This window comes from Thauera humireducens, assembly GCF_001051995.2.
Lineage (GTDB): Bacteria > Pseudomonadota > Gammaproteobacteria > Burkholderiales > Rhodocyclaceae > Thauera > Thauera humireducens.
On record NZ_CP014646.1, the window covers coordinates 1916177 to 2028692 of the forward strand.

Consider the following 112516-nt stretch of genomic DNA (forward strand, 5'->3'; position numbering starts at 1 on the left):
TCAAACAGTATTCACTGGCTTTATCAGACTCCGGTGATCGAGCCCAGAGCGACCGTTTCCACCTATTCGTCGAAGGCGTGGCCGCCGCGCTCAGGCAAGCCTGGGGCGCCACCGGCAACCACGACTTCGCAGTCGCGGCCCCTCCTGCACAGTGCAGCTCGACAGCCTTGCGGGACGCACTTGGCCTTGCGATCGCCCCCCCTTCCGCCCCGCCGCCACGGTACTGAACTATCAGTGCCATTGTCGTATCCAACGCCGTGTGGATAAGGCTCGAGATTCTGATGAAGGCGGAGTGTTAGCCCCGCCTTTCACGCCGAACCCAACAAATGCGTCTCATACAACTTCTAACGCAAAAATGCGAAATTTGCCATTGTATGTGGAGCGAATAGTGATTTATACTTTTCGTAGGCTATAACTTTAGTCGTAGAAGCCCGCATATAAAATCGATTCGGAGTCATGCAAAATTCATGCGCTCCACACTCAACCGAGGAACAACAGATGAAAGCCACTGACAGCTTTGACGTTCGCGAAATCCGCCGCAAGCTTGGCCTGAACCAGTCCCAGTTCTGGTCGAAGATCGGCGTCACCCAGAGCGGCGGCTCCCGCTACGAGAGCGGTCGCAACATCCCCCGCCCGGTCCAGGCCCTGCTGCGTCTGGTACACATCGAGCAGATCGACATCAACAAGGTCAAGCGTGATGACGTCGACGTCGCCGAGTACCTGAAGACGACCAACCCCGAGCTCTACAAGACCCTCAAGAAGGAAGCGCGCGCAAAGAAAAAGGACCGCTGAGCGCGATGCCGTCCGGCAATCAGGGGCTGACGCGAACCGTCAGCCCTTTTTTTTCGATCCGGCTGGCAATGGCCTGCAGCTCGTCCGTTGTCAGTGGCGACAGATGCGCGGCCTCGGGCTGCATCGACTGCCGCGCGATGCCGTAGAGCAGCACCCCCTGCAGCTTCGACACGCCGGCCTGCTCCAGCAGCCCCAAGTAGGCGTCGATCTCTGCCTCCGACGGCACGGCCCCGTCCCAGCGGAACATGCAGGTCTGCACCCAGGTGGCACAGAGCGCCGCACAGCGCGCCAGGTTGCGCGCTACCGAATCGGGCTCGAGTTGCACGCCGTTGATGCGCGCCATCGCCTCCGGCGTTCCCGCGTCCACCTTGAACCACACTTCCCCGCCCGCCTCGCCGAGCCGCCTTATGCCCGCCTGCACCCGCGCCTGTGCCAACAGGCTGCCGTTGGTGATCAAGCGCACGGGAACGGTCTCGGCCAGCCCGAACTCGGCGCACAGGCGCACCACCAACCCGACCGCCTCCGGGAAGACCGCGGCGCTGGTCGGTTCGCCGTTGCCGGAGAACGCGACGTCCCTGATCACGCGCGCTTCTTCCGGCACGAAACGCTGCATCCAGTCTCCATGGACCAGATCCGCCAGGAAGCCGCGCAACTCGTCCTCCAGACGAACGAGGTCGATTTCGGGCGCCTTGCCCCGAACGAGCCCGGGCACCTGGCAGTAGGCGCAATGCCAGTTGCAGGCATTGTTCGGATTGAGGTTGATGCCGACCGACACGCCGCCTGCACGCCGCGACAGCACCGGATAGACATAGGTCAGCCCGGCAAGGTCGCGATCGTGGTTGCGGACGCTCAGGCTGCGCGGAGGGGTCTTGGAGGAAGAAGGGGAAATCATCGTCTGCTCAATCACTTGCGGAATATACGGAAAGGCCGGAGCACACGTGCGATGCTATAATCCGCGCCCTTTTCCAGAGGTCAGCCATGCGCATCACCCGCCGTCTCGAATTCGATGCCGGACACCGGATCCCCGATCACGCCAGCCAGTGCCGCCACCTGCACGGGCACCGCTACGCCATCGAGGTGACGCTGTCGGGCGAGATCATCAAGGCCGACGGCCTGCCGGTCAATGGCATGGTGATGGACTTTGCCGACGTCAAGCGCATCGCCAACGAATGCGTGGTCGAGCGCTGGGATCATGCCTTTCTCGTGTATCGCGGCGACACCCAGATCATGAGCCTGCTGTCGGCGATCCCCGATCACAAGACGGTGGTCCTCGACGTCGTGCCCACCGCCGAGAACCTCGCCGCCGAGGCCTTCCGCATCCTTGACCCGGCCTATCGCGACACCTACGGCAATCATCTGCGCCTGGAGCGCGTGCGTCTGTACGAGACGCCGAACTGCTGGGCCGACGCCGTTCGGGCCTGAACACCGCCGCGGGGCGCGATCAGGCGCCCGTATCGCGGCTTCAATCCCGCAGCGAAGGCCATGCCGGCAGCTTCCAGCCGAACACGACCGCCAGCAGGCGCGAACCCGTGGCAGTGCAGATGCCGGCGATCATCGACACATGCGGCGCCGCACCCAGTGCGTGCAGCCCGAGCAGCACGACGCAGCCGACGACGGCGCACAGTGTGTAGGGCCGGTGGTCCTGATAGACCTTGGGAATCTCATTGCACAGCACGTCGCGCGAGACCCCACCAAACACCGCGGTGATCGCGCCCATGAGTACGGACACGAGTGGGGGCGTCCCCGCCGCCGATGCAATCGTGGCGCCCGAAATGGCGAACAGACCGAGACCGCAGGCGTCAGCGAACTCCATCGCATTCTCGGTGATGCGATGGCGAACGGTCCTCAGCCACAGGGGTGCGGTCAGCGCCAGCGCCAGCACGATCCACACATACTCCTGATTCTGGATCCAGAACAAGGGCCGGCGATCGAGCAGGACGTCCCGCACCGTACCGCCGCCGAACGCGCTGACAAAGGCGACCGAAAACACGCCGACGATGTCCATCCGCTTCCTGATCGCCTCGAGGAGCCCGGACATGGCGAACGCGATCGTGCCGCCGACTTCGATCACCAACAGAATCGTTTCGAACTTCATCTATTCAGAACCGGAAAACCGAGTATGCCGCCGCACCTGAGGGCCGCGCGGCAACCGAAAAGCAAATGGCAGCCCCCAAGGCCGCCGCCAGAAAAAACAAAAAACACGCTCCGCACCGCGAAGCGTGCCAATCCTGTCCCCGCCGAGCTTACTTAAGGTAGTGCTGCACCAGCGCCACCCAGTATGCCGCCCCGACAGGCAGGTTGCGATCATCGAAATCGTACATCGGGTGATGCACCATCGGCGTGTCGCCGTTGCCGATGAAGCAGTAGCTACCCGGCTTGTGCTGCGCATAGTACGCGAAGTCCTCGCTGCCCATGAACGTGGGGCCGGGCATCACCACCTGGTCGTCGCCCAGCAGGGCGCGCGCGACATCGGCACATTCGGCGGTCTGCACGGGATCATTGACAAGCACCGCGCCCGGAGGGCCTTCGACGATTTCGTGACCGACGCCGAACGATGCGGCCTGCGCAGCGGTAATCGCCCGCACCTTGTCGAGCACCAGCTTTCGCGTTTCCGGCGCGCTGCTGCGGATGCTCAGACGCAAGGTGGCGGTCTGGGGAATCACGTTGCCCGCGTCGCCCGCCAGGAAGGCGCCGACCGTCACCACCGCGGAGTCCTTGGCGCCAACGTTGCGCGACACGATCGTCTGCAGCGCCATGACCAGGGAAGCCCCCGCCACCACCGGGTCGATGCTCTTCTCCGGCATCGAGCCGTGACTCCCCTTGCCGGTGAGGACGATCTCCCAGTTGTCCACCGCGGCCATCACCTGCCCGGCGGTGAAATAGAGCTTGCCGCGCTCCAGCGTCGGCATGTTGTGCATGCCGAACACCGCATCCATCGGGAAACGCTCGAACAGACCGTCCTTGATCATGGCCACGGCGCCGCCCATGATCTCCTCGGCCGGCTGGAAGATCAGATTGACCGTGCCATTGAAAGCGCGCGTGTGCGCGAGGTAATGCGCCGCGCCGAGCAGCATCGCGCTGTGGCCGTCGTGACCGCAGGTGTGGGACTTGCCCGGGATGGTGCTCTTGTGGCCGCCTTCGATCATTTCCTGCACGGCCAGCGCGTCGGTGTCGGCCCGCAGACCGATGGACTTCTTGCCGTCGCCGCAGCTCATCCGCGCAACCAGCCCGGTCTTGCCGATGTTCTCGGTCACTTCATAGCCCCAGCCGCGCAGCAGGTCGGCAATGTAGCGGGCGGTGTTGTGTTCCTCGAACGCCACTTCGGGGTGTTGGTGCATGTGGTGCCGCCAGGCCTTCATCTGTTCCTGGTCGGCGGTCAGTGCATTCAAAAGCATGCTCATGATGACTCCTGATCGAGATCTGAAATCCTGCAAGGTGATACCCGGGCGTCACGGGCTTGGGCGATCGGCCCGGGTTGGCTCTGCGCGCGGCACCGTCGCGAACACGGGGCGCACAGAGCGGTGTGTGGTGTGCTGCGGTTGCCGCGTCAGGCTTTCTTGGCGCGGGCCTTCGGAACGGTGAGCATGATCGACAGGATCGCCACCACCACCATGAAGACGTTGAACATCAGGGCGATGATTGCGGCCTCGCGCACCGCCAGGTTGTCCTGACGGCCCTGGAAGGTGGTCACGCCTTCGAGCCAGGCAACGCTCTCGGGATTGGCGCTGAGCGCGGTGAAGATCGCGGCAGAGATCGCCACGCCGAAGGCCGCACCGAGCGACGAGGCCATCTTGTAGATCCCGGAACCCGAGCCCGACTGATCGGCCGGAAGGCTCGACAGGGCGGCGTCGGTGGAAGGGGTGGCGTAAAAGGCCAGGCCCACACCGAACAGGGCGTAGCCGATCATGGCCATGATCTTGTAGTCGCCGACCAGCAGATTGGCCGGGGACAGCAGCACGATCGCGAGACCGGTGATGAGGCAGCCCCAGATCATCGGCCGGCGGACACCGAAACGCTGCAGCAGCTTCTCGCCGACGCGGATGAAGGCGATGATCGCAATCGCATAGCCGAGCGTGAGCGTGCCGGCTTGCTGGGCGCTCATGTCGCCGCCGAGCTGTACCAGTTGCAGCGAAACCAGCAGGGTGCCGGCGACGCCGTTGAGCAGGAAGTTGGAAATGGTGGCGCCGGTGTAGGTCGGGTTGCGGAACAGCTTGAAATCGACGAAGGGCTGGCCGATCGAGCTCTCGATGCGGAAGAACATCGCACCAAAGACGATCACGGCGGCGATCAGGCCCAGGCTCATCGGGCTGGTCCAGCCCATCTTGTTACCCTGGGTGACGAGGATCTGCAGGGCCACCATGGCGATCATGAAGGTCAGCACGCCCGCCAGGTCGAACTTGTAGCTGCCCCGGGTTTCGGCCTTGCTCTCCGGCGTACCCTTGAGCATCAGCAGACCGATCACGGACACGACGATCGAGGCGAAGAAGATGTAGCGCCAGCCGAAATTCTGCGTGACCAGGCCGCCGAACAGCGAACAGACGCCCGAACCACCCCACGAGCCGATCGACCAGAGGCTCACTGCGCGCTGGCGTGCGGGGCCATCCCAGTACGCCTTCACCAGGGCGAGACTGGCCGGCATGATGCATGCGGCGGAGACGCCCTGCAGCGCACGCCCGACCAGCAGGAAGGCGGTCGCCAGACTGCCCTCGGGCGCAATGGCGATCAGCAGCGAGCCGACGATATTGAGGTAGAAGCCGATGCGGACGATCTTCAGCCGGCCGACGCGGTCGGCCAGGCCGCCCATGACCACGATGAAGATGCCGGAGAACAGGGCGGTGATGGCGACCGCGATGTTCATCATGCTGGCATCCAGACCCAGGTCGCGCTACATGTCCGGCGCAATGTTGAGGGTGGTCTGGGCAAAGAGCCAGAAGGCGATGACGCCCAGAATGATGCCGTAAAGTAATTTGTCAGTACCCTGGTAGGTGGTACTGGAGGCCGTACCCGCAATAGCTGTCATGGCAATCTCCTGAAGGAAGCGGGTTGAACAATGTCTACGCCCTCATCCTAGAGATTCCCCTACAGAAAATAAGGCATTGCGTTTTCCGTGGTGACGACCATCCGGAATCACCCCAGACGGACGTGCGAATCAGTTGAAACCGCGCCCGGAAGGCGATACGTTGCGCCAGCAAGATGCCAACACGGACACGGGGCGGCCCCATGAAAGACCATCAACTTCGAGCACTGGTACATGTGGCGGAATCCAGCTCGATCCGTGCTGCCGCGCGGGAGATGAACCTGAGCCAGAGCGCCCTCACCAAGGCCTTGCGCGAGCTTGAGGAAGATGTCGGCGCACCGCTCCTGACCCGCAGCTACAAGGGCATCGAATTCACCGCCGCCGGTTCGGTGCTGCTCAGCCGCGCCCGGCTGGCCCTGTCGATCCTGGACAAGGCGGTGGAGGAAGTGCGCCAGCTGCATGGCGGCCCCGGGTCACGGGTGGTCATTGCCGTCACGCCCATGGTCGGGGCGCTGGTGCTGCCCCGGGTACTGCGCGAATACGAGCGCTTGCGGCCCGACACCGAGGTGCATCTCACCGAAGGGCTGCTGACCCAGGTGTTGCCCGATCTGATCGAGGGCAGGCTCGATTTTGCGATTGCCGTCGCCGACCCTGCGGACCTGCCCTACGAGATCGCCTTTGAACCGCTGGGCCCCGCCGAAGCCGTACTCGCCGGGCGCGTCGGCCACCCGCTGGCCGCTGCAAGGACCTGGGCCGAGCTGAGCGACGCGAAATGGGTGATCAACCTGAGTCCGGGCAGCCTCGGGCATGCCCTGCTCGCCTGGGTGAAGCTGCAGGGACTCGCCCCACCCCGGAACATGATCCGCTGCGCCTCGACAATGCTGATGCTCGAACTGATGCAGCGCACCGACTGCATCGGGATCGGTCCAGCCAAGCTGTTCGAGGACCGCCTCGTCGGTCACGGCATCGAGCGCATCAACGTCACCCCCCCTGCCGCCGCCGATGAGCTTCGGCCTGCTGCGGCTGCGTGGCGTGCCGCTGTCGAGTGCAGCGAAGCCCATGGCGACACTGTTCTCGCGCTACCTCGCGCCGTGACCCGGAACAGGCCCCGACGCCTGCGACGGCCGCGTCAGACGGCGTAGCGGCGCAGGCGCTGAGAGAACTCCTGCAACTGCTGGATGCCGCTCTGCTCTGCACGTGCGATCCAGTCGTGCAACTGGGCCAGCAATTGCTCGCGCGTCGCGTTCGAACGCGCCCAGATCGCCGCCAGCTCCTCGCGCATGGTCATCACGGTGCTCAGCGCTGCGCTCTCCTTGAGCACCACCTGCAACTGCTGCCGCTGCTCCTCGGCCAGACCACGGTCCTCGCCAGAGAGCACCCAGCGCTTCAGCGCACGGGCATCGAAGCGCACGCCGTGTGTGGACTTCAGGCGCTCGATCTCGTCGGCGCAGACGCGCTTCAGCGAGCGCATGTAGCGCGTCATCACGTCGTAGCGGTGGGTGACGATCGCCTGCAGGGTGTCGAAGTCGGGCACGTGCTTGGCCTCGCCGAAGCGCGGCGTCGGAATCACCTTCTTCGCCTTCGCCAGCCCCAGCAGCTCGAGGATGCGGATGTACATCCAGCCGATATCGAACTCGTACCACTTGGACGACAGCTTGGCCGAGGTGGCGAAGCTGTGATGATTGTTGTGCAGTTCCTCGCCGCCGATGAGGATGCCCCACGGCGAGACGTTGCGCGACGCGTCCACGCAGTCGTAGTTGCGATAACCCCAGTAGTGCCCGATGCCATTGATGACGCCGGCCGCCCAGAACGGGATCCACACCATCTGCACCGCCCAGATCGTCAGGCCCACCGCACCGAAGGCGATCAGGTCGATGATGAGCATGATCGACACACCCAGCACCGAGCGTCGATAGACATTGCGCTCAAGCCAGTCGTCCGGCGTGCCATGGCCGTAGCGCTGCAGCGTCTCCTGGTTCTTCGCCTCGGCGCGGTAGAGCTCGGCGCCTTCCCACAGCACCTTGCGGATGCCGCGCGTCTGCGGGCTGTGCGGATCCTCGGGCGTTTCGCACTTGGCGTGGTGCTTGCGGTGGATGGCCGCCCACTCCTTGGTGACCATGCCGGTGGTCAGCCACAGCCAGAAGCGGAAGAAGTGACTCGGGATGGGATGCAGTTCCAGTGCCCGATGTGCCTGATGCCGATGCAGGAAGATCGTCACCGAGGCGATGGTGATGTGGGTCAGGACCAGGGCCACGACGACGTAGCCCCACCAGGGAAGATCGAACAACCCGGTATACATGCGGATGAATATCCTTGAAAAACAGTGAGCTCAGCGATTCTACGTGAAGCGCGGAACGCCAGGCCGAGGGATTTCCCTTGTGCCGGCTGGCGATGCCGCAAGGTCCAGTCGTCGCCTGGCGAGACGGTTTGCGGCAGTCGAACTCAGACCTGCCCGGGCGCCGCGCGTTCCGCAGCGGCCAACTCACCGCCTGAGCGGCAATGCGCTCACCGCGACTGCATCGCGACGGTGCTGCAGCCAGTTCTCGCGATACGCGCGTGCAACCTCGCAATGGTCGCGCAGGATCAGCACGTTCTCCGAGTTCCGGTTCTGTGCCGACCAGGTGAAGTTGAACGAACCCGTGACCACGGCGCAGCCCGGTCCGTCCGCATCGACGATCAGCACCTTGTTGTGGGCCGCGTTGTACTTGGTCTCCAGCGCCACCGGCACGCCCGCCGCCAGCAGGCGCGGCAAGGCATTGCCCTTCTCGCGCCGGTTCATGCGCTCGTCCGCCAGCACCTGCACGTCGACGCCGCGCCGATGCGCCTTGACCATCGCATCGGCGATGCGGCGGTTGGTGAAGGCATAGGCCTGCACGTGCAGGCTGCGCCGTGCCTGGCCGATCACGCCGACGAGCAGCGACTCGACATCGTCGCGCGGCGTGAAGGCGACCTCGACCTGCCCCCGGCCGGCGAAGCGTTGCGAGGCCTCGAGGGGCCAGGCCGCCGGCAGCGACGCGCACAGCGCGGCCATCAACGCAATCCGCCGCAGCCTGCCCCGGCTGCAGCGATCAGGCACCGGCAACCCGCTCCATCACCGCCGCGAAGAAACCGTCCGTATCATGGACATGGGGCAGCAGGCGCAGGCGCTCGCCGGTCGCGAGCGTCACACCCTGCTTGTCCAGCACCTCCTGCGCCGACACCGGGCGGAACGCCGGATGGGCGGCGAGGAAGGCATCGACCACCGCATCGTTCTCCTCCGCGAGCAGACTGCAGGTCGCATACACGAGGCGACCGCCGGGACGCACGAGGCGCGCCGCGGCAGCGAGGATCGCGCCCTGCTTGGCGACCATTTCATCGACCGCTGCGGGCGACTGGCGCCACTTCAGGTCCGGGTTGCGGCGCAGTGTGCCCAGGCCGGTGCACGGCGCATCGACCAACACGCGGTCAGCCTTGCCGGCGAGGCGCTTCACCTTCGCGTCGTTCTCGTGCGCGATCAGCACCGGATGCACGTTCGACAGGCCGGCGCGTGCCATGCGCGGCTTGAGCTTGGCCAGGCGCTTCTCCGACACGTCGAAGGCGTACAGGCGGCCCGTCGAGCGCATCATCGCGCCCAGCTGCAGCGTCTTGCCGCCAGCGCCGGCGCAGAAATCCACCACCAGTTCGCCGCGCTTGGGCTGGACCAGCAGGCCGAGCAGCTGGCTGCCTTCGTCCTGCACTTCGAAACTGCCGTCGAGGAAGAGCGGATGCTTCTGCAGCGCCGGCTTGCCCGCCAGGCGCACCGCCTGCGGTGACAGCGCGCCCGGCTCGGCCCCGATGCGATCCTCGCGCAGGCGCGCAAGCAGCGTGTCGCGGTCGATCTTGAGCACGTTGGCGCGCAGGTCGAGCGGCGCAGGCCGGTTGAGCCCCTGCGCCAGCGCCAGCACGCCTTCCTCGTCGAAGCTGCGCAGCAGGCGCTCGGCCAGCCAGTCGGGCAGGTCGGCGCGCTCGGCCAGCGTCGCCTCGCCCAGGCTCACGGCCTTGAGTTTCTCGATCCACTCGCGCTCGGTCGCCGAGGCCAGCCCCTCGAAGTTGCGCATCGGCCAGCCTTCGCCGCGGGCGAACCAGGCCAGCAGCAGCTCGCGCGGCGTCGCCTTGTCGCCCGCGAGACGGCGCAGCCAGCGCAGCCGGCGCAGCACCGCGTAGACCGTTTCGGCGATGAAGCCGCGGTCACGATGGCCCAGTTCGCGGTTGTCGCGGAAATGCCGCGACAGCACTGCATCGGCTGGAAACTCGAAGGCGAGCACGGTGCCGAGCGCCTGGGTGGCCTGGATGAACAGGGCGCGCGAGACAGCGCCTTCGGGGGTCTTTTCGGTCTTCTCGGTCTTTTTCATATCGGTGTCAATTCCTGTAGAGATCGGCCATCGGCTCGACCTCTTCCTTCAATTCGATCTGTTCGGTGAGCGCAACGCCGCCCACCTCGTCGCCTTCGGCGTTCTTCGTCGGCTCGCCCGCTGGCGTCAGACGCAACTGGATGGCCTGCTGGTCGAGCACCTCGCCCTCATCATCCGCGATGCGGATGCGCACCGGCAGCATGCCGTAGCGGCTGGCCAGCCAGATGTCGATGGTCAGGCTGCCATCCTCGGCCTGTGCGCGCAGCCGCAGCGTATCGAGCCGGCCGATGGGCAGGCGCAGCCCTTCCGGCCCCACCACCTCGAGCAAGGCCGGCTTGGCGCTCTTGTTGGTCAGCACCGTCAGCGTCGCCGGCAGGCCGCCGGCGCCGACGATGCCGACCTGATGCCACAGGCTCAGCACATCCTGGTCGCCCGGCAGGATGCGCGCCGTGCGCGGCTCCCGGTTGCCTCGGCGGATGGTCGCCTGGCCGACGGCCCAGTCGAAATCCACCACCTCCGATGCACGGCCGCGTTGTTCCACGGTGAAGCGCAGGGGGCGCAGGCCGCGGTCGCCCACCTCGCCTTCGCTGCGCTGCGTGTAATGGAAGCTGCGCATCAGCGCCGCCACGCCGGTGGTCTTCAGCTCGACACGCATGTCGTAGCGCCGGGTATCGTGCGACCACTGATGGGTCGCCTGCCCGACCTCGAAGCCCTTGTCGCCCATCATCACCCGATAGACGATGCGCCCCTCGCGCGGCCAGCCGTCCGCATCCGCCACGTCGAAGGCCGCACCGGCCAAGGGATCGAGTTGCGGCACGGGCGGCACCAGCTCGGCCGGCGTGGGCAGATCGGCCCTCGTGGGCGCTGCCTCGACCGCGGGCGCGGCCAGCGCCACCTGCACGGATTCGGACTGCACCCTGGTCGCAGGCGCCGGACGGCTCGCCGGCTTGGGCGCGGGCCTGGGTTCGGGCTTCGGCGCCACGGGCGGCGGCACGCTGGGCGCGGGCGCCTCGGCAAGCGCCACCGGCGGCACAACCGGAGGTGGAGGGGGCACGATCAGGCGCGCCTGCATGAATGGCTCGGGCAACTCGGGCTCGACCGTCGGCGACACGCTCAGCTCGGCCCCGCCCAGCAGCGCGACATGCGCCACCAGCGAAATGCCAAGCGCGGCCAGGCCGTAACGGTCGATCACCGCGCCCGCTCCTCAATCCAGCGCAGGCACGGTAAAGCCCACGGCGTGGTCGCCTTCGCCCGCAAGGTGAACACGCCCCTGCCCGTCCACACTCAAGCGACCATCGACGAACCAGCGCACGGCCTGCGGATAGATGCGGTGTTCCTGCGCCAGCACGCGCGCCGCCAGGCGCGCCTCATCGTCGCCGGGCAACACCGGCACCACCGCCTGGACGATGATCGGGCCGCAGTCGAGCGTCGCCGTCACGAAATGCACGGTCGCGCCATGCACGCGCACGCCAGCCTCCAGCGCGCGGCGGTGGGTGTGCAGGCCGGGAAAGGACGGCAGCAGCGAGGGGTGGATGTTGATCAGGCGGCCTTCGTAGCGCCGCACGAAATCGTCGGTCAGCACACGCATGAAGCCGGCGAGCACGACCAGGTCGGGCCGGTAGCCGTCGATGCATCCGGCCAGCGCCTGGTCGAAGGTGGCACGATCGGCATAGGCCTTGTGATCGACCACGGCGGTCTCGATGCCGCGCTCGGCGGCAAACGCCAGCCCGCTGGCGTCGGGACGGTTGCTGATCACCGCGGCGATGCGCGCACCGGGAATGGCGGCGTCGACAATGGCCTGCATGTTGCTGCCGCGGCCGGAAACGAGAATGACGATGGACTTCATCTGGAAAATTCGACTGAAACGCCCGGGCACATTCAGTACACGGGCAGAAAAACCGCGGTGGTCAGGTTCTGGACAACGCGCGTCACCGTGCGTTCGGTCTCGTCCTCGACCACGTCGGACAGCGCATCGAGCAGGCCGACGATGCGGCCGAACTCCCGCTCGAAGCTGAGGTTGGACGATTCGCCGAGTTCGTTCGACAGCAACAGCGGCTGTCCCTGCCCATCACGGGCCGACGCCAGCTTCCAGGCTGCGATCTCGACGTTGCGGGCCGCATTGTAGAGGTGCTGAGGCTCGAGATCATCCAGAAGGTAAAAAACTTCGCGATCGCCGAAGGCCGACTGGACCATGCTCCCCAGCCCGACGATCAGGGCCTGGACACGGTCGCCGCGGAATTCGGGGTGCAGGGCGACGTGCAGCGCGTCGAGATCGCGCCGGTTGCCGAGCGATTCGAAACGCCAGCGGTGCTGCTCGTCGAAGATGCGCGAGATCGCCGCTTCGGCACTCGGCGCGCCGGCCTTGCGCCATTCACGCGGATTGCGCTTGTAGAGCTTGTCGGCCAGGCGGCGCAGGCTGGCGAAGATGTGCTGCTGGTGCGTCTCGGCCACACGGTTGATGTCCGTCTTGATCAGCTGCCGCGGATCGAAACCCCGCTCGCGCGTCGCATTCGGCGCCGTGCCGGGGGCGGAGCAGCCGGTCAGCGCCACGCTGGTTGCCACGACCAGCCCTGCGCACCGCCACGCCAGGGCGTGGCGATCGACCTTCGACGCGAGTGAAGTCTTACCCATGCGCATCATCCCGGCGGGTGCTGTGCCCGCATCATACCGGAAGGCCCCCGCCGCAAACGCAGCAGGCCCGCAACGTATAATCGCGCCCTTCCCGACCGCTGCCTGCCGCCCATGTCCGTCATTCATCGCCTGTCCGACCTGCTGGTCAACCAGATCGCCGCCGGCGAGGTCGTCGAGCGTCCGGCCTCGGTACTCAAGGAAGTGCTGGAGAACGCGGTTGACGCCGGTTCGCGCGCCATCGAGGTGCAACTGGAGCAAGGCGGCGTGCGCCGCATCCGCGTCGCGGACGACGGCTGCGGCATCGAGCGCGACGACCTCGCGCTGGCGCTCGAACGCCACGCGACGAGCAAGATCGCCACGCTCGACGACCTCGAGCACGTCGGCACGATGGGTTTCCGCGGCGAGGCGCTGGCCGCCATCGCGGCGGTCGCGCGCACCTCGATCACCAGCCGCGCCGCCGGCGCCAGCCACGCCTGGCGCATCGACGGCAGCGACCGCAGCCTGGCACCGGCGGCACTGGACCAGGGCACGGTGGTCGACGTCGCCGACCTGTACTACAACACCCCGGCGCGGCGCAAGTTCCTCAAGACCGAAGGCACGGAGTACGCCCACTGCGACGACATGTTCCGCCGCGTGGCGCTGGCCCGCCCCGACATCGGCCTGCAGCTCTCGCACAACGGCCGCGTCATCCACCGCCTGCCGCCAGGCAGCCCGGCGGCGCGGGTCGCGGCCCTGATGGGCGACGACTTCCTGCAGCATGCGCGCGAGGTCTCGGCCGAGGGCGGCGTGCTGCGCCTGACCGGCTTCGCCTCGCTGCCGGCCTACTCGCGCGCCAGCCGGGATGCGCAGTTCTTCTTCGTCAATGGCCGCTTCGTGCGCGACAAGCTGCTGACCCATGCGGTGCGCGAGGCCTACGCCGACATCCTGCATGGCAGCCGCCATCCGGCCTACGTGCTGTTCCTCGAGCTCGATCCGGCCGGCGTGGATGTGAACGTGCATCCGGCCAAGATCGAGGTGCGCTTCCGCGAGTCGCGCGCCGTGCACCAGTTCGTCTATCACGCCCTCAAGCGCGTGCTGGCCGAATCGGGCGCCGGGCGCATCGAGGCCGAACCCGCCGCCGCCCAACCCGCGGCAGGCGCGGGCTTCGGCATCGCCGCCAACACCGCCCGCTACCCCCTTGCCGGCGGGCACCCGAACGCGATGTCGCCCACCCCTCCCGGCACGCGCACCTGGGCTGGCATGCCCCCGCAGCAGGGCCAGCTCGCCATGGACTCGGCCAGCCGCGCCTACCTGGACTTTGCCGCCGGCGCGCAGGCTCCGCTCACCGGCGCCGCCCCCCCGATGGCCGCTGCCCGGCCGCTACCCGATGGCGACGGGGCACCGCCGCTCGGCTTCGCCCTTGCGCAACTGCACGGCGTCTACATCCTGGCGCAGAACCGTGCGGGTCTCGTGCTGGTGGACATGCACGCCGCGCACGAGCGCATCCTGTACGAGAAGCTCAAGACCGTGCTCGACGGCCGGCCTGCGGTGCAGCGCCTGCTGATCCCCGCGGTGTTTTCCGTCGGCCCCAAGGACATGGCGGCCGCAGAAGAATGTGCCGACGTGCTCGCCGGCATGGGCTTCGACGTGAGCGCGGCGGGGCCGGAGGAACTGGCGGTGCGCAGCGTGCCGGCCCTGCTTGCCAGCGCGCCGGTGGCCGAGCTGATGCGCAAGCTGCTCGAGGAACTGCGCGAATTCCCGGCGTCCGACGTGGTCACCGCGCGCCGCAACGAACTGCTCGCCACCATGGCCTGCCATGGCGCCGTGCGCGCCAACCGTCAGCTGACCCTTCCCGAAATGAACGCGCTGCTGCGCGACATGGAAGCCACCGAGCGCGCCGACCAGTGCAACCACGGCCGCCCGACCTGGACGCAGCTCACGATGGCCGACCTCGACCGCTTCTTCATGCGCGGCCAGTGATCTCGCCGCGCAGCCCGGGTCAGAGCTTGTAGATCAAGGCCCCGAGCACAACCAGCCCCACCGTTGCCCAGCCGAGGCGGTCCACGTAGATGCGCAGCATGCCCTCCATGCGCGCGCCGCCCCAGGCCATCAGGCCGGCGACGAGAAAGAAGCGCGCGCCGCGCCCGACGAAGGACGCGAGGGTGAACGGCAGCAGCGCCATCGACGCCACACCGGCCGCAATCGTGAACACCTTGTAGGGGATCGGCGAGAAGCCGGCGATGAAGATCGCCCAGAAGCCCCAGGCGTCGAACCACGCCACCGCCTGTTCGTAGGCGCCCCAGTAGTTCGAGCCACGCAGCCAGGGCTCGATCGCGTCGAAGGCGAAATAGCCGATCAGGTAGCCGAACAGGCCGCCCGCCACCGAGGTCAGCGTCGTCAACAGCGCGAACCACCACGCCCGTCGCGGATTCGCCAGGCTCATCGGCGCCAGCATCACATCGGGTGGAATCGGAAAGAACGAGGACTCGGCGAAACTCATCCCGCCCAGAAACCAGGGCGCGCGCGGATGGCGCGACCAGCGCATTGCGCGCTCGTACAGCGGAGAAAAGATCTTCACGTCAGGGGTTTCCTGCAACATTCGAAATCGCGCCCCATCGGCGCGAGGGCGCAATGATACCCGTGCAGCCCGGCCTGCGATGCATTCCCTGCCTACATGCGAAACGGGTTGCGCAATGCCTGCGTAGTGCCCAGAATCGAGCGTTCGAGCCAATCGCCCGCTTTTTCGGGGCACTGCCGCGCCAGCCGCCATGCCGATCCGCCTCTTCAAGCCCTTTTCCCTACGACTTGTCCTGATCGTTCCCTACGTGGTGCTCGTCATCGGCCTGGCGATCGCCATCGGCATGCTGTCCTACTCGGCGGGCAGCCAGGCCGTCGCGACGGTATCCTCACACCTGCTGCTGGAGACCGTCGGGCGCATCGCGCAGGCGGTCGACCGCCACATCGTCGGCTCGAGCGCCGTCCTCGAAACGGCCTTCCCGACCGGCGTGCCGGCCCCCCCGTCCCTCGAATCCGACTTCCATGAGATCCGCAGCCGGTTCTGGGTCGCCACCACGCTGCACACCGACCCGAACAACTACGTCTATTTCGGCAACGAGGCCGGCCAGGGTCTCGGACTGTTCAGGCACACCGCCGACGAGGTCGAGTTGCGCATGAAGCTGCGACCGGACGAGCACCGGGCGATCTACACCTTCACCGGCATCGACGGCCCGCTGCAGTTCCAGCGTCGCGAGGCCAATCTGTTCGACCCGCGCACGCGCCCCTGGTACGCCGACGGCAAGCGCAACAACGGCCACACCTGGACCTCGGTCTACATCGACTTCGGCACCCGCCAGCTCGTGGCCACGCGCGCGCGCCAGGTCCACACGGCCGCAGGCACCTTCGATGGCGTCGTCGCCACCGACGTCTCGCTGAAGGCCCTCAACGACTTCGTCGGACGCCTGAAGGTGTCCCCGAATGGCGTCGCCTTCATCATCGAACCGGACGGCAACCTCATCGCCTCGTCGGCCAGCCGCAACGTCGTCACCCTGCCCGACGGCAGCAGCGGTCGCCTCAACGCCGGCCGCAGCGACCATGCCCTGCTAAAGGCCGCCTACGACACCGTGCAGGGGCGCATCGCCGCCCGCGACGACAAGGATCTGCCGCGGGTCTTCGACTTCCATGCGGCCGACGGCAGCCTCGTGCACGCGGCGTTCGACCGCATCCGCGACGAGGCCGGGCTCGACTGGGTCATGGTGGTCGCGATGCCCGCCAGCGACTTCCTCGGCGGCGTGCGCGAGAACGTCAGCCGCACCATCGTCCTTGCGACGCTGGCCGTGCTGTTCGCGATCTTCATCGGGCTCAGCATCCTGAGCTGGGTGTCGGACGACCTGCGCCGCCTGTCCGAGGCCGCCCGGCGCGTGGGCGACGGCGAACTCGACGCACCGGTCGGCATCGAGCGTCGCGACGAGATCGGCGCACTGGCCCGCAGCTTCGAGACCATGCAGAACCGGCTGCGCACCGACCGCCTGACCGGACTTGCCAACCGCGAGGCATTCATGGACCAGTTGCGCCGCCGCCTCGAGGCCGCACGCACGGATCGCCGCAAACACGGCCTGGGCGTGCTGTTTATCGACCTCAACGGCTTCAAGGCAATCAACGACACCTACGGCCACGACGCGGGCGACCGCGCCTTGCAGGAGATCGGCCGGCGCCTATCGGGCCAGGTGCGTGAAAACGATCTCGTCGCCCGCTACGCCGGGGACGAGTTCGTCATCCTCCTCGACCCGGTGGACGATCGCAGCGACCTGATGACCGTACGCGGCCATATCGAGCAAAGCCTGCGCGCGCCCCTGGAATCGATCGGCAGTCCCCAAAGTCCGGTGACGAGCGGCGGCGCGGTAGGCGCAGCCCTGTTCCCCGAGGACGGCGACGACGCCGAGGGCCTGCTGAAGAACGCCGACCGCGCCATGTATGCGGACAAACATCATGGCAGCGGACAAGCTTGACGACCATACGCACCCTGGTTTGCTGCACGCCCGACAGTGCTCATGCGTCGGATGGACGGCTCACGGCACCTTGCGGATTCGCACGAACACCGGAAAGCGTGGCAATCCGCCGCCGGTGAGTTCGCGGTAGCGATAGGTCACCTCACTGCCGAACGGGGGCGGAGCACGCCGGTCCGCATCGCTCAGGCCGGAGCCGATACGAAAGCGCCGGCCGTCCGGCGTCTCCACCTCGAGCGCGCCCACCATGCCTGCGTACTTGCCGCGCCCGGGCAGATGCCCGACGACGCGGGCTTCTGCATCGAGGAAGGGTGTCAGCTTGAGCAAGGCCTCGCTGCGACCGTTCTCCCAGGGCGCATCGGCACGGTGCAGCATCAGCCCTTCGCCACCTGCCGCAAGGACCGCGTCGAGCGTTGCCGCGAGCGCGGCGGCATCGACCACGCGGAACTGCGGCACGACCTGCAGCCACGGCAGCCCGGCGCGCTCGACGATGCCGCGCAGGCGTGTCAGGCGTTCGTCGAAGCTCCCCGCGGCGCCCGGGGTATCGAACACCATGTAGCGCACCGAACGCCAGCCCGTCTCGTCCACCGCCTCGCGCCGCACGAGCCCCGACACGGCCTCGAAGCGTCCGCGCCCCAGCCACAGCTCGCCATCGAGCGGTACGTCAGGCAGGGCCGCGATGAACCAGCCCGGCGCCGGAATCGGCCGACCGCTGCGAAAACGCAGGCGCTGCCCGTCCCAGCAGGCGCGCACGCCGTCGAGCTTCTCACTGACCCAGTAAGCGGCCGGATCGAGCCCTTCGCGCCAGCGACCGGCGAGCATCGCAGCGGGCGGAACATCCTCGCTGGCGATGCCGCGACGCAGGGACAGGAGCCCTGCGCACAGGATGGCGCGCAACATGCGGCGACGCGCGGGAAAGCGTTGAAGGCGCTTCATTCAGGGCGTGTGCGGTGGCAACAGAGCGCGCATGGTAATCCATTTTGCATATCCGCATAGACTTCTGTGGCAGATCCGCCTGCCCGCCCCCGCCCCTTTCTGCACTGGAAAGCGGATAATCCGCGGCGCCTGCAATGAACACCCGAGCCGTGACCGACACCCTGCCCTCCCTGCCTCCCGCCCTGCTGCTGATGGGCCCCACCGCCAGCGGCAAGACCGCGTGCGCGCTGGCACTTGCCCGGGCGCTGCCGATCGAGATCATCAGCGTCGACTCCGCGCTCGTGTATCGCGACATGGACATCGGCACGGCCAAACCGAGCGCCGAGGAACGGGCGAGCTGCCCGCACCACCTGATCGACATCGTGTCGCCGGAAGAGGCCTACTCGGCGGCACGCTTTCGTGCCGATGCATCACGCCTGATGGCCGAGATCACCGCCCGCGGCCACATTCCGCTGCTGGCCGGCGGCACCATGCTGTACTTCAAGGCGCTGCGCGACGGGTTGTCGGACCTGCCGCCCGCCGACGCCGAGTTGCGTCGCGCCATCGACGAGGACGCCGCCGCGCGCGGCTGGCCGGCGCTGCACGCCGAACTCGCCCGGCTCGACCCCGACGCCGCCGCACGGCTCGAGCCCGCCGACGCCCAGCGCATCCAGCGCGCGCTCGAAATCGTGCGCCTCACCGGCCGGCCCCTGGCCGAGAGCTACGCCCGCAAGGAAGACGACGCACTGCCCTGCCGCCTGCTGCCGATCGCGATTGCGCCCGCCGATCGCGGCGTACTGCATGCGCGTATCGCCGAACGCTTCGACGCCATGCTGCACGCCGGCTTCATCGACGAAGTCCGCCAGTTGCGCCGCAACTACCACCTGACACCGGACATGCCCCCAATGCGCTGTGTCGGCTACCGTCAGGCCTGGGAATACCTCGACGGCGACATCGGCTACGACGAACTGCGCTTCAAGGGCATTGCCGCCACGCGCCAGCTCGCCAAGCGCCAGCTCACCTGGCAACGGCAGTTCCGCGAGACCTGGCCGGGCTTCGTCGAACTCGACTGCCTGCGCCCCGATCTCGCCGACGCGGTCGGTCGCGCAGCGCTCAGCGTGCTGGGCCGATAGGCGCCCGCCCCTCTACACATCACCGCAAGGAATCACGCACATGGACCAGCAGATCATCGACGACATCAACCAGTGGCTGGACGAAGTCGTCATCGGCCTCAACCTCTGTCCCTTCGCCGCCAAGCCGCGGCGCGAGAAGCGGGTGCGCATCGCCATCAGCCATGCGACCGACGAGGAAACGCTGCTCAACGACCTGCAGGCCGAACTCGAGCGGCTGTCCGACACGCCGGTCGATGAGCTGGAAACGACCCTGCTGGCGATCCCCGACATGCTCGAGAACTTCGAGGACTACAACGACTTCCTCGACGCGGTCGACCTGTGGGTGGAGCAGTTCGGCTGGGAAGGCGAGCTGCAGGTCGCCAGCTTCCATCCGCAGTACCAGTTCGCCGACACCGAGGCCGACGAGCCGGGCAACCTGACCAACCGCTCACCGTGGCCGCTGCTGCACATCATCCGCGAGGAGAGCCTCGAACAGGCGATCGAACACTACCCGGACGTCGAGGGCATCCCCGAGCGCAACATCAAGCGCATGGAGGCGCTGACCGGGGATGAGAAGCGCAAGCTCTTCCCCTACCTGTTCGGCTGAATCGGGGGCCGGCGCGTTCAGGCGCTCGCGCCCTCCGCCTTCACCGCCGGCTCGACCGCCTCGCGCTCCCGGCGGGCCAGCAACGAATACACCGTCGGCACCACGAACAGCGTGAAGAAGGTCCCGAGCAGCAGGCCGCCCACGATCACCCAGCCGATCTGCTGCCGGCTCTCGGCGCCCGCGCCGGTGGCCAGCGCCAGCGGCACCGAGCCCAGCACCATGGCGCCGGTCGTCATCAGGATCGGCCGCAGGCGCAGCACCGAAGCCTCGATCACCGCCTCCAGCAGCTCGCGCCCCTGCTCGCGCAGCTGGTTGGCGAACTCCACGATCAGGATGCCGTGCTTGGTGATCAGGCCGACCAGCGTCACCAGGCCGATCTGGCTGTAGACGTTGAGGGTGCCACCGGTCAGCCACAGGGCACCGAGCGCGCCGGTCATCGACAGCGGCACCGTCAGCATGATGATGAAGGGGTCGCGGAAGCTCTCGAACTGCGCTGCCAGCACCAGGTAGATGAAGGCCAGCGCCAGCACGAACACCAGCACCAGGCTTGCCGAGCTGGTACGGAACTCGCGCGACTGGCCGTCGTAGTCGGTCGCGTAGCCTGGGGGCAGGATGCGCGCCGCGGTCTGGTCCATCCACTGCAGGGCTTCGCCCAGCGCGAAGTTGGGCGCGAGGTTGGCCGAGATGGTCACGGAGCGGCGCTGGCCGAAGTGGTTCAGCTCGCGCGGCGCCACCGCCTCGCTCACCTTCACCACGTTGGCCAGCGGCACCATCTCGCCGTTGCGGGCGCGCACGAAAATGTCGCGGATGTCGCGCGGATCGGCCCGGCTGGCGGCGGCGACCTGCACGATCACGTCGTACTGCTCGGCGTCCTGCTTGTAGCGCGTGACCTGGCGGCCGCCGAGCATGGTCTCGAGCGTGCGGCCGATGACATCGACCGGCACGCCGAGGTCGGCCGCGCGGTCGCGATCGACCTCGACGGAGAGTTCCGGCAGGGTCAGCTTGAGGTCGGTGTCGGGCGAGATGAAGCCCGGGTTGTTGCGCATTTCCTCGAGGATCATCTCGGTGTAGCGCGCCAGTTCGTCGTAGGACTCCGAGGTCGACACCACGAAGCTCAATGGCCGCGAGCGCGGACTCTGACCGAAGGCGGCCGGCATCACCGGGAAGGCGTTGACGCCCGGAATCGCCCTCAGCTTCGGCCCGAGCTCGCCCGCGATCTGCGCCGCGCCGCGCTCGCGCTCTGCCCAATCGGTGAAGCCGACGAAGGAGATCCCCTGCGACACCGTCGGGTTGCCGGCGATGACCAGATACCGGTCCACCTCGGGCAGGCTGGCATAGACTTCCTCGATCTCGCGCGCATAGCGCCCCATGTAGTCGATGGTTGCCCCTTCCGGGCCGCTGAAGATGCCGATCACGCGGCCGCGGTCCTCCTGCGGCGCAAGTTCGGTCTTCAACTGCCCCATCAGCAGCACCGACGACCCGGCTACGAGCGCGAACACCAGCATCACCAGCCAGCGTGCCTTGAGCGATGCGGCCAGCACGCCGCGGTAGCCCTCGGTCATCCAGTCCAGGAAGCGCTCGATGCCGTTGTAGATCGGGCCGTGCCTGGGCTCGTGGCGCAGCAGCTTCGAGCACATCATCGGCGACAGCGTCAGCGCCACGAAGCCGGACACGATCACCGCGCCGGCCAGCGTCAGCGCGAACTCGGTAAACAGCTTGCCGGTGCGTCCGGTCATGAAGGCCACCGGCGCATACACCGCAGCCAGCGTGATCGTCATCGCCACCACCGCAAAGCCGATCTCCTTCGCCCCCTTGAAGGCCGCGGCCACCGGCTCCATGCCCTCCTCGATGTGGCGGTAGATGTTCTCCAGCACCACGATCGCGTCATCCACCACCAGGCCGATCGCCAGCACCAGCGCCAGCAGCGTCAGCGTGTTGATCGAGAAGCCGAACGCGAACATCAGCGTGAACGCGCCCACCAGCGACACCGGGATCGTCACCAGCGGCACCAGCATCGCCCGCCAGTTGCGCAGGAAGAACAGGCACACGCCCGCCACCAGCAGCACCGCCTCCCAGATCGTGGCGAACACCGCGTCGATGGAGCGCTCGATGAACACCGTGGAGTCGTTGGCGATGGTCATCGACATGCCCTCGGGCAACTCGCTCTCGAGCCGCGGCAACATCTCGTCGAGCCCGCGCTTGAGGTCCAGCGGGTTCGCGGTTGCCTGCTTGATGAGACCGATCGAGATGGAGGGCCTGCCCATGAAGCGCACCGACGTGCGCTCGTTCTCGGGCGCCACCTCGACGCGGCCGATGTCGCGGATGCGCACCGGATAGTCGGCGGCGTTGGCCGGCTGGCGCACCACCACGGCCTCGAATTCGTCCACCTGGGCCAGATCGGTGCGTGCCACCACCGCGAATTCGCGCTGACTGCTTTCGATGCGGCCAGCGGGCAGCTCGACGTTCTGTCCGCGGATCGCGTTCTCGATCTCCTGCACGGTAAGGCCGAAAGCCGCCAAGCGGTCGCGGTCGAGCCAGATCCGCATCGAATAGCGACGCTCGCCGAACACCCGCGCATCGGCCGCGCCTGGCAGGGTCTGCAGCCTGGGCTTGATGATGCGGCTGGCGAAATCGCTCATCTCCAGTGGCGAATGGCGGTCGGACGAGAAGGCGACCCAGATGATCGGGTTGGCGTCGGCCTCGACCTTGGCGATCACCGGTTCGTCCACGTCATCCGGCAGCCGGCGCCGCACGCGCGACACCCGATCGCGCACGTCGGCCGCGGCACTGTCGGCGTCGCGCTCGACCCGGAAGCGGATGGTGATCTGGCTGCGCTCGGAGCGGCTGATCGAGGACAGCACGTCCACGCCCTCGATGCCAGCCAGCGAATCCTCCAGCGGCTTCGTCACCTGCGACTCGATGATCTCGGCGCTGGCGCCGGTGTAGGTGGTATCGACGGTCACCACCGGCTCGTCGATGTTGGGATACTCGCGCACCGTCAGCCGCGAGTAGGACATCAGCCCCACCAGCAGCACGAGCAGTGACAGCACGGTGGCGAACACCGGGCGCTTGATGCAGATTTCGGAGATGACCATCTTCGCGGCTTCCTGTGACCCGTGACCCGGCGCTCAGCGCGCCGCCGCGGTGTTCTGCAGTGCCTGCAGCACCTTCACCGGCGCCCCGTCGCGCAGCTTGAGCTGGCCGGCCGTCACCACCTGTTCGCCCGCGGCAAGCCCGCTGGCGATCTCGACCACCGCCTCGCGCCGCACGCCGGTCGTCACATTCACCCGCTCCGCCTTGCCGTCCGCCACGCGGTAAACAAACTGCACGTTGCCCGGCGCGGGCACCAGCGCCGCCTCGGGCACCACCAGCACCTCGGGCCGCTCGGCTAGGATCAGGCGCACGCGGGCGAACACACCCGGCCGCAAGCGGCCGTCGGGATTGGGCAGGCTGGCGCGCAGGCGCACCGCGCGGCCCTGTGCATCCACCAGCGGGTCGATCGCATCGACACGCGCGGCGAAGGTCTCCCCCGGCAGCACGTCGCTGGCCAGTTCGAGCGACTGCCCCGGCTTCACACGGTCGAGGTACAGCTCGGGCAGGCGGAAATCGACCTTCAGCGTGGCGATGTCCTCCAGGTTGATCAGCGCATCGCCGTCCTTGACGTAGTCGCCCGGACTCACGCTGCGGATGCCGACCACACCGGCAAAGGGCGCGCGGATCTGCGTGCGCTCCAGCCGCGCCTGCGCCAGCGCCACGCCGGCCCGCGCCAGCTCCAGTTCGGCGCGGGCGTTGTCGCGACTGCTCTGGCTGACGAACTTGCGCGCGAACAGGTCCTCCGTGCGGCGGAAATTGGCTTCGGCCAGCGTCAGGTTGGCGCGCGCCTGCTGCAGCTCGGCGCGCTGTACGGCGGCATCCAGCTCCACCAGGACTTCGCCGCGCTTCACCGCATCGCCGTCGCGGAATGCGATACGCGAGATTCGCCCCGCCACCTCGGGTCGCAGCACCACCGACTCGTTGGACACCAAGGAGCCCACCGCCGTCACATCGTCCGCCATCGCGCGCGCGGCCACGAGCGCCACCTCCACCGGAACCGGGGCATTCTGGCCACCGCCCGCGCCCGCCTGCTGCGGCGCACCTGCCGACTGGGACACCCCATTGCGGCTACCAGGCTGGTTGGCATACCAGGCAAACGCCGCCAGACCGGCAAGGCCAACGACACACAGGGCGACAACAAGGGGACGACGAGAGGACATGGCGATCCGTTTGGGCTACGAAAGGGAAACCCCGCGATTGTCACACAGGGTGGCGGGACGGCGCTGAGGGCTGACAGCGCATGCGGGCCGCGAGTTCATCAAGCGGCGATAATCGGATTCGGTGCGAGGGATTTCAGCGCCCTTCCTCTCAGAACGTGTGAATCAATCTCGGCTGAGATCGGATATCGTTCAGGCCATGAAGCCCGAGCCGAATTCGCCGACCGAGGGGCAGCGTAGCGCTGCGTTGTTTGACGACTTGCCGGTCCCGGCTGAAGGCGCGGCGGCACCTGCCGATGCGCCCCAGGGACGCCCGCGCGTGCAGACGGCGCAGCGCAACCAGATCGAGTTGCGCGCCTGCGACCTGGATGCATTGCTTGCCCCCGGGCATGCCGCGCGCACCGTGTGGGCCTTCGTGCAATCGCTCGACCTGGCGCCGCTGTATGCGCGCATCAAGGCCGTGGAAGGCCGCGCGGGCCGGGCGGCGATCGATCCGGCAATCCTGGTGGGGCTGTGGCTGTACGCGACGATCGATGGTGTGGGTTCGGCGCGCGAACTGAACCGGCTGTGCGAGCGCGACGATGCCTACCGCTGGCTGTGCGGGGGCGTCGGGGTCAATTATCACAGTCTGGCCGACTTTCGCACCGAGCACGCCGCCTGGCTCGACGCACAGCTCACGCGCAGCGTAGCGGCCTTACTCGATCGGGGGTTGGTTCAGCTCAACCGCGTCGCCCAGGACGGCATGCGGGTGCGCGCCCATGCCAAAGCGGCCAGCTTCCGCCGCCGCGACCGGCTCGCCCGCCTGCTGGCAGAGGCGCGTGCGCAGGTCGAGCGGCTCAAGCAGGAACTGCATGACGATCCGGCGGCGAGCAGCCGCCGCCAGCAGGCCGCCCGGGAACGGGCCGCGCGCGAGCGCGAGCAGCGCCTGGCCCGGGCATTGGCGACCCTGGACGAGCTCGACAAGGTCCAGACGAAGAAGGGACGGACTGACAAACGCAAGGCCGCACCGCCGCCCGACGACGAGCCGCCGGGCAGCGCGCCGCGCGTGAGCACCACCGACAGCCAGGCGCGGGTGATGAAGATGGCCGACGGCGGCTTTCGCCCCGCCTTCAATGCGCAACTCGCCGTCGATGCCGATACCCAGATCATCGCCGCGCTCGAGCTGACCAATGCCGGTACCGACATGCAGCAGATGGCGCCGATGCACACCCAACTGCGCAACCGCTATGGCCGCACGCCCGCCCAGTGGCTGGCCGACGGCGGCTTCGCCAAGCTCGAGCACATCACGGCGCTCAGCGCCGCGGGCACCGAGCCCTACGTGCCGGTGCCCGCCAGCCGCAACCCAACCATCGACCCGCACCTGCCCAAGGACGGTGACAGCGCGGCCGTCGCCCGGTGGCGGGCCCGCATGGGCACCGCGGACGCTGCCGAAATCTACAAGGCGCGCGCGGCCAGCGTCGAATGTGCCAATGCCCAGTTGCGCCGTCGCGGGCTGCACCGGTTCAATGTCTGCGGCACCGTCAAGGCACGCGCCATCCTGCTCTGGCATGCGCTTGCCCATAACCTGATGCGGGTGGCGGCCCTGGAGGCCGCAGCAGCCCACTAAACAACGCCGACGGCGCCGCCCAAAAAGGCTCTGCGCCACGCAGCACCGCCGGCTCCCATCTGATCAAACGGCCGCACCGCCGGTAGCTTCGGCCCGTCGGCGGCTTACGCCGACAAAGCGGTCCTCGGCCTACGCGCTCTTCGCATTGCGCTCGCCGCGAGCGTCGGCAATTTATTCACGCCTTCTCAGCGCAGCTGCTCGCCCAGCCGGTTCAATTCGGCGTCGCGCAGATGCGTCAGCAGCGCACTGCCATCGGGCGCGACACGGAACTCGCCCCAGCGCGCCGCCTCGTAGCGGTCTGCCGTGCCCTCCTGGAAGAAGAAGGCATTCGGTCCGATCGTCGGGCGCCCGTCCCGCTGCCGGATGCGCATCGCCACGGCCTCTCCGGCGGGCGGCGTGTCGGACACGCCCGTCAGTCGGGCGCGATCCTGCGCGTCGAGCGCCAGCACCGCATAGCGCGCCGGCGGCGACGGTCGTGTCCCGTCCCGCGCAGGCAACTCATTGTCGATCGCAAAGCGCAGCGCCATGTAGTCGCCCTGCATCAGCGAGCGCGGATCGACCGGCGCGAGCTGCAGCAGCACGACCTGCCCGTGCGTCAGCGTCTGTTCCCTGTCGTGGATTGCCTTCAACGCCACCCCCAGCACCAGCGCGAGCGCCGCGAGGATGGCCGCACGAACGTAGCTCGCCGACTTCATGACTCGTCTCCTGGATTCAAGCGACGCAATCCGCCGCGCACGGCCAGCAGGACCGCACCGCCCAGCGCCAGCAGGCCCGACTTGTGCAGCAGGCTGACATCCAGCAGGTAGTAGAACTCGCCCACGTACAGCACCGCCGCCAGCAGCGCGAACGCGGCAAGCGTGCGCTGGCTGGCCTGGAATGCGGCAAGGAAGACGGTCGCGGCCACGATCAGCCCCGGCACGGCATGGAACACCAGCCCCCACAACAGCGCCACCACCACGCCCGTCACGCGCCCGCGCTGTGACGCGCCCCGCAACAGATACGCGCCCAGGGCGACCAGCACCAGCCCGGCACCCGGCGCCAGCCAGGCCATGCCGCCGGCAAAGCCCGCATGGCCGACGACGGCCGCCGCCCAGGCATCGCCCCGCGCCAGCCTCAGGATGGCCGGCAGGGCCAGCGCCGCCACGCCGGCCGCCAGCGTCAGCGCACCCAGCAGCCCGCCGCGCGGATGCGTCGCCCAACGCGACCGCGTCACGCACGACCACGCCACGCCCGCCGCCAGCACCACGCCCAGGACCTCCGCGCCCGGGCCGGAGCCGATCAGCACGCCGGCATCGAAGATCAGGATCAGACCGCAGACCACCCGGTGCAGGCGGCTCGCGCGCGGCAACAGCATCGCCCCCGTCACCAGCAGCCCGACGCCCGCCAGCTGCCGATCGTGGTCGAGCACCAGGTCCCAGCGATCCCCCAGGGCCCACACCAGCAGCCCCTGCCCTGCAAGCGAGAACGCCAGCGCCATCTGGTTGGTGAACAGGCGGTCGAACCGGAACAGCCAGATCGCCGTCGCGCACAGCACGACGCCGGCCACGCCGCGCACCAGCGCCGTGGTGCCGAATCCGGCCAGCGGCAGCGAGACGGCCGACATGATGAGCAGCGACGCGAACCACGCCGCCACCCCCTGCAGCAGCATCAGCCACCACGGCCCGGGCCGTGTGGCCAGCAGTGCTGCGTGGCCCGCCGCGTCAACGATGCCGCGGTCGCGCAGCAGCTCCCCGAGTTCCGCTTCGGCCGCCCTCATGCCACGCCCTCCTCGCCCCGGCCCGCGCGATGAAGGCGCATCAGCCACCATCCTGCCGCCCCCGACGTGAAGATGACGAAGAGTCCCAGTCCGTTCAGCGCCAAGAAGCTGCGGCCATCGAGCAGTTCGGCCAGCCCGGCCGTCAGCACCGCAATCGTGGCGTAGCTCAGCAGCGCGAGGATCGCGATGTCCTGCCGCAACGCCCGATACACGATCGCCCCGGCGATCGCCGCCACCGCGAACACGGCCAGGCCCGGACGGAAGCCCGCCTCGAACCAGCCGGCGACCGCCGCCACGCACAGCGGCGCGACGATCCCGACCGCGGCCAGTCGCGGCATCCAGCGCCGCGACTCGCCCAGCAGCACGCGGCCGAAGCCCTCGAACAGCAGCAGCACGAGCAGGTTGAGCCCCGCCAGCGCCAGCAGCGAACGCAGATGGAACAGGCTGTCGATGTAGCCCCAGACGGCCGACTGCGGCAGCGCACGCAGCATGGCCGCGTTGACGACGACCAGCCACAGCGCCCAGCAGGCCGACGAGCGCGACAGGAGCGCGAAGGGCAGCATCAGCGCCGCCCACGCCGCGAACAGCTCCCACACGTCCGCGCCGGTCTGGTAGGCCTGACCGATGAGGGCCAGCAGTGCCCCGGTCGCGATGCAGGCACCGAACAGCGCGGCGCGGAATGTGACCTCGCGCGGCCTCGCCCACAGGGCGACCAGCGCGCACGCCAGCAGCGCGGTCGCCGCCAGACCGAACTTGGCGAAGCGGTGCAGCACATCCCAGTTGTAGGCGAAGAAGAAGACCAGCGCGGCACCCAGCAGCAGCGCCCCGCCGAAGGCGAGCAGGCGGTCGAAGGTCTGTTGCCACTCCCGCGCCTCGGGGTGAATCCGCGCCTGCGCCGCTGCCTGTCCGAACTGTTCGGGTGTCAGCGCCCCGCCCTCGGCGAGGCCGAAAAGCTGCGCACGCTGTGCGAGTGTCCAGCGCATGAATGCACCCCTGAAAATGAAGACTGCGTAGCGTAGCAGCAAGGCGGCCGCCCCGCGCCCCACCGCCCTCGGGAAGCGCTATGCTTTCTCCGTTGCCATCCACCAAGCCGATCAGGTCGATGCCGAACACGCCGCCCGCGGCCGCCACGCCTCCGGTCACCGCCGCATTCCGCTTCTACGAGGAGCTCAACGACTTCCTCGCGCCCGAGCATCGCCGTTGCGAGTTCGAGACCCGCTGCGCACGGGCCGCCACCGTCAAGCACATGATCGAGGCGCTCGGGGTTCCGCACACCGAAGTCGAACTGGTCCTGGTCAACGGCGAATCCGTCGGCTTCGATCGCCTGTTGCGCGACGGCGACCGCGTCTCGGTCTATCCGCGCTTCGAGACCTTCGACATCACGCCACTGCTCCGCGTACGACCGCAGCCGCTGCGCCAGACGCGCTTCATCGCCGACGCCCACCTCGGCGGCCTCGCCCACCTGCTGCGGCTCACCGGTTTCGACACCCTGTACGACAACGGCTACGACGACCCCGAAATCGTCGCCATCGCGGAACGCGAGGGCCGCATCGCACTCACCCGTGACCGCGAGTTGCTCAAGCGGCGCACCCTCACGCACGGCTGTTTCGTCCACGCCCTGAAGCCGGAGCAGCAGGCTGCGGAGATCTTCAGCCGACTGGACCTCGCCCGCAGCGCACGACCCTTCTCGCTGTGCCTGGAATGCAATGCCCCGCTGCGTCCGGTCGACCGCGACGCCGTCGCACACCGCCTGCCGCCTGGCGTGCGCGAGCGGCACACGCGTTTCTCCACCTGCGATCGCTGTCAACGCGTGTTCTGGGAAGGCTCCCACTGGCAGCGCATGCGCCAGATCGTCGAGCGGCTGCTCAAGCTGGGCGCCTGAAGCGGCTCAACCGCAGTCCGGCGCATCCTCTTCGTCGCCCCGCGCGAGCGCCCACAGGAGCAGCGCGCCGAACACGAACAGCAGCCCCCATTTCAGGGCCGAGCACGCGGCGCTGGCGAGATACACCGGCGCCACGTCGAAGCGCGGCATCGCGGTGAGCCACGCCTGCAGCACGTTCTCCACCGCATCGAAGGCAGCGGCCAGCGGTAGCACGAACGGCGCGAGACGACGCAATCGAAGCGACAAAGGCGCAAACAGGCGGGTTTGCGTTCCAAGCAGGTAGCCTAAGACGCCATAGGCAAGCAGCAAGGCCCCATCGACCCACAGATGCGCGCGATAACGGGCCAGATCCTCCGGCGGCCACAGGTGCACGATCTCGCCGAACGTGCGGGGCGTCCACGCGAACTGCAGCACCAACACGCCAGGAGACAGCGGCGCAACGATCCAGGCCACGATGGCGGCCAGAATCACGACGAGCGCCCCGCTCAGCCACAGCGCATGGCGTCTCCGGGACGGATGGCTGCCCGACACTCAGCCCCCCATGAACGACAGGTGAATGTCGCTGCCGTAACGCCGGATGATCTCGCGCTTGGCGGCGTGGAAGGCTTCGACGTCGGTCGCCTGCCCCGCCTTCGCGAGCCTGCGCCGCGCCAGCTCATCCGAGATGACATCCATGAACAGCTCGGCCAGCAGCAGCCGGGCCGAATCGCGGAAGCTGCCGCGCCCGTCGACATAAAGCTGCACGGTGGGCGCGGCGGTATTGATCAGGATGATGCGCTCCTCGGGGCTGTACACCGCGCGATCGGCGTCCTTCCCGAGGTAGCGGAAGGCGTAGCCGGCGAACAGGGCTTCGCCGTGATCGCGCGGCGGGCGGGCGTGACCGACATGCGGCCGTGGATGATGGCTGTGGGTGGAGGCATGCTCGGCGATGACGATCTCGCACCACGCCAGGTAGCTGCCGACCCGGGCGAGGATCTCGCCGCGGTCGCCGGGCGCGGCACCGGTCGCAGTCCATTCGACGACGGGCGCCCCGCACAGATCGGCGAGCGGAATGTCGCTTCGCACCGGGTCGAGCTTCAAGCCCGCGCTGTGGGTCAGTTCCAGCTCGAGCCGGGCGTCGGCATCGAACTGCGCCGCGTCGACCAGCAGGCGGACATGGAAGAGGTGCTCGGGCCGCCGATAGTAGAACGGGGTGCTGAAGCGCAGCGGCGCGTGCTCGTCCTCCGGCACCGGCGCGTGCGCGCCGCCTTCAAGCGGCGGAGACGGCACGATGCCGAAATCGTGGATCGCGGCGCGGTTCATGCGCTGCAACAGGTGATCGATCATGTGGGCGGTGCGCCCGGAGGTCGTCGCCCGCTCGATGTGGTTTAGCTTTTCCTGCTCGGCCAGCACGCAGGGCGCGATCATCCGGCTGACCGCCCGGGCGAAGGCTGCCACGAAGGGCGCCTTGAGGTTCAGGCCTGCGCGCTCATCGCTGATGACGGCGACGCCCTGCCCGAGCATGTCCGCCAGCGCGGGACAGCGGACGGTGCCGAACAGGTACTCCGTACCCACCTGGTTCTCGTAGTCGAACAACTGGCAGTCCAGCACCGCGGTGCCGGCCAGTACCAGCAGGCCGTTGGTGCGCTCGTCACCGCGCGGGGTCAGATCCGCATCCAGCGCACGCTTGAGGGTCAGCGCGAAAGTATACGTCCGCCGCTCGTGCTGGAACTGCCCTTGCAGCTCCGGCCCGAGCAGCACGATCGCCGGCGGCTCCCCGAAGCACAGCGGGCCGCTGCGCTCGATCTCCACCCCGTCCTGCAGGTGCACCAGCTCGACCTGCCGCCGCCGCAGGATGTCGCGCAGGTAGATGTTGTCGGCCAGCGCCTGCACCAGCGCGGCGAACTGCGCGATGCTGACCTGGGTGCCGTCGATGACGATCGCGACACGCGTGCCATGGTCGGCGATGGCCAGCCGCGCACGGTCGCGCTCGGTCGCGATCCGGTCCTGTCCGCCGTCGTCGTACAGGTACTCGCCCTGCTCGCCGCGGAAGAGCTCGATGCGCGACAGGCGTCCGTCGCGGATCGTCTCGATCCAGCCCGAGCCCAGCCCGAAGACGGCCTGCTTGAGACCACGGCCGAAGAAGCCGCGCCCGCCACCCAGCCCCCGCGCCAGCGGACTGTGTGCGCCACCGTAGCTGAGGATGGCGCAGGCCAGGGCGAAACGCATGCCTTCAGCCTCGTCGCCCACCATGACCAGTGCGCCGCGCCGGTGGCGCTCGTAATGGATCTGGATCTTGCCCGACACCGGCACGCCGGCGCCTTCGAGCCGGGCGTAGCTGTCGTCGCTGTTGGTGATCAGTTCGACCAGCGCCTTCTCGATGGAAGCAAAGCGCCGGGAATCGATGTCGATGACCCGCTGATCGACGGGAATTGCATTGACGGCCATCCTAGCCCCCCTGCAGCAGTCGGGCGCGGCGTGCGAACGGCAGAGCCTCGTCATTCGCTCTGCGCCTCGGAGCCAGTTTATCCCTCCTCGTGCGCGGCGGGGGCTGCGTACGGCCGTCCCCTCAGCGCCGCATGCATCTGCGCCGGAGCACGAAACCGTAGGCCAGCAGATTCACGATCACCACCACGCCGGCCAGCACGAACTGCGTGTCACGCGTGAGACCGGCCGGATAGATCAGGGGCAGCAGGTAGTGCTCGATGAACCCGCCTTCGAAGCCCGCCTGCCCGGCCAGCGCCCGCAGGCGGTTCTCCAGCGGGGTGAGGGGGCAGAGGCCGCCGCTGAGCTCGATATACACGCCCCACGCCGCCGCAGGCAGATGCAGCAGCGGCGCCCGACGCCAGCGCAGCGCGAGCAGGCCGCCGAGCAACACGAAGACGATGAAGCCCAGGTGCAGCAGCAGGACGGCGTCGGCAGCAAGGCGGAAGAGCATGATGCGGGCTCCGTTAACGCAAAACCCGGCGCGCGGCCGGGTTTCGGGACAAGGTCGGCTGCGCGCAGCCCCGGCGAACCGGCGACCTCAGCCGACGATGGTCTGCGCCTCGCCGTCCTTGCGCGCATCGATGCGACCGATGCGATGGACAGTCTCGCCCGCCGCCTTCAGCGCTGCCTCGGCCGCATCGGCGTCGGCCGCAGCCACCACCACCGCCATGCCGATGCCGCAGTTGAACACGCGGTACATCTCCTGCATGTCGACGTTGCCTTCCTTCTGCAGCCACTGGAACAGCGGCGGCAGCGTCCAGCTCGCGGCGTCGATGCGGGCGGTCAGTTCGTCGCGCAGGATGCGCGGCACGTTCTCGGTGATGCCGCCGCCGGTGATGTGGGCCATGCCTTTCACCACGCCCGGCTTCGCCTGCATCAGCGCCAGCAGCGGCTTGACGTAGATGCGGGTCGGCTCCATCACCACATCGCGCATCTTGCGACCATGGAAATCGGCGTCGAGATCGGGCTTGGCGACCTCGATGATCTTGCGGATCAGCGAGTAGCCGTTGGAGTGCGCGCCGCTCGAGGCCAGGCCAAGCACCACGTCGCCCGGCACGATCTTGCTGCCGTCGATGATGTCGGCCTTTTCCACCGCACCGACAGCGAAGCCGGCAAGGTCGTATTCGCCCGCCGGGTACATGCCCGGCATCTCGGCGGTCTCGCCGCCGATCAGCGCGCAGCCGGCCAGCTCGCAGCCCTGAGCGATGCCCTTGACCACGTCGGCGGCCGTGTCGACCTCGAGCTTGCCGCAGGCGAAGTAGTCGAGGAAGAACAGCGGTTCGGCGCCCTGCACCAGGATGTCGTTGACGCTCATCGCCACCAGGTCCTGGCCGACGGTGTCGTGCTTGTTGAGCTGGAAGGCGAGCTTGAGCTTGGTGCCGACGCCGTCGGTACCCGACACCAGCACCGGCTCCTTGTACTTCTTCGACAGTTCGAACAGCGCGCCGAAACCACCGATGCCGCCCAGCACCTCGGGACGCATGGTGCGCTTGGCGAAGGGCTTGATGCGGTCGACCAGCGCGTCGCCGGCTTCGATGTCCACACCGGCGTCGCGGTAGGAAAGGGAGGCTTGGTTGGAGGAGGTGGGTGCGCTCAAGATCGTTCCTCTGGACTCGGAGTAAGACAGGAAGAAGGCTGGAAGAAAGCAGGCCTGCAAGCTGGCCGGATGCCGCGTGGCGGCAGACTCGGCTTGAGGCCGCAACGCCAAGTGGCTACATTTACGGGTTTCGCGGGTGGCATGCTCCCGCGCCAAGTCCGCGATTTTACTTGAAATGAACCCTCCCCGCGCCCATCGTCTGCAAACCTTTGCCTGGACCGCGGCAGGCATCGCGCTGATCGGGCTGTTCTGGCTGCTGGGCCCCATCCTGGCGCCCTTCGTCATCGGCGCGGTGTTCGCCTACATCTGCGACCCCGCGGTCAACTGGATGGTGGCGCGCCGTGTACCGCGCGCCCTGGCGGTGCTGGTGGTGATCTTCTGCCTCGGCCTGCTGCTGGTGGCACTGGCCCTGATCCTCGTCCCGATGGTGTATCGCGAGGGCGTGCTGCTGGTGCGCCGCCTGCCCGACCTGGTCGAGATGTTCAACGCCCAGGTCGCCCCGCTGCTGCAGACGCGACTGGGCATCGAGCTGCAGCTGGACGCCGCGCAGTTCCGCCAGCTGATCGCCGATAACTGGAGCAATGCGCAGGACCTGGTGCCGATCGTGCTCGGCCACCTCAAGACCGGCGGCATGGCCTTGCTGGCCTTCGTCGCCAACGTGTTCCTGATTCCGCTGGTGATGTTCTACCTGCTGCAGGAGTGGCCGCGCCTCCTCGCCGAGCTGCAGCGCATCGTGCCGCGCCCCTGGCTCGAACGCACGATGCGCATCATCAACGACATCGATTCGGTGATGTCCGAGTTCCTGCGCGGACAACTGTCGGTGATGCTGCTGCTCGCGGTGTTCTACAGCGTGGGGCTGTGGCTCGCAGGGCTCAATTTCTGGCTGCCGGTGGGCGTGCTGACCGGCCTGCTCGTGTTCATCCCCTACGTCGGCTTCGGCGGCGGGATGATCCTGGCCATCCTGGCCGCACTGCTGCAGGCCGAAGGGTGGCCGCTGCTGATCGGCGTGGCGGCGGTGTATGGCCTGGGCCAGCTGGTCGAGAGCTTCGCGCTGACCCCCTACCTAGTGGGCGAGCGCATCGGCCTGCATCCGCTGGCCGTGATCTTCGCGCTGATGGCCTTCGGCCAGCTGTTCGGCTTCGTCGGCGTGCTGGTGGCGCTACCGGTCAGCGCGGCGCTGCTGGTGGGCCTGCGCGAGGTGCGCGACGCCTGGTTCGCGAGCCCGGTCTATCTGGGCACGCAAGCACCAGAGGCCGTTGCGCAGGATCAGGAAGAACGATGAAGCAGCTCGTCCTCGACATCCGCCCCGACGCCCCGCCCACGCTCGAGAACTTCGTCGCCGGCGCCAACGCCGAACTGGTGGCGATGCTGTCGCTGCAGGCCTCGCTGGCCACCGCGGGCCAGCTGCCGGCCCGCCATCTCTACGTCTGGGGCGCCCCGGGCAGCGGTCGCAGCCACCTGCTGCGCGCCACGGTGGCGATGGCGCGCGAGCACGGCCGTCCCACGCACCTGCTTGCGGCCGAGGACGTCGAGGACGGTCTGCCCGAGACGGCCGACGCGCTGGTCGCGGTCGACGACATCGACCAGCTCTCGCCCGACGCCCAGATCGGCCTGTTCAACGCCTTCAACCGCAGCCGCGGCAACGGGCAGTCGCTGCTGCTGACCGGCCCCGTCGCCCCGCTGGGCCTGCGGCTGCGCGAGGACCTGCGTACCCGCATCGGCCAGTGCCTGATCTACGAAGTGCAGCCGCTCGACGACGACTCGCGCGCCACCATTCTCGCCACGCTGGCCGAGCGCCGCGGCCTGCGCCTCGCCGACGAGGTGGTCGATTTCCTGTTGCGCCACGGCCGGCGTGAGCTGTCCAGCCTGCTGGCGGTGCTGGATGCGCTCGACGCCGCCTCGCTCGAACGCAAACGTCCCATCACCCTCCCCCTGCTGCGCGAGATGATGCAGCAGGGCCTCGAAATCTGAATCCTGGAGTTCTGCCTTGAATCTCGTTCTGTTCGACCTCGACAACACCCTTCTCGCCGGCGATTCGGACTTCGCCTGGGCGCAGTTCCTGATCGGCAAGGGCGTGCTCGACCGCGAGGTGCAGGAAGCGAAGAACATCGAGTTCTACGAGCACTACAAGGCCGGCACGCTCGACATCTTCGCCTTCCTCGACTTCCAGCTCGCGCCGCTGGCACGCCACCCGCGTGCTCAGCTCGACGCCTGGCACCGCGAGTTCATGGACCTGTCGGTACGCCCGATGATCACCGACAAGGCCCGCGCCCTGGTCCGCCAGCACCTCGAAGACGACGCGCTGGTGGCCGTCGTGACCGCGACCAACGCCTTCGTCACCGGCCCCATCGTGCGCGAACTCGGCATCCCGCACCTGGTCGCCACCATTCCGGCGCAGGAAGGCGGCGCCTTCACCGGCAAGCCGCGCGGCATGCCTGCCTTCAAGGCCGGCAAGATCGAACGCGTCGAGACCTGGCTGGAGTCGCTCGGCCTGCACATGGGCAGCTTCGAGCGCAGCTGGTTCTACAGCGACTCCCACAACGACCTGCCGCTGATGGGCCGCGTCTCCGACCCGGTCGCGGTCGACCCCGATGACACGCTGCGCGAACACGCCCGCCAGCATGCGTGGCCGGTGATCTCGCTGCGCTGAATCCCGGGCGGCGTCCGTCATGGCCGATCGGTTATCATTGCCCGCTTATGCAAGAACGACACCTTTTCCGATGATCCGCAAGCTGCTGCGCAAGGTTTTCAAGCGCCCGCAAAACGAACGCCACGAACCTGCCCTGATCCCCGTCGCCCGCCACGGCATCCGGCGCGAACAACTCTCTCCTGCAGCGCGCAAGGTCTGCTCGGTACTGCAGGAGAAGGGCTACAAGGCCTTCGTGGTCGGGGGTGCGGTACGCGACCTGCTGATCGGCCATCCGCCCAAGGACTACGACGTCGCCACCAGCGCCACGCCCGAAGAGGTTCGCGCCGCCTTCCGCCGCTCGCGCATCATCGGCCGCCGCTTCAAGATCGTGCATGTGATGAGCGGCCCCGAGACGATCGAGGTGTCCACCTTCCGCGCCGGCCAGGATGCCGAGTCGGCCGACACCGACGAGCATGGCCGCGTGCTGCGCGACAACGTTTACGGCAACCAGGAAGAGGATGCCACCCGGCGCGATTTCACGGTCAATGCGCTGTATTACGACCCCTCGACCGAAACCATCGTCGATTACCACCACGGCGTGGCCGACATCCAGCACAAGACGCTGCGCATGATCGGCGATCCGCGCACCCGCTATCGCGAGGATCCGGTGCGCATGCTGCGCGCGGTACGCCTCGGAGCCAAGCTCGGACTGACGATCGACCCCGCGGCGCGCAACCCGATTCGCGAGATGGGCGTGCTGCTGGAGAACGTGCCCGCGGCGCGGCTGTTCGACGAGATGCTCAAGCTGCTGTTCTCGGGCTATGCGGTGAAGTGCCTGAAGCAGTTGCGCGAAGAGGGCCTGCACCACGGCCTGCTGCCCCTGCTCGATGTGATTCTCGAGCAACCGATGGGCGAACGCTTCGTCTGGTTGTCGCTCGAGAACACCGACGAGCGGGTCCGCCAGGACAAATCGGTGTCGCCCGGCTTTCTCTTCGCCACCCTGCTGTGGCACGAGGTGCTGACCGCCTGGGAACGCCGCAAGGCGGCCGGCGAGCATGCCCAGCCGGCGCTGTTCGAGGCCATGGACGAGGTGCTGGACGCCCAGGCCGGCAAGCTCGCCATCACCCGCCGCATCGTCGGCGACATCAAGGACATCTGGGCGCTGCAGCCGCGCTTCGACAAGCGCGCAGGCAAGACGCCCTATCGCCTCATCGAGCAGCCGCGCTACCGCGCAGGCTGGGACTTCCTGCGCCTGCGCGCACAAGCGGGCGAAATCCCGATGGAGATCGTCGACTGGTGGGACCGCTTCGCCCACGCCGGCCACGACGAGCGCGAGGCACTGATCCGCCATGCGCCCGCCGAGAGCGCCCCCGCCGCCGCCAAGAAGCGCCGTCGCAAGCGCCGCAAGCCCGCGGGCGCCGCAAATGCCGCGCCGGCTGGCGAGACCATGCCGGGCAGCGAAAGCGCCTGACCAGGCCGCGACGCATGAGTGTCCGCACACGCGCCTTCGTCGCCTTCGGCGCCAACCTCGGCGATCCGGCCGCGGCCTTCGCCCTCGCACTGCGGCGCCTCGGCGAACTGCCCGACTCCGATGTCGTCGCCCAGTCTTCGCTGTACCGTACGGCCCCCGTGGGGGTCGAAGGCCAGCCCGACTACATCAACGCCGTGATCGAGCTCTCCACCGCCCTGCCCGCCCGCCCGCTGCTCGAGGCGCTGCTGGCGATCGAGCATGAGGGCGGACGAACGCGCGACTTCCACATGGCACCGCGCACGATGGACCTCGACCTGCTGCTGTATGGCGATGCCGTCCTCGACGAGGAGGGCCTGCAGGTCCCGCATCCGCGCATGCACCTGCGCGCCTTCACGCTCGTGCCGCTGGCGGAGATCGCGCCCGACGTGATCATTCCCGGACGCGGCCGGGCCGCGGACCTGCTGCCCGGCGTCGCCGCGCAGCAGATCGCACGCAGCTAGCGCCATCGCCCACCTCTTCCATTCCTGCGTTAACCGATCATGCCCGCCTGGCTCCAGTCCGCCACCACGGCCGTCAGCGCCAGCCCCGTCTGGCTGCAGACGGCGCTGCTGCTGACCGCTTCCAACGTGTTCATGACCTTCGCGTGGTATGGCCACCTGAAGAACATGCAGGGCAAGGCCTGGTACGTGGCCGCGCTGGTGAGCTGGGGCATCGCGCTGTTCGAATACCTGCTGCAGGTCCCGGCCAACCGCATCGGCGCCACGGCGCTGAGCCTCGCGCAGCTCAAGATCATGCAGGAAGTGATCACCTTGCTGGTGTTCATCCCCTTCGTCGTGCTGTACATGAAGCAGCCGATCAAGCTTGACTATCTCTGGGCCGCCTTGTGTATGCTTGGCGCGGTCTACTTCATCTTCCGCAGCTAGGGCGGATCGAGGACCGGTCACGCACATGCTCGAAAAAGCACACTACATCGTCGTCGAAGGTCCGATCGGCGCCGGCAAGACATCACTGGCCAGGCGTCTGGCAGCGCACCTGCAGTCCGAAACCCTGTTCGAGCAAGGCGAGTTCAATCCCTTCCTGTCGCGCTTCTACCAGCATCCCGAACGCTGGGCGATGGCAACGCAGCTGTCCTTCCTGTTCCAGCGCATCGATCAGCTCGCCGCCCTGGGCCCGATATCCGACGAGCGCCGGGTCGTGTCGGACTTCATTCTCGACAAGGACCGCCTGTTCGCGGAGCAGAACCTCAGCGAGGACGAACTGGCGCTGTACCAGCGGATCTCCGACAGCGTGCGCCCGCCCGATGCACTCAAGCCCGACCTCGTCATCTACCTGCAGGCGCGCCCCGACACCTTGATGGAGCGCATCCGCAAGCGCGGCCTCGATGCCGAACGGCGCATCACCGAGGCCTATCTGCAGCAGGTCGCCGACCGCTACACGCGTTATTTCTACCAGTACGACGCGGCGCCGCTGTTCATCGTCGATGCCGGCCAACTCAATCCGGTCGACAGCGACGAGGACTTCGAGATGCTGCTCACCCGCCTGCGCGACATGCGCGGCTACCGCGAATTCTTCGGTTACGCCGGGTAAACCCTTTCCCACATTCGGTCGCAATCGACTTGTGCGTTGCACCAAATTGGTGAAAACTCCGGCCTCCCATCAGGAGCGATCTATGAGTTACCTCCAGGATCAGAAGCCCGTTACCCTGTTCGAGTTGGGCAAGATGCGCGCCGAAGGCCGCAAGATCGTCATGCTCACTGGCTACGATGCCAGCTTCGCCGCACTGCTCGGCCGCGCCGGCGTCGACGTCGTGCTGATCGGCGACTCGCTCGGCAACGTGCTGCAGGGGCAGAAATCCACGCTGCCCGTCACGCTCGAGCACATGGCCTACCACACCGAATGCGTGGCGCGCGCCGGTGCGCGTCCGCTGGTGCTCACCGACATGCCCTTCGGCACCTACCACGAGAGCCGGGAGCAGGCCATGCGCAACGCCGCGCGCCTGATGGCCGCCGGTGCCCAGATGGTCAAGATCGAGGGCGGCGAGTTCATGGCCGAGACCGTGCGCTTCCTGGTCGAGCGCGGCGTACCCGTCTGCGCCCACATCGGCCTGACGCCGCAGTCGGTGCATCAGCTCGGCGGCTATCGCGTGCAGGGCCGCAGCGACGAAGGCGCAGCGCGCCTGAAGGCCGACGCCCTGGCGCTGGAACAGGCCGGCGCCGCACTCATGGTCATGGAGATGGTGCCCGCCGCCCTCGCCGGCGAGATCACCGCCAGCCTCACGACGATGGCCACCATCGGCATCGGCGCAGGCGCCGGCTGTGACGGCCAGGTGCTGGTGCTCCACGACATGCTCGGCATCTTTCCCGGGAAGACGGCGCGCTTCGTGCGCAACTTCATGGATGGCGCCAGCAGCATCGAGGACGCCGTGGCGCGCTACGCAGCCGCGGTGCGCGACGGCAGCTTCCCCGCCCCCGAACACTGTTACTGAGCGTCGCGCGCGACGTCCACGACCCGAACAACGGTTTCCGCATGCAGATCCATCACACCATCGAAAGCCTGCGCGCCGCCCGCGCCACTGCCGGCAAGGTCGCCCTCGTCCCCACCATGGGCAACCTGCACGAAGGCCACATCACGCTGATGCGCCAGGCCGGCGAGAAGGCCGACTGCGTGATGGCCAGCATCTTCGTCAATCGCCTGCAGTTCGGCGTCGGCGAGGACTTCGAGCGCTACCCGCGCACGCTCGCAGCCGACTGCGAGAAACTCGAGGCCGCGGGCGTGACCCACGTGTTCGCGCCCGACGAGGCGGAGATGTATCCGCAGCCGCAGCGCTACCACATCGATCCGGCGCCGGCCCAGGTCTCCATCCTCGAGGGCGAGTTCCGGCCCGGCCATTTCCGCGGCGTCGCCACCGTCGTGCTGAAGCTGCTCAACATCGTGCAGCCGGACATCGCACTGTTCGGCAAGAAGGACTACCAGCAGCTGATGGTGCTGTCGAACATGGTGCGCGAGATGGCGCTGCCGGTCGAAGTGCTGCCGGGAGAGACCGTACGCGCCGACGACGGCCTGGCGCTGTCTTCGCGCAATGGTTACCTGAGCGCCGACGAGCGCGCCCGTGCGCCGCTGCTCTACCGCCTGCTGTGCCGCATTTGCGACGCGGTGCGGTCCGGCGACCACGACCTGCTCAAGCTCGAGACCGACGCCATGGACGAACTTGCCGCGGCCGGCTGGGCGCCCGACTACGTCGCGGTGCGGCGTCGTGCCGACCTGCAGCCGCCGGTGCACATGGACGACCCGCTGGTCGTGCTCGCCGCCGCACGTCTTGGCCGCACCCGGCTGATCGACAACATCGAAATCTGAGCCCTCGCAGCCATCAGGGTTCGTCCCTGCTTGCACTCGACCGCGCTTCGTACCACTCTATGCAAACCGGGCTGCTTGCCGCATGTCGGCAGACAGCTCTGTCGCGCACAAACCAAGGAGGGAGAAGAACGATGACGACGAGCGTCAAGCAGGTTCTTGAGCAGAAAGGCAGCGCATTCCACGCCGTGCGTCCTACCGATTCGGTGTTCGATGCGCTGTCGCTGATGGCGCAGTTCGATATTGGCTCGGTGATCGTCACCGATGGTGACCGACTGCTGGGTATCTTCACCGAACGCGACTACGCGCGCAAAGTGGTCCTGAAGGGCCTGCTGTCGCGCGATGTGCGCGTGGGCGACCTGATGACCCCCAATCCCTGCACCGTCACGCCGGCGCACACCGTGGACGAAGTCATGCACATCATGACCGACAACCGCTTCCGGCACGTGCCGGTCGTCGAGCACGGCAGGATCGTGGGCATCGTGACGATCGGCGACATGGTGAAGTCCATCGTCAGCCAGCAGCAGGCCACCATCAAGCAGCTCGAAAGCTATATTGCCGGCGACCTGGCGGCCGAGTGAGGCGCCCCCTTCGCGCAATGCAGAACGCCGGGTCGAAAGCCCGGCGTTCTGCATTGCAGTGCCCCGTTTTGCGACAGGCGCTCAGTCCAGCGCCTTGCCGACGACCTCTGCAACGTCGGGCGACAGGTCCGGACTGGCCAGCACGCGCTCGAGTTGCGAGCGGATGCTCGCCTGCAACGCCGGCACGAAATGGCGCCAGTTTTCCAGCGCGCGCGCCATGCGCGCTGCGACCTGCGGGTTCTTCGCGTTGAGCGCGATCACCTGATCGGCCCAGAAGACGTGCCCGCTGCCGTCGGCGGCATGGAATTCGCCGGGGTTGGCACGGAAATAGGTGCCCAGCAGCGCATAGACCTTGTTGGGGTTCGACAGGCTGAAGGCCGCATCCGCCATCAGCGCCTTCACCCGCGCCAGCGTGGGCGCGGCGGCGGCGTCCCAGCGCCAGGCGCCGGCCTGCAGCGCGAACCACTTGTCGAGCACCAGCGCATCGTCGCGGTAGCGCGCGTGGAAGGCGGCCAGCACCGCCTCGCGCGCAGGGTGCGTGCTCTGCACCAGCGCCGCGAGCGCACCGAAACGCTCGGTCATGTTGGTCGCCCCCTCGAAGCGACGCTGGGCGAGCGCCAGCCCTTCGGCATTGCCCGCCGCCGCCAGATAGCGCAGCGCCAGGTTGGCGAGCGCGCGGCGACCGGCATCGCCCGGGTGGTAGCGGTACGGGCCGGGCACCTGCATCGCCTCGCAGGTCGAGAGCCATTCGGCCGCGAGCGACGTCCCCAGCGTGCGCATCAGCCGCACGAGCGCCGCCCGCAGCGCCAGCGGATCGGCCGGCTTCATGCGCTCGAGCAGATAGGCCTCGCCGGGCAGCGCCAGCGCCTGCGCGCGGAAGGCCGGGTCCAGCGCGGCGTTGCCGAGCAGCGCGCGGAAGGCGTCGAGGAAGGCGGCCGGCACGCCAGCCGACGGGTCGGCGGCCATCGCCAGCGCCACGCGCTCGGCGTAGCGCTGCGCGGCGTCCCAGCGATTGCAGGGATCGGCATCGTGCGCCATGCGGAAGGCGAGGCGCGCATCGTCCTCGTCGAGTTCGAGGATCACCGGCGCCGAGAAGCCGCGCAGCAATGAGGGCACGGGCTCGGCGGTCAGGCCGACGAAGCGGAAGCTCTGCGACGCCTCGGTGAGCTTGAGCACGCGCGTCGTGGGGCCCGGCTGGGATTCGCCCTCGAGCTGCAGCGGGCAGTCGCGCCCGTCCGGTCCGATGAGGCCGGCCGCCACCGGGATCACCAGCGGCAGCTTGGCGTGCTCGCCGGGTGTCGCCGGCGTGCTCTGGGCCAGCGTCAGCGTGTAGCTGCCATCGGCGGCATTCCACTGCCCGCTGGCCTTCACCCGTGGCGTACCGGCCTGGCTGTACCAGTGCATGAACTGGTCGAGGTCGAAGCCGTTGTTGGCCTCGGACATCACCTCGACGAAATCGTCGCAGGTCACAGCCTGGCCGTCGAAGTAGCTGAAGTAGAGATCCATGCCGTTGCGGAACCCCTCGGGCCCCAGCAGGGTGTGCAGCATGCGGATGACTTCCGCGCCCTTCTCATACACCGTGGCGGTGTAGAAGTTGTTGATCTCCTGGTAGCTGTCCGGGCGGATCGGGTGCGCCATCGGCCCTGCATCCTCGGGGAACTGTGCAGCGCGCAGCACACGCACATCGTCGATGCGCTTGACCGCGCACGCGGAAGCCGCGCCCTCGGCACCCGCCGCACGCGCCAGCATGTCCGCCGAGAACTGCTGGTCACGGAAGACCGTGAGTCCTTCCTTCAGCGTGAGCTGGAACCAGTCGCGGCAGGTGACGCGGTTGCCGGTCCAGTTGTGGAAATACTCGTGCGCCACCACGCTCTCGACGTTCTCGTAATCGACGTCGGTAGCGGTGTCGGGCTTGGCGAGGATGAACTTGGTGTTGAAGATGTTCAGCCCCTTGTTCTCCATCGCCCCCATGTTGAAGTCGGCCACGGCGACGATCATGAAGCGGTCGAGGTCGAGCTCGAGGCCGAAGGTCTCCTCGTCCCAGCGCATCGAATGGACGAGCGAGTCCATCGCGTGCTCGACGCGGTCGAGATTGCCTGCTTCCACCCACACCTGCAGCAGCACCTCGCGACCTGACATCGTCTCCACCGTGCGCTCGTACGCGACGAGGTCTGCAGCGACCAGCGCGAACAGGTAGGACGGCTTCGGGAACGGGTCTTCCCACTTCGCGTAATGGCGGCCACCCGGTAGTTCGCCCTGCTCGACCAGGTTGCCGTTGGACAGCAGCACCGGGCAGGTCTTGCGGTCCGCCTCGAGCGTGACGGTGAAGCGTGCCATCACGTCCGGACGGTCGGGAAAGCAGGTGATGCGGCGGAAGCCCTCGGCCTCGCACTGGGTGAAGAAGCCGCCGTTCGACAGGTAGAGGCCCGACAGCGTGGTGTTGGCCTTCGGGTTGATGCGGGTCTGAACCTCGACGACGACGCGCTCGCCGTCGGCCTCGATCTCGAGCAGCGCACCCTGCTCGCGCACGGCCTGCGGCGCCTGCCCGTCGACGGTCAGCGACAGCCGTTCGAGATCCTCGCCCCACAGCCGGATCGGGCCGGCCTCGGCTTCACGGTTGCGCACGCACAGCATGCGGTTGGTCACGACGGTGGACTCGGGCTCGAGACGGAAATGCAGATCGACGGTCTCGACCTTCCAGGCCAGCGGCTGGTAGTCGGCGCGCTGGATGCTTGGGGCGTGTTCTGTTTTCATTGTTTCTCCGGCTCCGCGCACGGGCGCGGAAAGGCATGAGTGTACGCTGCACGCCCGATGACGCACAGCGTGAAAGCCGCAGGGGATCGAGCGTGACGCTCAGCCCGCGCTGCCGTCGATGACCAGCACGTCGGCCGTGGACTGGGCGAGGACATGTTGGGTGACACTGCCGAGCAGGAGTTCCTCGAGCAGCCCGACCCCGCGCTTGCCGATCACGATCAGGTCGCAGTCCTGCTCCTGTTCCTGGTTCAGGATCTGCGAGGTCGCCTCGCCGTGGAGCACGAGGCGCCGCACGCGATGCGCGTCCACGCCCGTCAGCGCGACAAGATCGTTCATCTTTGCGGTTGCATCGCGCCTTGCATGGACGCGCAGGTTGGCGAGTTCGCTTTCCTCGACCCCGGCGTAGCGCAGCTTGCCCTCGAACGGCACCTCGAAGGCGTGCAGCAGCACGTACTCGGCCTGTGGCGCAACGGCATGTGCAAGCGCCAGGGCCTCGACCGAGCGGGGCGAGAAATCGACCGGCAGCAGCACGCGGCGGTAGGTCTCGTGCGGCACCTGCTTGACCACCAGCAGCGGGCGACTGCTGGTACGCAGCACCCGCTCGGTGGTCGATCCGACCAGCAGTTCGCGCACGAAACCGGCGCCGCGCGCGCCCATCACGACCAGATCGGCGTCAATGGCGTCGGCGTGACTGCCGATCTCGCCGCGCACCGACCCGACGCCGAGCTGCACGTCGGGCTTGGCGCCATAGCGCTGGCCGATCTCGCCTGCCAGGGTCTCGACCTCATCCCGCACTTCCGCCAGCAGCCTTTGCTCCAGGCTCGCAGACTGCGCATCGAGCAGATGACGAAATGCATCGAAAGCACTCACCGACACGACGTGCTGCAGGCACAGTCGGGCGCCCGACTCGGCCGCCATCAGCGCGGCGCGTGCGACCGCGTGGCGGGCCAGGGCGGACAGGTCGGTGGTGGCAAGGATGGTGCGCAGTTCACGCATGGCACGGGCTCCTAGGATTGCGGGGGTTGGGTGTCTTGCGGCACGGCGGACGACGCCGCACGGTGCGCATCCTCGAAGGCGATCTCGGCAGCAAAGCTGCGCGCGGCGTAGTCCGCAGCGTCGTTGAACGGGTTCAGCACGCGGTTGACGCCCGCTGCATCGAGTGCGCGACCATGGACCTCGTCACGCACCACCCCCGCGACGCGTCCGCGGAAGCCGGCCTCCTTCAGCGCGTTGAGAAAGGCGCGATTCGACTCCCACTGGGGGAAGGTCGTGATCACCCAGCGCACCTGCTGCAACGGGAGCGACTCGAGGAAACCGGGATCTTCGCCATCGCCATAGCGCACGGGCTGTCGCAGCTTGCGCAGCTCGCGCACGGTCTCCGGGTCGAAATCGACACCGAGCACCTCGATACCGGCCTGGCGCAGCTGCCGCATCAGGCGGGAGCCGTAACGCCCCATGCCGAACACGATGATGTCGGGATCGCCCGCGGGCCGCCCCAGGCGCTCCACCGCCAGTTCGCGAAACGGGCGCTTGCGCTCGAAGACGCCGAGCCAGGGTGCAAGCTTGCCGTAGAGCACGTGCGAGAACAGGATCATGTAGGTCGACATCATGATCGTCACCAGGCCAACCAGGGTGGTAAGACCCAGCGCCTCGATTCCGACATGGCCCAGGGTGATGCCCATGGCGACGAACACGATGGAGAACTCGCTGATCTGCGCCACCGTCAGACCAGCGAGGAAGCCCGTGCGCTTGCGATACCCCATGTAGCCCATGATCGCCATCACGATCAGCGGATTGCCGATCAGCACGAACAGGGACAGCACGACCGCAGGCCAGAGCTCGCCCCCCAAGGTGGAAAAGTCGAGTTCGGCGCCAAGGTCGACGAAGAAGAACAGCAGCATGAAGTCGCGAATGCCGGTGAGGCGCGCATTCATCGCCTCGCGGTAGGCAGTCGAGGCCAGCGAGAAACCGGCCATGAAGGCGCCCGCCTCCTTGCTGAAGCCGGCCCACTCGCCCACGGCCGCCAGCCCGGTCCCCCAGGCGATGGCGAAGATCAGCAGCGACTCCTGGGAACGCGCCATCGCCTCGACCAGGCGCGGCAGGACGAAACGCATCAGCACGAACATCAGCGCGGCGGCCCCCGCAAGCCGCAGCAGCAGCGAGCCCGCCACCTCGACCACCGCGGCCTCGCCTGCCCCGCGCAGCGCGCTCATGGCCATCATCGCCAGCACCACGGCCACGTCCTGCACGATGAGGAAGCCGACCGCGATGCGGCCGTGCAGCGAATCGAGCTCGTGCTTGTCCGACAGCAGCTTGACGACGATGATGGTGCTGGAAAAGGTCAGCGCCACCGCGACGTAGATCGCCTCCATCACGTCCTTGCCCATCAGCAGGATGAGAACGAAGCCGAAGACGATGGTGAACGCCAGCTGCCCGAGCCCGGTCGCAAGCGCAACCGGGCCGATGTGGCGGATGTGGTGCAGGTCGAGCTTCAGCCCGACGACGAACAGCAGCACCGTGACGCCGATCTCGGCCAGCAGCGCGATCTGGTCGTGCGCCTTGACGATCCCGAACACCGCGGGCCCGACCAGGATGCCGACCACGATGTAGGCGATCAGCACCGGCTGGCGCAGCCGAACCGCAATGGCACCGGCCACCGCCGAAATCAGCAACAGCAACGCGAACTCGGCATAAGGCCCATGGGCCATCAGTTCCTGCATCAGGCGCCCCCGTTCGTTCTCCTCCCCATCTTACGACGAACGATGGCCTTCTCGGCCTCGACCAGCAGCAGCAGCGCCACGCCGAAGCCGAGGATGCGCAACCAGGCTGCCAGCGGCAGGCCCGCGGTGCCGAACAGGGCCTGCATCGCCGGCAGGTAGGTGAACAGCGCCTGGCACGCGAGCAGCAGACCGATGGCCCACAGCACGTAGCGATTGCCGAGGAAACCGTCCAGATTCAGCACCGGACCGGTGAGACTGCGCATGTTGAAGAGATAGAACACCTCGCCGATCAGCACCGCATTGACCGCTGCGGTGCGCGCCACCTCGATGCTGGCGCCCTGTTCCAGCTCCCACAGGAACATGCCCATGCCCCCGGCCACCAGCAGCAGGCCGACGAAGACGATGCGCCAGATCAGGAAGCCCGTGAGCAGCGGCTCGCGCGGATCGCGCGGCCGCCGCCGCATGATGTCGGGCTCGGCGTCCTCGAACGCCAGCGCCAGCGCCAGCGTGACCGCGGTGATCATGTTGACCCACAGGATCTGCGCCGGCGTGATCGGCATCGTCAGTCCCAGCAGCACAGCGAAGAACACGATGCCGGCCTGGCCGACGTTGGTCGGCAGGATGTAGGCCACCGCCTTCTTGAGGTTGTCGTAGACCGTGCGCCCCTCCTCGACCGCTGCGGCGACGGAGGCGAAGTTGTCGTCCGCGAGCACCATCTCGGCGGCTTCCTTGGCGGCCTCCGTCCCCTTGTGGCCCATCGCCACGCCGACGTCGGCACGCTTGAGCGCCGGCGCATCGTTGACACCGTCGCCCGTCATCGCCACCACCTCCCCACGCGCCTGCAGGGCCTGCACCAGGCGCAGCTTGTGCTCGGGGCTGGCGCGGGCAAAGATCTCGGTGTCCATGACGATCTGCGCGAGCGCCTCATCGTCGAGCGCCTCGATCTCGGCGCCGGAGAGGGCGCGCACTTCGCGCGCCAGGCCAAGCTGCTGGCCGATCGCCTTTGCGGTTGCGGCGTGGTCGCCGGTGATCATCTTGACGTGGATGCCGGCGGCAAGGCAGCTGGCAACCGCCTTGACGGCCTCGTCGCGCGGCGGATCCGTGATGCCGAGCACCGCCAGCATCACGAAATTGCCGCACTCGACGTCGTCGAAACCCAGGCTCGCGTTGCGACCGGATTCGCGCCGCTCGGCCACCGCCAGCAGCCGCATGCCTTCGCCCGCGGCTTCGTCCATCGCCTGCTGCCAGGCCTCGGCATCGAAGGGCTGTGGCACGCCGTCCAGGCCAAGACAGGTCGAGCACAACTCCAGCACGCGCTCCGGCGCGCCCTTGAGCAGGATGTGCGCGTCGCCCGCATGGTCGTGGTGCAGCGTGGCCATGAAGCGGTGCTCGGACTCGAACGGAATCACGTCGTCGCGCGGCAGCTCATCCCGCTGCAGGCGCGGATCGATGCCGGCCTTGAGGGCAAGCGTCACCAACGCGCCCTCGGTCGGATCGCCTACCACGCGCCAGTCCTGGTGCTCCAGCGTCAGCTCCGCGTCGTTGCACAGCAGGGCCACACGCCCGATCTCGGTCAGCAGCGGCGCCCGGTCGGGCGACAGCTCGTGCCCCTCGCGCTCGAAGCCGCCCCGCGGAGCGTAGCCGGCGCCGCTGACATCCAGCCGGCCATCGGCGGTGATCACGCGCTGCACCGTCATCTCGTTGCGGGTGAGCGTGCCGGTCTTGTCCGAACAGATCACGGTGACCGAGCCGAGCGCCTCCACCGCGGGCAGCCGGCGGATGATGGCGCGTCGCCGCGCCATGCGCTGCACGCCAATGGCGAGCGTGATGGTCATGATCGCCGGCAAGCCTTCGGGAATCGCTGCCACGGCCAAGCCGACCGCAGCAAGGAACATGTCGCCCGGCGCATACCCGCGCACCAGCGTGCCGAAGGCGAAGGCCGCGACCGCCACGGCAAGGATGACCCAGGTCAGCAGCGCACTGAAGCCGGCCATCTGGCGCAGCAGCGGCGTGGTCATCGATTCGACGGCCGTCAGCATTGCGCTGATGCGACCGATCTCGGTCTCGGCCCCGGTCGCCACCACCACTCCGCTGCCCTGGCCATACGTGACGAGCGTCCCGGAATAAGCCATCGAGCGCCGGTCGCCGAGGCTCGCGTCGTCGGCCACGGCGTCCGCCGACTTTTCCACCGCCAGCGACTCGCCGGTCAGCACCGCCTCCTCGATGCGCAGGCTGCGCACGTCGAGCAGGCGCAGGTCGGCGGGCACCTTGTCGCCGGAAGCGAGAAAGACGATGTCGCCCGGCACCAGTCCGACCGCCTCGATCTCCTGCCGGCGGCCGTCGCGCAGCACCTGCGCCCGCGGCGACAGCATGTCGCGGATGGCGTCCAGCGCGCGCTCGGCCTTGCCCTCCTGCAGGAAGCCGATGACGGCGTTGATCACCACCACGCCGAAGATCACGCCCGAATCGACATGATGGCCGAGCAGCAAGGTGATCACGCCGGCTGCCAGCAGCACGTAGATCAGGACGTTATGAAACTGCAGCAGGAAGCGCTTGAGCGGCCCGGTGCGTGGTGGCGTCGGGAGGGCGTTGGGGCCGTGGCGGACGAGACGCGAGGCGACCTCGTCGGCGGCCAGGCCTTCATGGCGGCGGACATCGAGGTCCGCCAGGCAGTCCTGCGCACTGAGGGCGTGATGGCGGCAACGACCATCGGCGGGGGGGCGGGAAGACGCATTCGTCATGGTATGGAGGACGCGCACGACGGTCGCGGCGACCGCCCCACCACGCCGCTTCAGTGGTTGTACTCCCTGATGCTACCGCCCCGCCATGACAAAAGTTCCCCTGCACGGCCGCTTTCGCGTCTCCGCCGAAGCGGCTGCGCTGCTCAGGCCTTGGTGGCAGGCGGCAGCAGCACGATGCAGGTGCCGCTCAGGCGGTCGTGCAGGAACTGTCGGTCGCGATCGACCAGGGCCCACAGCAGACCGATGCCGAACAGCAGCACGGAGGGCCAGCACAGTGCGTAGCGCAGCCAGCAGCGTGCCGCTGTGGGATGGCACCCCTCCTGCGCATCGACCAGCTTGAGCCACCAGGTCTGCATGGCAAGCGTCTGGCCATGGCGGCGCCAGTACCAGACGAAATAGGCGCCGAGTACGGCGAAGATGTGGAGCCAGGCGAACCAGCCCGGCGGTGCGATCTCGAAGCCGACGCCCAGCATCAGGTAGGGGACGAGGAAGGTCAGCGCCAGCACGCCCAGCAGCAGCATCGATTCGTACAACATGCTCGCCAGGCGCCGCCTGAGCCCGGCAAGCTCGACGGGCGTACGTTCGCCGCGCGGCGCCACAGGGTCGGCCGGGGCGGCGACCGCCGCTGCTTTCGGGGAGTTGCGCTTCATGAAGGGATCCGAACGTGTTGCACCTGCAAAGCCCTCCCCCGCAAATGGCGGACCGACTTCGAGGCAGGAGAAATGGAAAAGGAAGGACGACCGGGCGATCGACGCAACCCCCGATCGAGGCCACCGGGCCCGACACGCTGCGCCTCACCGGCCGGAACTCGTTCAAACCACGTGGCTGCACGATCCGGCAGATGCAAAAAGGATGCCGACCGCGACGTAAGCTGCCATTCTCAAGGCGGCACCGAATTCGCCACAAGCCGCATCAGCCTTGACCAAACCCGATGTGGCCGGTAACGTTTCGCGTTTCTTCAAACGACTTGTCGAGCGAGCTTGCGATGGTGCTTACCGGAGCCGAAATTGTAATCAGGTGCCTGCAGGAAGAAAAGGTCGAGTATGTCTTCGGCTATCCAGGCGGCGCCGTGCTGTACATCTATGACGCTCTGTTCCAGCAGGAGGCCGTTCGTCATGTCCTGGTGCGCCACGAACAGGCGGCCGTGCATGCTGCCGACGGTTACGCGCGCAGCACCGAGAAGGTCGGCGTCGCACTGGTGACGTCCGGCCCCGGCGCCACCAATGCCGTCACCGGCATCGCCACCGCATTCTGCGACTCGATCCCGATGGTGATCATTTCCGGTCAGGTGCCCACCGCCGCCATCGGCCAGGACGCCTTCCAGGAAGTCGACACCGTCGGCATCACCCGCCCCTGTGTGAAGCACAACTTCCTGGTCAAGGACGTGCGCGACATCGCCACGACGATCAAGAAGGCCTTCTACCTGGCGAAGACGGGCCGCCCGGGCCCGGTGCTGGTCGACATTCCCAAGGACGTGTCGATGCACAAGTGCGAGTTCGAGTATCCGAAGGAGATCTCGATGCGCTCGTACAACCCGGTGGTCAAGGGTCACTCGGGCCAGATCAAGAAGGCCGTCCAGCTGCTGCTCGAAGCCAAGCGCCCGATGATCTACACCGGCGGCGGCGTCGTGCTGGCCAATGCGGCCGAACAGCTCACCAAGCTCACCCGCCTGCTCGGCTTCCCGATCACCAACACGCTGATGGGCCTGGGCGGCTACCCGGCCAGCGACCGCCAGTTCCTCGGCATGCCCGGCATGCACGGCACCTACGAAGCCAACATGTCGATGCACTACTCCGACGTGCTGCTGGCCGTCGGCGCCCGTTTCGACGACCGCGTCATCGGCCTGCCCTCGCATTTCGCCGAAGAGCCGCGCAAGATCATCCACATCGACATCGACCCGTCGTCGATCTCGAAGCGCGTCAAGGTCGACGTCCCCATCGTCGGCGACGTGAAGGAAGTGCTGGAAGAGATGATCCGCCAGCTCGAGTCCGGCGAAGCCCGCCCCAACCCCGAGGCCGTGGCCGCGTGGTGGAAGCAGGTCGAAGAGTGGCGCGGCCGCAACTGCATGGCGTACAAGAATTCGGACGAGATCATCAAGCCGCAGTTCGTGGTGCAGAAGCTGTGGGAAGTGACCGGTGGCGAGGCCATCGTCACCTCCGACGTCGGCCAGCACCAGATGTGGGCCGCGCAGTACTACCGCTTCGACAAGCCGCGCCGCTGGCTCAACTCCGGCGGTCTGGGCACGATGGGCGTGGGCATGCCCTACGCCATGGGCGCCAAGCTCGCCAACCCGGACATGCAGGTCGCCTGCATCACCGGCGAAGCCTCGATCCAGATGAACATCCAGGAACTGTCGACGTGCAAGCAGTTCCGCCTGCCGATCAAGATCTGCAACCTGAACAACCGCTACCTGGGCATGGTGCGCCAGTGGCAGCAGCTGTTCCACGGCCAGCGCTACTCCGAGTCCTACATGGATTCGCTGCCCGACTTCGCCAAGCTGGCCGAATCCTATGGCCATGTCGGCATCCGGGTGGACAGGCCGGGCGATGTCGAGGGCGCGCTCCGCGAGGCCTTCACCACGCACAAGAACGATCTCGTGTTCCTGGACTTCCAGATCGACCAGACGGAGAACGTCTATCCGATGGTGCAGGGCGGCAAGGGTCTCACCGAGATGATCCTGTCTGCCGAAGACCTGTAATCGCCCTCCTCCCGAACTCCGGACCGAATCCATCATGCGTCACGTCATTTCCCTCCTGATCGAAAACGAATCCGGCGCCCTGTCGCGCGTCTCGGGACTGTTCTCGGCGCGCGGCTACAACATCGAGTCGCTCACCGTGGCCCCGACCGAAGACGCCTCGATGTCGCGGATGACCATCGTCACCACCGGCTCGGACGACATCATCGAGCAGATCACCAAGCAGCTAAACAAGCTGATTGAGGTGGTCAAGGTCGTCGACATTTCCGAGGCGGCACACATCGAGCGCGAGCTGATGCTGGTGAAGATCCGCGCCACCGGCAAGGACCGCGAGGAGATCAAGCGCACCGCCGACATCTTCCGCGCCCGCATCATCGACGTCACCGACGCGTCCTACGTCGTCGAGCTGACGGGCAACCAGAGCAAGCTCGATGCCTTCATCGGCGCCATCGACCCTGCGCTGATCCTCGAGACCGTGCGTTCGGGCGTGTGCGGCATCGGCCGCGGCGACCGCGTACTGAAGCTGTAAGCGCGTTTTCCGTCCGGCGGGCGGGGCATCCGCGCGCGCGCCGGCAGCAACACCCGTTCCACATCCCGACCCAGAAAGCGAAAAGGAAAGACATGAAGGTTTATTACGACAAGGACGCCGACCTCTCCCTCATCAAGGGCAAGAAGGTCACCATCGTCGGCTACGGCTCGCAGGGCCATGCCCACGCCCAGAACCTGTCCGACTCCGGCGTCAAGGTCACCGTCGGCCTGCGCAAGGACGGCTCGTCCTGGGACAAGGCGAAGGCTGCCGGCCTCAAGGTCGAAGAGATCGCCAAGGCCGTCAAGGGCGCCGACGTCGTCATGATCCTGCTGCCGGACGAGAACATCCCGCAGGTCTACAAGGAAGAAGTCGAGCCGAACATCAAGAAGGGCGGCGTGCTGGCCTTCGCGCACGGCTTCAACGTGCATTACAACCAGGTCGTGCCGCGCGAAGACCTGGACGTGATCATGGTCGCCCCGAAGGGCCCCGGCCACACCGTGCGTTCCGAGTACCTGCGCGGGGGCGGCGTGCCGTCGCTGATCGCGGTGTACCAGGACAAGTCCGGCAAGGCGCGTGACATCGCCCTGTCCTACGCTGCTGCCAACGGCGGCACCAAGGGCGGCGTGATCGAGACCAACTTCCGCGAAGAGACCGAGACCGACCTGTTCGGCGAACAGGCCGTGCTGTGCGGCGGCGCCGTGGAGCTGGTGAAGATGGGCTTCGAGACCCTGACCGAAGCCGGCTACGCGCCGGAAATGGCCTACTTCGAGTGCCTGCACGAGCTCAAGCTGATCGTCGACCTGATGTACGAAGGCGGCATCGCGACGATGAACTACTCGATCTCGAACAACGCCGAATACGGCGAGTACGTGACCGGCCCGGAAGTCATCAACGAGGAATCCCGCAAGGCCATGCGCAACGCCCTCAAGCGCATCCAGACCGGTGAGTACGCCAAGATGTTCATCCAGGAAGGCAAGACCAACTACCCGAGCATGACCGCCCGCCGCCGTCTGAACGCCGCCCACCCGATCGAACAGGTCGGCGCCCAGCTGCGCGAGATGATGCCGTGGATCAAGGCCAAGGCCCTGGTCGACAAGTCGAAGAACTGATCTTCGCTGCGTCCCCGTGACGCACAGGGGCCGGTGCCGCGCAACGCGGCCCCGGCCCTTTTCCATTGTGGCAGGCAACATCCGGAAATCCGGATAGCACGCCGCATGCGCTAGAATCGAAGCTCCTGAGTAGAAGAACGAGACACAGTGGCCCACCCCGACCGTACGCCCCTGCTGCCGCTGGAAAAGCGACGCCGCGGCATCTACATCCTGCCGAACCTGTTCACCACGGCGGCGCTGTTCGCCGGCTTCTACGCCATCGTGCAGGCCATGAACCAGCGCTTCGAGGTCGCCGCGGTCGCGATCTTCGTCGCCATGGTGCTCGACGGACTCGATGGACGGATCGCCCGTCTCACCCACACCCAGAGCGAATTCGGCGCCGAGTACGACTCGCTGTCCGACATGGTTTCCTTCGGCGCCGCCCCTGCGCTGGTCATGTACGAATGGGCGCTGCAGGATCTCGGCAAGCTCGGCTGGATCGCGGCCTTCATCTACTGCGCCGGCGCGGCTTTGCGGCTGGCGCGCTTCAACACCAACATCGACGTGGTCGACAAGCGCTATTTCCAGGGCCTCCCCAGCCCCGCTGCCGCCGCGCTGATCGCGGGCATGGTGTGGGTCGGCATCGACAACGGCTTCAGCGGTAACGAGCTGCGCGGCTACGCCTGCGCGCTGACGATCTTCGCCGGCGTATCCATGGTCAGCAACGTGTTGTTCTGGAGCGGCAAGAGCATCAACCTGCGCAAGAGCGTGCCCTTCATCGTCGTCATCGCGCTGGTGCTGGTCTTCGCGCTGGTCTCCAGCTATCCGCCGGGCATCCTGTTCGGCCTGTTCCTGATTTACGCCGCCTCCGGCTACGTGATGTGGCTGCTGCGCTGGAAACGCAAGCACGACCGGAACGAGACGGGCACCGCCCCGCAACCCGACAACACGGCACCGCCCGCAGCCGGCGACGATGCCGAGCCCCCGCCGAGGAGCTGACCATGAAAGACGCCCTGATCATCTTCGATACCACCCTGCGCGACGGCGAACAGAGCCCCGGCGCCTCGATGACGCGCGAGGAGAAGCTGCGCATCGCCCGCCAGCTCGAGCGCATGCGGGTCGACGTCATCGAAGCGGGTTTCCCCGCAGCCTCACCCGGCGACTTCGACGCGGTCCGCTCGATCGCCGAGGCGATCAAGGAATCCGCCGTCTGTGGCCTCGCCCGCGCCAACGAAAACGACATCCGGCGCGCGGGCGAAGCCATCCGCCCCGCCGCGCGCGGCCGTATCCACACCTTCATCGCCACCAGCCCGATCCACATGGAGAAGAAGCTGCGCATGACGCCCGACCAGGTCGTCGAGCAGGCGGTCAAGGCGATCGGCTGGGCGCGCGAGTACACCGACGACGTCGAGTTCTCGGCCGAGGACGCAGGGCGCTCGGAGATCGACTTCCTGGTGCGCATCTTCGACGCGGTGATCCAGGCCGGCGCGAAGACCATCAACGTGCCCGACACCGTCGGCTACAACGTGCCGGAGCAGTACGCCGCGACGCTGCGCACGCTGATCGAGCGCGTACCGAATTCGGACAAGGTGGTCTGGTCCGTGCATTGCCACAACGACCTCGGCCTCGCCGTCGCGAACTCGCTCGCCGCGGTGCGCGCCGGCGCCCGCCAGGTCGAATGCACCATCAACGGCCTGGGCGAACGGGCGGGCAACGCCTCGCTCGAGGAGATCGTGATGGCCGTGCGCACCCGCGCCGACGTCTTCCCGGTCGAGACGCGGATCGACACCACCCAGATCGTCCCGGCGTCCAAGCTGGTGTCGCAGGTCACCGGCTACCCGGTGCAGCCGAACAAGGCCATCGTCGGCGCCAACGCCTTCGCCCACGAGTCAGGCATCCACCAGGACGGCGTGCTCAAGCACCGCGAAACCTACGAGATCATGCGTGCCGAGGACGTGGGCTGGGGCGCCAACAAGCTGGTGCTCGGCAAGCATTCGGGCCGCAACGCCTTCCGTGCCCGCCTGCAGGACCTGGGCATCGAGATCGAGGGAGAGGAGCACCTGAACCACGCCTTCTCGCGCTTCAAGGAACTCGCCGACAAGAAGCACGAGATTTTCGACGAGGATCTGCACGCGCTGATGCGCGACGAAACGGTCACGCCGGAAACCGAGCACTTCCGCCTGGTCTCCAGCCGCTTCCATTCCGAAACCGGGGAAACGCCGCGTGCCGAGCTGACGCTGGTCATCGGCGGCGCCGAGCATCGCGCCCAGGCCGAAGGCTCGGGTCCGGTCGACGCCGCCTTCAAGGCGATCGAGACCGTCGCGAGCAGCGGCAGCGAATTGCTGCTGTATTCGGTCAACGCGATCACCACCGGCACCGACGCCCAGGGCGAGGTCACCGTGCGCCTGTCCAAGAACGGGCGCGTGATGGATGGCCAGGGCGCCGACACCGACATCATCGTCGCCTCGGCCAAGGCCTACCTCAACGCCCTGAACAAGCTGCAGAGCAGCGCCCAGCGCCTGAATCCGCAAGTCTGAACGGGCGCCCCACACAACAACGCCCCGCGTGCCAGACCGGCCGCGGGGCGTTGTTCATGGGCGTTCGCCAGCGCCGGGCGACAACCACCGGGCTGTCGTACTCCGCAGCCCCCTAGTCCACGACCTTTTGCTGGCGCGACGGCGCCGTGTTGCGCGCATAAAGCATGGTGCTGAAGAAAAGCAGCACCGACAGCAGGATCTCGATGCCGGCCAGAGTGGCCGTCAGGCCGGGGTCGCTGACGCGCAGCACGCCTTCAGTCAGGTACAGCAGGGACAGCATCGAGAGCCACTGATAGGTGTAGCGCCTGCCGCGCAGCACGCCGAACACCGCGGGCAGCAGCGGCACCGCCTTCAGCATCATCCACGAGCCGCCGGGCCGCAACGGCGCCAGCCAGGCCTCCCACAGCACGCACAGGCCGATCAGTGCCAGCAAGCTGGCGCAGGCGACGAAATACAGCAGGCGCGGGCTCATCAGCGCGCTCCCGCGAGGCGCAAGGCCGTTTCAGCCAGGCGACGCCCCTGGGCGCGCGCCAGCTCGACTTCCTCTGCGGTCAGCGCGGGCGCCCCATCCGCCCCGGCGACATGGGTCGCACCATAGGGCGTGCCGCCACTGCGCGTAGCGTTGAGCGCCGGCTCCGAATAGGGAATGCCGAGCAGCAGCATGCCGTGGTGCAGCAGCGGCACCATCATCGTCAGCAGAGTGCTTTCCTGGCCGCCGTGCAGACTGGCGGAAGACGAGAACACGCTCGCCGGCTTGCCCGCCAGCGTGCCATTGACCCAGGCACCGGCCAGGCCATCGAGGAAATACTTCATTGGCGCCGCCATGTTGCCGAAGCGGGTCGGACTCCCCAGCGCCAGCCCGGCGCACTCCTCGAGATCGCGCACCTCGACGTAGGGCGGGCCGTCGGCCGGAATCTCGTCCTCCACCGCCTCGCACACCGTCGATACCCGCGGCACGGTCCGTACCCGCGCCGCCGCACCGGGCACCTGATGTATACCGACGGCAATCTGTTCGGCCAGTGCGCGAACCGAACCGCGATGGCTGTAGTAAAGGACGAGGATTTCCTGCATGACGGACCGTAATCGCTAGAATGCGGGAATTATACCGTCCGCACCGCCCCTGCCCGGCGTCGCCTCATGAACCTGCACGCCCTGCGCGATTTCTTCCTGCTGCTGGCCGAACGCTTCGCTTCCACCCGCGGCCCCCAGGTCGCAGGCAGCCTGGCATTCACCACCCTGCTCGCGCTGGTGCCGCTGATCACAGTCACCCTCACCGTTTTCGGCAACCTGCCCGGCATGGACCAGATCGGCGACTCGGTCCGCAGCTTCCTGCTGCAGAACCTGCTGCCTGAGCGCGCAGGCCACATCATCGCCACCTATGCCCTGCAGTTTTCAGAGCAGGCCGGACGCCTGACCCTGATCGGCATCGGCCTGCTGGTGCTGACCTCGCTGATGCTGCTCGGCACCATCGAGCAGGCCTTCAACCACATCTGGGGCGTCCGCCGTCCGCGGCGCATGCTGACGCGCATCACGGTCGGCTGGTTCGTGCTGACGCTCGGCCCGATCCTCTTCGGCGCCTCGGTCATCGGCACCGGCTACGTCATCAGCACCTCGATGACCTGGTCGAACCACCTGCCCTGGATCGGCGAATTCACCGCACGCCTGCTGCCGCCCTTGCTGCTGTGCGCACTGTTCGGCTTCCTGTACTACGCGGTGCCCAACCATCCGGTGCGAATCCCGCATGCCATCGTCGGCGCCCTGGTCGCAGCACTGGTGTTTTTCCTGATGCAGCGCGCCTTCGGCCTGTTCATCGCGCGCTTCCCCTCCTACACGCTGATCTTCGGCACCTTCGCCGCGCTGCCGATCTTCCTCGTGTGGCTCTACCTGTCGTGGTCCGTGATCCTGCTCGGCGCACTGATCACCGCCACCTTGCCCGCCTACCTCGAGCGTCGCCGGCTCGCCGCCCCCTTTGCCGGCGACGAAGCCTGGGCCGCAACCGAGATCCTGTGCCGGCTTGCACGCGCGCAGCGGCACGGACGGTGCGTGGATGCGCAAGCGCTTGTGGAGTGCAGCGCACTGCCACCCCATCGTACCGACGGCATCCTCGAGCGCCTGCAGGAGGCCGGCTGGGTCGCGCGTACCGAAGAGGAAGGCTGGGTGCTGCGTAAGGCGCCGGACTCGATCAGGATGCGGGACGTCGTGACCCGCTTCGCGCTCGACCTGGATGGCTGGCGCCAGGCTGCGCCGACGGCGCACGCCCATGCGTTCGCGCGCCGCCTCGACCGCTCGCTCGACGCGGGCGACCTGAGCCTCGCAGAACTGCTGCAGCTGGCCGATCGCCCGGCCGACGCTCAGATCGGATAGGGGTCGATCTCGTACTGGAACAGCTCGACGCTGGCGGTCTGCATGTCCAGACCCAACGCACGCCCCTGGGCAACGTACAGCGGCGGCCCATCGCGCACGAACACGAAGCGCCGCGACACATAGGTGCCCGCGGGCGCGACGAACGCCGGATGGCGGCGCTCAGGTTCCATCGGCGGCAAGGCCAGCGCGGGCGCCACGCCATTGACCGACCCGCTGCGAAACCCCAACTGCACCGAGTAGTATGAGTGCGCGATGGTCTGCAACCCGATCTCGACCTGCTCAGGCGACTCGCTCCTGACCCAGCGCACGATGCAGACCGTCCATGGCTCCGTAGCACTCTTGCGCAGCCCCAGGACGATGCCCGGCGCGACCTCGCCCTGCACACCGGACACGTTCATGATTGCGTAACCGCCCGGGCTCTCGTTGCGCACCTGCCAGCCAACCACCCGGCCCGACTCACGTCGCCCGCGTCCCAGCTCCCACATGGCACGCAAGCCCGCACACACCTGCACCTCGTAGTGCTGCTCGCGCCTCACCCCGAGACGAAGCTGGGGTGCGACCCAGTGTTCGCGCATCCCCCGCAACAAGGCGAGAATCTCCGATGGCGTCAGCCCCGGCGGCAAGGTCTCGCCGCCGGCTTCGAGCGTATCGACCTCCGCCAGATGTCCTTCGGCCTCGGCCGCTGACATCCACGCTTCCAGACGTTCAATACGCTCATCCACCGCGCGCGCGAGCGGCCGCGGGTTCAGGAACCTCAATCCGGCCCGATCCAGCGGCGGAGGCTTGCGCGCCGACGGCAGCGGCCCTCCGTCCGCATCCGGATCGATCCACCAGGTCGAACTGCCTTGGGGCGGTGCATCGGGCGACATCTCGACGCCCGCAAGCTCCCCTTCGAGGTAGTCCGCCGTCCAGACGAGCTCCCGCGCGGTCAGTCGTTCGGGCTGCGCCGCCGCAATTGCGAGCATGCTGCGATACGCCCCATGCGCGGGCCTGAGTGCCGACAGGCGATGCGCAAGCTTCCACAGCCCTGCGGGCGGCTCGGCTGCGGACATCGCTGAGACCAGATACGCCTCGCGCAGTGCGGTCAAGGCAAGCGCTGCCGGCGCGCTTCCCTCGCCAGCGCCCTCAATACCTGCGGCCGCCCGCTCGCCGAGCCGATCCGCCAGCTGCAGCAGCGCACCGCAGAACTGCGTCGAAGCCACATGCAGGATCCGCGGCAACGGCAGCCCTGCAGCGAGCAAGCGCGCCCGGATCCGGCCACTGATGTCGAGCGCTCGCTCGACGAAGGCCAGGACCATGTCCCCATCCCGGGCCTCCGCGCGCGCAACGGGCAACCAGGCAACGAGCGCCGCCAGCACGCCAAGATCCGCAAGGGGATCGTCGGCGGGTTCACAGGCGAGCCACTCCAGAATCCGGTCGGCTCCCTCGGCAGTATCGGCAGGTGCAGACTCGATCATGGACAGGCACATCAGTTTGGGGAGGTCGTATTCTAGTCAATCTCGGGCGCCCCGACATGCGCCCCGCCGATTCTCAGCGACTCAAGAACCGATGAAGAGGCGCCGTGCGTCAGCCTGCCTTGCCATCGACAATAAATCTTGCCCTGCCGGAAGACTTCCCTTAAAATCCACGGCTTTTCGCATCTACCGATCAGGAACATTACAGATGGTCGTCATTCGCCTTGCCCGTGGTGGCGCCAAAAAGCGCCCGTTCTTCAACATCGTTGCCGCCGACTCGCGTAATCGTCGCGACGGCCGCTTCATCGAGCGCGTTGGCTACTACAACCCGGTCGCTTCCGGCGCCGAGAAGGGTCTGGTCGTGAACGCCGAGCGTCTGGCCTACTGGCAGCAGAACGGCGCCCAGCTGTCGCCGACCGTTGCCCGTCTGGCCAAGCAGGCCGCCAAGGCGGCTGCCTGATCAGCGTCGGTCTGCTGCGGCGGATCTGCGAATGATCGTACTGGGGCGCATTGTCGCCCCTTTTGGCGTTCAGGGCTGGCTCAAGATCCACCCCTTCGGCGATGACCCGACGTCGTGGCGCAAGATGCCCCAATGGTGGCTGTGCGCCGACGACAACGCCCCTGCCGAGCAGTGGAAACCCTACACGCTCAAGACGTGCAGGGCGCACGGCAAGGGACTGGTCGCCGCCCTTGGCGAGGTGGAGGACCGCAACGCGGCCGAGGCCGTCGACGGCTGGTACATCGGCGCACCGCGCGAAGCCTTGCCGACGACCGCCGAGGATGAGTTCTACTGGGGCGACCTCGTCGGTCTCGACGTTGTCAACGAGGCCGGAGAGCCCCTGGGATCAGTCAAGGGGCTGCTCTCGACCGGCGCGCACGATGTGCTGCAGGTCAGCGAGGGCGAAACCGAGCGCCTGATCCCTTTCGTCGCGGCCTACGTGCTCGACGTCGATCTTGCCGCACGACGCATCCGCGTCGCCTGGGGCAAGGACTGGTAAGGGCGACGGTGAAGGCCCAGGCTGAAACCGGCGCCGAACGGAAAGACACGACGATCGCAGTACCCGGCGGCCTCCGCCGCTACGACGTGATCACGCTCTTTCCGGAGATGTTCGCAGCCCTGACGGGTAGCGGCATCACGCGCAGGGCGATGGATCGCGGGCTGTATGCACTGGGTTTCCACAACCCGCGCGACTTTACCCACGATCCGCACCGCACGGTGGACGACCGCCCCTATGGCGGCGGCCCTGGCATGGTGATGCTGGCGGAGCCGCTGATGCAGTCGATAGCCGCGGCACGTGCCGCGCAGCAGGCTGCGACGGGATCGACAGGCAGGGTGATCTACCTGTCGCCGCAGGGTCGCAGGCTTGACCAGGCGGCAGTGCTCGAACTGGCCGCACAGCCGGGCCTGGTCCTGTTGTGTGGACGCTACGAAGGTATCGACCAGCGCGTCATCGACCGCGCGGTCGATGAAGAAGTGTCGCTCGGCGACTTCGTGTTGTCCGGCGGCGAGCTGCCGGCCATGGTGCTGCTCGATGCGATCGTGCGGCAACTGCCCGGCGCATTGAACACGGCGGATTCGGCGCTGGAAGACTCCTTCGCCGACGGTCTGCTGGACTGTCCGCATTACACGCGGCCAGAGGTGTATGAAGACGAACGGGTGCCCGACGTGCTGTTATCGGGCAACCACGCGGCGATCCGCCGCTGGCGGCTGAAGCAGTCCCTCGGCCGCACCTGGTTGCGCCGGCCCGACCTGCTGGCCGCGCGGCAACTGAGCAAGACCGAATTGAAACTGCTTGAGGAATTCAGGCAGGAGCAAGCCGGGGCCGAAGGCGGCAGCATCGCCTGACAGCCCTTTCATAAACGGCGCGCATCAGGTGGCGACCTGCTCTGCGGCCAGGCCGATGCAATGACAGAGGCCGACAACATTGATGGAGTGTCCGCAATGAACCTGATTCAGCAACTCGAACAGGAAGAAATCGCCCGCCTGACCCAGGGCAAGACCATCCCGGAATTCGCCCCCGGCGACACCGTGATCGTCCAGGTCAAGGTCAAGGAAGGCAACCGCGAGCGTCTGCAGGCGTACGAAGGCGTGGTGATCGCGAAGCGCAACCGCGGTCTGAACTCGGCCTTCATCGTCCGCAAGATTTCGTCGGGCGAAGGCGTGGAGCGTACGTTCCAGACCTACTCGCCGCTGGTGGCCGGCATCGAAGTGAAGCGCCGCGGTGACGTCCGTCGCGCCAAGCTGTACTACCTGCGCCAGCGTTCGGGCAAGTCCGCACGTATCAAGGAAAAGCTGGACTACAAGGCTGCCGCCGCCAAGAAGGCTGCCCAGCAGCAGGCTTGATCGCCGCCGCGGTGACGCAAATGAAGAACGGGCCCTCGGGCCCGTTTTTCTTTGGCCCCGGCATCCGTCTCGCAGCGCCACGAAACGCAGCGGATCGGCCGGGACTGGAGAGCGCGCTACTCAGCGCCGTTCGACGTAGTGCAGCATGCCCGCCGCTGCCGCAAGGAAGATCAGGCTCGGCGTCAGCGCGGCGAGGATGGGCGGCCAGGCGTTGATCATGCCGAGGTTGGAGAACAACCCGTTGAGCAAGTGGAAGCCCACACCCAGCATCACGCCGAGGAAGATCCGCGCGCTCGCGCCGCCCATGCGGTCATGGATGAAGCCGAACGGCAAGGCCAGCGCCATCATCACCAGCACCGCGAAGGGGTAGATGAGCTTCTTCCACAACGCGATCTCGAAGCGGTCTGCACTCTGCTGGTTGTCGCGCAAGTGCTGGATGTAGGTCCACAGCTTCGCCAGCGGCATGTGCTCCGGCCCGACCATCAGCACACTGAGCACCTCGGGCGAGAGTTCGGAGCGCCAGCCGATCTCGGGCAGGCGTTCGACCTCGGTCCGCCCGTCGAGAAAGCGGGTGCGCGAAACCTCCAGCAGACGCCAATTACCGTCACCGTCATGTACGCCGCGCTTCGCGTCGCTGATCGACACCAGCGCGTAATCGGCATCGAACTCGTACACCCGCGCGTCACGCATCGTGCGGTCCGGAAGCATCGTGCGCACATTGATCACCAGCGCCCCATCCTTGACCCACAGCCCCGAGCGCAACTGCTGCGACACCGTGGCCTGGGTCGCGGTCAGCTTCCACTGCTGGGCGGCATTCTCGGCCGGCGGCGCGACGTACTCGCCAATCAGGAAAGTGAGCACGACCAGCACGCTGCCGATCAGCCCGAGCATGCGCATCAGCATCGCATTCGACATGCCCGATGCGCGCATGACCGTAATCTCGGAGTGTCGTGCAAGTGTCGCGAGCGCATAGAGCGTACCGATCAGCACGGCGACCGGGAACAACTCGTAGATACGACCCGGCAAGGTCAGCGCGACGTACACCGCGGCATCGAACAGCCGATAGCCGCTCTTGCCCACGTCCTCGAGCTCGTTGATGAAATCGAAGAAGGCAAACAGCCCCAGGAAGGCGACCAGCACCAGCGCCGAGGCCGCATAGATCTCACGGGCAAGATAGCGGAACAGGATGCGCATCATGCCCTCGTCCGCCAGAACGGCGACACCGCCAGGCGCTTGTAGAACAGCACGGCCAGCAAGCACAGCACGATCACATGAGGCAGCAACAGCCCCACCGCGAACCCGAACTTACCCTGCGCAACCCAGCTCTGGAACACCGACACCGCGTTGCTGTACAGCAGGTAGGTCAGCAGGGCGATCAGCAGGTTGTTCCCGCGCCCCGCGCGCGGATTGACGAAGGAGAGCGGAATCGCAAGCAGGGCCAGCAGGAGGGCCGAGAGCGGCACGCCAATACGTCCGAGCAGCTCACCCATGCTGCGCGCGTCGCCCTGGGCGAGCAGGACCGCCGTCGGCAGCGCCCGCACGCGCGAGGGCTGGGTCACTGCCGGCTTCTGTTCCACCTGCACCTCGTAACGCTCGAATTCCATGACGCGATACTCGGGCGTTCCCGGCTGTCCGTCGTAGCGGCGCCCCTTCTCGAGCACGACGAAGCGACGCCCCTCCTCGTCCGTGCGCATGAAGCCTTCTGCCGAAGCGATCACGACGAGCTTGCCCGCCTCGGTTTCCTCACTGACGAAGACGTTGCGTACGCGCCCATCCTCACCGGCGCCCACTTCGACGAAGAACACCCGGCGCGCGCCGGAGGATTCGCGAAACACGCCCGGCGCCACACGATGGGTATCATCGCGGCTGTCGAGGCGCCCGCGGTATTCGGCACTCTTGGCCTGCGACCAGGGCGTGAGGTAAAGGGCCCCGGCGCCGACCACCACCACGAGTGGCACGGCGAACATCAGCACCGGCCGGATCCACGCCGTCAGCGGCACGCCCGCCGCAAACCACACCACCATCTCGGAATCCCGATAGCTGCGCGACAGCGACACCAGCACGGCGATGAAGAGCGTCAGCGTCAGGACGGTCGGAAGCTGGGCCAGCGCACCGAAGCCGATCAACGCCAGCACGGCCTCGGGCGGCACACGACCGCCGGCTGCCTGGCCGAGCAGACGGATCAGCACGGTCGAGATCAGGATCGCGAACAGTGCAACGAAGACCGCTGCGGCGGTTTGGGTAAATTCCCGCTGAAGGGCGCGGCGGAAGATCATCGCGCGATAGAAGTGAGCCTGATGGCGTTGGGAAGGGTTTTTGACGGGCTCGTCACGAAGGCGCCATAATCGGCGGCAGTCCGCAAGACGCGTCATTCCAAGGAAAAAGCTGATGGAATTTACCATAAAGACCGGTTCGCCGGCGAAGTCGAAGGCCGGCATCCTCGTGCTTGGGGCCTTTGCCGACGGCGTTCTCCCCGCCGCCACGGCCGCCGTCGATGCAGCCGCCCAGGGCCGCATCGCCCATCTGCTCAAGCGCGGCGACCTGGAGGACAAGGCCGGCGCCACGCTGTTGCTGCCCGAGCTGGCCGGCACCGCCGCAGACCGCGTGCTGCTGGTCAGCCTCGGCAAGCAGGACGAGTTCGGTGACAAGGCCTACCGCGATGCGCTCGGCGCCGCGGCCAAGGCGCTCGCCACCACGCCGGCGAAGGATGCGGTGGTCGCCCTCGCCGATGTGGAGCTGGACAAGCGCCCGCTCGCGTGGCGCCTGCAGCAGGCCGCCCGCATCCTCGCCGATGGCGCCTACCGCTTCGACGCCCTCAAGTCGGGCAAGGACAAGAAAGAGAAGAAGGAGCGCGGCGTCAGGAAGCTGGCCCTGCAGGTCGAGGCCGAGCTGACTGCCGAGCTCGACACCGCCGTGCGCCAGGGCCAGGCCATCGCGACCGGCATGGCACTGGCAAAGGACCTCGGCAACCTGCCGGGCAACATCTGCACGCCTACGCATCTGGCCGAGACCGCCGAGGCGCTCGGCAAGCAGTACAAGTTCGACGTCGAGGTGCTCGAGCGCGCGGACATGGAGAAGCTCGGCATGGGCTCCTTCCTCTCGGTGGCACGCGGCTCACATCAGCCGCCCAAGTTCATCGTCATGAGCTACAAGGGTGGCAAGGCCAAGGCGAAGCCCATCGTGCTGGTGGGCAAGGGCATCACCTTCGACACCGGCGGCATCTCGCTGAAGCCCGCCGCCGAAATGGACGAGATGAAGTACGACATGTGCGGCGCGGCCAGCGTGCTCGGTACCTTCAAGGCGATCGCGCAGATGGGCCTGCCGCTCAACGTCGTCGGCCTGATCCCGACCACCGAGAACATGCCCGGCGGCGGTGCCACCAAGCCTGGTGACGTCGTGACCTCGATGTCGGGCCAGACCATCGAGGTGCTCAACACCGACGCCGAGGGCCGGCTGATCCTGTGCGACGCGCTGACCTACGCCGAGCGCTTCAAACCGGAGTGCGTGATCGACGTCGCCACGCTGACGGGTGCCTGCGTGGTTGCGCTGGGCAAGATCCCGAGCGGCCTGCTCGCCAACGACGACGAACTCGCCGCCGAGATTCTGCGGCGCGGCACGGACTCGGGCGATCGCGCCTGGCAGCTGCCGCTGTGGGACGAATACCAGGAACTGCTCAAGAGCAACTTCGCCGACATGGGCAACATCGGCGGTCGCTACGCCGGCACCATCACCGCGGCCTGCTTCCTGTCGCGCTTCACCAAGGCCTACAAGTGGGCGCACCTGGACATCGCTGGCACTGCCTGGGTGTCGGGCGACGCCAAGGGCGCCACCGGCCGACCGGTGCCGCTGCTGTCCGAGTTCCTCATCGGCCGCGCCCGCGCCGACTGAGCCGCGCCACGACGATGGACACCCGCGTCCAGTTCTACCACAACACGCCAGACCGGCTCGCGCTGGCCTGCGAACTGGTCGCGCGTGCCCACGGCAAGGGGCGCAAGGTCGCGGTGCGCCTGCCCGACACCACCAGCGCCCAGCAGCTCGATCGCCTGCTATGGACGAGCGAACCGCTCTCGTTCGTCCCGCACGTGATGCTCGATTCCCCGCTCGCTGCCGAAACCCCGGTGGTACTCGGCACCGCCGACGCCGATGCAGACTGGCCGCATGGCGACACCCTCTTCAACCTTGCGCCGGACCTGCCGCCCGCCTTCGACCGCTTCCGTCTCGTGATCGAGATCGTGGGCCAGTCCGAAGCCGAGAAGGTCCCTGCACGCGCCCGCTGGAGCGCCTATCGGCAGCGCGGCCTGGAAACCAAGGCCTTCGACGCCGAACGCAGGGTGGCCCTATGAAGGATTGGAAGCCCCTGCCGCATGACGAGGACCTGGAGCGCGCGGACGACCTGCTCGACCAGGCCGATGCATTGCTCAGGCGCCATCGCAGCACGATCGACTTCACGCCGAGCGGCCCGCTCCACGATGCGGGGCGGAATCCGGCGCCCGAAGTCGATCTCGAGCACCTCGACCTCGACGACGACGACCTGCCGATCCTGACCGAGGTGGTCGAAGACCTCGAGATCGCGGACGACTGGCATCCGCCGATCAACGCCATGCCGCTGGATTTCGGCCCGGTCGCCCCCGCATCGCCGCTGCCACCGGCTGCCACGGCCGGGGCGCAGGAGGCCGCCGGCTTGCATGCCGTGCCCAGCGCCCCCTTGCCCGACGCCAGCGCAACGGTGCCGGACATCTCTGCCGCCCGGGTGCGCGAGCAGCTGCACGAACAACTCTCGCACGCGTTCGCCGAACAGCTCATCGACCTCGACACCCGCATTGCACGCGAGGTCAGCAACTGGATGGCCAACGAGTTTCCGCAGGTCATGGGACGCGAGCTCGACCGCCTGGCCGAGCGCCTGCACACCGAGCTGCAGGCCCACCTTCGCGCCACGCTGCTGCCGAGCCTCTCGGGCCGGATCAGCGAGGTGCTCGAAGACATCCAGTCGCCCCTGAAGCGCTCCTGACCGCTCCGCAACGTGTTCCGGCGCCGGCACACGACCGCCCCACGCACACACCGGGGCGAGCGGGCGCATCCGCTATAATCCGCGCTTTGCCTTAAAGCGCGTAGAACACCATGGAACTGGCCAAGAGCTTCGAGCCCGCCGACATCGAACGTCGCTGGTACCCGGAATGGGAATCCCGCGGCTATTTCGACGCCGGACTCGACAAGTCGAACCCCAACGCCTTCTGCATCCTGCTGCCGCCGCCCAACGTCACCGGCACGCTGCACATGGGGCACGGCTTCAACCAGACGATCATGGACGCGCTCACGCGCTACCACCGCATGCGCGGCGACAACACGCTGTGGCAGCCGGGTACCGACCACGCCGGCATCGCCACGCAGATCGTCGTCGAACGCCAGCTCGACGCCCAGGGCATCTCGCGCCACGACCTCGGCCGCGAGAAGTTCCTCGAGAAGGTGTGGGAGTGGAAGGAGTACTCCGGCGGCACCATCACCCGCCAGATGCGTCGCCTCGGCACCAGTCCCGACTGGAAGCGCGAGCGCTTCACGATGGACGAGGGCCTGTCGAAGACCGTCACCGAGACCTTCGTGCGCCTGTACAACGAAGGCCTCATCTACCGCGGCAAGCGCCTGGTGAACTGGGACCCGAAGCTCGGCACCGCGGTGTCCGACCTGGAAGTGGTGTCCGAGGAAGAAGACGGCAAGCTCTACCACATCCTCTACCCCTTCTCCGAAGGCCCCATCGGTGATCTGAAGGGGCTGACCGTCGCCACCACCCGCCCCGAGACCCTGCTCGGCGACGTCGCGGTGATGGTGCATCCGGAAGACGAACGCTACGCCCACCTGATCGGCAAGACCGTCGCCCTGCCGCTCACCGGTCGCCACGTCCCGATCATTGCCGACGACTATGTCGACCGCGAGTTCGGCACCGGCTGCGTCAAGGTCACGCCGGCGCACGACTTCAACGACTACGCCGTCGGCCAGCGCCACAAGCTCGACATGATCGTGGTGCTCAAGCTCGACGGCAGCGTGCCGGCCGTGGCCGAGCGCTACACCACCGACGGCCAGGCGCTCGAAGGCGTGCCGATGCCCGGCAGCGTCGCCGGCCTCGACCGTTTCCCTGCGCGCGACCAGGTCGTCGCCGAACTCGAGACGCTCGGCCTGATGCTGGAGATCAAGGCGCACAAGCTGCAGGTGCCGCGCGGCGACCGCACCGGCGTCGTGATCGAGCCGATGCTCACCGACCAGTGGTTCGTCGCCATGTCCAAGGCCGGTGCGGATGGCAAGAGCATCACGCAGAAGGCGCTCGACGTCGTCGCCTCGGGCGAGATCAGGTTCTACCCCGAGAACTGGGTGAACACCTACAACCAGTGGCTCAACAACATCCAGGACTGGTGCATCTCGCGCCAGCTGTGGTGGGGCCACCGCATCCCCGCCTGGTATGACGACGAAGGCCGCATCTACGTCGCCCCCTGCGAGGAAGCCGCCATCACCGCCTGGAAGGCCGACCTCGAAGCCGAGATCGGCACGCTGCAGGCCGAGGTCGCCGCGCGCCAGAGCCAGGGCCAGACTGCCGAGCAGTATCCCGAACTGGCCGAGCGCCTGTCGACGCTGCACGCGCGCTACGAGGAAGGCAGGCTGCGCCAGGAAGAGGACGTGCTCGACACCTGGTACTCCTCCGCGCTGTGGCCGTTCTCGACGCTGGACTGGACACCGGAGTGGCCGGGCAAGAGCAACGACGCGCTCGACCTCTACCTGCCCTCGACCGTGCTCGTCACCGGCTTCGACATCATCTTCTTCTGGGTGGCGCGCATGGTGATGATGACCAAGCACATCACCGGCAGGATCCCCTTCAAGCACGTCTATGTGCACGGCCTGATCCGCGACGCGGAAGGCCAGAAGATGAGCAAGTCCAAGGGCAACGTACTCGACCCGATCGACCTCATCGATGGCATCTCGCTCGACGAGCTGGTCAAGAAGCGCACCTTCGGCCTGATGAACCCGAAGCAGGCACAGAGCATCGAGAAGAAGACACGCAAGGAATTCCCCGAAGGCATCCCCGCCTTCGGCACCGACGCGCTGCGTTTCACCTTCGCCTCGCTCGCCAGCCCGGGCCGCGACATCAAGTTCGACCTCGCGCGCTGCGAGGGTTATCGCAACTTCTGCAACAAGCTGTGGAACGCCACCCGCTTCGTGCTGATGAACTGCGAAGGGCAGGACTGCGGCGTCGGCGACAACGTCGCCTGCTCCACCGAGGTGCTCGACTTTTCCTTCGCCGACCGCTGGATCGTGTCGCGCCTGCAGCGCACCGAAGCCGAGGTCGCCGAGCAGTTCGAGGCCTACCGCTTCGACCTCGTCGCCCGTGCGGTGTATGAGTTCGTGTGGGACGAATACTGCGACTGGTACCTGGAACTCGCCAAGGTACAGATCCAGACCGGCACGCCCGCCCAGCAGCGCGCCACCCGCCGCACCCTGCTGCGCGTACTCGAGACCGTGCTGCGCCTCGCCCACCCGCTGCTCCCCTTCATCACCGAGGAGCTGTGGCAGACCGTGGCGCCGCTCGCCGGGCGCAAGGACGGCGACAGCATCATGCGCGTGCGCTACCCGCAGGCCGACCTGAGCCGCATCGACGAAGCTGCCGAGGCCAAGGTCGCCGAACTCAAGGCCATGATCTACGCCTGCCGCAACCTGCGCGGCGAGATGAACATCTCCCCGGCCCAGCGCCTGCCGCTGGTGGCCGCGGGCGACAAGGCGGCGCTGGCCGTGTATGCGCCCTACCTCGCCGGCCTGGCCAAGCTGTCGGACGTGCAGGTCGTCGCCGAGATCGGCGCCGACGAGCTCGCCCCGGTCGCCGTCGCCGGCGAAACCCGCCTGATGCTGAAGGTGGAAATCGACGTCGCTGCCGAGCGCGAGCGCCTGGGCAAGGAGATCGCCCGCCTCGAAGGCGAGATCACCAAGGCCGAAGGCAAGCTCGGCAACGCCAGCTTCGTCGACCGTGCACCGGCCGCGGTGGTCCAGCAAGAGCGGGACCGCCTGGCCGGCTTCAAGGCCACGGTCGAGAAGCTGAAGCCGCAGCTGGCGAAGCTGGGCGGATAAGGCAACGCCTGCTTGCTTTCGGCGTGCGCTGAGGCAAGCAGGCGGCGGCAGGGGTATTCGTGGCGCAGGCGAGGACTGTCTGAGCCCGGAGGGCGAGTTCCGCAGACTGCAGAACGAATACCCCTGTCGCCGCCTGCGATTGACCCGAGATCGCCGTAAACAAAACAAAAACGGGCTGCCCGACTTAACGTGGCAGCCCGTTTCACATCCAACGCAGAAAGCGCGAAGGTCTTACTTCCGCTTCAGGAAGAACTCGAACGCCTTGTCCGTGGTCTCGCCCTGCTTCAGCAATTCATTGCCGGTCTGCTTGGCGAACGCCTGGAAATCCTTCACCGAACCCGGATCGGTCGCCACGACGCGCAGCACCTGACCCGCCTGCATCTCTGCCAGCGCCTTCTTCGCACGCAGGATCGGCAGCGGGCAATTCAGGCCACGCGCGTCCACTTCCTTCTCGAAATTCATCCCTTGCTATCTCCGTTATCGGTATCTGGGGAAAGCCGGCATTCTAATGGATGCCCCCCGCAGCCGAAAGCCGCAACCGCCGCCAACGCCCCACGCCGGGGATCAGCCCTCACGGTCCTTGCGCTCGTCCAGCAGACGCTGCTTCAGTTCGCGCAACCGCGCATCGACCGCCGACAACTCGTAGAAATCCCCGTCGCCCGCCTTGCGCGCGATCTCCAGCTGCTCGATCGCCGCCGGCAGGCTGCCGCGCAACAGATACACCTCGGCCTGCGCGCGATGCTGCGCGGTGCGCTTGCCCAGCGCCGCATAGCCCCGCGACAGCAAGGCCCACAGCCGCGAATCGCCCTGGCGGTTGTCCAGCGTGCGGCGCACACCCTCGACTGCCGCACCGGGCTGGCCGCCCAGGATGCGCGCATCGGCGAGGGAATAGACCAGGCTGCGGTTCGACGGGAAGTCGCGCACCGCGCCCTCCAGCGTGCGGATGGCACCGGCACCGTCCTTGCGCGCCAGACGGATTTCCGCCTCCAGCGTGACCAGCCATGGCGAGGGCGGCGTCTTCGCGCGCACCGCGTCGAGACGCTTCGCCGCTTCATCCAGACGCCCGGCGCGGAACAGCGCGCGTGCCAGCCCGTAGCCTGCCGCCGCATCACCCGGTGCCTGCGCGACCTGGTTTTCCATGTCCTTCACCGCATCCGCTGGCTGGCCGGCGTTGGCGCGCAGCTTTGCGCGCGCATAACCGAAGTCCGGCGAATCGACCACCTGGCGGTAGCGCATCGATGCCGCACGGTTCTCCATGTCGGCGATGCGCTCGGTCGTCAGCGGGTGGGTGCGCAGGTAGGCCGGGGCATTGTTCTCGTACATGCGCGTCGCACGCTGCAGGCGCTCGAAGAAGCCGGGCATGCCGCGCACGTCGAAGCCCGCGTTCTCCAGCGTCTCCAGCCCGGCACGGTCGGCCTCGCGCTCGAAGGCCCGGGTGTAGCCCAGCTGCGACTGGATCGCTCCCGCCTGGCCGGCCGCGATCGCCGCCTGGCTGACATCCGAATTGCTGCGCGCCGCCAGCACCGCCACCAGCAGCGACGCCAGCATCAGCATCGCCGACTGGCTCTGCTTGCCGACGATCTGCGCGATGTGGCGCTGGGTGACGTGCGCGATCTCGTGGCCCAGCACCGAGGCAAACTCGGACTCGGTCTGCGCCGCCAGCAGCAGGCCGGTATGCACGCCGATGAAGCCACCGGGCAGCGCGAAGGCGTTGAGCGTCGGATCATTGACGACGAAGAAATCGAAATCCAGCCCCGGATTGCTGCTCACCGCCGCCAGCTTGTGGCCGATGCGGTTGATGTAGTCCTCGATCTCGGGATCATCGAGGTAGGCTGCGTCGCGCCAGCGGATCTGGCTGATGATCTGCTCGCCGATGCGACGCTCGGTCGCCGGCGAAAGCTCGGACGCCGCCACGTCGCCCAGGTCGGGCAGATCGTAGGCGTTGACGGGAAAGGCCAGCGTAAGGCTGAGCAGCAGGGCAAGAGGTCGGCGCATCATCGGGTGCTATGATACCCGCCGTTTCCAAAGCGTTCCCGCGCGCATGTATCCGCCTGTAGCGGGCGCCGGGCACCGCCCTCCCCCAGCGCCTCCCAGCGAACGCCGACGCCCCATGACCGCATCCTCCCCCAATCCGCTGACCCATTTCGATGCCGACGGCCAGGCCCACATGGTGGACGTCGGCGGCAAGTCCGAGACGCGCCGCGTCGCTGTCGCCACCGGCCGCATCCTGATGTTGCCCGACACCTTCGCCATGGTCCGCTCGGGCTCGGCGAAGAAGGGCGACGTGCTCGGCATCGCCCGCATCGCCGCCATCCAGGCGTCCAAGCGCACCAGCGAGCTGATCCCGCTGTGCCACCCGATCCCGCTCACCCGCGTGGCCGTCGAATTCGAACTCGACGACGCCGAGCACGCCATCCGCTGCACCGTCACGGCGGAAACCGTCGGCCGCACCGGCGTCGAGATGGAGGCGCTGACCGCCGTCAACGTCGGCCTGCTCACCATCTACGACATGTGCAAGGCGGTCGATCGCGGCATGCGCATGGACAGCATCCAGCTGCTGGAAAAGCTCGGCGGCAAGTCGGGGCACTGGGTAAGCGACTGATTTTGCAGAGGTCGTAACGGTGAGCAGGCCGACGTTGACGGCGGTCAGCGCAGCTATAGCCACCCGAAAATCTCTGTCCAACGCGCTTTTGTCCATCGTTTGTCCAAATGAGGGACGCGATGGCATCGATCAGACAACGAGGCGAGCGCTGGCAGGCTCGCGTTACCAGGCGGGGGTTCCCGCCCGAGACGAAGAGCTTCCGAACGCGGCACGAAGCGGAAGCGTGGGCGCGGTCGATTGAGGTCGAGGTCGACAAAGGCACGTATCAGAACCGCACCCTAGCCGAACGGACGACGCTCGCCGACGTGGTGCGGCGCTATCTGGAAGAGGTCAACCCGCTCAAGAAGAGCGCGAAGGATGACGCCATCCGGCTCACCGCGCTGCTCAAAAGCCGACTGGCGAAGCATGCGCTCGCCAACTTGACGCCTGCGGTCGTCGGGGCGTACCGCGATGAGCGCTTGAGGTCAGTGTCCGCGGCGACCGTCATTCGCGACCTGGCAGTCCTGTCCAGCATCTTGAACCACGCTCGGCGTGAGTGGGGCCTTCCCATTGAAAACGTCGTTCGACTGATCCGGAAACCTAGGCAGTCGCAAGGGCGCGATCGCCTGCTTTCTGACGACGAGGAAACCGCCCTGCTCCACGCAGTTGCACCCGTCGGACGCCGCAGCCCCTGGATGCAGCCGCTGATCGTCGTCGCACTTGAGACGGCGATGCGGCGTGGCGAACTTCTCTCGCTCCGGTGGGAAAACGTCAATCTCGACAAGCGAACGGCACTGCTACCTGATACGAAGAATGGCACCCGTCGCATCGTGCCCCTGTCGAGCAAGGCAATTAACACGCTCCGGAGCATGCCACGCTCGCTTGATGGGCGCGTGTTTCCCATATCGGCGGTGGCCGTTCATCAGCGGTTCACTCTCGCGTGTAATCGTGCGGGGATCACAGGCCTCCGCTTTCACGACTTGCGCCACGCAGCAACGACGCGACTGGCGGAAAAGTTGACGAACCTTGCAGAGTTGTCCGCCGTTACCGGACACAAGAGCCTGCAAATGCTGAAGCGCTACTACCATCCTAGCGCGGAAGCGCTCGCTACAAAGCTCGGGTGATCCAGCCCAAGCAATACGCGTAGGACGCGATAGGAAGCGCTACAGGACGACCGGCAGCGCTGGAAGTAATAGCACGAGCAAAAAGCCCCACGAAGCGTTGTGGGGCTTTTCCTTTGGGCGGTCAGCGAGTCCGGCGTGTCTGCGTCTTCTCGGGTTTGCGCGTTGGGTCTTGATTCAGCGCATCCTTCGCCGCTGCGATCTGAGCAGGGGTATAGCCCGCCGCCTGGAGAATTTCGAAAGCGTAGGTTACAACTTTCTGTCTCTCCGTCTCTGCGTTTCGAAGAAACTCGACATAGATTCCAAGCGCCTGCGCAGCTTCATCGAGAAACACTTTTCCCTTCTCAAGCGATTCTAGATCCTCGGCGTAGCCTTGGGAAAAGGCGTCTAAGAAGCTACCGGCGTTGGCGAGGACGTTGCTGGCATTGAGGTATTGCCGTTGCGCTTCAGTGAGCACTGCGTTCCCCTATAAATAATCGCGCCCTTATATGTAGCCGCAATAGCCGCGTGCTATCATCGCATCAGACCTGTCCGAGCGAAAGCGACAGGCAAAGAAAAACCCGCTTCGAAGGGCGGGTTTCTCTCAAAACATTGGGTCGAAGCTGTGTCACCAGTGAATCGACCGAAAAAAAGAAGCGCGAATCAACCCTGCTAGGAATCGATTCATGTACCCCAAACTCCGCAAGGAAGCTCAAGATGCTTAATTGTACCACCCTGAATCCCGAATTGAACAGCCCCTATGATGACATTGCGCATCGCGTTCAGAGGCTCAAAGACTTTACCGAACAGCACGGCCCCCGGTGGGTTATCAGCGAGTGGCCGGAGCTTCTGTATACGCCCGCAGTCGTGGTTCGTGCTGTCAAGGTGCTCGGCCCTGAATGGATCGAGCGCTACTACCCGCAGCATGCCGAACGCTATTGCCCGAAGCGGGAGATTATAAAGGTGCCCGTGGCTGTGGCGTTCGCCGTTCCCGAGGCCATTGTCGAGCAGCATGAGCCTGTCGTCGAGGGCGTTGTGGTCGCCCCTGCGGTAGTCGAGCCTGCGCCGGCTATTGAACAGCTTGCACCTGGCCCCGTCAAAGCAGAAGGATCAGTCACCGCTGACCAACTCATGCCGAGCATTGCGCCCGCATTTCGGGGGCTTGAGCCGGTGCCGACGCTCATCACCAACGATGAGGCGCGCAAGATTCGCGCCGAGAGAATCGTGGCGGACCTGATCTACCTTCACGCGCAAGGGCACCGGCTTTATCTCAACTCGTCGGTGCTTGACGGCAGGTTCCGGGAGATGATGTCAGCCGACACGCTCGACCTTAATCTGGCGCGCGAGTTCGCCACGATCGTTAGCTCAAAGACGAGCAAGTGGTCAGGCGAATACTTGGCGACCAGCGTTTTGAACATTCCAGCAACCCAGCAGGTGCATCTTTGCCAGTTGGCTACTGAGCGAATCAGGCGTGGTCGGACTCGATTGCTCGCTGGAGAGGCTGCCACCCGCGCAAAGCTCGAATGCGCGCTTCGCCAATCCGGTGATGCGAAGCTGATCAGGCACGTGCCGCTATGGGCGAAACTGTCGATGTGTGACAGCTTGATCAAGCTGGCAGTGGATCGCCGGAGTCCGCAGGAGGTCAGCCTGCTGCTGAAGGCGATGACCGGACAGGAGATGTCACGCTCCGACGTTGCCAAGAAGCTGAAGGCGATCGACAAGCATGCGTAACGCCCACACCCCTCGCATCCAGCACAAGGACCGCTCCATCGTGAGCGGTTTTTCTTGGCCTCAACACCCCTCGCCGGGTGCAGTCGATCGGGGTCCGTGTGCAGCTCGGTGTGCGGTTCCGTGTGCAGCTCCGTGTGCAGTTGATCGAGCTAGAACCCGCGCCGTTACTAGAAAAGTCCGGAAAACCGTTGCGCTAGTCTTTGGAGTCAAGATAGTCAAAGTAAAAACCCGTGGAAACGACCCGGCTCGCTACGCTCGCAGTCGTTTCCGCAAGAAGACCCATCCCGGAGTAGCAACGAACTTCATCAACTTGTGGAGTGCTCCGGCTCAGCGCCTGCGGCGCCTCGCGCGCGTAACCTTAAGCTTTGGTTGTTGTTGAAGGTTATATAAATGATGGAAATGCAGGTTTTACCCTCATCACCTCCGGCTAGGGGTTTGCGCGCTTCGCGCGCCTGCGCGTCGCCCTTCGGGCTCCTTGCCGCGCCTTCGGCGCGATCTGTTCCGGACTGGATGAGAAAACCCAAAAAAAGCTGTCCTACTCCGGGATGTGCTTGTCCTGCTCCGGAACAGAGCCTGCGCCTCGCGCTTCGCGCTCGCTCCGGGATGGAGGTCATGCCGCTCGACCAGACGACGAGGGTTTGCAGCAACACAGGAAGGATTACCGATCGCCCCGCTGCGCGTTCCGCGCAGCATTCCGCTTTCCGCTGCTTTTCGTTTCGCTCCGGATAGCTATCCGGCTTCACCAGAAGCTCTACAAGCGCCCCAAACGTATCTGGGTATATCTACCCCTCACTCAAGAGATTTAAACCGCTCTAATCGCGTTTAAGCGCGTCTATCGATCCGATGAGGGAAGATTGTTGGGCGTCCGGAAACTTAGCGCTCGCTCGCTATAGTGTGTCTCCGATCCGGACTATCAAACTCTAACAGGGAGCCGCCGCATGATCTTTCAAAACCATCGCCTGAACATTCAAGTCCTGTCCCTCGAAGAAGTCGCCGACCTGCTCGAAGGCAACGAGCCCGAACATGAAGCAGACTTTGGCGCGTTCAAGGCAATCAAGCTCTCATCCGGCAATATCTGCATCACCTCGCACGGCGACCGCCATCTGTTGATCGGTGCCAAGTAACAGCTAAAGCGGGGAGGCAATATTATTGTCTCACCATGTCTGAATTAGCCGTTCCTTGTATTGCAATGACGTACTCGTTCCGGTACAATGGTATCGCGTCCGGTAAGTCAGTAATGACTGAATCGCTGAGAGATTGTGGTAAGGCTGCCGCAGCTAGGAAAGCGCTTCACGGATTCGCAAGATGCAACAGCCAGTGTGTCGTCCTGGCAACCCAAAGCGTAATGTGCCGCTGCACCTGCACAACAGCCAAAGATTTTCACATTGGCTGTTTAGGTGATGCACATGAACGATTCCCAAGTTTCCCCCCAAATTCCCGCCCTCGCACGAGCCAAGCAAGTCTGCCATGCGCTCGGAATCCATCGCACGACCCTGCACGTATGGATGCAGAGCGGCAAATTTCCGAAGCCGATCAAGCTCGGCGGACGCAACGCATGGCCCTGGGCTACCGTCCGTGAATGGCTCGACCGCCAGAACGAGGCGGTGCCGGTATGAACATGAAGTGTCCGAAAATCGTATGGGGCGCGAAGGACGGCGATCACCTCGACCTCGATGCGATCCGCAAACCCGGCCAGCCCTGCATCGCTGAGATCATCAAAGCCAGCCAGCCGAAGCAGGCCGACCCGTATCTGGTCATCGAACGATCGTTGCGCATCGCTAACGGCATCGCCGAATCAATACTTCGGCTTCATCCTCATCAGGTCCGGGCAAAGTCTGCTCTCGTTGCAGCGATGCTGCGCCAATACGAAAACATCCTGAGAGCCGAGCGTCAGATCGAGATCGAGCGTCACGATACTGCACTTCGCGACATTGATGTGCAGGCCAACGAATTGATATTGCTTAGCGAACTGGTTCATAATTAGGTCGTTCCTGTGTGAAAACTGAAAGGCGCCTTCGGGCGCCTATTTTTCGCCTGTATTGTCGTCTTTTGTAGCGTCTGAAATCCAATAACCATAACGCTCGGTATCATTGCGTCATGGAACCCCGGATTAAGCTTTACGACCGCGCAGCATGGAAAAGACTCCGCCTCGAACAACTCAGGCGTGAGCCGTTTTGCGTCTTCTGCGCCCGCTCTGGTCGTCAAGTTCCCGCCACCGTCTGCGATCACATTCAGCCTCATCGCGGTGATGAATCGCTGTTCTTCGACCCGGAAAACCTTCAAAGCGTTTGCAAAACGTGCCACGACGCGATCAAGCAACGCTTTGAGAAGTCCGGTTACGAGGCAGGTGGCGACATTCACGGCATTCCATTCGATCCCTCGCACCACTGGAATGCACGAGCATGATCACCGTCGACTACATCCCCAATCCACGCCTCGCGATCCTGGCGAGCGAACTTGAACTTCTGAACCTCGAACTGTTGGACGAGGGGTTCGATGATCGGGTGCGAATCGCAACCCTTCGCCACGCAGCACGCCACATGCTCCGGATGAGCCAGCTTTTCGTGAATCGACCTGTCGAGAACAACGATGAAGCGGAGTTCGATTTTGCCTGAGCGCTTCCTGATGCAACCTGGCGATTACCTCGTCGCCTTGCTCGCAATGTTCGCAGCGATCTGGGGTGGCCTGGTCAGCTACTTCCGCCGAATCCAGTCCGGCGAGCAGCATTCCAGGCTGGCCGCTATTGCACACATCGCGACATCCGGATTTGCTGGCTTCATCGCTTGGCTCGGTTGTGTCGGGGCGGAGGTTCCAGCGCCGTTTACCGGCGTGATCTGCGGCCTTGCCGGCCACATGGGTGCTGAATTCATCCGACTGCTCGATCACCGATTTACGGATCGGCTGAAATGACCACGATCCCAATCAGCCTGCTCGACCAGATCGTCGCGATCAACAAGGCACTCGCGGATTACGCAGAGGAACGTCGTGTCGGTTGGGACGAGTTCATCCGCAAGAGATCCGGCTCCCGACGTACTGGTGGAGCCGCTCGGGCAGTCCCTGCCAAAGCCTCGGGTCTACCTGCGGGAGTTCGAGTGAGCAGAACGAAGGCAGGAGATCGATACGCAGCGATCATCTTCGCTAATGGTCGATCAAGAATGATCGGAACATACGACGCCCCAGAAGAAGCCCACCTCGTGTACTGCAAGGCACACATCGAGTTGCACGGCGAGCGGTCGCGCTATTGGAGCCAACGGCATGAAATCTAGTCGCGAACCCGAACAACTCCCCGATGGCGTCATTGCATGGGGCTGGCGCTATCGAGTCAAGATCAGCACTCGCAGCGGAACACACGTTCTACCCGCTGAGTTCGAAACAGCCGACGCAGCACACGCTGCTTACCTCGAAGCACAGGCATCGCAATGGAACGGATGATGCTGACGCAGAGCGCAAAGGTGCGGGGGGCAGGGAAATGATGCCAACGATCGACCAGGGACGAACGCCCGTCCCCTGTCAATTTTCCGCTAACGTAAATTTCGCCTGACGAAATGGCACGCAAACCACGCGCAGACGGAACGAAGTTCGCCGTTGAAACCGCAGCCGATCTTGCTCGTCCGCTACCCGAGCCCATCTTCCCGTTGTCCGATCGCGCCCAGAAGTATTGGCCGGTGATCGTTAACTCTAAGCGCCGTGAGGCATGGACCGAGTCCGACCTGTTCCTGGCGGCGAATCTCGCCGAAGACTACGGCGAGCTTGAGCGCCTGCGGAAGCTCATGGCTACCCAAGCGCCGCTGATTCCCGGCACAGGCAAGAGGAAGTTCGATAAGCATCCGGTGCTGCTGGTCATCGATGACGTTCAGAGCCGGATCATCTCGACCTGCCGTGCCCTGCAAATCCACGCCAACGCAACAGTTGGCCTCGTGCACCACCAACGCGAGAAGAATCAGGCTGCACGTGAGATCGCCCAGGCAATCGAGGCTGCCGATGACGATCTGATCGCCCGCCCCAAGCTCAGGGCTGTTGGATGAGTCGTAGCAGGGCGAGCCGCATCATCCGGTTCATTGAAGCGTTCTGCCGGGTGCCCGACGGGGTGCATGTCGGAAAACCGATCAAGCTTCATGCCTTCCAGAAGCGGTTCATCAAAGCCGTCTACGACAACAAGCGCGGCACCCACAAGGCGTTCCTGAGCATCGCACGCAAGAACGGCAAGACAGCTCTGATTGCTGCGCTGGTGCTCGCACACCTCGTCGGCCCGGAAGCGCAGCAGAACAGCCAGATCGTGTCCGGAGCGCAGTCTCGCGATCAGGCCGCGATCGTGTTCAACCTCGCTGCGAAGATGGTATCCCTGAACCCGGCGTTAGCTGAGATCGTGCGCGTGGTCGAGTCGCGCAAGCAGTTGTTCGGTTTGCCGATGAATGTCGAGTATCGCGCCCTTGCGGCTGACGGGAGGACCGCACACGGCTTGAGTCCGGTGTTGGCGATCCTGGACGAAGTGGGCCAAGTGAGGGGGCCGCGTTCGGACTTCATCGACGCCATCACCACGGCGCAGGGCGCCCACGAAGCGCCGCTCCTGATCGCCATCAGCACGCAGGCGGCGAACGACGCAGACCTCTTCTCGATCTGGCTCGATGACGCCCAGCGCTCCGGCGACCCTCACATCGTGTCCCACGTCTATGCGGCACCGGCTGACTGTGCGCTGGACGACCGCAAAGCGTGGAAGGCTGCGAACCCGGCCCTCGATGTTTTCCGCAGCCTGAACGACGTACAGCGGCAGGCAGCGGAAGCGAAGCGTATGCCGTCAGTGGAGAACACGTTCCGCAACCTGACGCTGAATCAGCGCGTCAGCACCGTATCGCCGTTCATGTCGCTCAACGTCTGGAAGGCGTGCGGCGATCCGTCTGCCTATCTCGACGGACTCGAAGTCTATGGCGGCCTCGACCTGTCGGCACGCACCGACCTCACTGCCTTCGTGCTGATCGGAAAGGATGCCTCCGGCACGTGGCAGGTACAGCCGCACTTCTGGACGCCTGCCGTCGGGCTGATGGATCGCGCTCGACGCGATCGCCAACCCTACGACATTTGGCGCGATCAAGGCTTCCTGCGCACCACTCCGGGCGCAACTGTCGATTACGAACAGGTGGCCCGCGACATCGCCGAGATCACTGACGGGCTGAACGTCAAGGCGATCGCCTTCGACCGCTGGCGCATCGAAGTGCTCAAGAAGGAGTTCGATGCTATCGGCCTGAGCCTACCCCTCGTCCCACACGGACAAGGCTTCAAGGATATGAGTCCCGCCCTTGATGCGCTCGAAGCTGAGGCGCTGAACGCCCGCATTCATCACGGCATGCACCCGGTCCTGACGATGTGCGCGGCGGGCGCGGTCGTCACCAGAGATCCGGCAGGCAACCGCAAACTCGACAAGTCAAAAGCGACGGCCCGGATTGACGGAATGGTCGCGCTCACGATGGCGTTCGGTGCCGCGAACCAGGCCGCTGAAGAAGAGCGCGAGCCCGAGTACCAGATGATGTTCCTGTAACCGGCGACCGGACAATTCAGGACTATGGCGGACAAGTAAGTTATTGAATGCCATATCCATAGGCGAGAAAATTATGCCTATGGATAAACAGAAATTTTTCAAGGCTTTATCAGCCTTCACCGTCAAATCCTTCGATCCCGAGCATGGAATCATTCGCGGCATCGCCACCACTCCGAAGACCGATCGGGACGGCGACATCGTGATGCCCGAAGGCGCGGTTTTCGAACTGCCGCTCCCCTTGCTTTTCAACCACGACCCGAATCAACCGATTGGCCACGTCATCGAGGCGACTGCAACCAAGGCAGGCGTAGAGATCGTGGCCAAGGTCGCTAAAGACGCGACCGCCAAGATTGCCGAAATCTGGCAACTGATCAAGTCCGGCCTCGTGGGTGGCTTCTCGGTCGGATTCCGCGCTCTTGAGGCCGAGCCGATCGAAACCGGCTTCAAGTTCAACAAGTGGCAATGGCTGGAGCTTTCAGCCGTGACCATCCCGGCGAATACCGAGGCCGCCATCCAAGTCGTCAAGTCCGTATCAATCAACACTGAGGTAAAACCCGCAATGACCATCTCCGAGCAAATTCAGCAGTTCCAAGCCAAGCGAGCCGAGGTTCTGGCCGATATGGATGCGCTGATCACCAAGGGCGCCACCCTGTCGCAAGATGAGGACGCGCAATACAAGGCCGCTGAGGCGGAAATCGCTGCCATCGATCAGCATCTTGATCGTCTGAAGGCTGCGGAGGCCCGCCAAGCCAAGGCTGCGAAGCCCGTCGCTGGCTCCCATATCACCGTCGAAGACAACGCCCCGAAGGGCACCGACTTCGTCCGCTACACCAAGTCGCTCGCGCTCGCGAAGGGCAACCCGATGCAGGCCGTCGAGATCGCCAAGGCTGCCGGCTACGGCAACCGCGTCGAGACTGTCCTGAAGGCTGCGATCGCTGCCGGTTCGACCACCGACGCCGGCCTCTCGGTGCTCGTCGAGAACCAACTGATGACCAGCGAGTTCATCGACCTGCTTCGCCCGGCGACCATCGTCGGCAAGCTGTCGGGCGTGCGTAACGTCCCGCAGAACATCCGCATCCCGCGTGCGACCTCCGGCACCTCGGCGAACTGGATCGGTGAGGGCAAGGCTGCTCCGATCACGAACGCCGCATTTGCTGACCTCGAAGTCGGCTCGCACAAGCTCGGCGCTATCGCGGTCTTCACCGAAGAACTGCTGCGTCGCTCCGAGCCCGCCGCCGAAATCCTCGTCCGTGACGATCTGCTGGCCGCCGTCGTGCAAGCCGTCGATGTGGCTTTCATCGACCAGGCGAATGCGGGCATCGCTGGCGTGAAGCCTGCCTCGATCGCCAACGGTGCGACCTCGGCTGTGGCCTCCGGCACGACCGCCGCGAAGGTGCGTGACGACGTGAAAGCGGCCTACGGTGCCTTCGTCGCCGCGAATCAGCCGATCGCGTCGGGCGTGTGGATCATGCACCCGAGCACCGCGCTGTCGCTGTCGATGATGATGAACGCCACGACTGGCCTGCGCGAGTTCCCCGGTGTCGATTTCGTGACTGGTGGCACCTTCGAGGGCCTGCCTGTCGTGTTGAGCACCAACGTTCCCGGCACCCCGGTGGCTGGCTACGACCTGATCCTCGCCGTGCAGAACGAAATCCTGCTCGCGGAAGGTGGCCTTGCCATCGACGCTTCGCGTGAAGCCTCGCTGGAGATGGATACCGCTCCGGTCCATGACAGCAAGACCCCGACCCCGGCCTCGCTGGTGTCGCTGTGGCAGACCGGCGCGATGGCGATCAAGGCCATTCGCGGCATCACCTGGACCCGTCGGCGTCCGACCGCTGTGTATCGCATCAGCGGCGCCAAGTACGCCTGATGACCACGCCCCGGCCTCACGGTCGGGGCAATGACCCAAGGGATGCACATGGCCTTCTTCGATTTCCTCAAGCGCACCAAGTCAGCGAGTCCGGTTCCGTCGAATGCGGGCGGCTGGTTCCCGGTCATCCGCGAGTCCTCGCCGGGTGCGTGGCAGCGTGACGAGGCGATCGAGGTCGAGACTGTGCTGGCACACAGCGCCGTCTTCGCCTGTGCGTCCCTGATCAGCAACGACATCGGCAAGCTGCCTATCCGCGTCAGCGCCAAGCAGAAGGGCGTCTGGACCGAGATCAACCACGAGCTTGCCAAGCTGTTCCGCAAGCCGAACAGCTACCAGAACCGTGCGCAGTTCTTCGGTGCATGGACGCTATCGAAGCTGCTGTATGGCAACGCGTACATGCTCAAGCAGCGCGACGCATCCGGTAAGGTCATTGCCCTGCATGTGCTTGATCCTCGCGCTGTGACGGTGCTTGTTTCCGATGATGGCGCTGTGTTCTATCAACTCCGGCAAAGCACACTGGCCGGGATCGCTGAAGAGGGCGCAACCGCTCCCGCCCGCGAGATCATCCACGATCGCGGCATTACCCCTTATCACCCCCTCGTCGGTGTCAGTCCTCTGACTGCTGCCGGTTACGCTGCAATGCAGGGCGTCAATATCCAGCGCAATAGCTCGAAGTTCTTCGAGAACGGGGCGCAACCTGGGGGCGTCCTGACTGCACCCGGTGCAATCTCGAAAGAGACTGCCGATCGACTCAAGGCGGACTGGGAGTTGAAGTTCAGCGGTGCCAACTTCGGCAAGACTGCCGTCCTTGGTGACGGCCTGAGCTTCCAGCAGATGACCGTTTCCGCTGTCGATAGCCAACTGATCGAACAGCTTCAATTCACCGCGCAAGACGTGTGCAGGGCGTTCAACATCCCGGCGTGGAAGATCGGCGCCGGTCCTGCTGCCCCCTACACCAGCAACGAGCAGATGAGCCTGTCCTACTACTCGGACGCGGTTCAGCACCTCGTGGAAGCCATCGAGCTGTGCCTGGATGACGGCCTCGATCTGCCCGCAACCATGCGCACCGAGCTCGACGAATCCGCCTTGCTGCGCATGGATACCGCCAGCCGTTACACCGCGCACAGCAGCGCGATCAACGCCGGCTGGATCACGATCAACGAAGTGCGCGCCCGTGAGGGACTGCCCCCGGTGAAGGGCGGCGATGAGGTCTATCGCCAGATGCAGGATCGCCCCCTGTCGGAAGCCCCGGAGAACACTGAAGAGGTGCCGGCATGACCACGCTGGATCAGGCGCGCTATCACCTCCGCATCGACGGCACCGAACACGATGCAGAGATCGAGCAAAAGTTGATGCTCGCCCGCGCCATCGTTTCCGACTATATCGGCAGCAACAACCAGTCGAATGGTGACGTTGAACAAGCCGCCACGATGCTTGTCCTCGGCGAGCTTTGGCTGAACCGCGAATCGAGCAGTGCCGACGTACTGAGTCCGGCTGTTCGCAGCCTGCTTGAGCGTCAAAAGGTGCAGGCACTGGCATGAAGCTGAACGCTGGTCGCCTGCGCCACCGCATCCGGATCGAAAGGCCGATTGCCACGCAAGACCCGGATACGGGCGCACTCACTGAAGCGGTGCAGATCATCGGCACTGTCTTTGCCAGTATCGAGCCGCTGAGCGCCCGCGAGTTCATCGCAGCCCAATCAACACAAAGCCAGATCACGGCCAAGATTCTGATGCGCTATCGCACCGGACTCACCCCGGATATGCGCCTTATCGATGTCGCTACTGGCACCGTCTATAACCCCGCTGGCTTCCTTCCTGACCCCTATACGGGCCGGGACTGGCTGACGATTCCCTGCGTGGTGGCGTGATGCTGACGCTGAACGTTCGAGAACTTGCGGCCCTGACCGATCGCCTGCGCGACATCGAAGCCAAGATCGCCAAGAAGGCACTGCGCGCTGCTGCCCGGAAGGGCATGGCGATCGTCCGCGACGAGGTGAAGGCCAACGCCCCAGAAGACACCAGCCCTGACGCGGACAACATCAGGACGAAGACCCACATCGCCCTGCAAACGAGCTTCCGGCGTGGGGTGCTTTTCGTCCGCGTGGGCGTGCGTGGCGGGGCGAAGCAGAACCCCGACACCCCGTACTACTGGCGGATGGTCGAGTTCGGCACGCAGCACATTGCGGCCAAGCCCTTCATGCAGCCCGCCCTTGAGAACAACGCCGACGCGGTCATCGATCGCATCGCCGAGGAACTGCGCAGGGAGTTGGACAAGGCATGAACCTCTTTCAACTGATCAAGCAAAGCCCGGCCTGCACGGCAGTGCTCGGTGACAACCCGGTCCGCTTCTTCGAGTTCGGTAGTGCGCCGCAGCTTCAGACCGCTCCCTACGCCACGTTCCAGGTCATCAACGGCACGCCCTTCAACGCGCTCTCCGGCCCTGCTGCGGCGGACCAGATCACCTACCAGATCGACGCATGGGCCAAGAGCGCCATTGAGATCAGGACGCTGGCGACAGCCATCCGCGAGGCGATCGAGGGTAGCGGCTACATCGTTTTCTTCAACACGGGCAAGGACGACGAGTCCGGCCTGTTTCGCTACACCACCCGTTTTCAATCTATCCATCTGAGGTAATCGAGCATGGCCAAACTCACCCAAGGCACCAAGCTGTACTGGATCAAAGACGCCACGACCGTCGTGGCTGTGGATGCTGTCTCCATCAGCGGCATCTCCGCGCAGCGTGACAGCATCGAAACCACCACGCTGTCCGACAACGCCAAGACCTTCGCACCCGGCCTGATGTCGCCGGGCAGCGCGCAATTCACCATCCAGTTCGACCCGTCGAATACCGCCCACAAGGATTTGCATGCCGCCTATGTCGCTGGCACCCAGATCAAGTGGGCGCTCGGCTGGAGCGACGGCACCGCCGCCCCGACTGCTACTGCTGGCGCTTTCACCCTGCCACCGACTCGTTCGTTCATGTCGTTCGAGGGCTACGTTTCCGACGTGACCTTCGATTTCAGCCTGAACAGCGTCGTGACCTCGCAAGTCTCGGTGCAGGTGTCGGGGATGCCGACGATCTCGGCGAAGGCTTGATCATGAACCTGGCTGAACTGAAGAACGTCGGCGCCTTCATCCCCGCCGAGCCGGTGAAGGTGCCCGTTGAGTGGAAGGGCTACACGTTCGACGTGTGGGTCAAGCGCCTGAGCTTCGGCGACGTGGAGTCGCTGTTCGCGGCAGACGACCGTTCGCGCTCGGCCCGCATGATCGCCGCCGCGCTCCTGCTTGGCGAGAACAAAGAGCCGATCAGCTACGAAGACGCCTATCGCTTGGATGTTTCGCTGGCCTCAAAGCTGATCGAAGCCTTCAACTCGGTCAACGGCGTCCAACCGGGAAACTGAGTGACGCCGACATCGTCTGGCACGAGCTTGTGCTATGCGGCGTCGGCGGGAAAACGATTGCAGAGGCGAAAGCGAACATGAGCTATCACGAGGCACAGCAATGGTTCGCCTACGCCAAGCGAAGCGGTGGCCTGCGGCATAACGATCGACTGCTCGCCACGATCGCCACGCAGATCAACCGGCTGTGTGGTGGGGAAGCTGAAGTGGGCGACTTCCTGCCGAACATGCGAGCGCAACACGACGAAACGGTGGCTGATATGGGCAGTGTGATGAACATTCTTGCGGGTGTGGCGTAATGAGTCGAAGCCTCGGCACGCTCACGCTCGATCTGATCGCCAAGACGGGTGGCTTCGAGTCCGGCATGGACAAGGCCGCCCGGATTGCCGACAGGAAAACCCGCGAGATGGAGCGACAGTCACGTGAGCGGGCCAAGGCGATCGAAGTCGCCTTTACGCGAATGGCGGCAGGCGTCACTGCTGCATGGGGTGCGCTGAACGTTCTGGGTAGCGTCAAGCAGGCGGCTGACCTTGCCGACCAGCTATCGAAGCTCTCGCAACGTACTGGCGTTGCGATCGAGAGTCTGTCGGCCCTGAACTATGCGGCAGGGCTCAACGACGCGACGTTCGACGATATGGGCGAGGCGCTCAAGGGGCTGGCGAACAAGATGTTCGAGGCTGCCAGCAAGGGTGGAGAAGCTGCTGAAGCGTTCGACGCACTGGGCATCCGCGTCACCGACAGCGCCGGGAGGCTGCGCAGTGTCGATACCGTCCTGCTCGACATCGCCGACGCCTTCAGCAAGATGGAAGATGGGGCTGGGAAGTCGGTCATCGCCAACAAGCTGATGGAAGAGTCCGGTATCCGCCTGATCCCGACGCTCAACAACGGGCGTGCAGGGCTGGAAGCGATGCGCCAGGAGGCCGAAGCCCTCGGCGGCATCATGGGCGACGATCTTGCCAAGGCGTCGGTCGAGCTGAACGACAACCTCACCCGGATGCAGACCCTTGCGCAGGGGCTGGCAGCAAGCGTGGGCAACGCTTTGATTCCAACGATCAATGCACTGGCGAGGGAGTTCTTGAACGCACGGCGTGCCGGGCTTTCGTTCATGGAGGCGCTGGTCGGCATCGGGCTGTCGGACCCGACGAAGTCACCGGCAGAACATATCGCCCGCCTTAACGCCGAACTGGAAACCCTCGAGAACGGCAAGTGGCACGAGAAGTCGCTGTTCGGGAATCTGGTGCCCGACAAGATGATCGAGCAGAAGCGCAAGGAACTCGAATACTGGCGGCTGATGCAACAGGGCATGGAAGGCGGCAACGCACCCACCTTGCCCGCTGTCACGGTCACTGCACCGCTCCTGCCGACACCTCCCAAGACGCCGAAGGGCAAAACTGCGCCCGAGCTTGATCCGCAGGGCGCGTACCTGAAGACGATCGCGGCACTGTTCGAGATTCAGGGCAAGGCCATCACCGGGGCGTTCGAACTCACTGCTGCACAGTCGGAACTGCTGTCGGTCATGGCCTCCCCAGAATGGGCAAAGATGTCACCGGCCATGCAAGAGGCGATCGTCGCGCAATCGCGGCTTGCCAGCGAAGCCGAGAAGGCAGCCGTCGAGCAAGAAAAACTGAACGCGCTGCTGGCAGCTACGCCCACTGCCCAACTTGAGGCGCAACGGGCCACGATGCAGTTCCTGGCTGACGCGTTCGAGAAGGGCAAGATCAGCGTCGAGCAGTACAACGAGGCTGTGAATGCTGCACTGGGCAACACCGCGCCGCTAGAGAAGATGCAGGAAAGCGTTCTGAGCCTTGAAACGGTGATGAACGATGCCGCCCGGAACATGGCCGATGCCTTCACCGACTTCGCTATGGGCGTCGAGACTGACGCCGGCAAGATGGCCGAGGCGTTCATCGCCGACATCCTGCGCATGATCGTTCAGGCGCAGATGCTGCAAGCAGTGCAGGCTACGATGGGCCTCTTTGGCTTCGCCAAGGGTGGCGTGTTCGACGGCGGGTTGCAGCCCTTCGCATCCGGTGGCGTCGTCAATTCGCCGACGTTCTTCAAGTTCGCATCCGGCGGCGGCTTCAAGAATGGCCTGATGGGCGAAGCAGGACCGGAGGCCATTCTCCCGCTCAAGCGAGGCAGCGATGGAAAACTGGGCGTCAGCATGAACGGCGGCGGCGGTAATAACGTCGTCGTCAATGTGCATGAAGCACCCGGCACGCAAGCACGTGTGCAAAAGGGTACGGATGCGCAGGGCAATATGACGCTGGACATCATCGTTGAGCAGATCGAAGGCAAGATGGCTTCCAATCTCGCACGCGGGCGCAGTCCGATCGGCAACACGATGGAAAACGTGTATGGCCTGAACCGTGCAGCAGGGGCGCGTCGATGAGCACGCCGACGTTCCCCACGACGCTGCCGAAGCCCTCGATGCGCCAATACAGCCTGACGCCGATGAACAACGTCCTGCGCACTGAGATGGAGTCCGGCCCTGCGAGAACTCGACGCCGCTATATCTCCGTGCCGACCGACGTGTCGGTGACTTGGACCCTGACGCTTGCCGAGCTTGACGCGTTCCAGACGTTCTACCGGGAAACGATCTATGACGGGGCAGGTTGGTTCCAGATGCCCGTCGTGATGGGTGACGGCGAAGCCATGCGCAAAGCGCGATTCAAGCAACCCTATCAAGCCGAGGCAGTCGTCAACGAACACGTTTGGCGCGTCACGGCAACCCTCGAAGTGATGGAGCTTTAACGATGGCTATCTTTGTGTGGGTTCCGACCTACGGCAGCGCCCTGACTGTGCAGCCGGAAGTGCATGTAATCCCGCCTGATCAGTTCGGCAGCGACGCCGAGCGACGGATTCAGATCGGCACGCAGCACATCAGGCGTGTGTGGTCGCTGACCTTTGAGAACCGGGCGAACGAGACTGCCGACCAGATCGAAGCGTTCTTGACTGCGCGTGGCGGACTGGAGACGTTCGACTGGGTGCCGCCGCATGGGGTGGTTGGGAAGTGGGTTTGCCGCGAGTGGGGCAGCAGCCCGACTAGCCCGACCACCCGTAGCGTGAGCGCGACCTTCGAGGAAGTGTTCGAAGTCTAGTCAGGACTTAACGGATAACAGCGCAGCTATGGCTGTACCAACTACGGTGATTACGGTAGTTACTACAGCAATAGTCAGCGGGTGGCGGAGTGCACGCCGCAACACAGATGGACGTGCTGTATCCCCAATATCAAGGCCCTGACCTACCTCGATAGTTCGAGGCGGCTTTCCAGACTTGTCTGATTGCGCATCCTTGATAATGGTCGCGCCGGGGCCGATTGCGAGGTCGCCTGACCCTACATGCAACTGCCCCACATTTATGCTTAGATTGCGCTGATCACTTCCCTTTGCAGTTACGGCTCCGGTTCCACCGACGAACTCCAACCCGCCCTCAAGGGCTTCGTATCCTTTATCAAGGATCTGGCCGCATCCGCCTTCTGGGCCGAACATCGGTTGCCAACGAATAAAACCTTGTTCCTTAAGCCAATCGCATACTTGCGTGATCCGGCCGACCGGTCCCATCAGGTCCGCAAACTCTTGTGGAGAGGGAACGTAGAATCGAGAGTCATCTTCATCGTACTTCGCGGCGAAGAAACGCAGCAGCAGCCATCGGCGTTGGGATGTGGAAATCGAGCCAGCGAAAACCGAAGGGTGGATCTTCCAGACGGCGGCCGCAGCGTAACGGTGCCCTGTGTGGTGCTCGTCTAGCACTTTCACCTGCTCCAAGAGCCCTACAGCCTCAAAGGCACGGAGCGAGCTAACCAAGACTTGGAACGACTCGTAGTCATCTCCTTTGACCGCGCTTCCAGTCTTGCGGTCTCGTATCAATCCGCAGACTTTGCCATCACCTTGATCCCAAGCCATCTCGTTGTAACCTCACTCCACCCGCCTCAGTTTATCGAAGGTGCTCGGCCCGCGCGATCGCATCAACCAAAGTCCATTGATGATCAGGGTTTGTTGTTACCTCGCAGAGGAGAAGGGGGTTGATTCCAATCTCATGCAAGTATGCGATGGGGTCGTCTAGCCATCGGTCGTTACAAAAGACGAACCCAATGACTTTCCTTTCCTCCTCCAGAAGCCCCGTGAGCAGTTCCAACTCCTTGGCGGAGTAGTATTCCGACGGGTCGTAGTCCCACTTTTGGGCGTTACATTTGTAGCAGAGCATCACGATGTTCCCCGGTTCGCGCCTGCCACCAGCACTGAAAGGAATGTGGTGGTCAAGCTGTAGATCGCCGGAACAACCGCACGCAAAGCAACGGCCTCGAAAAAGGGAAATCAGCTCATTGCGGAAGTGATTCCAAATCACGCCGTACCCATAGCGGTCGAGAAAGGCCTCACGGTCCTGGCGTCGGGCCTGCTTGGCGTCCTTTGCTTGCAAACTCCTCTTCCGTCCCTTTGGTCGCGACTGCGGCCTGTGGACGTTAAAGGGGGCGCCAGGTAGGGGCTGCGCGCCGCAGAGTTCTCTCAGGGATATGAGTTCGCCCGTTTTCGAGTCGAAGGCTGACTCGACCTGATCGAACCGGATCAGATGCATGTGTCGGTCTTCGGGTGCTAGCGCGGAAAACTGCTCGGCACCATATGGGACGAACGCTGTCATCTTCTCCTGCACTACCTTGCGGCGTGTCTCACGATACCGAACGGTCAGCGTTCTCATCTCGATGCTCAGTCGCGCATCACGCGGGCCAACGCTTTCTTTGCCGCCGTCGCTGCCTTCTTCGCACGCTCGACTTCCGCCTCCGCCGCTGCGAGTAGGTTCATCGCAGCCTCAACGTTAGTGCCCGGTAGCCAGCCTACGACCTTTGCCACCTCGTTCTCGTTGTTGCTGACGATGCCATCCACCGCGCCGTAAAGAATGTTGAAGCGGTGCTTGCAATACTGGCCCACCACACCGGCAGGACAGGTGCAGGTGGCCGTGAGGTTCGAGCCCTCACGGCTGAAGACGACTTCGTAGGGTTCCGATGCTGAGCCTTGTACCTGGAATGTAACCGACGCCATCTCACGTTCTCCGATCACTGCTTGGCGTCAGCAGGCACGACGCCAGAGCGCAAAAAGTCGACGAATGTCGCTTGCGCGCAGATGTAGAAGCCTTCTTCAACGTAGGAGCCAGGCTCTCCGGGTTGCCACTCGAAGAACTTGAACCCAACGGAGCCGGGCTGGATGAGCTTCTGTTCGACCTTGTCAGGGCTGGCCTGAGTGATCTTCGCGAGGAAACGGTTCAGTTCCTTCGTGCCGGCGATCATCTCTCGCGAGCCGAGAAGGTCGTTCTCGCGGAACGCGAACGCGGGAGGGGCGCCCTCCGTCCATTCCTGATAGCGCCTCTTGACCTTCTCGCCGTCAGCGTTGGTGATGGTTTTCACCCGCTCGGAGAAAACGATGTCTAGCGCCGGACGGAATGCCTTCGGAACCCTGAACGCCCACCCAACGGCGCACCCTTCATCGTCGAAGGTGACTTCTGGCACCCGGCGCTTGGTGTTGCGCTCGGTAGGCTTGGGCAGGTCTTCGTCTTCTGTATCCATGCGACTGTCGAGTAGTTGGCGCATGGTGGAGTATGACAAAGTTCTCATCCCAATGGGAATGAAGTCCTACCCTGCCCGCTTTTCGTTGCGCATCTCGCATCGGGTCGCTACGCTCCGGCCTTGAGCGATGGGCTCGCTCAAGCAGTGGATGAGCTTAGGAACTGTCCAATTTCTGTCCAACCCGGATGGACAAGAGCGCAAATTTTATCAAAGCATTTGTATTGAAATCAATGACTTACATTAATGTCTACGACATGTGCAAGGCGGTCGATCGCGGCATGCGCATGGACGGCATCCAGTTGCTGGAAAAGCTCGGCGGCAAGTCGGGGCACTGGACCGCAGCCTGACGCTGCGGCATGAAACCGCTTCTCTCTGCGGCACGGGCAACGCGCCGCCCCGGTTTCGGGCGGCACATGCTGCGGCTGGTTCTCGCGCTCGCGGCCAGCCTGTCGCCCCTTGCGCTGCAGGCCACCGTACCGGTTCCTCCCGATCCACTGAAGCGCGTCGAACTGTCGGAGAGCGAACGGCTCTACGTCGCGCTCACCCAACGCATCACGATGTGCGTCGACCCGGACTGGGAGCCCTTCGAACGCATCAACGCGGCTGGTGAGCACGAAGGCATTGCGGCCGATCTGTTGCGGCTGGTTGCGCAGCGGGTCGGCCTCGAGCTCCAGCTCATCCCGGTTTCGTCCTGGGACGAAAGCCTCGAAGCGTCGAAGGCGGGCCGTTGCCAGATCCTGAGCTTCCTCAACCGGACCGACTCGCGGGAGCAGTGGCTGCGCTTCACAGCCCCGATCTTCCTCGACCCCAACGTTCTCATCACCCGGGAGGAGCACCCATTCATCGCTGACGCGCATGCGCTGAACAGCAAGCGCATCGCCTTGCCGCGAGGGACGATGGTTGAGGAGCGCATCCGGCGCGACTTTCCGAACCTGAAGGTGGTCCTGACCCACAATGAGGCAGAAGCGATCGAGCTCGTCTCCGCCCGCCAGGCGGACATGACGCTGCGATCGCTGATCGTCGCCGCCTACACGATCAAGAAAGAAGGCCTGTTCAACCTCAAGATCGCCGGCCAGATTCCCGAATACGCCAATGCCCTGAGCATCGGGGTATTGAAGGACGAGTCGATCCTGCACGGCATTCTCGACAAGGGGGTGCGCTCGGTGACGCCACAGGAACGCGAACTCATCACGAACCGCCACGTCGCAGTCAAGGTGCAGAACGATGTCGACTACGCACTGGTGTGGAAGGTCGTCATCGCCGCAACGCTCGTCGTGATCGCCGTAATCGCATGGAACCGCAAGGTGGGCGAACTCGAGCGGGCCCGTGCGGCGCTGGCGGAACAACGCATGGAGGAAGAGCGCCGGGCGCGCCTGGAGCAGAGCCGCCTCGTGGCCCTGTTGTCGCACGAGGTGCGCACACCACTCGCAATCATCGACGGTGCCGCGCAGTCGCTCAAGCTGCTCCTCGACAGCGGGGACGACGAGCGCCTGCGCCGGGTCGAGCGCATCCGTCAGGGCGTCCGGCGACTCACTGCGCTGACGAGCCAGTTTCTGGCAAAGGACCGGCTTGACGACGAGACCTTGACGCTGAGGCCTGAGCCTGCTGACTGCGCCGAGCTGCTGCGGGGCCTGCAGGGCCAGCTCGAGGATGGCGACCGCATCCGGCTCACGATCGAAGGCGACTGCAGCCTTCGCGGCGACGCCAACCTGCTGGAGGTTGCCCTGCGCAACCTGCTCGTCAACGCATTGCGGTATTCGCCGCCCGGCTCGGTCGTTGGCGCCCGAGCTGTCGGTAGCGTGCATGACGTAATGCTTGCCGTTGCCGACAACGGGCCAGGCCTGGCCCCGGAAGTTCGCCAGAACCTGTTCGCAAGCTATCTGCGCGGCGCCGACGTACAGGACAAGCCTGGCGCAGGCCTCGGGCTCTACCTGGTCAAGCGGGTCGTCGACCTGCACGGCGGCGCAATCTCGGTATCGGACGCAGCGGCCAGGGGGACCGAGTTCGTCATCACCCTGCCAAAGGCTGCGGTCGCCATCGACTCCCTTGGGTCCTGATGCGGCCGCAGCTGAACGCTGTCGGGCTGCAGCGCACGCATACCCCCGAGGAAGGTGACACCGTCCATGCCCGGCATGTGAAAGTCGCGTCGAACACGGCCACCTGATAGCGCATTTACGGGACGCGGCCGAGGGCCTTGATCGCGACGGACTCCTCGTCGAAGACCGTTCCGGCGGAGAAGGAACGCGTCGGCAAAGCTCAGGCGTCAACTGCGAGGTAATAGCCCATGCCCCGCCTTGCACGAATAGGAAATGCCTCACCGGTACGACGGCCGATCTTGATGCGGAGGCGACTGACGATGACCTCGATTCGATGCTTGTCGACATCCTCGGCCTGCATCCCGAGCACCTTGCCCAGTTCCTGTGTGGTGCACACCTCGGGCTCCGCCCGCACGAGGGCGCGCACGATCAGCAGCTCCTGAAGCGTCAGGGCGACCTCGATCCCAGCGCGCGGCGACACGACCTGCGCTGCGGACAAATCCAACTTCCAACCCCCTGCAGCCACCATGCCGCCAGCTTCGGAGCGCGACGCGATCGACTGCTCGGGCACGAAGCGTTCGCCAAGCCGCTTGAGCACCAGGACCAGTTCATCTAGATCGACCGGTTTCGGCAGATAGGCATCCGCCCCGGCGCCAAGCCCCTCCATGCGTTCGTCCCGGCGCACTCGAGCCGAAACGAAGACGATGCCCAGCCGCTTATCGTGCTCGCGCAGATAGCGGCAGATCGACAAGCCGTCCTCGCCAGGAAGACCGATATCAAGCAGCGCAACCACCCTCGGATTCACTGCCAAGTGGCGATACAACTCACCCGCATTGGCGAAGGTCGCGACCTTGAAGCCATGTCGGCGCAGCTGGAAACCCAGTTCTTCGAGAAGGATCGGCTCGTCGTCGACGATGGCGACGGTGTAGTCGGGACTGAAGGGCGGCATCGGGACTAAGGGCAGACGAAAGTCGGCGAAGCATATCGCATAGGCAGTCTGCGCACGACACGCCGCGCGGCGTCAGCGCCGCCCGTCCGCGCCAAGCGCGCAACCATCTGCGTGCAAACTTCACGGTGAGTTGAAGACTCGGACAGGGCGCCTGCCGAAGAACGGAAAGACTCACAACCCTGAGAGCATCTGTGAGTTTATTTTTTTCGCGTTGTTTTAGCCTTTATGTGGAAACAGAGTCCGAATGAAAAATTACACGCTCAAACATCAATAACCGTCAGTTCAAGGTCTGCCATGAACAAGATCTACCGCGTTGTCTGGAATCACGCTCAAGGGGTATGGCAAGTCGCATCGGAAGCCATCCGGGGCCGGTCGAAAGGCATCTCTGCAGGACGCACCGTGCGCCGAAGCGCGATGCGCCTGGCGTTCGCCGCATCCACGGCGTTCGCTTCGGGAATCGCACTGGCCACCCCGGCCGTCTTCTTTGACGGGGTTGTCTCCAGCGGGCAGACCAACTTCAGCCGGGTCGTCAAAGAAGCGACAGGTGATGCCATCATCTATTCGTTCGACCTCGCGGCCGTCGCTTCTGGCAGCGCCTTCGTCGTCAGCGCCACGGGCGGTGCCGATGTCTATGTCACCGCGACCCGCAACGGATCCTCCAGCAGCTTCTCCGGCGGCTTTGACAACTGGAGCGTGGGCGTTTCCGGTACCGGGACCGCCGCCTGGCAGGAGATCATCACCGAGGGTTTCCGCCTGAGCTTCTACACGGATGCGGCACTGACGAACCCCCACCTGATCAACGCCGTTGGTATCGCGGTTAATGACTGGGGCACCTGCTGCACCGGGAGTAACGTCACACCCGATGGAAGCACGGCCGCCGGCTCGGCGATCTATGCGGTGTTCGATCCCGACGGCGCGCAGAGCACGACCCTCATCGGCAACATCACGGATGCGGCGGCACGGGCCGACACCGATGGGGACAACAGGCACTTCGTCGCCGCAATCGACGATCGCAACACCTTTTCCTCGGTAGCGTTCGCGCCGAACGGGAGTGGCGAGGCATTTGGTGCCGGCGGTGTGCTGATGTTCTCCGTCGTCGGCATTGGCTCGGTCGCCGATGGCTCCTCCGTCGTCACCGTCGGGACGCCCCCTGTTCCAGAGATCGATACCGCGGTGGGTTTCTACACGACGACGCAACTCATCGCCGACGCGGTGAAACCGGTCTTTGACGGCGGCACGCTGAAGGCTGCCAGCGATGGAACGGTCAGCGATCCGCTCACCGTCAAGGCGACAGGCGGCACGATCGACGCCGCAGGCTTCACGGTGACCTACAGCGGCGCGATCTCCGATGCCAGCGGCGCGCCCGGTGCGATGACGTTCACCGGCGCCGGCACCACCGTGCTGAGCGGAACGAATACTTACTCCGGAGCAACCACGGTCACGGGTGGCACGACCTTGACGCTCTCCGGCACGCTCGCGTCGACGACGATCAGCATCGCCAGTGGCGCGACCATGAACGACAGCAACGGTGGTCTTTCTTCGAGCGCCAGCGTCACGGCAGACGGCGCCTTCAACCTTGGTGCGAACGAGGCGATCAACACCCTCAACGGTAGCGGCACGATCGGATTGGGAAGCAACACGCTGACGGTCAACAACGGCACTTTCTCGGGGGTCATCAGTGGCACGGGCGGGCTGACCAAGACCAGCGGCGGGACGCTCGCCCTTGCTGGGACGAACACGTTCACTGGTCCGGTGGCAATCGACGCCGGCACGCTCACCTTGTCCGGCAGTCTCGCCTCCAGCGCCATCAGCATCGCCGGCGGAGCCACGCTGACCGACGCGAACGGAGGGCTTTCTTCGAGCGCCAGCGTCACGGCGAACGGCACATTCAACCTTGGCGCAAACGAAGCGATCGATGCGCTCAACGGCGGAGGTACGGTCGGCCTGGGAAGCAGCAGCCTGGCGGTAAATGGCGGCAGTTTCTCGGGTGTCATCAGCGGCACTGGCGTGCTCGTGAAGACCGGCGCCGGTTCCCTGACCTTGAGTGGCAGCAATACCTATAGCGGCGGCACCCAGATCAATGGCGGTACCGTCATCGTCTCCACCGACGCGAATCTCGGCAACACCGCCGCACCACTTGCCCTGAATGGCGGCACCCTGCGTTCGACCGGAGCCTTCACGACAAACCGGACGACGACACTGACTGGAACAGGCACCTTCCAGACCGATACCGGCACGACCCTCACCCACGATGGCGCCGTCGGGGGCACCGGTGCGTTGGACAAGAGTGGCGCCGGCACACTGCAGCTCTGTGGTGACGTGAGCCACAGTGGCGGGACGACGGTCAGCGCCGGACGACTCGACCTGTGCGGCAACGTCACGGCCACGGGAGGCGTCGATGTCGCGGCAGGCGCCACCCTCGCGCTGCTTGATTCGGCGAGCCTGGCCAGCGCAAGCCTGCTGGACATTGACGGTACGCTCGACATCTCCGGCTCCCTGATCGACGCGACCGTACGCGCCCTGACCGGCTCGGGCTCGGTCGTTCTCGGCAGCCGCGACCTTACGCTGTCAGATGCCAGCGGCACCTTCGCCGGCATCATTTCCGGCTCTGGCGGCATCACCGTCGATGGCGGAACACAGACGCTGAGCGGCAACAACACCTATACCGGCTACACGGTGATCAACACCGGCGCCGGCTTGGCGCTCGCCGGCAGTGGCCAGGCGGGCACCGGCAGCACGCTCGTGAACAACGGCAGCTTCGACATCAGCGGCAAGACCGACGACGCCCTGCTCGCGAACATGGTCGGCGCCGGAAACGTGAACCTCGGTGCCAATGAACTGACACTGGCCAATGCCAGTGGCAATTTCGATGGTGCTATTTCCGGCACCGGCAGCCTGAACGTCGCCGGCGGCATTGCCACACTGGGCGGCAACAGCACCTACACCGGTGGCACGACCATCGGCGCCGGGGCCACGGTGCGCATCTCCGCCGATACCAACCTGGGCGATACGAGCGGTGAACTCCGTATCGACGGAGGCACCCTGCAAACGACGGCGAGCTTCTCCAGCGCCCGCGACATGGTTCTGAGCGGCAACGCCACGTTGCAGAGCGCTGCCGCGACGACCTTCTCCCACTCGGGCGACGTCACGGGCAGCGGGGCACTGGTCAAGAACGGCGGCGGCACCCTCATCATGTCCGGGGATCTCTCCCATGACGGCGGCACCGTGGTCAATGCCGGCACCCTCCAGCTTTACGGAGACAATGCCTATACCGGCGGAACGACCCTGAACGGCGGTACGCTCAAGGTTGCCAGCGATGCCAGCCTGGGCGATGCGTCCAGCGGCATCGTCGTGAATGGCGGAACGCTGCGAACAACGTCCAGCTTCACCTCGACACGTGCGATCACTGCCGCCGGGAATGGCACCCTGAGTGCCGACAGCGGCACCACACTGACCCTGTCCGGCTCCATCGAAGGCAGTGGTCAACTGACCAAGTCAGGTACCGGCACGCTCGTGCTGTCGGGCGACAACTCCGGCGGCCACTCTGCTGGCAGCGGGTGGACAGGCGGCCTCATTGTCAACAACGGCCTGGTCCAGGTAACCAATGCGTGGGGCCTTGGCTGGGGCAACGTCACGATCAACGGCGGCTCGGTGAACACGACCGTCGACATCCTGACGGGGCAGACCATCGCTCTGGCGGGCGGCACCATCGTCAATGTCGACGCCTCCACAACGACCACCTTGTCGGGGAACATCACCGATGCGGGCGGCGGCGGCTGCTTCGTGAAGTCGGGCTCAGGCACGCTCAAGCTCACTGGGTCCATGACGCAAAGCAATGGCACCTGCGTGCAGGAAGGCGAGTTGCGCACGAACGGTACCCTGGTCAGCAACGTCACGGTCGATAGCGTGGGGATGTTGCGCGGAACGGGCACGATCGTGGGCGACATGACGGTGAATGGCACGCTCGCCCCGGGCAACTCGCCCGGAACGCTGACCGTAGCAGGTACGGTGACAATGACCCCTGGCAGCACCTACCTCGAAGACATCAACGGTCTCGGTACGGGTGCCGGCGTGGGCAACTATTCTCGCCTGCTGATCACCGGCGCCGGAAACCAGTTCATCGCCGGCGGCGCAACGCTGGCACCGAATCTCGTGGCGATCACCGGCATCGGCACCTACACCCCCTATGTCCCAAGGGTGGGCGATCTGTTCAGGATCATCTCGGCCGAGGGCGGCATCGTTGGCCGCTTTGCACCGCTCTCCCAGCCTGACGGCTTGGCATCGGGCACGCGGATGCTCGCGTTCTACGACGTGTTCGGCAGCAACAGCATCGACCTTGCGGTGGTCCCCAGTTCGTACGCAGCGTTCCTGAGTAACGCGAACTCCAATGCACGCTCTGCCGGCGGGGCTGTCGACCGCATTGTAGACGCCGATCAACTCGGGAGCGCCACGAGAACTCAGAGCGAACTCGCGTACCGCCTCGCCATGCTCGACGCTGGCAGCCTTAAGGGCATGTTTACGGCACTGGCTGGAGAAGTCCATGGTGCGCTTGCCGCGGCGGCCCCGCTGCCGGGCCAGTGGGTCCAGGGCGCGGTTGGACGCCAGTTGCGCAGTGGCGGCCAGAGCGCCGCCGACAACAAGGAGATCGCCGGACGCAACGCGCTGTGGGTGGATGTCGGCGGAGACCATGCCACCTGGGATGCGGACGCGATGGCCTCCGGATTCTCGCTCAACCGCCGCATGCTCGCCTTGGGTAGCGATCTTCATGCCGGGCCCATCGGACGAGTCGGTGTCGGTCTGTCCAACGCAAAGTCCGATGTCTCGGCGAAAGGCGGCAGCGGCACCGTCGAGGAGAACATGATCTTCGTCTATGGACAGTACCGCGTCGGCGACTATTCGATCGACGGTGTCCTGGGCTACGGCATCAACGACTACAAGAGCCGCCGCAGCGATCCGCTTGGCGTCGCCGGCTCACTGCGTTCGGACCTGGATGGTCGTAACGTCTTGGCTGGTGCCACCCTCCGCCGGTCGATCGATTACGGCAGCTTCATCCTCGAGCCCAAGGTTCGCATCCTGCTGCAGCACAGTACGCGCGAAGCCGGCAGGGAGAGTGGTGAATCGCAAGCTGCGCTGAGCCTGTCACGCCATTCGGCCGACGGAGCCCGCGTCGTCCTCGGTGCCAACCTGGCTTCGCCAGAACGCGATCCGCTGCAGGCCGACCACACGTATCAGGCGGGCTTCGGTGTCGGCGTCGACAACGGCGACGCTCTCCAACCGTCCCTGCAGTCCTCCCTTGCGGATTCGCGGCACACGATCCATGCACCCGATGCAGGTCGGGCCTTCGCCGAACTCGGAGGCTCTGCCACGATACGCATGTCGTCCGACACCTACGCCTTCATCGGCGTCAATGGGGAAGCGCGTTCCGGCAAGCGAAGCTACGGCGGAAACGTTGGTGTGCGGATATCGTTCTGACGGCTCGCCAGCCAACCGCCATGACCTTCGTGGGCCGACATTCGTTGGCTCGCGAAGGTCAGGCCCGCAGCGCCCTTCTTGCCAAGGTCTTCACGCACGGGGCAATTACGCCGACCGCATACCGACAGATCAGCCCACGTCATCGTCCCGAGCCGCCAGCCGCACCATCACCAGCGGAAAAGCGCCCGCACCGGCCAGCGCCACGGCCGACACCAGGAAGGCCAGGCCGGCCATCGGGTCGGCCAGCGCCGGATGCAAGCGCGCACCCTCGCCGGCAAAGCAGACGACGGCGGCCAGCGCGCACAGTACAGCCAGCACGAACAGCATCAGCGCGGAAAGCGGCATCCGCCGCGGGGAAGCGTTCTGCATGGTCTAAAGATTCTCAGAGGTGTCGTCAGGCACGGTCATGCACCGTGAAAGCGCATCCGCCATGGCAACTCGCCCTGGATGAACAACCGCGCCTCGTCGGACTGCGGCCGGGCGAAAAAGCGCTGTACCGGCGTATGCTCGCGCACCCGTCCGCCGGACATGAAGACGATGTCGTCGCCCAGGCGGGTGGCCTGGCCGAGGTTGTGGGTGACCATCAGGATGCGGGTGCCGTCGGTACGGATCTCGCGGATGATGCGCTCGACCTCGCCGCTGGCCGAGGGGTCGAGGCTGGCGGTGGGCTCGTCGAGCAGCAGCAGGCGCGGCTTCGTCAGCCATGCACGGGCCAGTGCGAGGCGCTGTTGTTCGCCGCCGGAGAGTTGGCGCGCGCTGTCCTCGGCACGGTCGGCCAGACCGACACGCTCGAGCATCGCCAGCGCCCGCCGCCTGCGCTCGGCCGCGGACACACCGAGCGGCTTCAGGCCCAGCGCCACGTTGTGCCTCACCGAGGCGCGCAGCATCATCGGCCGCTGAAACACCATCATCACGCCCTGCTCGGGCCGGCGGATGCCCTCGTCGCCCCAGGTCATGCTGCCGGCATCCGGTTCGATCAGGCCGCAGATCGTGCGCAGCAGCACGCTCTTGCCCGCCCCGTTGGGGCCCAGCACCAGGGTAATGCCCTCGTCGCCCAGATCGAGATCGATACCGGCCAGCACCTCGCGGCCGTTGGGCTGGTAACGCAGGTCGCGGATGCGCAGGGGGAAGATCGCCATCGTCCGTCTCAGCCGTAGCGCCGCATCGCCCAGTGGCGCAGCACGAAGGCCAGCGCGTTGAGCACGAGGATGATGACGATGAGCACGATGCCGAGCGCGATCGCCAGCGCGAGGTCGCCCTTGCTGGTCTCGAGCGCGATTGCGGTGGTCATCACGCGCGTCGCGCGGTCGATGTTGCCGCCGACGATCATCACCGCCCCGACCTCGCTCATCGCCCGCCCCAGGCCGGCGAGCACGGCCACCAGCAGCGAGTGGCGGCAGTCGTACAGCAGCGTGGTGACGCTGTCCCACCATGAGAAGCGCATCAGTTGCAGTTCTTCCGCGTAGCGCTGCCACACGTCCTCCACCACCTGGCGCGTGATCGCCGCAATCAGGGGCACGACGAGCAAGGTTTGGGCGACGACCATCGCCAGCGGCGTGTACAAGAGCCCGAAACTGCCGAACGGCCCCGATCGCGACAGCAGCAGGTAGACCACCACGCCGACGACCACCGAAGGCAGCCCCATCATGCCGTTGATGAGGACCGACAGCGTGCTCTTGCCCGGGAAGCGTCCGACCGCGATGCAGGCGCCCAGCGGCAGCCCGATCAGCGTACCCAGCAGCACCGCGCCGCCGCTGACCTGCAGCGACAGCACCACGATCTCGGCCACGGTGTGGTCGAAGGTGGCGAGCAAGGACAAGGCATCGGAGAAGGTGGCGGCGAAGGCGGACATCGGCGGGGAGCATACCCGAAAGGCCGGCCGCACCGGAACGGCGGATGCCCTGCCCGGCGGGGGCCGCCCCCGCTGCCGCTACACGGACTCGCAATTCAGCAGCACCACCTCGGCCGCCTGCTCGCGCAGCGGAATCAGCGCCTGATAGGCGGGCGAAGCGAACCATCCGTGCGCTGCCGCGACACTCGGGAAGCGGATGACGACCACGTCCGCATGCGGGCTCTCGCCCGCGAACGCCGCCACCTGATGGCCACGAAAGACGAGTTCCGCCTGCCACGGGGCGAGGGTTTCGGGTACCCGGCTACGGTACTCTGCCCACTTGTCCGCATCCTTCACCGTGATATGACCGACTACGTATCCCTTGCTCACCCGTGCGCCTCCATTGCCTCATTCGAACCGATCGATCGGGTGGCGATCGCGACCTCGCGGCTCACCCCCCACCCTTCTGCATCGCCCGGTCGAGACGGGCCAGCAGCGCGTGGCGCGCGGCTTCTTCACCGGGCCCGAAGCGGTAGCGTACGATCAACTGCGGCAGCTTGAACAGCCCCAGGCGACGCACGCCGGCCGGCTCCAGCTCGATGACGAGCGTCTGAGCCCCGTCCTGCACGCTCAGGCGCCGAGTTTCCGCGCTGCTCTGCACCGCGGGCCAGGCCTGGCGCAGGTCGCGTTCGAATTCGCGCGCGGTGGCGGTAACCTGGCGCTCGAAAGATTCAGGCACCGGGCCGTGGATGAAGGCCATGCCTCAGCCGCCGGCGATCGGCGGCCAGATGGCGAGCTCGTCGCCGTCCTGCAGGCGGCGCTTCGCGCGCTCGGCCGGCGGCACGAAGTGGCCGTTGATCAGCACCAGGTGGGCGCTGCGCTCGGGCACGCGGTAACGGTGGATCATGTCCGCCACGGTCGTGCCCTCGCCCACGTCCAGTTCCAGCCGGTTGCCGCGGTGGCCCTCGGGCAGATAGTCCGACAGCGAGGCAAAGAGCTTGAAGGCGATGCGGATCGTCACACGGGTCTCCATGCGCCGCCTCAGCGTGCCAGTGCCATGGGCTGCTGGCTGCGCGCGACGTAGGCGTCGACGAAGGCCAGCGGGTTGGCGAGCAGACGGTCCTTCCAGTCGCCGAGCCTGACCTGGCCGTGGATCAGGCCGCGCAGCGCGCCCACGTGCTGGGTCAGGCCGATGGCGGTGGCGCCGACCAGCACGTCGTCCTTGAACTGCAGGCTCAGGTAGCGGTAGCGCGCCTCGTCGACCAGCTCGACACCGCTGCCGCCGGCATCGGGTTTCTCACCCCACCACTGGCCGAAGGACGAGGAGATCAGGCCCAGCGTGTCGAGCACGTTGATCGCCAGCACGCCATTGAGCTTCGTGTCCCTGAAGGTGGCACCACGCGCCATGTTCATCGCCGCGATGCGCGCCTGGTCGGCGGCGTTGGGCTGGATGGCGGCGACGAGGTGCGCGCCGGTGAAGAGATCCGGCGCCTCGGCCACGTCACCGGCGGCGAAGATGCCGGGCACCGAGGTTTCCATGCGGTCATCGACGAGCACGCCCTTGGCGACATGCACGGGGGTTTCCTCCAGAAAGCCGACATTGGGCGCGACACCCGCGGCGACGATGACGAGGTCGCAGTCCAGACGGTCGCCGGTGGACAAGGTTACCGCCAGTGGTGCGTCGGCACCGACTTCGCTGCCGCGGTCGATGCGCTGCACGCCCGCCGAGGTGAGGACCCGGATGCCCTTGTCCTCGACCCAGCGCTTGATCATGCCCCCGGCCTTGGGCGTCATCATGCGCGGCACCATGCGGTCGCCCATTTCCACCACGGTGAGCTGCACGCCGCGTTTGGCCAGCGCCTCCATGATGATGCAGCCGATGAAACCCGCACCGAGCTGCAGCACGCGCGCGCCCGGCCTGGCATGGGCGGCGATCGCGCGTGCATCGGCCAGCGTCCAGCAGGTCTGCACCTCGGGCAGAGCGACGCCGGGAATCGGCGGGCGCACCGGATGCGAACCGGTGGCGATCAGCAGACGGTCGTAGCTTTCGAAATGACCGTCATCGAACAGCACGGAGCGCTTGTCGGTGTTGAGCGCCACCGCGCGGCCACGCATCTGGCGGATGCGCAGGCGCTCGAAATGGTCGGCGCCCTTGCGCAGATACGTGCCCGCCTCGTCGATGTTGCCTTCGAGCAGGTAGGGAATGGCCATGCGCGAATATGGCGGTGCATCCTCGTGACCGACCATGACGATCTCGTCCTGCGGCGCGGCCTTGCGCAGGGTTTCGGCGGCCACGACGCCCGCCGGGCCGTTGCCGAGAATCAGGTGTTTCATTGGAGCATCCTCAAGCCAGACGCGCCCCGCGGCACAGGGCCGGGTGTGGCGCGCAGACCCGCTGGCCTGCGCGCCCGCGCGATTCGAACCCGCAGCGCGGACACCCCGGGGGCGCCCGCGCGCGCTCACACGCTCACAGCCCCAGACGCGCCCGCGTCTCGGCGGTCGGCTGGCCCTCGGGCGTCCAGCCACGCACCTGGTAGTACTCGGGCAGCATCTTCGCCAGGCCGTTGACCAGCCCCTTGGCGGGGCCCGTCTTGGCCGGTTCCTGCGTCAGGCGCGGCGGCAGGTTGTCGTCCCTGGCGGTGAAGCCGGCAGCGTTGTTGAACATGCGCTCCATGTTCCAGATGCGCTCGCCGACCTCGTTCAGCTTCTCCATGCTCCAGTCGCCCTCGCAGGCGGCAGCCACCTGCGGCTGCACGTCGGCCAGGGTCCAAGCGAAGCTGGTGAACACGCAGATGCCGGCCGAATCGAACACCGCGGTGGCATCCTGGAAGGCCTTCACCAGCTCGGGCTTGCCGTCGGTGGTGAGCGGATCGGTCTTGACCGGGATGCCGAGCACTTCGGACGCCACGGTGTAGCCGCGCAGGTGGCAGGCGCCGCGGTTGGAGGTGGCGTAGGCCAGCCCCATGCCCTGGATGCCGCGCGAGTCGTAGGCGGGGAATTCCTGGCCCTTCACGCTCATCGACAGCTCGGGACGGCCGTACTTCTCGCACAGGCGCTTGCTGCCCATGCCGAGCTCCTTGCCGAAACCCTCGCCCACCGCGGTCATCTCGACCATCTTCGCCAGCGCCTCGGCCGAACCGAAAGGCGCCGGAATGCCGATCTTCTCGTCGTTGAGGATGCCCAGCTCGTAGAGCTCCATCGCCGCGCCGACGGTGGCGCCGAAGGAGATCGGGTCCATGCCCTGCTCGTTGCAGATCAGGTTGGCGTACTGCAGCGCCTCGAGGTCGCCCACGCCATTGGCCGCACCGAGCGCCCACGCGGCCTCGTACTCCAGGCCGCCCGAGGCCCCCCAGTACTTCGGGCTGTTCTTGACGGTGAAGTGCCCCTTGTCGATTTCCGAGATGCGACCGCAGGCGATGGTGCAGCCGAAGCAGGCGGCATTGGTGACGAGGTGGGTCTTGCCATCGGACTCGCGCTTCTCGTGCATCGCCTCGGCGGAAATCTTCGAGGCATCCTCGAACTGCACGTCGCGGTGGTTGCGGGTGGGCAGCGCGCCGATCTCGTTGATCACGTTCATCAGCACCTGGGTGCCGTACTTGGGCAGCCCCTGGCCGGTCACGGCGTTGTCGGCGAGCACCTTCTTGGCGTCGTTAGTCGCCTTGAGGAAGGCGCCGAAGTCCTTGATGCCCGACACGCCCTTGGTGCCGCGGATGGCCACCGCCTTCAGGTTCTTCGAGCCCATCACCGCGCCCACGCCGGAACGGCCGGCCGCGCGATGCAGGTCATTGACCACACAGGCATACAGCACCTGGTTCTCGCCCGCCTTGCCGATCGACGAGATGCGCACGAGCGGGTCCTGCAGCTCGTCCTTGATCTGCTCCTCGGTCTCCCAGCAGCTCTTGCCCCACAGGCCGGACGCGTCGCGCAATTCGGCCTTGTCGTTCTCGATGTAGAGCCACACCGGCTTCGCCGCCTTGCCCTCGAAGATCACCATGTCCCAGCCGGCGAACTTCATTTCGGCGCCGAAGAAGCCGCCCGAGTTCGAACAGGCGATGGCACCCGTCAGCGGCCCCTTGGTGACGACGGTGTAGCGCCCGCCGGTCGAGGCCATGGTGCCGGTGAGCGGTCCGGTGGCCATGATCATCTTGTTGTCGGGCGACAGCGGATCGACCTTGGGGTCGATCTCGGACACCAGGTACTTGGTGGCCAGGCCGCGCGAGCCAAGATAGTCGTCGGCCCACTGCATGTTCAGCGGTTCTTCCGTACAGGTGCCGGCCGTGAGGTTCACCCGCAGGATCTTGCGATTCCATCCCATGATCCGTCCTCCTCAGGCAGCGGCCGAAGCCGGAGTGTTGGCCTTGGCGGCCCAGGCGCGCATCCTGTCGATGCCGGTCCAGTCGGCATCGACATACGTGATGGCGCCGGTCGGACAGGCGCTGGCGCAGGCGGGGTTGCCCTCGCACAGATCGCACTTCTGCACCTTGCCGGTATCCTGGTTGTAATTGATGGTGCCGAACGGACAGGCGATCGTGCACACCTTGCAGCCCACACAGGTGTCCTCGAACACCATCTTGGCGCCGGTCGACAGGTCGATGCGGATCGCATCCACCGGACAGGAATTCAGGCACCAGGCCTCGGTGCACTGCGTACAGGTGTAGGGAACCTTGCGGCCCTCGTGTTCGAAGTTGAACACCTTGATGCGCGACTTGCTCGGATTGATGACCCCGGTGTGCTCGTAGGAACAGGCCATCTCGCATTGCAGACAGCCGGTGCACTTCGCGGGATCAATGTGCAGTGCTTTCCACATCGATCGTCTCCTCGTTCTTTCCTTGGTTTGCAGCCGCTTTTCGCATGCGGACGCCGCTGCCGGACAAACCGGTCTGCGCCGTTCGATCCGCACACAGGCAGTTCAGAGATCGAACTGCCTATGAAACTCAGAGCATATGTTGCGTCCATCAAAGGTCAACCCGGGAATACCCCTTTTTACGTAAAAGGAATCAGAAATCGCGACCGAGCTTGCGGTACAGCGTATTGCGCGCGATGCCCAGCGCACGTGCGGCGGCCGACACGTTGCCGTCGTACTCGGCCAGCACGCGCAGGATCGTGTCCTCCTGCACGTCCTTCAGCCGGCGACCGCGCGTCCTGGCCGCGTGCGCTGCGATCGCCACCGGGGCACGGACGGGCGCGGGCAGCCCTTCGGTCGCACCGGCCTCCGAACTGAAGATTTCCTCGGGCAGATGGCGCGAGAGGATCACGTCCTCGTGGTCGTCCAGCAGCGCGAGCGCCACCCGCAGCACGTTCTGCAATTGGCGGATGTTGCCGGGCCAGGCATAGCGCTCGAAGAAGTGCATGACCTCCTCGCTCACCGTGACGCTGCCCGGCGCGCGGCCATCGAGATCCTCGTCGATCAGGCGCTCGACGATGCAACGGATGTCACTGCGCTCGCGCAGCGGCGGCAGATAGACCGTGAGGCCATTGACGCGGTAATACAGATCCTCGCGGAAGCTGCCGGCCTTGACCGACTCGCTCAGCACCCGGTGCGTGGCACAGACCAGGGCGATATCCACCGGAATCGCCTCGCTCGCGCCGATCGGCACCACCCGTCGCTCCTGCAGCACGCGCAGCAGTCGCGCCTGCATCGACAGCGGCATGTCGCCGATCTCGTCGAGGAACAGCGTGCCGCCATGCGCCTGCTGGATGCGGCCGACCGCGCCTTCACGCCGGGCACCGGTGAAGGCGCCGCCGACGTAGCCGAACAGCTCGGACTCGATCAGGTTCTCAGGGATGGCCGCACAGTTCAGCGCCACGAAGGGGCCACTCGCACGCGGCCCGCTGTTGTGGCAGGCCTGGGCCAGCAACTCCTTGCCCACGCCCGACTCCCCCTGGATCAGCAGCGGGATGTTGCGTCCGATGACCTTGCCGGCGCGGTCGAGGGCCAGTTGCAGCGCGGCATCGCCGGTGGCGAGGTGCTCGAGCGTGATGCGTCCCTCCGCCGCAACGGCGGCACTGCGGGCACGCGTGGCGGCCCGCGACGCGGTGCCCCGCGCGGGCGAGGACAGCGGCGAACGCGACAGGTGAAACGCCATGCTTGCCCGTGCGCGGGCAAACACCACGGCCCCGTTACGCAACTCGAGCTCCAGCAAGGCCTCGGGCGAGCGCGCCGCCCGATCGAGCATCGTCCCCAGCGCGGTGCGGAACAGGTTGGCGAAGCCGCCAAGGCTGGTGCAGGGGCGTTCGTCGATGCCCAGCAGCGCCCGCGCGAGACGGTCGGCGCCCATGATCTCGCCCTCGCCCGACACGGCCAGCAGGCCCTCCTGCAGGCCGCCCACGCCTTCTGGCCGGTCATGGAAGGCAATCAGGATGTGACGCGCGTGATCGGCTTCGAACAGTCGGCGCTCGAGCAATCCCGCGCCGACCCGTGCGAGCCCGAGCGTATGCGGCTGGTAAGCGCGATGGTCGCCGGAAATGTCCAGCACCCCCAGCATCTGTCCGCATGGGTCGAAGATGGGGGCTGCACTGCAGGTGAGGATGCTGTTGCGCTGCAGATAGTGCTCGCCGCCGAAGATCTCGACCGGACTGCGCTCGATCAGTGCCGACCCGACGGCATTGGTGCCGCGGTGCTCCTCGCTCCAGTCGGCGCCCGGCTGCAGCGCGACGCGGCTCGCGCTGTCGACGAAGCCGGGGTCGCCGATCGCGTGCAGGATCATGCCTTGGGCGTCGGACAGCACCACCAGGCTGCCGGACGAGCGGATCTGCTCGTACAGATGCTCCATGACGCCGCTCGCGTGGCTCAGCAGGCGACCGTTGCGTTCGCGTGCCATCGAGAATTCGCTCCGCGTCGCGTTGTCGACACGCCGCATGTCACGCTCGTCGAGTCCGTTCTTGCGGCAACGCTGCCACGAACGCATCACCGGCGCCGGCAGGCCGGCCTCCGGCACCCGTCCGAGCTCGAAGAACTGCCGCCGCAAGGACTCCAGCGTCGCAGCCTGCGCTGCGCGCGTGAGGGTCTGACCCATGTTCTTGTCTCCACCATCGGCCGCCGTACCGTGCGCAATCGCCGGCATTGCCACCTGCCTTTTGGACATTGTTCGGACCGGATCGCTTCACATTGGATGCTTCCGATTCTTTATAGGAGAGTAATGCAAGACCTTTGCCACCGGTTAACGCTTGCATTTTGGGCGCGCAATGGAGCACATGGAGCAGCTGGCGACCTGCTCCATGTGCTCCAGTTGCGCCATCTGACACTGCGCGAGGTCTGCAGGCGCTGGCTGTCGATACGGCTGCGGACCGGGGCCGGTCAACGGCCCCGCAACCGGTCCTCGTCCTCGATCGCCGCCATCTCGGCATCGTCGAACAGCCGCGACCGGGTATGAAAGGCCTTGCCGGTATTGCCTTCCAGCGAGAAGGTCCCGCCGTGGCCGTCGACGACGTCGATGATCAGTTGCGTGTGCTTCCAGTATTCATACTGCGAGGCACTGATGTAGAAGGGCACGCCGCCGATGGCGCCCAGATGCACGTCGTGGGGGCCGATCGTGAGGTCGGTGGGCAGGTAGCAGTTCGCCGCGCTGTTGTCGCAACAGCCGCCGGACTGGTGGAACATCAGCTCGGGGCCATACTCGGCCTTGAGCTGCGCGATCAGCTCCAGCGCCGCAGGCGTGGCAATGACACGTTCGACCATGGCTTCGTCCTCCGCAATGCAAAAAAGGGGGCGGTCGCCCGCCCCCGAGGAGATGCCCCGGACAGGGCATGGGGAGAGAGGACGGTCGCTCAGAAGAAGCCGAGCTTGTTCTCGCTGTAGCTCACCAGCAGGTTCTTGGTCTGCTGGTAGTGGTCGAGCATGACCTTGTGCGTCTCGCGGCCGATGCCCGATTCCTTGTAGCCGCCGAAGGCCGCGTGCGCCGGGTAGGCGTGGTAGCAATTGGTCCACACGCGCCCTGCCTGGATGGCGCGACCCATGCGGTAGGCGACGTTGCCGTTGCGGCTCCACACGCCGGCGCCCAGGCCGTACAGGGTGTCGTTGGCGATCGACAGCGCCTCGGCCTCGTCCTTGAAGGTGGTCACCGCGAGCACCGGCCCGAAGATCTCCTCCTGGAAGATACGCATCTTGTTGTGGCCCTTGAACAGCGTCGGCTGGATGTAGAAGCCGTCGGCCAGCTCGCCGTCAAGCTGGGCGCGCGCGCCGCCGATCAGCACCTGGGCGCCCTCTTCCTTGCCGAGCTGCAGGTACGACTGGATCTTGCTCATCTGCTCGGCCGAGGCCTGCGCGCCCATCATGGTGTCGGTGTCGAGCGGGCTGCCCTGCTTGATGGCGGCGACGCGCTTGAGCGCGCGCTCCATGAAGCGGTCGTAGATCGATTCCTGGATCAGCGCGCGGCTCGGGCAGGTGCATACCTCGCCCTGGTTGAAGGCGAACAGCACCAGGCCCTCGATCGCCTTGTCGAGGAAGGCGTCGTCCTTGTCCATCACGTCCGCGAAGAAGATGTTGGGCGACTTGCCACCCAGTTCCAGCGTGGCCGGGATCAGGTTGTTGGCGGCGGCCTGGGCGATGACGCGGCCGGTGGAGGTCGAGCCGGTGAAGGCGATCTTGGCGATGCGCTTGCTGGTGGCGAGCGGCATGCCGGCCTCACGACCATAGCCATTGACGATGTTGAGCACGCCCGGCGGCAGCAGGTCGGCGATCAGCTCCATCAGCACCAGGATCGACACCGGGGTCGATTCGGCGGGCTTGAGCACCACGCAGTTGCCCGCCCCCAGCGCAGGCGCGAGCTTCCACGCCGCCATCAGGATCGGGAAGTTCCACGGAATGATCTGGCCGACCACGCCCAGCGGCTCGTGGATGTGATAGGCCATGGTGTTCTCGTCGATCTCCGAGATACCGCCTTCCTGCGAACGCAGGCAGCCCGCGAAGTAACGGAAGTGGTCGACGGCGAGCGGGATGTCGGCATTGAGCGTCTCACGGATCGGCTTGCCGTTATCGACGGTTTCAGCGTAGGCAAGCAGTTCCAGGTTCTGCTCGAGGCGGTCGGCGATCTTGAGCAGGACGTTCGAACGGGTGGCGGCGTCGGTCTTGCCCCACTTCGGGAAGGCGGCGTGTGCGGCATCGAGGGCGAGCTCGATGTCCTCGGCCGTGGACCGTGCGGCCTGGGTGTACTTCTGGCCGGAGATCGGCGTGACCACGTCGAAGTACTGGCCCTTGACCGGGGCCACCCACTTGCCACCGATGAAGTTGTCGTAGCGGGACTTGTATTGAACCTTGGCACCAGCCTGGCCGGGCATTGCGTACAGCATGATCAGTCTCCTCGTGTGATGTGTCATCGGGCGTCGATCGCCACGGGCAGCATTCAGCATGGCTCGTGCCAGCCGCCTCGCCCCTCTACAAATCAAGCACTTAGAAACAATCCAGCGTTCCTTCGCCGCGTCACAGGCATTTGGAGCATGTCAGTCCTGAGCATCTGCTCCAGAAGGCCGGCGTCGCTGGAGCAATGGCGCGCCTGCTCCACGATGCTCCATCCCGCCCTGCGGTAGCAGGTGCTCCGGACGTGTTCGGAACGCATGGAGCAGAGCGCGCCTGCCAATGCCGGCTGCCGTACATCGGCCATCCGCAAGCGCACCA

At 65.9% G+C, this 112516-nt stretch carries 111 protein-coding genes and 1 pseudogene; 60 read left to right on the forward strand and 52 right to left on the reverse strand.

What is annotated here, in order from left to right; genetic code table 11:
* Window positions 1-498: 498 nt before the first annotated feature.
* A complete protein-coding gene (locus AC731_RS09065) occupies window positions 499-792 on the forward strand; it encodes a helix-turn-helix domain-containing protein (protein ID WP_004254336.1) in 294 nt (97 codons plus the stop codon).
* 19 nt (window positions 793-811) lie between these two features.
* Here AC731_RS09065 and AC731_RS09070 read toward each other — a convergent pair whose 3' ends face one another.
* Complete coding sequence (locus AC731_RS09070) at window positions 812-1684, reverse strand: radical SAM protein (RefSeq protein ID WP_048705416.1); 873 nt, start codon at window positions 1682-1684, stop codon at window positions 812-814.
* A gap of 86 nt (window positions 1685-1770) precedes the next feature.
* On the opposite strand from AC731_RS09070, the gene queD reads away from it, so the two are divergent.
* Window positions 1771-2214, forward strand: a complete 444-nt coding sequence (gene queD, locus AC731_RS09075; protein ID WP_004254318.1) for a 6-carboxytetrahydropterin synthase QueD — start codon at window positions 1771-1773, stop codon at window positions 2212-2214.
* A gap of 40 nt (window positions 2215-2254) precedes the next feature.
* Here queD and AC731_RS09080 read toward each other — a convergent pair whose 3' ends face one another.
* The 4 genes from AC731_RS09080 to AC731_RS20365 form a co-directional block, all read right to left on the reverse strand.
* Window positions 2255-2887 (reverse strand): trimeric intracellular cation channel family protein, encoded by a 633-nt coding sequence (locus AC731_RS09080; RefSeq protein WP_048705419.1) that lies wholly within the window; start codon window positions 2885-2887, stop codon window positions 2255-2257.
* Between the two features lie 148 nt (window positions 2888-3035).
* Window positions 3036-4193 (reverse strand): M20 aminoacylase family protein, encoded by a 1158-nt coding sequence (locus AC731_RS09085; protein WP_048705420.1) that lies wholly within the window; start codon window positions 4191-4193, stop codon window positions 3036-3038.
* A 146-nt stretch (window positions 4194-4339) separates the two neighbouring features.
* Window positions 4340-5653 (reverse strand): MFS transporter, encoded by a 1314-nt coding sequence (locus AC731_RS09090; RefSeq protein ID WP_237266633.1) that lies wholly within the window; start codon window positions 5651-5653, stop codon window positions 4340-4342.
* Window positions 5654-5677: 24 nt separating this feature from the next.
* Window positions 5678-5812, reverse strand: a complete 135-nt coding sequence (locus AC731_RS20365) for a hypothetical protein (RefSeq protein ID WP_269465513.1) — start codon at window positions 5810-5812, stop codon at window positions 5678-5680.
* 200 nt (window positions 5813-6012) lie between these two features.
* Here AC731_RS20365 and AC731_RS09095 point away from each other — a divergent pair, with 200 nt between their 5' ends.
* Window positions 6013-6951 carry a LysR substrate-binding domain-containing protein gene (locus AC731_RS09095; RefSeq protein ID WP_335338866.1) on the forward strand — a complete coding sequence of 313 codons (939 nt, stop codon included), beginning with the start codon at window positions 6013-6015 and terminating at the stop codon, window positions 6949-6951.
* On the opposite strand, the gene AC731_RS09100 is transcribed toward AC731_RS09095, so the two are convergent.
* The 6 genes from AC731_RS09100 to AC731_RS09125 all read right to left on the reverse strand — a co-directional run bounded on the left by AC731_RS09100 (window position 6939) and on the right by AC731_RS09125 (window position 12819).
* Window positions 6939-8108: a DesA family fatty acid desaturase gene (locus tag AC731_RS09100; protein WP_004254304.1), complete on the reverse strand. Its 1170-nt coding sequence runs from the start codon at window positions 8106-8108 to the stop codon at window positions 6939-6941. The genes AC731_RS09095 and AC731_RS09100 overlap by 13 nt on opposite strands.
* 183 nt (window positions 8109-8291) lie before the next feature.
* Window positions 8292-8840, reverse strand: coding sequence for a phospholipase D family nuclease (locus AC731_RS09105; RefSeq protein ID WP_048705423.1), 549 nt, complete (start codon window positions 8838-8840; stop codon window positions 8292-8294).
* Window positions 8841-8877: 37 nt separating this feature from the next.
* Complete coding sequence (locus tag AC731_RS09110; RefSeq protein ID WP_156480686.1) at window positions 8878-10179, reverse strand: RsmB/NOP family class I SAM-dependent RNA methyltransferase; 1302 nt, start codon at window positions 10177-10179, stop codon at window positions 8878-8880.
* Between the two features lie 7 nt (window positions 10180-10186).
* The gene (locus AC731_RS09115) at window positions 10187-11371 is read right to left on the reverse strand and encodes a DUF3108 domain-containing protein (protein ID WP_048705430.1); all 1185 of its coding nucleotides are present in this window, start codon (window positions 11369-11371) and stop codon (window positions 10187-10189) included.
* Window positions 11372-11383: 12 nt separating this feature from the next.
* Complete coding sequence (gene purN / locus AC731_RS09120) at window positions 11384-12025, reverse strand: phosphoribosylglycinamide formyltransferase (protein ID WP_048705433.1); 642 nt, start codon at window positions 12023-12025, stop codon at window positions 11384-11386.
* Window positions 12026-12057: 32 nt separating this feature from the next.
* Window positions 12058-12819, reverse strand: a complete 762-nt coding sequence (locus AC731_RS09125) for a hypothetical protein (protein ID WP_205626672.1) — start codon at window positions 12817-12819, stop codon at window positions 12058-12060.
* A 102-nt stretch (window positions 12820-12921) separates the two neighbouring features.
* Here AC731_RS09125 and mutL point away from each other — a divergent pair, with 102 nt between their 5' ends.
* The gene (gene mutL, locus AC731_RS09130; RefSeq protein WP_048705435.1) at window positions 12922-14769 is read left to right on the forward strand and encodes a DNA mismatch repair endonuclease MutL; all 1848 of its coding nucleotides are present in this window, start codon (window positions 12922-12924) and stop codon (window positions 14767-14769) included.
* A 19-nt stretch (window positions 14770-14788) separates the two neighbouring features.
* Here mutL and AC731_RS09135 read toward each other — a convergent pair whose 3' ends face one another.
* A complete protein-coding gene (locus tag AC731_RS09135; protein WP_004254283.1) occupies window positions 14789-15367 on the reverse strand; it encodes a YqaA family protein in 579 nt (192 codons plus the stop codon).
* 190 nt (window positions 15368-15557) lie between these two features.
* Here AC731_RS09135 and AC731_RS09140 point away from each other — a divergent pair, with 190 nt between their 5' ends.
* Window positions 15558-17294: a sensor domain-containing diguanylate cyclase gene (locus AC731_RS09140; RefSeq protein WP_048705438.1), complete on the forward strand. Its 1737-nt coding sequence runs from the start codon at window positions 15558-15560 to the stop codon at window positions 17292-17294.
* A gap of 60 nt (window positions 17295-17354) precedes the next feature.
* Here the strand turns inward: AC731_RS09140 and AC731_RS09145 are convergent, their stop codons facing one another.
* Window positions 17355-18191: a DNA ligase gene (locus AC731_RS09145; protein ID WP_004254273.1), complete on the reverse strand. Its 837-nt coding sequence runs from the start codon at window positions 18189-18191 to the stop codon at window positions 17355-17357.
* Window positions 18192-18361: 170 nt separating this feature from the next.
* Between AC731_RS09145 and miaA the strand changes: the two genes are divergently transcribed.
* Entirely contained in the window at window positions 18362-19339 is a 978-nt protein-coding gene (miaA, locus tag AC731_RS09150; RefSeq protein WP_205626648.1) for a tRNA (adenosine(37)-N6)-dimethylallyltransferase MiaA, read from the forward strand.
* A gap of 40 nt (window positions 19340-19379) precedes the next feature.
* The gene (locus tag AC731_RS09155; protein ID WP_048705443.1) at window positions 19380-19925 is read left to right on the forward strand and encodes a DUF1415 domain-containing protein; all 546 of its coding nucleotides are present in this window, start codon (window positions 19380-19382) and stop codon (window positions 19923-19925) included.
* Between the two features lie 17 nt (window positions 19926-19942).
* Here the strand turns inward: AC731_RS09155 and AC731_RS09160 are convergent, their stop codons facing one another.
* Complete coding sequence (locus tag AC731_RS09160; RefSeq protein WP_048705445.1) at window positions 19943-23020, reverse strand: efflux RND transporter permease subunit; 3078 nt, start codon at window positions 23018-23020, stop codon at window positions 19943-19945.
* A gap of 33 nt (window positions 23021-23053) precedes the next feature.
* A complete protein-coding gene (locus AC731_RS09165) occupies window positions 23054-24178 on the reverse strand; it encodes an efflux RND transporter periplasmic adaptor subunit (protein ID WP_048705447.1) in 1125 nt (374 codons plus the stop codon).
* A 316-nt stretch (window positions 24179-24494) separates the two neighbouring features.
* Here AC731_RS09165 and AC731_RS09170 point away from each other — a divergent pair, with 316 nt between their 5' ends.
* Window positions 24495-25781, forward strand: coding sequence for an IS1182-like element ISThu1 family transposase (locus AC731_RS09170; protein WP_048709925.1), 1287 nt, complete (start codon window positions 24495-24497; stop codon window positions 25779-25781).
* A 185-nt stretch (window positions 25782-25966) separates the two neighbouring features.
* On the opposite strand, the gene AC731_RS09175 is transcribed toward AC731_RS09170, so the two are convergent.
* The 3 genes from AC731_RS09175 to AC731_RS09185 are packed head-to-tail and all read right to left on the reverse strand — an operon-like array spanning window position 25967 to window position 28520.
* Window positions 25967-26476, reverse strand: a complete 510-nt coding sequence (locus AC731_RS09175; RefSeq protein WP_048705450.1) for a GDYXXLXY domain-containing protein — start codon at window positions 26474-26476, stop codon at window positions 25967-25969.
* A complete protein-coding gene (locus AC731_RS09180) occupies window positions 26473-27537 on the reverse strand; it encodes a DUF4401 domain-containing protein (RefSeq protein ID WP_048705452.1) in 1065 nt (354 codons plus the stop codon). The genes AC731_RS09175 and AC731_RS09180 overlap by 4 nt, the downstream gene beginning before the upstream one ends.
* On the reverse strand, window positions 27534-28520 hold the full coding sequence (locus AC731_RS09185; protein ID WP_048709928.1) for a DUF2157 domain-containing protein: 987 nt from the start codon (window positions 28518-28520) through the stop codon (window positions 27534-27536). The genes AC731_RS09180 and AC731_RS09185 overlap by 4 nt, the downstream gene beginning before the upstream one ends.
* A gap of 119 nt (window positions 28521-28639) precedes the next feature.
* Here AC731_RS09185 and AC731_RS09190 point away from each other — a divergent pair, with 119 nt between their 5' ends.
* Window positions 28640-29419: a Mut7-C RNAse domain-containing protein gene (locus tag AC731_RS09190; RefSeq protein ID WP_048705454.1), complete on the forward strand. Its 780-nt coding sequence runs from the start codon at window positions 28640-28642 to the stop codon at window positions 29417-29419.
* A gap of 6 nt (window positions 29420-29425) precedes the next feature.
* Here the strand turns inward: AC731_RS09190 and AC731_RS09195 are convergent, their stop codons facing one another.
* The 4 genes from AC731_RS09195 to purM all read right to left on the reverse strand — a co-directional run bounded on the left by AC731_RS09195 (window position 29426) and on the right by purM (window position 33482).
* Window positions 29426-29890, reverse strand: coding sequence for a hypothetical protein (locus AC731_RS09195; protein ID WP_237266634.1), 465 nt, complete (start codon window positions 29888-29890; stop codon window positions 29426-29428).
* Window positions 29891-29950: 60 nt separating this feature from the next.
* Window positions 29951-31846, reverse strand: coding sequence for a hypothetical protein (locus AC731_RS09200; RefSeq protein ID WP_048705456.1), 1896 nt, complete (start codon window positions 31844-31846; stop codon window positions 29951-29953).
* A gap of 121 nt (window positions 31847-31967) precedes the next feature.
* A complete protein-coding gene (locus tag AC731_RS09205; protein WP_048705458.1) occupies window positions 31968-32336 on the reverse strand; it encodes a DUF2784 domain-containing protein in 369 nt (122 codons plus the stop codon).
* Window positions 32337-32423: 87 nt separating this feature from the next.
* Complete coding sequence (purM, locus tag AC731_RS09210; RefSeq protein WP_048705461.1) at window positions 32424-33482, reverse strand: phosphoribosylformylglycinamidine cyclo-ligase; 1059 nt, start codon at window positions 33480-33482, stop codon at window positions 32424-32426.
* A 175-nt stretch (window positions 33483-33657) separates the two neighbouring features.
* Here purM and AC731_RS09215 point away from each other — a divergent pair, with 175 nt between their 5' ends.
* The 10 genes from AC731_RS09215 (at window position 33658) to AC731_RS09260 (ending at window position 41514) form a co-directional block, all read left to right on the forward strand.
* Window positions 33658-34764 (forward strand): AI-2E family transporter, encoded by a 1107-nt coding sequence (locus AC731_RS09215; protein WP_048705463.1) that lies wholly within the window; start codon window positions 33658-33660, stop codon window positions 34762-34764.
* A complete protein-coding gene (gene hda, locus AC731_RS09220; protein WP_004261640.1) occupies window positions 34761-35453 on the forward strand; it encodes a DnaA regulatory inactivator Hda in 693 nt (230 codons plus the stop codon). Before AC731_RS09215 ends, hda begins: the two co-directional genes overlap by 4 nt.
* A 16-nt stretch (window positions 35454-35469) precedes the next feature.
* Window positions 35470-36132, forward strand: coding sequence for a histidinol-phosphatase (locus AC731_RS09225; protein WP_004261636.1), 663 nt, complete (start codon window positions 35470-35472; stop codon window positions 36130-36132).
* A 70-nt stretch (window positions 36133-36202) separates the two neighbouring features.
* On the forward strand, window positions 36203-37582 hold the full coding sequence (gene pcnB / locus AC731_RS09230) for a polynucleotide adenylyltransferase PcnB (RefSeq protein WP_048705468.1): 1380 nt from the start codon (window positions 36203-36205) through the stop codon (window positions 37580-37582).
* A 14-nt stretch (window positions 37583-37596) separates the two neighbouring features.
* Window positions 37597-38082 carry a 2-amino-4-hydroxy-6-hydroxymethyldihydropteridine diphosphokinase gene (folK, locus tag AC731_RS09235; RefSeq protein ID WP_048705470.1) on the forward strand — a complete coding sequence of 162 codons (486 nt, stop codon included), beginning with the start codon at window positions 37597-37599 and terminating at the stop codon, window positions 38080-38082.
* A 39-nt stretch (window positions 38083-38121) separates the two neighbouring features.
* Complete coding sequence (locus AC731_RS09240) at window positions 38122-38505, forward strand: DMT family protein (protein ID WP_048705472.1); 384 nt, start codon at window positions 38122-38124, stop codon at window positions 38503-38505.
* A 25-nt stretch (window positions 38506-38530) separates the two neighbouring features.
* A complete protein-coding gene (locus tag AC731_RS09245; protein WP_004261626.1) occupies window positions 38531-39169 on the forward strand; it encodes a deoxynucleoside kinase in 639 nt (212 codons plus the stop codon).
* Between the two features lie 82 nt (window positions 39170-39251).
* Window positions 39252-40067, forward strand: a complete 816-nt coding sequence (gene panB / locus AC731_RS09250; protein ID WP_048705475.1) for a 3-methyl-2-oxobutanoate hydroxymethyltransferase — start codon at window positions 39252-39254, stop codon at window positions 40065-40067.
* Window positions 40068-40108: 41 nt separating this feature from the next.
* Window positions 40109-40936 (forward strand): pantoate--beta-alanine ligase, encoded by an 828-nt coding sequence (gene panC, locus AC731_RS09255; protein WP_004261619.1) that lies wholly within the window; start codon window positions 40109-40111, stop codon window positions 40934-40936.
* Window positions 40937-41067: 131 nt separating this feature from the next.
* A complete protein-coding gene (locus tag AC731_RS09260; RefSeq protein WP_004261616.1) occupies window positions 41068-41514 on the forward strand; it encodes a CBS domain-containing protein in 447 nt (148 codons plus the stop codon).
* Window positions 41515-41595: 81 nt separating this feature from the next.
* On the opposite strand, the gene pepN is transcribed toward AC731_RS09260, so the two are convergent.
* From pepN to AC731_RS09285, 5 genes are all read right to left on the reverse strand, one after another.
* On the reverse strand, window positions 41596-44268 hold the full coding sequence (gene pepN, locus AC731_RS09265; protein WP_048705478.1) for an aminopeptidase N: 2673 nt from the start codon (window positions 44266-44268) through the stop codon (window positions 41596-41598).
* Window positions 44269-44367: 99 nt separating this feature from the next.
* Complete coding sequence (locus tag AC731_RS09270; RefSeq protein ID WP_048705481.1) at window positions 44368-45264, reverse strand: universal stress protein; 897 nt, start codon at window positions 45262-45264, stop codon at window positions 44368-44370.
* A gap of 11 nt (window positions 45265-45275) precedes the next feature.
* Window positions 45276-46988 (reverse strand): cation:proton antiporter, encoded by a 1713-nt coding sequence (locus AC731_RS09275; RefSeq protein WP_048705483.1) that lies wholly within the window; start codon window positions 46986-46988, stop codon window positions 45276-45278.
* On the reverse strand, window positions 46988-49747 hold the full coding sequence (locus tag AC731_RS09280; RefSeq protein ID WP_156480687.1) for a cation-transporting P-type ATPase: 2760 nt from the start codon (window positions 49745-49747) through the stop codon (window positions 46988-46990). Before AC731_RS09280 ends, AC731_RS09275 begins: the two co-directional genes overlap by 1 nt.
* 125 nt (window positions 49748-49872) lie before the next feature.
* Window positions 49873-50379: an RDD family protein gene (locus AC731_RS09285; RefSeq protein ID WP_082794289.1), complete on the reverse strand. Its 507-nt coding sequence runs from the start codon at window positions 50377-50379 to the stop codon at window positions 49873-49875.
* 335 nt (window positions 50380-50714) lie between these two features.
* Here AC731_RS09285 and AC731_RS09290 point away from each other — a divergent pair, with 335 nt between their 5' ends.
* From AC731_RS09290 to AC731_RS09310, 5 genes are all read left to right on the forward strand, one after another.
* On the forward strand, window positions 50715-52427 hold the full coding sequence (locus AC731_RS09290; protein WP_048705487.1) for an acetolactate synthase 3 catalytic subunit: 1713 nt from the start codon (window positions 50715-50717) through the stop codon (window positions 52425-52427).
* Window positions 52428-52461: 34 nt separating this feature from the next.
* Window positions 52462-52953, forward strand: a complete 492-nt coding sequence (gene ilvN / locus AC731_RS09295; RefSeq protein ID WP_004261596.1) for an acetolactate synthase small subunit — start codon at window positions 52462-52464, stop codon at window positions 52951-52953.
* Between the two features lie 92 nt (window positions 52954-53045).
* Entirely contained in the window at window positions 53046-54062 is a 1017-nt protein-coding gene (gene ilvC, locus AC731_RS09300; RefSeq protein WP_004261593.1) for a ketol-acid reductoisomerase, read from the forward strand.
* 147 nt (window positions 54063-54209) lie between these two features.
* Entirely contained in the window at window positions 54210-55040 is an 831-nt protein-coding gene (gene pssA, locus AC731_RS09305; protein ID WP_048705490.1) for a CDP-diacylglycerol--serine O-phosphatidyltransferase, read from the forward strand.
* 2 nt (window positions 55041-55042) lie between these two features.
* Entirely contained in the window at window positions 55043-56578 is a 1536-nt protein-coding gene (locus AC731_RS09310) for a 2-isopropylmalate synthase (RefSeq protein ID WP_048705493.1), read from the forward strand.
* Between the two features lie 112 nt (window positions 56579-56690).
* Here the strand turns inward: AC731_RS09310 and AC731_RS09315 are convergent, their stop codons facing one another.
* Both AC731_RS09315 and wrbA read right to left on the reverse strand, forming a co-directional pair.
* Complete coding sequence (locus AC731_RS09315; RefSeq protein ID WP_048705496.1) at window positions 56691-57050, reverse strand: DUF2069 domain-containing protein; 360 nt, start codon at window positions 57048-57050, stop codon at window positions 56691-56693.
* On the reverse strand, window positions 57050-57649 hold the full coding sequence (gene wrbA, locus AC731_RS09320; RefSeq protein ID WP_004261583.1) for an NAD(P)H:quinone oxidoreductase: 600 nt from the start codon (window positions 57647-57649) through the stop codon (window positions 57050-57052). Before wrbA ends, AC731_RS09315 begins: the two co-directional genes overlap by 1 nt.
* A gap of 66 nt (window positions 57650-57715) precedes the next feature.
* On the opposite strand from wrbA, the gene AC731_RS09325 reads away from it, so the two are divergent.
* Window positions 57716-58942 (forward strand): YihY family inner membrane protein, encoded by a 1227-nt coding sequence (locus AC731_RS09325; RefSeq protein WP_048705499.1) that lies wholly within the window; start codon window positions 57716-57718, stop codon window positions 58940-58942.
* Here the strand turns inward: AC731_RS09325 and AC731_RS09330 are convergent.
* Window positions 58930-60399, reverse strand: a complete 1470-nt coding sequence (locus AC731_RS09330) for a hypothetical protein (RefSeq protein WP_082794406.1) — start codon at window positions 60397-60399, stop codon at window positions 58930-58932. The genes AC731_RS09325 and AC731_RS09330 overlap by 13 nt on opposite strands.
* Window positions 60400-60604: 205 nt before the next feature.
* Here AC731_RS09330 and rpsP point away from each other — a divergent pair, with 205 nt between their 5' ends.
* From rpsP to rplS, 4 genes are all read left to right on the forward strand, one after another.
* Window positions 60605-60856, forward strand: a complete 252-nt coding sequence (rpsP, locus tag AC731_RS09335; RefSeq protein ID WP_004261573.1) for a 30S ribosomal protein S16 — start codon at window positions 60605-60607, stop codon at window positions 60854-60856.
* Between the two features lie 31 nt (window positions 60857-60887).
* Complete coding sequence (rimM, locus tag AC731_RS09340; RefSeq protein ID WP_048705504.1) at window positions 60888-61394, forward strand: ribosome maturation factor RimM; 507 nt, start codon at window positions 60888-60890, stop codon at window positions 61392-61394.
* 107 nt (window positions 61395-61501) lie between these two features.
* On the forward strand, window positions 61502-62242 hold the full coding sequence (trmD, locus tag AC731_RS09345) for a tRNA (guanosine(37)-N1)-methyltransferase TrmD (protein ID WP_237266638.1): 741 nt from the start codon (window positions 61502-61504) through the stop codon (window positions 62240-62242).
* 96 nt (window positions 62243-62338) lie between these two features.
* The gene (rplS, locus tag AC731_RS09350) at window positions 62339-62740 is read left to right on the forward strand and encodes a 50S ribosomal protein L19 (RefSeq protein WP_004261564.1); all 402 of its coding nucleotides are present in this window, start codon (window positions 62339-62341) and stop codon (window positions 62738-62740) included.
* Between the two features lie 120 nt (window positions 62741-62860).
* On the opposite strand, the gene lptG is transcribed toward rplS, so the two are convergent.
* Both lptG and lptF read right to left on the reverse strand, forming a co-directional pair.
* Window positions 62861-63937, reverse strand: coding sequence for an LPS export ABC transporter permease LptG (gene lptG / locus AC731_RS09355; RefSeq protein WP_038011844.1), 1077 nt, complete (start codon window positions 63935-63937; stop codon window positions 62861-62863).
* Window positions 63934-65016 carry an LPS export ABC transporter permease LptF gene (gene lptF, locus AC731_RS09360; protein ID WP_004261558.1) on the reverse strand — a complete coding sequence of 361 codons (1083 nt, stop codon included), beginning with the start codon at window positions 65014-65016 and terminating at the stop codon, window positions 63934-63936. Before lptF ends, lptG begins: the two co-directional genes overlap by 4 nt.
* 112 nt (window positions 65017-65128) lie before the next feature.
* On the opposite strand from lptF, the gene AC731_RS09365 reads away from it, so the two are divergent.
* The 4 genes from AC731_RS09365 (at window position 65129) to AC731_RS09380 (ending at window position 70843) form a co-directional block, all read left to right on the forward strand.
* Entirely contained in the window at window positions 65129-66628 is a 1500-nt protein-coding gene (locus AC731_RS09365; protein ID WP_004261556.1) for a leucyl aminopeptidase, read from the forward strand.
* Window positions 66629-66642: 14 nt separating this feature from the next.
* A complete protein-coding gene (locus AC731_RS09370) occupies window positions 66643-67083 on the forward strand; it encodes a DNA polymerase III subunit chi (protein WP_004261554.1) in 441 nt (146 codons plus the stop codon).
* On the forward strand, window positions 67080-67748 hold the full coding sequence (locus AC731_RS09375) for a hypothetical protein (protein ID WP_004261552.1): 669 nt from the start codon (window positions 67080-67082) through the stop codon (window positions 67746-67748). Before AC731_RS09370 ends, AC731_RS09375 begins: the two co-directional genes overlap by 4 nt.
* Window positions 67749-67858: 110 nt before the next feature.
* On the forward strand, window positions 67859-70843 hold the full coding sequence (locus AC731_RS09380) for a valine--tRNA ligase (protein ID WP_004261550.1): 2985 nt from the start codon (window positions 67859-67861) through the stop codon (window positions 70841-70843).
* 231 nt (window positions 70844-71074) lie between these two features.
* Here AC731_RS09380 and AC731_RS09385 read toward each other — a convergent pair whose 3' ends face one another.
* Together AC731_RS09385 and AC731_RS09390 are read right to left on the reverse strand one after the other, a co-directional pair.
* On the reverse strand, window positions 71075-71305 hold the full coding sequence (locus AC731_RS09385) for a sulfurtransferase TusA family protein (protein WP_004261548.1): 231 nt from the start codon (window positions 71303-71305) through the stop codon (window positions 71075-71077).
* A gap of 102 nt (window positions 71306-71407) precedes the next feature.
* Window positions 71408-72841 (reverse strand): beta-barrel assembly-enhancing protease, encoded by a 1434-nt coding sequence (locus tag AC731_RS09390; protein ID WP_004261546.1) that lies wholly within the window; start codon window positions 72839-72841, stop codon window positions 71408-71410.
* Between the two features lie 112 nt (window positions 72842-72953).
* On the opposite strand from AC731_RS09390, the gene moaC reads away from it, so the two are divergent.
* Both moaC and AC731_RS09400 read left to right on the forward strand, forming a co-directional pair.
* Window positions 72954-73445 (forward strand): cyclic pyranopterin monophosphate synthase MoaC, encoded by a 492-nt coding sequence (gene moaC, locus AC731_RS09395; protein ID WP_048705515.1) that lies wholly within the window; start codon window positions 72954-72956, stop codon window positions 73443-73445.
* Between the two features lie 119 nt (window positions 73446-73564).
* Window positions 73565-74548 (forward strand): tyrosine-type recombinase/integrase, encoded by a 984-nt coding sequence (locus tag AC731_RS09400; protein WP_048705517.1) that lies wholly within the window; start codon window positions 73565-73567, stop codon window positions 74546-74548.
* A 121-nt stretch (window positions 74549-74669) separates the two neighbouring features.
* Here AC731_RS09400 and AC731_RS09405 read toward each other — a convergent pair whose 3' ends face one another.
* Window positions 74670-75002 (reverse strand): hypothetical protein, encoded by a 333-nt coding sequence (locus tag AC731_RS09405; protein WP_048705519.1) that lies wholly within the window; start codon window positions 75000-75002, stop codon window positions 74670-74672.
* Window positions 75003-75241: 239 nt separating this feature from the next.
* On the opposite strand from AC731_RS09405, the gene AC731_RS09410 reads away from it, so the two are divergent.
* From AC731_RS09410 to AC731_RS09505, 22 genes are all read left to right on the forward strand, one after another.
* On the forward strand, window positions 75242-76255 hold the full coding sequence (locus AC731_RS09410; protein ID WP_048705521.1) for a hypothetical protein: 1014 nt from the start codon (window positions 75242-75244) through the stop codon (window positions 76253-76255).
* 938 nt (window positions 76256-77193) lie between these two features.
* Window positions 77194-77379: a hypothetical protein gene (locus AC731_RS09415; protein ID WP_048705523.1), complete on the forward strand. Its 186-nt coding sequence runs from the start codon at window positions 77194-77196 to the stop codon at window positions 77377-77379.
* 282 nt (window positions 77380-77661) lie between these two features.
* Entirely contained in the window at window positions 77662-77871 is a 210-nt protein-coding gene (locus AC731_RS19560) for a helix-turn-helix transcriptional regulator (protein ID WP_169800062.1), read from the forward strand.
* Window positions 77868-78239, forward strand: a complete 372-nt coding sequence (locus tag AC731_RS09420) for a hypothetical protein (protein WP_048705525.1) — start codon at window positions 77868-77870, stop codon at window positions 78237-78239. Before AC731_RS19560 ends, AC731_RS09420 begins: the two co-directional genes overlap by 4 nt.
* Before the next feature lie 113 nt (window positions 78240-78352).
* Window positions 78353-78661, forward strand: coding sequence for an HNH endonuclease (locus tag AC731_RS19565; RefSeq protein ID WP_082794292.1), 309 nt, complete (start codon window positions 78353-78355; stop codon window positions 78659-78661).
* Entirely contained in the window at window positions 78658-78870 is a 213-nt protein-coding gene (locus tag AC731_RS09430) for a hypothetical protein (protein ID WP_048705528.1), read from the forward strand. The genes AC731_RS19565 and AC731_RS09430 overlap by 4 nt, the downstream gene beginning before the upstream one ends.
* Complete coding sequence (locus tag AC731_RS09435; protein ID WP_082794293.1) at window positions 78845-79165, forward strand: phage holin family protein; 321 nt, start codon at window positions 78845-78847, stop codon at window positions 79163-79165. Before AC731_RS09430 ends, AC731_RS09435 begins: the two co-directional genes overlap by 26 nt.
* Window positions 79162-79521: a hypothetical protein gene (locus AC731_RS19890; RefSeq protein ID WP_156480688.1), complete on the forward strand. Its 360-nt coding sequence runs from the start codon at window positions 79162-79164 to the stop codon at window positions 79519-79521. The genes AC731_RS09435 and AC731_RS19890 overlap by 4 nt, the downstream gene beginning before the upstream one ends.
* Before the next feature lie 279 nt (window positions 79522-79800).
* On the forward strand, window positions 79801-80280 hold the full coding sequence (locus AC731_RS09440; protein ID WP_156480689.1) for a hypothetical protein: 480 nt from the start codon (window positions 79801-79803) through the stop codon (window positions 80278-80280).
* Entirely contained in the window at window positions 80277-81788 is a 1512-nt protein-coding gene (locus tag AC731_RS09445; RefSeq protein WP_048705538.1) for a terminase large subunit, read from the forward strand. Before AC731_RS09440 ends, AC731_RS09445 begins: the two co-directional genes overlap by 4 nt.
* Before the next feature lie 79 nt (window positions 81789-81867).
* Window positions 81868-83658, forward strand: a complete 1791-nt coding sequence (locus tag AC731_RS09450) for a phage major capsid protein (protein ID WP_048705540.1) — start codon at window positions 81868-81870, stop codon at window positions 83656-83658.
* Window positions 83659-83706: 48 nt separating this feature from the next.
* Window positions 83707-84936, forward strand: a complete 1230-nt coding sequence (locus AC731_RS09455) for a phage portal protein (RefSeq protein WP_048709937.1) — start codon at window positions 83707-83709, stop codon at window positions 84934-84936.
* Window positions 84933-85199, forward strand: a complete 267-nt coding sequence (locus AC731_RS09460; protein WP_048705543.1) for a head-tail connector protein — start codon at window positions 84933-84935, stop codon at window positions 85197-85199. Before AC731_RS09455 ends, AC731_RS09460 begins: the two co-directional genes overlap by 4 nt.
* The gene (locus AC731_RS09465; protein ID WP_048705546.1) at window positions 85196-85528 is read left to right on the forward strand and encodes a phage head closure protein; all 333 of its coding nucleotides are present in this window, start codon (window positions 85196-85198) and stop codon (window positions 85526-85528) included. Before AC731_RS09460 ends, AC731_RS09465 begins: the two co-directional genes overlap by 4 nt.
* Window positions 85528-85941, forward strand: a complete 414-nt coding sequence (locus tag AC731_RS09470; RefSeq protein ID WP_048705548.1) for an HK97-gp10 family putative phage morphogenesis protein — start codon at window positions 85528-85530, stop codon at window positions 85939-85941. The genes AC731_RS09465 and AC731_RS09470 overlap by 1 nt, the downstream gene beginning before the upstream one ends.
* Window positions 85938-86294: a DUF3168 domain-containing protein gene (locus tag AC731_RS09475; protein ID WP_048705551.1), complete on the forward strand. Its 357-nt coding sequence runs from the start codon at window positions 85938-85940 to the stop codon at window positions 86292-86294. Before AC731_RS09470 ends, AC731_RS09475 begins: the two co-directional genes overlap by 4 nt.
* A gap of 6 nt (window positions 86295-86300) precedes the next feature.
* The gene (locus AC731_RS09480) at window positions 86301-86756 is read left to right on the forward strand and encodes a phage tail tube protein (RefSeq protein WP_048705553.1); all 456 of its coding nucleotides are present in this window, start codon (window positions 86301-86303) and stop codon (window positions 86754-86756) included.
* A 2-nt stretch (window positions 86757-86758) separates the two neighbouring features.
* On the forward strand, window positions 86759-87061 hold the full coding sequence (locus AC731_RS09485) for a phage tail assembly chaperone family protein, TAC (RefSeq protein WP_048705555.1): 303 nt from the start codon (window positions 86759-86761) through the stop codon (window positions 87059-87061).
* 77 nt (window positions 87062-87138) lie between these two features.
* Window positions 87139-87357 (forward strand): hypothetical protein, encoded by a 219-nt coding sequence (locus AC731_RS09490; protein ID WP_048705557.1) that lies wholly within the window; start codon window positions 87139-87141, stop codon window positions 87355-87357.
* The gene (locus AC731_RS09495) at window positions 87357-89450 is read left to right on the forward strand and encodes a phage tail tape measure C-terminal domain-containing protein (protein WP_048705561.1); all 2094 of its coding nucleotides are present in this window, start codon (window positions 87357-87359) and stop codon (window positions 89448-89450) included. The genes AC731_RS09490 and AC731_RS09495 overlap by 1 nt, the downstream gene beginning before the upstream one ends.
* Window positions 89447-89812, forward strand: coding sequence for a hypothetical protein (locus AC731_RS09500; RefSeq protein WP_048705563.1), 366 nt, complete (start codon window positions 89447-89449; stop codon window positions 89810-89812). Before AC731_RS09495 ends, AC731_RS09500 begins: the two co-directional genes overlap by 4 nt.
* A gap of 2 nt (window positions 89813-89814) precedes the next feature.
* Window positions 89815-90159: a phage tail protein gene (locus AC731_RS09505; RefSeq protein ID WP_048705565.1), complete on the forward strand. Its 345-nt coding sequence runs from the start codon at window positions 89815-89817 to the stop codon at window positions 90157-90159.
* Here the strand turns inward: AC731_RS09505 and AC731_RS19895 are convergent, their stop codons facing one another.
* From AC731_RS19895 to AC731_RS09520, 4 genes are read right to left on the reverse strand one after another with little or no spacing between them, the layout of a single operon-like run.
* A complete protein-coding gene (locus tag AC731_RS19895; protein WP_156480690.1) occupies window positions 90160-90963 on the reverse strand; it encodes a hypothetical protein in 804 nt (267 codons plus the stop codon). It lies immediately after the preceding gene.
* Between the two features lie 31 nt (window positions 90964-90994).
* Window positions 90995-91753 carry an HNH endonuclease gene (locus AC731_RS09510; protein ID WP_048705567.1) on the reverse strand — a complete coding sequence of 253 codons (759 nt, stop codon included), beginning with the start codon at window positions 91751-91753 and terminating at the stop codon, window positions 90995-90997.
* Between the two features lie 8 nt (window positions 91754-91761).
* Window positions 91762-92094 (reverse strand): hypothetical protein, encoded by a 333-nt coding sequence (locus AC731_RS09515; RefSeq protein WP_048705569.1) that lies wholly within the window; start codon window positions 92092-92094, stop codon window positions 91762-91764.
* A 14-nt stretch (window positions 92095-92108) separates the two neighbouring features.
* Window positions 92109-92615, reverse strand: a complete 507-nt coding sequence (locus tag AC731_RS09520; RefSeq protein ID WP_156480691.1) for a hypothetical protein — start codon at window positions 92613-92615, stop codon at window positions 92109-92111.
* A 245-nt stretch (window positions 92616-92860) separates the two neighbouring features.
* Here AC731_RS09520 and AC731_RS19570 point away from each other — a divergent pair.
* Together AC731_RS19570 and AC731_RS09525 are read left to right on the forward strand one after the other, a co-directional pair.
* Window positions 92861-92962 (forward strand): annotated as a pseudogene (locus AC731_RS19570) (cyclic pyranopterin monophosphate synthase MoaC); the annotation flags it as partial.
* Between the two features lie 9 nt (window positions 92963-92971).
* Window positions 92972-94672, forward strand: coding sequence for an ATP-binding protein (locus AC731_RS09525; RefSeq protein WP_082794295.1), 1701 nt, complete (start codon window positions 92972-92974; stop codon window positions 94670-94672).
* Window positions 94673-94871: 199 nt separating this feature from the next.
* Here the strand turns inward: AC731_RS09525 and AC731_RS09530 are convergent, their stop codons facing one another.
* Window positions 94872-95600 (reverse strand): response regulator transcription factor, encoded by a 729-nt coding sequence (locus tag AC731_RS09530; protein WP_048705573.1) that lies wholly within the window; start codon window positions 95598-95600, stop codon window positions 94872-94874.
* A 294-nt stretch (window positions 95601-95894) separates the two neighbouring features.
* Here AC731_RS09530 and AC731_RS09535 point away from each other — a divergent pair, with 294 nt between their 5' ends.
* Complete coding sequence (locus AC731_RS09535; protein WP_169800063.1) at window positions 95895-101072, forward strand: autotransporter-associated beta strand repeat-containing protein; 5178 nt, start codon at window positions 95895-95897, stop codon at window positions 101070-101072.
* A gap of 129 nt (window positions 101073-101201) precedes the next feature.
* Here AC731_RS09535 and AC731_RS09540 read toward each other — a convergent pair whose 3' ends face one another.
* From AC731_RS09540 to adh, 12 genes are all read right to left on the reverse strand, one after another.
* Window positions 101202-101441, reverse strand: a complete 240-nt coding sequence (locus AC731_RS09540; RefSeq protein WP_038011840.1) for a hypothetical protein — start codon at window positions 101439-101441, stop codon at window positions 101202-101204.
* Window positions 101442-101476: 35 nt separating this feature from the next.
* Entirely contained in the window at window positions 101477-102211 is a 735-nt protein-coding gene (locus AC731_RS09545) for an ABC transporter ATP-binding protein (RefSeq protein WP_004261533.1), read from the reverse strand.
* 8 nt (window positions 102212-102219) lie between these two features.
* Entirely contained in the window at window positions 102220-102924 is a 705-nt protein-coding gene (locus AC731_RS09550) for an ABC transporter permease (protein WP_048705578.1), read from the reverse strand.
* Window positions 102925-103002: 78 nt separating this feature from the next.
* Window positions 103003-103293: a DUF1330 domain-containing protein gene (locus tag AC731_RS09555; RefSeq protein ID WP_048705580.1), complete on the reverse strand. Its 291-nt coding sequence runs from the start codon at window positions 103291-103293 to the stop codon at window positions 103003-103005.
* A 61-nt stretch (window positions 103294-103354) separates the two neighbouring features.
* Complete coding sequence (locus AC731_RS09560) at window positions 103355-103663, reverse strand: hypothetical protein (protein WP_048705582.1); 309 nt, start codon at window positions 103661-103663, stop codon at window positions 103355-103357.
* Between the two features lie 3 nt (window positions 103664-103666).
* Entirely contained in the window at window positions 103667-103936 is a 270-nt protein-coding gene (gene thiS / locus AC731_RS09565; RefSeq protein ID WP_004261512.1) for a sulfur carrier protein ThiS, read from the reverse strand.
* An 8-nt stretch (window positions 103937-103944) separates the two neighbouring features.
* Complete coding sequence (locus AC731_RS09570; RefSeq protein ID WP_048705587.1) at window positions 103945-105237, reverse strand: NAD(P)/FAD-dependent oxidoreductase; 1293 nt, start codon at window positions 105235-105237, stop codon at window positions 103945-103947.
* A 133-nt stretch (window positions 105238-105370) separates the two neighbouring features.
* Complete coding sequence (locus tag AC731_RS09575) at window positions 105371-107218, reverse strand: aldehyde ferredoxin oxidoreductase family protein (RefSeq protein WP_048705590.1); 1848 nt, start codon at window positions 107216-107218, stop codon at window positions 105371-105373.
* 12 nt (window positions 107219-107230) lie between these two features.
* On the reverse strand, window positions 107231-107710 hold the full coding sequence (locus AC731_RS09580; RefSeq protein WP_004261505.1) for a 4Fe-4S dicluster domain-containing protein: 480 nt from the start codon (window positions 107708-107710) through the stop codon (window positions 107231-107233).
* Between the two features lie 190 nt (window positions 107711-107900).
* Window positions 107901-109919, reverse strand: a complete 2019-nt coding sequence (locus AC731_RS09585) for a sigma-54-dependent Fis family transcriptional regulator (protein ID WP_048709940.1) — start codon at window positions 109917-109919, stop codon at window positions 107901-107903.
* A 281-nt stretch (window positions 109920-110200) separates the two neighbouring features.
* Window positions 110201-110581, reverse strand: a complete 381-nt coding sequence (locus tag AC731_RS09590; RefSeq protein WP_004261500.1) for a DUF779 domain-containing protein — start codon at window positions 110579-110581, stop codon at window positions 110201-110203.
* 89 nt (window positions 110582-110670) lie between these two features.
* Window positions 110671-112191, reverse strand: coding sequence for an aldehyde dehydrogenase (gene adh, locus AC731_RS09595; protein ID WP_004261496.1), 1521 nt, complete (start codon window positions 112189-112191; stop codon window positions 110671-110673).
* Between the last annotated feature and the right edge of the window lie 325 nt (window positions 112192-112516).

Excerpts from the sequence above, each read along its gene's own strand:
- AC731_RS09065 (WP_004254336.1), top strand. The coding sequence starts at position 499 with ATGAAAGCCACTGACAGCTTTGACGTTCGCGAAATCCGCCGCAAGCTT.
- AC731_RS09070 (WP_048705416.1), bottom strand. The coding sequence starts at position 1,684 with ATGATTTCCCCTTCTTCCTCCAAGACCCCTCCGCGCAGCCTGAGCGTC.
- queD (WP_004254318.1), top strand. The coding sequence starts at position 1,771 with ATGCGCATCACCCGCCGTCTCGAATTCGATGCCGGACACCGGATCCCC.
- AC731_RS09080 (WP_048705419.1), bottom strand. The coding sequence starts at position 2,887 with ATGAAGTTCGAAACGATTCTGTTGGTGATCGAAGTCGGCGGCACGATC.
- AC731_RS09085 (WP_048705420.1), bottom strand. The coding sequence starts at position 4,193 with ATGAGCATGCTTTTGAATGCACTGACCGCCGACCAGGAACAGATGAAG.
- AC731_RS09090 (WP_237266633.1), bottom strand. The coding sequence starts at position 5,653 with ATGATGAACATCGCGGTCGCCATCACCGCCCTGTTCTCCGGCATCTTC.
- AC731_RS20365 (WP_269465513.1), bottom strand. The coding sequence starts at position 5,812 with ATGACAGCTATTGCGGGTACGGCCTCCAGTACCACCTACCAGGGTACT.
- AC731_RS09095 (WP_335338866.1), top strand. The coding sequence starts at position 6,013 with ATGAAAGACCATCAACTTCGAGCACTGGTACATGTGGCGGAATCCAGC.
- AC731_RS09100 (WP_004254304.1), bottom strand. The coding sequence starts at position 8,108 with ATGTATACCGGGTTGTTCGATCTTCCCTGGTGGGGCTACGTCGTCGTG.
- AC731_RS09105 (WP_048705423.1), bottom strand. The coding sequence starts at position 8,840 with ATGGCCGCGCTGTGCGCGTCGCTGCCGGCGGCCTGGCCCCTCGAGGCC.
- AC731_RS09110 (WP_156480686.1), bottom strand. The coding sequence starts at position 10,179 with ATGAAAAAGACCGAGAAGACCGAAAAGACCCCCGAAGGCGCTGTCTCG.
- purN (WP_048705433.1), bottom strand. The coding sequence starts at position 12,025 with ATGAAGTCCATCGTCATTCTCGTTTCCGGCCGCGGCAGCAACATGCAG.
- AC731_RS09125 (WP_205626672.1), bottom strand. The coding sequence starts at position 12,819 with ATGATGCGCATGGGTAAGACTTCACTCGCGTCGAAGGTCGATCGCCAC.
- mutL (WP_048705435.1), top strand. The coding sequence starts at position 12,922 with ATGTCCGTCATTCATCGCCTGTCCGACCTGCTGGTCAACCAGATCGCC.
- AC731_RS09140 (WP_048705438.1), top strand. The coding sequence starts at position 15,558 with ATGCCGATCCGCCTCTTCAAGCCCTTTTCCCTACGACTTGTCCTGATC.
- AC731_RS09145 (WP_004254273.1), bottom strand. The coding sequence starts at position 18,191 with ATGTTGCGCGCCATCCTGTGCGCAGGGCTCCTGTCCCTGCGTCGCGGC.
- miaA (WP_205626648.1), top strand. The coding sequence starts at position 18,362 with ATGAACACCCGAGCCGTGACCGACACCCTGCCCTCCCTGCCTCCCGCC.
- AC731_RS09155 (WP_048705443.1), top strand. The coding sequence starts at position 19,380 with ATGGACCAGCAGATCATCGACGACATCAACCAGTGGCTGGACGAAGTC.
- AC731_RS09160 (WP_048705445.1), bottom strand. The coding sequence starts at position 23,020 with ATGGTCATCTCCGAAATCTGCATCAAGCGCCCGGTGTTCGCCACCGTG.
- AC731_RS09165 (WP_048705447.1), bottom strand. The coding sequence starts at position 24,178 with ATGTCCTCTCGTCGTCCCCTTGTTGTCGCCCTGTGTGTCGTTGGCCTT.
- AC731_RS09175 (WP_048705450.1), bottom strand. The coding sequence starts at position 26,476 with ATGAAGTCGGCGAGCTACGTTCGTGCGGCCATCCTCGCGGCGCTCGCG.
- AC731_RS09180 (WP_048705452.1), bottom strand. The coding sequence starts at position 27,537 with ATGAGGGCGGCCGAAGCGGAACTCGGGGAGCTGCTGCGCGACCGCGGC.
- AC731_RS09185 (WP_048709928.1), bottom strand. The coding sequence starts at position 28,520 with ATGCGCTGGACACTCGCACAGCGTGCGCAGCTTTTCGGCCTCGCCGAG.
- AC731_RS09190 (WP_048705454.1), top strand. The coding sequence starts at position 28,640 with ATGCCGAACACGCCGCCCGCGGCCGCCACGCCTCCGGTCACCGCCGCA.
- AC731_RS09200 (WP_048705456.1), bottom strand. The coding sequence starts at position 31,846 with ATGGCCGTCAATGCAATTCCCGTCGATCAGCGGGTCATCGACATCGAT.
- AC731_RS09205 (WP_048705458.1), bottom strand. The coding sequence starts at position 32,336 with ATGCTCTTCCGCCTTGCTGCCGACGCCGTCCTGCTGCTGCACCTGGGC.
- AC731_RS09215 (WP_048705463.1), top strand. The coding sequence starts at position 33,658 with ATGAACCCTCCCCGCGCCCATCGTCTGCAAACCTTTGCCTGGACCGCG.
- hda (WP_004261640.1), top strand. The coding sequence starts at position 34,761 with ATGAAGCAGCTCGTCCTCGACATCCGCCCCGACGCCCCGCCCACGCTC.
- pcnB (WP_048705468.1), top strand. The coding sequence starts at position 36,203 with ATGATCCGCAAGCTGCTGCGCAAGGTTTTCAAGCGCCCGCAAAACGAA.
- folK (WP_048705470.1), top strand. The coding sequence starts at position 37,597 with ATGAGTGTCCGCACACGCGCCTTCGTCGCCTTCGGCGCCAACCTCGGC.
- AC731_RS09240 (WP_048705472.1), top strand. The coding sequence starts at position 38,122 with ATGCCCGCCTGGCTCCAGTCCGCCACCACGGCCGTCAGCGCCAGCCCC.
- AC731_RS09245 (WP_004261626.1), top strand. The coding sequence starts at position 38,531 with ATGCTCGAAAAAGCACACTACATCGTCGTCGAAGGTCCGATCGGCGCC.
- panB (WP_048705475.1), top strand. The coding sequence starts at position 39,252 with ATGAGTTACCTCCAGGATCAGAAGCCCGTTACCCTGTTCGAGTTGGGC.
- panC (WP_004261619.1), top strand. The coding sequence starts at position 40,109 with ATGCAGATCCATCACACCATCGAAAGCCTGCGCGCCGCCCGCGCCACT.
- AC731_RS09260 (WP_004261616.1), top strand. The coding sequence starts at position 41,068 with ATGACGACGAGCGTCAAGCAGGTTCTTGAGCAGAAAGGCAGCGCATTC.
- pepN (WP_048705478.1), bottom strand. The coding sequence starts at position 44,268 with ATGAAAACAGAACACGCCCCAAGCATCCAGCGCGCCGACTACCAGCCG.
- AC731_RS09270 (WP_048705481.1), bottom strand. The coding sequence starts at position 45,264 with ATGCGTGAACTGCGCACCATCCTTGCCACCACCGACCTGTCCGCCCTG.
- AC731_RS09275 (WP_048705483.1), bottom strand. The coding sequence starts at position 46,988 with ATGCAGGAACTGATGGCCCATGGGCCTTATGCCGAGTTCGCGTTGCTG.
- AC731_RS09285 (WP_082794289.1), bottom strand. The coding sequence starts at position 50,379 with ATGAAGCGCAACTCCCCGAAAGCAGCGGCGGTCGCCGCCCCGGCCGAC.
- AC731_RS09290 (WP_048705487.1), top strand. The coding sequence starts at position 50,715 with ATGGTGCTTACCGGAGCCGAAATTGTAATCAGGTGCCTGCAGGAAGAA.
- ilvN (WP_004261596.1), top strand. The coding sequence starts at position 52,462 with ATGCGTCACGTCATTTCCCTCCTGATCGAAAACGAATCCGGCGCCCTG.
- ilvC (WP_004261593.1), top strand. The coding sequence starts at position 53,046 with ATGAAGGTTTATTACGACAAGGACGCCGACCTCTCCCTCATCAAGGGC.
- AC731_RS09310 (WP_048705493.1), top strand. The coding sequence starts at position 55,043 with ATGAAAGACGCCCTGATCATCTTCGATACCACCCTGCGCGACGGCGAA.
- AC731_RS09315 (WP_048705496.1), bottom strand. The coding sequence starts at position 57,050 with ATGAGCCCGCGCCTGCTGTATTTCGTCGCCTGCGCCAGCTTGCTGGCA.
- wrbA (WP_004261583.1), bottom strand. The coding sequence starts at position 57,649 with ATGCAGGAAATCCTCGTCCTTTACTACAGCCATCGCGGTTCGGTTCGC.
- AC731_RS09325 (WP_048705499.1), top strand. The coding sequence starts at position 57,716 with ATGAACCTGCACGCCCTGCGCGATTTCTTCCTGCTGCTGGCCGAACGC.
- AC731_RS09330 (WP_082794406.1), bottom strand. The coding sequence starts at position 60,399 with ATGATCGAGTCTGCACCTGCCGATACTGCCGAGGGAGCCGACCGGATT.
- rpsP (WP_004261573.1), top strand. The coding sequence starts at position 60,605 with ATGGTCGTCATTCGCCTTGCCCGTGGTGGCGCCAAAAAGCGCCCGTTC.
- rimM (WP_048705504.1), top strand. The coding sequence starts at position 60,888 with ATGATCGTACTGGGGCGCATTGTCGCCCCTTTTGGCGTTCAGGGCTGG.
- trmD (WP_237266638.1), top strand. The coding sequence starts at position 61,502 with ATGTTCGCAGCCCTGACGGGTAGCGGCATCACGCGCAGGGCGATGGAT.
- rplS (WP_004261564.1), top strand. The coding sequence starts at position 62,339 with ATGAACCTGATTCAGCAACTCGAACAGGAAGAAATCGCCCGCCTGACC.
- lptG (WP_038011844.1), bottom strand. The coding sequence starts at position 63,937 with ATGATGCGCATCCTGTTCCGCTATCTTGCCCGTGAGATCTATGCGGCC.
- lptF (WP_004261558.1), bottom strand. The coding sequence starts at position 65,016 with ATGATCTTCCGCCGCGCCCTTCAGCGGGAATTTACCCAAACCGCCGCA.
- AC731_RS09365 (WP_004261556.1), top strand. The coding sequence starts at position 65,129 with ATGGAATTTACCATAAAGACCGGTTCGCCGGCGAAGTCGAAGGCCGGC.
- AC731_RS09370 (WP_004261554.1), top strand. The coding sequence starts at position 66,643 with ATGGACACCCGCGTCCAGTTCTACCACAACACGCCAGACCGGCTCGCG.
- AC731_RS09375 (WP_004261552.1), top strand. The coding sequence starts at position 67,080 with ATGAAGGATTGGAAGCCCCTGCCGCATGACGAGGACCTGGAGCGCGCG.
- AC731_RS09380 (WP_004261550.1), top strand. The coding sequence starts at position 67,859 with ATGGAACTGGCCAAGAGCTTCGAGCCCGCCGACATCGAACGTCGCTGG.
- AC731_RS09385 (WP_004261548.1), bottom strand. The coding sequence starts at position 71,305 with ATGAATTTCGAGAAGGAAGTGGACGCGCGTGGCCTGAATTGCCCGCTG.
- AC731_RS09390 (WP_004261546.1), bottom strand. The coding sequence starts at position 72,841 with ATGATGCGCCGACCTCTTGCCCTGCTGCTCAGCCTTACGCTGGCCTTT.
- moaC (WP_048705515.1), top strand. The coding sequence starts at position 72,954 with ATGACCGCATCCTCCCCCAATCCGCTGACCCATTTCGATGCCGACGGC.
- AC731_RS09400 (WP_048705517.1), top strand. The coding sequence starts at position 73,565 with ATGGCATCGATCAGACAACGAGGCGAGCGCTGGCAGGCTCGCGTTACC.
- AC731_RS09410 (WP_048705521.1), top strand. The coding sequence starts at position 75,242 with ATGCTTAATTGTACCACCCTGAATCCCGAATTGAACAGCCCCTATGAT.
- AC731_RS09415 (WP_048705523.1), top strand. The coding sequence starts at position 77,194 with ATGATCTTTCAAAACCATCGCCTGAACATTCAAGTCCTGTCCCTCGAA.
- AC731_RS19560 (WP_169800062.1), top strand. The coding sequence starts at position 77,662 with ATGAACGATTCCCAAGTTTCCCCCCAAATTCCCGCCCTCGCACGAGCC.
- AC731_RS09420 (WP_048705525.1), top strand. The coding sequence starts at position 77,868 with ATGAACATGAAGTGTCCGAAAATCGTATGGGGCGCGAAGGACGGCGAT.
- AC731_RS19565 (WP_082794292.1), top strand. The coding sequence starts at position 78,353 with ATGGAACCCCGGATTAAGCTTTACGACCGCGCAGCATGGAAAAGACTC.
- AC731_RS09430 (WP_048705528.1), top strand. The coding sequence starts at position 78,658 with ATGATCACCGTCGACTACATCCCCAATCCACGCCTCGCGATCCTGGCG.
- AC731_RS09435 (WP_082794293.1), top strand. The coding sequence starts at position 78,845 with ATGAAGCGGAGTTCGATTTTGCCTGAGCGCTTCCTGATGCAACCTGGC.
- AC731_RS19890 (WP_156480688.1), top strand. The coding sequence starts at position 79,162 with ATGACCACGATCCCAATCAGCCTGCTCGACCAGATCGTCGCGATCAAC.
- AC731_RS09440 (WP_156480689.1), top strand. The coding sequence starts at position 79,801 with ATGGCACGCAAACCACGCGCAGACGGAACGAAGTTCGCCGTTGAAACC.
- AC731_RS09445 (WP_048705538.1), top strand. The coding sequence starts at position 80,277 with ATGAGTCGTAGCAGGGCGAGCCGCATCATCCGGTTCATTGAAGCGTTC.
- AC731_RS09450 (WP_048705540.1), top strand. The coding sequence starts at position 81,868 with ATGGATAAACAGAAATTTTTCAAGGCTTTATCAGCCTTCACCGTCAAA.
- AC731_RS09455 (WP_048709937.1), top strand. The coding sequence starts at position 83,707 with ATGGCCTTCTTCGATTTCCTCAAGCGCACCAAGTCAGCGAGTCCGGTT.
- AC731_RS09460 (WP_048705543.1), top strand. The coding sequence starts at position 84,933 with ATGACCACGCTGGATCAGGCGCGCTATCACCTCCGCATCGACGGCACC.
- AC731_RS09465 (WP_048705546.1), top strand. The coding sequence starts at position 85,196 with ATGAAGCTGAACGCTGGTCGCCTGCGCCACCGCATCCGGATCGAAAGG.
- AC731_RS09470 (WP_048705548.1), top strand. The coding sequence starts at position 85,528 with ATGCTGACGCTGAACGTTCGAGAACTTGCGGCCCTGACCGATCGCCTG.
- AC731_RS09475 (WP_048705551.1), top strand. The coding sequence starts at position 85,938 with ATGAACCTCTTTCAACTGATCAAGCAAAGCCCGGCCTGCACGGCAGTG.
- AC731_RS09480 (WP_048705553.1), top strand. The coding sequence starts at position 86,301 with ATGGCCAAACTCACCCAAGGCACCAAGCTGTACTGGATCAAAGACGCC.
- AC731_RS09485 (WP_048705555.1), top strand. The coding sequence starts at position 86,759 with ATGAACCTGGCTGAACTGAAGAACGTCGGCGCCTTCATCCCCGCCGAG.
- AC731_RS09490 (WP_048705557.1), top strand. The coding sequence starts at position 87,139 with ATGAGCTATCACGAGGCACAGCAATGGTTCGCCTACGCCAAGCGAAGC.
- AC731_RS09495 (WP_048705561.1), top strand. The coding sequence starts at position 87,357 with ATGAGTCGAAGCCTCGGCACGCTCACGCTCGATCTGATCGCCAAGACG.
- AC731_RS09500 (WP_048705563.1), top strand. The coding sequence starts at position 89,447 with ATGAGCACGCCGACGTTCCCCACGACGCTGCCGAAGCCCTCGATGCGC.
- AC731_RS09505 (WP_048705565.1), top strand. The coding sequence starts at position 89,815 with ATGGCTATCTTTGTGTGGGTTCCGACCTACGGCAGCGCCCTGACTGTG.
- AC731_RS19895 (WP_156480690.1), bottom strand. The coding sequence starts at position 90,963 with ATGGCTTGGGATCAAGGTGATGGCAAAGTCTGCGGATTGATACGAGAC.
- AC731_RS09510 (WP_048705567.1), bottom strand. The coding sequence starts at position 91,753 with ATGAGAACGCTGACCGTTCGGTATCGTGAGACACGCCGCAAGGTAGTG.
- AC731_RS09515 (WP_048705569.1), bottom strand. The coding sequence starts at position 92,094 with ATGGCGTCGGTTACATTCCAGGTACAAGGCTCAGCATCGGAACCCTAC.
- AC731_RS09520 (WP_156480691.1), bottom strand. The coding sequence starts at position 92,615 with ATGGATACAGAAGACGAAGACCTGCCCAAGCCTACCGAGCGCAACACC.
- AC731_RS09525 (WP_082794295.1), top strand. The coding sequence starts at position 92,972 with ATGAAACCGCTTCTCTCTGCGGCACGGGCAACGCGCCGCCCCGGTTTC.
- AC731_RS09530 (WP_048705573.1), bottom strand. The coding sequence starts at position 95,600 with ATGCCGCCCTTCAGTCCCGACTACACCGTCGCCATCGTCGACGACGAG.
- AC731_RS09535 (WP_169800063.1), top strand. The coding sequence starts at position 95,895 with ATGAACAAGATCTACCGCGTTGTCTGGAATCACGCTCAAGGGGTATGG.
- AC731_RS09540 (WP_038011840.1), bottom strand. The coding sequence starts at position 101,441 with ATGCAGAACGCTTCCCCGCGGCGGATGCCGCTTTCCGCGCTGATGCTG.
- AC731_RS09545 (WP_004261533.1), bottom strand. The coding sequence starts at position 102,211 with ATGGCGATCTTCCCCCTGCGCATCCGCGACCTGCGTTACCAGCCCAAC.
- AC731_RS09550 (WP_048705578.1), bottom strand. The coding sequence starts at position 102,924 with ATGTCCGCCTTCGCCGCCACCTTCTCCGATGCCTTGTCCTTGCTCGCC.
- AC731_RS09560 (WP_048705582.1), bottom strand. The coding sequence starts at position 103,663 with ATGGCCTTCATCCACGGCCCGGTGCCTGAATCTTTCGAGCGCCAGGTT.
- thiS (WP_004261512.1), bottom strand. The coding sequence starts at position 103,936 with ATGGAGACCCGTGTGACGATCCGCATCGCCTTCAAGCTCTTTGCCTCG.
- AC731_RS09570 (WP_048705587.1), bottom strand. The coding sequence starts at position 105,237 with ATGAAACACCTGATTCTCGGCAACGGCCCGGCGGGCGTCGTGGCCGCC.
- AC731_RS09575 (WP_048705590.1), bottom strand. The coding sequence starts at position 107,218 with ATGGGATGGAATCGCAAGATCCTGCGGGTGAACCTCACGGCCGGCACC.
- AC731_RS09580 (WP_004261505.1), bottom strand. The coding sequence starts at position 107,710 with ATGTGGAAAGCACTGCACATTGATCCCGCGAAGTGCACCGGCTGTCTG.
- AC731_RS09585 (WP_048709940.1), bottom strand. The coding sequence starts at position 109,919 with ATGGGTCAGACCCTCACGCGCGCAGCGCAGGCTGCGACGCTGGAGTCC.
- AC731_RS09590 (WP_004261500.1), bottom strand. The coding sequence starts at position 110,581 with ATGGTCGAACGTGTCATTGCCACGCCTGCGGCGCTGGAGCTGATCGCG.
- adh (WP_004261496.1), bottom strand. The coding sequence starts at position 112,191 with ATGCTGTACGCAATGCCCGGCCAGGCTGGTGCCAAGGTTCAATACAAG.